General features: G+C 60.2%; 105 protein-coding genes, 2 tRNA genes and 1 pseudogene (2 of these 108 only partly in view). 56 read left to right on the top strand and 52 right to left on the bottom strand.

Going from position 1 to position 110,460, the window contains the following annotated elements; all coding sequences use genetic code 11:
• A protein-coding gene (locus AC1RDQ_RS17125) for a potassium transporter Kup (RefSeq protein WP_090453505.1) crosses the window boundary here: on the top strand, positions 1-1,360 show its 3' portion. 542 nt of this gene lie to the left of the window's left edge; 1,360 of the gene's 1,902 nt are visible here — the last part of the coding sequence; its start codon lies beyond the left edge, outside the window; it ends in the stop codon at positions 1,358-1,360.
• Positions 1,361-1,540: 180 nt separating this feature from the next.
• Here AC1RDQ_RS17125 and AC1RDQ_RS17130 read toward each other — a convergent pair whose 3' ends face one another.
• From AC1RDQ_RS17130 to AC1RDQ_RS17145, 4 genes are all read right to left on the bottom strand, one after another.
• Positions 1,541-2,836, bottom strand: coding sequence for a virulence factor family protein (locus tag AC1RDQ_RS17130; protein ID WP_492587765.1), 1,296 nt, complete (start codon positions 2,834-2,836; stop codon positions 1,541-1,543).
• On the bottom strand, positions 2,836-5,478 hold the full coding sequence (gene mprF / locus AC1RDQ_RS17135; RefSeq protein ID WP_090453509.1) for a bifunctional lysylphosphatidylglycerol flippase/synthetase MprF: 2,643 nt from the start codon (positions 5,476-5,478) through the stop codon (positions 2,836-2,838). The genes AC1RDQ_RS17130 and mprF overlap by 1 nt, the downstream gene beginning before the upstream one ends.
• A 279-nt stretch (positions 5,479-5,757) precedes the next feature.
• A tRNA-Met gene (locus AC1RDQ_RS17140) sits at positions 5,758-5,834 on the bottom strand.
• A gap of 232 nt (positions 5,835-6,066) precedes the next feature.
• Positions 6,067-6,143, bottom strand: a tRNA-Met gene (locus AC1RDQ_RS17145).
• 300 nt (positions 6,144-6,443) lie between these two features.
• On the opposite strand from AC1RDQ_RS17145, the gene dinB reads away from it, so the two are divergent.
• Positions 6,444-7,505: a DNA polymerase IV gene (gene dinB / locus AC1RDQ_RS17150; protein WP_057716138.1), complete on the top strand. Its 1,062-nt coding sequence runs from the start codon at positions 6,444-6,446 to the stop codon at positions 7,503-7,505.
• 98 nt (positions 7,506-7,603) lie between these two features.
• Here the strand turns inward: dinB and AC1RDQ_RS17155 are convergent, their stop codons facing one another.
• The 4 genes from AC1RDQ_RS17155 to AC1RDQ_RS17170 all read right to left on the bottom strand — a co-directional run bounded on the left by AC1RDQ_RS17155 (position 7,604) and on the right by AC1RDQ_RS17170 (position 12,426).
• The gene (locus AC1RDQ_RS17155) at positions 7,604-8,557 is read right to left on the bottom strand and encodes a hypothetical protein (protein WP_057716137.1); all 954 of its coding nucleotides are present in this window, start codon (positions 8,555-8,557) and stop codon (positions 7,604-7,606) included.
• Between the two features lie 19 nt (positions 8,558-8,576).
• Positions 8,577-10,292 carry a proline--tRNA ligase gene (locus tag AC1RDQ_RS17160; protein ID WP_057716136.1) on the bottom strand — a complete coding sequence of 572 codons (1,716 nt, stop codon included), beginning with the start codon at positions 10,290-10,292 and terminating at the stop codon, positions 8,577-8,579.
• Between the two features lie 143 nt (positions 10,293-10,435).
• Positions 10,436-11,995, bottom strand: a complete 1,560-nt coding sequence (locus tag AC1RDQ_RS17165; protein ID WP_057716135.1) for an AmpG family muropeptide MFS transporter — start codon at positions 11,993-11,995, stop codon at positions 10,436-10,438.
• Positions 11,996-12,039: 44 nt separating this feature from the next.
• Complete coding sequence (locus tag AC1RDQ_RS17170; protein ID WP_219733057.1) at positions 12,040-12,426, bottom strand: MGMT family protein; 387 nt, start codon at positions 12,424-12,426, stop codon at positions 12,040-12,042.
• A 130-nt stretch (positions 12,427-12,556) separates the two neighbouring features.
• Between AC1RDQ_RS17170 and AC1RDQ_RS17175 the strand changes: the two genes are divergently transcribed.
• Positions 12,557-13,564, top strand: a complete 1,008-nt coding sequence (locus AC1RDQ_RS17175) for a DUF481 domain-containing protein (protein WP_090453513.1) — start codon at positions 12,557-12,559, stop codon at positions 13,562-13,564.
• A gap of 149 nt (positions 13,565-13,713) precedes the next feature.
• Here the strand turns inward: AC1RDQ_RS17175 and AC1RDQ_RS17180 are convergent, their stop codons facing one another.
• Entirely contained in the window at positions 13,714-13,923 is a 210-nt protein-coding gene (locus AC1RDQ_RS17180) for a cold-shock protein (protein WP_002554837.1), read from the bottom strand.
• A gap of 353 nt (positions 13,924-14,276) precedes the next feature.
• Between AC1RDQ_RS17180 and dcd the strand changes: the two genes are divergently transcribed.
• Both dcd and AC1RDQ_RS17190 read left to right on the top strand, forming a co-directional pair.
• Positions 14,277-14,843, top strand: a complete 567-nt coding sequence (gene dcd / locus AC1RDQ_RS17185) for a dCTP deaminase (protein ID WP_007940589.1) — start codon at positions 14,277-14,279, stop codon at positions 14,841-14,843.
• A gap of 106 nt (positions 14,844-14,949) precedes the next feature.
• Positions 14,950-15,159 carry a hypothetical protein gene (locus tag AC1RDQ_RS17190; RefSeq protein WP_008052149.1) on the top strand — a complete coding sequence of 70 codons (210 nt, stop codon included), beginning with the start codon at positions 14,950-14,952 and terminating at the stop codon, positions 15,157-15,159.
• 132 nt (positions 15,160-15,291) lie between these two features.
• On the opposite strand, the gene AC1RDQ_RS17195 is transcribed toward AC1RDQ_RS17190, so the two are convergent.
• The 6 genes from AC1RDQ_RS17195 to AC1RDQ_RS17220 form a co-directional block, all read right to left on the bottom strand.
• The gene (locus AC1RDQ_RS17195) at positions 15,292-16,056 is read right to left on the bottom strand and encodes an ABC transporter ATP-binding protein (protein ID WP_057716131.1); all 765 of its coding nucleotides are present in this window, start codon (positions 16,054-16,056) and stop codon (positions 15,292-15,294) included.
• Positions 16,057-16,069: 13 nt separating this feature from the next.
• Positions 16,070-17,188 (bottom strand): succinylglutamate desuccinylase/aspartoacylase family protein, encoded by a 1,119-nt coding sequence (locus AC1RDQ_RS17200; RefSeq protein ID WP_218495053.1) that lies wholly within the window; start codon positions 17,186-17,188, stop codon positions 16,070-16,072.
• Positions 17,189-17,214: 26 nt separating this feature from the next.
• Positions 17,215-17,925, bottom strand: coding sequence for an ABC transporter permease (locus tag AC1RDQ_RS17205; RefSeq protein WP_057716129.1), 711 nt, complete (start codon positions 17,923-17,925; stop codon positions 17,215-17,217).
• A complete protein-coding gene (locus tag AC1RDQ_RS17210) occupies positions 17,922-18,650 on the bottom strand; it encodes an ABC transporter permease (protein WP_057716128.1) in 729 nt (242 codons plus the stop codon). Before AC1RDQ_RS17210 ends, AC1RDQ_RS17205 begins: the two co-directional genes overlap by 4 nt.
• A gap of 56 nt (positions 18,651-18,706) precedes the next feature.
• A complete protein-coding gene (locus AC1RDQ_RS17215) occupies positions 18,707-19,489 on the bottom strand; it encodes a transporter substrate-binding domain-containing protein (protein WP_057716127.1) in 783 nt (260 codons plus the stop codon).
• A gap of 352 nt (positions 19,490-19,841) precedes the next feature.
• Entirely contained in the window at positions 19,842-22,292 is a 2,451-nt protein-coding gene (locus AC1RDQ_RS17220) for a penicillin acylase family protein (protein WP_492587766.1), read from the bottom strand.
• A gap of 194 nt (positions 22,293-22,486) precedes the next feature.
• Here AC1RDQ_RS17220 and AC1RDQ_RS17225 point away from each other — a divergent pair, with 194 nt between their 5' ends.
• The gene (locus tag AC1RDQ_RS17225; protein WP_150812934.1) at positions 22,487-23,044 is read left to right on the top strand and encodes a cysteine hydrolase family protein; all 558 of its coding nucleotides are present in this window, start codon (positions 22,487-22,489) and stop codon (positions 23,042-23,044) included.
• Between the two features lie 163 nt (positions 23,045-23,207).
• Here AC1RDQ_RS17225 and AC1RDQ_RS17230 read toward each other — a convergent pair whose 3' ends face one another.
• The 4 genes from AC1RDQ_RS17230 to AC1RDQ_RS17245 form a co-directional block, all read right to left on the bottom strand.
• Complete coding sequence (locus tag AC1RDQ_RS17230) at positions 23,208-23,420, bottom strand: SEC-C metal-binding domain-containing protein (RefSeq protein ID WP_015093814.1); 213 nt, start codon at positions 23,418-23,420, stop codon at positions 23,208-23,210.
• Complete coding sequence (locus AC1RDQ_RS17235) at positions 23,417-23,908, bottom strand: LEA/WHy family protein (RefSeq protein ID WP_492587767.1); 492 nt, start codon at positions 23,906-23,908, stop codon at positions 23,417-23,419. Before AC1RDQ_RS17235 ends, AC1RDQ_RS17230 begins: the two co-directional genes overlap by 4 nt.
• Positions 23,909-23,995: 87 nt before the next feature.
• Positions 23,996-24,472: a YchJ family protein gene (locus tag AC1RDQ_RS17240; protein ID WP_492587768.1), complete on the bottom strand. Its 477-nt coding sequence runs from the start codon at positions 24,470-24,472 to the stop codon at positions 23,996-23,998.
• 4 nt (positions 24,473-24,476) lie between these two features.
• Positions 24,477-24,974, bottom strand: coding sequence for a DUF6231 family protein (locus AC1RDQ_RS17245; protein WP_057716122.1), 498 nt, complete (start codon positions 24,972-24,974; stop codon positions 24,477-24,479).
• Between the two features lie 189 nt (positions 24,975-25,163).
• On the opposite strand from AC1RDQ_RS17245, the gene AC1RDQ_RS17250 reads away from it, so the two are divergent.
• The 4 genes from AC1RDQ_RS17250 to AC1RDQ_RS17265 all read left to right on the top strand — a co-directional run bounded on the left by AC1RDQ_RS17250 (position 25,164) and on the right by AC1RDQ_RS17265 (position 27,830).
• Entirely contained in the window at positions 25,164-25,853 is a 690-nt protein-coding gene (locus tag AC1RDQ_RS17250; RefSeq protein ID WP_090453529.1) for a PA1041 family peptidoglycan-binding anchor lipoprotein, read from the top strand.
• Between the two features lie 91 nt (positions 25,854-25,944).
• Positions 25,945-26,652, top strand: a complete 708-nt coding sequence (locus AC1RDQ_RS17255; protein ID WP_057716120.1) for a PA1041 family peptidoglycan-binding anchor lipoprotein — start codon at positions 25,945-25,947, stop codon at positions 26,650-26,652.
• A 148-nt stretch (positions 26,653-26,800) separates the two neighbouring features.
• On the top strand, positions 26,801-27,079 hold the full coding sequence (locus AC1RDQ_RS17260; RefSeq protein WP_057716119.1) for a DUF1145 domain-containing protein: 279 nt from the start codon (positions 26,801-26,803) through the stop codon (positions 27,077-27,079).
• Entirely contained in the window at positions 27,072-27,830 is a 759-nt protein-coding gene (locus AC1RDQ_RS17265; protein ID WP_090453531.1) for a hypothetical protein, read from the top strand. Before AC1RDQ_RS17260 ends, AC1RDQ_RS17265 begins: the two co-directional genes overlap by 8 nt.
• Positions 27,831-27,983: 153 nt before the next feature.
• Here AC1RDQ_RS17265 and AC1RDQ_RS17270 read toward each other — a convergent pair whose 3' ends face one another.
• Positions 27,984-28,448: a CopD family protein gene (locus tag AC1RDQ_RS17270; protein ID WP_492587769.1), complete on the bottom strand. Its 465-nt coding sequence runs from the start codon at positions 28,446-28,448 to the stop codon at positions 27,984-27,986.
• Positions 28,449-28,547: 99 nt separating this feature from the next.
• On the opposite strand from AC1RDQ_RS17270, the gene dinG reads away from it, so the two are divergent.
• From dinG to pdxH, 5 genes are all read left to right on the top strand, one after another.
• Positions 28,548-30,692 (top strand): ATP-dependent DNA helicase DinG, encoded by a 2,145-nt coding sequence (gene dinG, locus AC1RDQ_RS17275; protein WP_492587770.1) that lies wholly within the window; start codon positions 28,548-28,550, stop codon positions 30,690-30,692.
• Positions 30,693-30,788: 96 nt separating this feature from the next.
• A complete protein-coding gene (locus tag AC1RDQ_RS17280; protein ID WP_492587771.1) occupies positions 30,789-33,281 on the top strand; it encodes a beta-galactosidase in 2,493 nt (830 codons plus the stop codon).
• Between the two features lie 211 nt (positions 33,282-33,492).
• Positions 33,493-34,638, top strand: coding sequence for a serine hydrolase domain-containing protein (locus tag AC1RDQ_RS17285; protein WP_340316520.1), 1,146 nt, complete (start codon positions 33,493-33,495; stop codon positions 34,636-34,638).
• Between the two features lie 113 nt (positions 34,639-34,751).
• On the top strand, positions 34,752-35,759 hold the full coding sequence (locus tag AC1RDQ_RS17290; RefSeq protein ID WP_492587772.1) for an OmpA family protein: 1,008 nt from the start codon (positions 34,752-34,754) through the stop codon (positions 35,757-35,759).
• 24 nt (positions 35,760-35,783) lie between these two features.
• Positions 35,784-36,431: a pyridoxamine 5'-phosphate oxidase gene (gene pdxH, locus AC1RDQ_RS17295; RefSeq protein WP_492587773.1), complete on the top strand. Its 648-nt coding sequence runs from the start codon at positions 35,784-35,786 to the stop codon at positions 36,429-36,431.
• Positions 36,432-36,436: 5 nt separating this feature from the next.
• Here the strand turns inward: pdxH and AC1RDQ_RS17300 are convergent, their stop codons facing one another.
• Positions 36,437-36,673: a hypothetical protein gene (locus AC1RDQ_RS17300; RefSeq protein WP_046041257.1), complete on the bottom strand. Its 237-nt coding sequence runs from the start codon at positions 36,671-36,673 to the stop codon at positions 36,437-36,439.
• Between the two features lie 165 nt (positions 36,674-36,838).
• Here AC1RDQ_RS17300 and AC1RDQ_RS17305 point away from each other — a divergent pair, with 165 nt between their 5' ends.
• The gene (locus AC1RDQ_RS17305) at positions 36,839-37,303 is read left to right on the top strand and encodes an outer membrane lipoprotein (RefSeq protein ID WP_057716111.1); all 465 of its coding nucleotides are present in this window, start codon (positions 36,839-36,841) and stop codon (positions 37,301-37,303) included.
• A 104-nt stretch (positions 37,304-37,407) separates the two neighbouring features.
• On the opposite strand, the gene nhaA is transcribed toward AC1RDQ_RS17305, so the two are convergent.
• A complete protein-coding gene (gene nhaA / locus AC1RDQ_RS17310; protein WP_057716110.1) occupies positions 37,408-38,595 on the bottom strand; it encodes a Na+/H+ antiporter NhaA in 1,188 nt (395 codons plus the stop codon).
• 247 nt (positions 38,596-38,842) lie between these two features.
• Here nhaA and AC1RDQ_RS17315 point away from each other — a divergent pair, with 247 nt between their 5' ends.
• Entirely contained in the window at positions 38,843-39,940 is a 1,098-nt protein-coding gene (locus tag AC1RDQ_RS17315) for a PLP-dependent cysteine synthase family protein (RefSeq protein WP_198530270.1), read from the top strand.
• Positions 39,941-40,083: 143 nt separating this feature from the next.
• On the opposite strand, the gene AC1RDQ_RS17320 is transcribed toward AC1RDQ_RS17315, so the two are convergent.
• The 3 genes from AC1RDQ_RS17320 to AC1RDQ_RS17330 form a co-directional block, all read right to left on the bottom strand.
• Positions 40,084-41,697 (bottom strand): NAD(P)/FAD-dependent oxidoreductase, encoded by a 1,614-nt coding sequence (locus AC1RDQ_RS17320; protein WP_090453539.1) that lies wholly within the window; start codon positions 41,695-41,697, stop codon positions 40,084-40,086.
• Positions 41,698-41,792: 95 nt separating this feature from the next.
• Positions 41,793-42,461, bottom strand: coding sequence for a COG3650 family protein (locus AC1RDQ_RS17325; RefSeq protein WP_102669884.1), 669 nt, complete (start codon positions 42,459-42,461; stop codon positions 41,793-41,795).
• A gap of 110 nt (positions 42,462-42,571) precedes the next feature.
• Positions 42,572-43,168: a short chain dehydrogenase gene (locus AC1RDQ_RS17330; protein ID WP_218495060.1), complete on the bottom strand. Its 597-nt coding sequence runs from the start codon at positions 43,166-43,168 to the stop codon at positions 42,572-42,574.
• Positions 43,169-43,274: 106 nt separating this feature from the next.
• Here AC1RDQ_RS17330 and AC1RDQ_RS17335 point away from each other — a divergent pair, with 106 nt between their 5' ends.
• Positions 43,275-44,183, top strand: coding sequence for a LysR family transcriptional regulator (locus AC1RDQ_RS17335; RefSeq protein ID WP_218495061.1), 909 nt, complete (start codon positions 43,275-43,277; stop codon positions 44,181-44,183).
• A 182-nt stretch (positions 44,184-44,365) separates the two neighbouring features.
• Here AC1RDQ_RS17335 and AC1RDQ_RS17340 read toward each other — a convergent pair whose 3' ends face one another.
• From AC1RDQ_RS17340 to AC1RDQ_RS17360, 5 genes are all read right to left on the bottom strand, one after another.
• Positions 44,366-45,067, bottom strand: coding sequence for an ABC transporter ATP-binding protein (locus AC1RDQ_RS17340; RefSeq protein WP_057716104.1), 702 nt, complete (start codon positions 45,065-45,067; stop codon positions 44,366-44,368).
• Complete coding sequence (livG, locus tag AC1RDQ_RS17345; RefSeq protein WP_057716103.1) at positions 45,068-45,835, bottom strand: high-affinity branched-chain amino acid ABC transporter ATP-binding protein LivG; 768 nt, start codon at positions 45,833-45,835, stop codon at positions 45,068-45,070.
• Positions 45,832-47,088, bottom strand: coding sequence for a high-affinity branched-chain amino acid ABC transporter permease LivM (locus AC1RDQ_RS17350; protein WP_057716102.1), 1,257 nt, complete (start codon positions 47,086-47,088; stop codon positions 45,832-45,834). Before AC1RDQ_RS17350 ends, livG begins: the two co-directional genes overlap by 4 nt.
• Complete coding sequence (gene livH, locus AC1RDQ_RS17355) at positions 47,085-48,008, bottom strand: high-affinity branched-chain amino acid ABC transporter permease LivH (RefSeq protein ID WP_007947264.1); 924 nt, start codon at positions 48,006-48,008, stop codon at positions 47,085-47,087. The genes AC1RDQ_RS17350 and livH overlap by 4 nt, the downstream gene beginning before the upstream one ends.
• Before the next feature lie 233 nt (positions 48,009-48,241).
• Entirely contained in the window at positions 48,242-49,369 is a 1,128-nt protein-coding gene (locus tag AC1RDQ_RS17360) for a branched-chain amino acid ABC transporter substrate-binding protein (RefSeq protein ID WP_046816661.1), read from the bottom strand.
• A gap of 350 nt (positions 49,370-49,719) precedes the next feature.
• Between AC1RDQ_RS17360 and AC1RDQ_RS17365 the strand changes: the two genes are divergently transcribed.
• Positions 49,720-50,025 (top strand): DUF2288 domain-containing protein, encoded by a 306-nt coding sequence (locus tag AC1RDQ_RS17365; protein WP_008052913.1) that lies wholly within the window; start codon positions 49,720-49,722, stop codon positions 50,023-50,025.
• 296 nt (positions 50,026-50,321) lie between these two features.
• Here AC1RDQ_RS17365 and AC1RDQ_RS17370 read toward each other — a convergent pair whose 3' ends face one another.
• On the bottom strand, positions 50,322-52,517 hold the full coding sequence (locus tag AC1RDQ_RS17370) for a hypothetical protein (protein ID WP_492587774.1): 2,196 nt from the start codon (positions 52,515-52,517) through the stop codon (positions 50,322-50,324).
• A gap of 196 nt (positions 52,518-52,713) precedes the next feature.
• Between AC1RDQ_RS17370 and AC1RDQ_RS17375 the strand changes: the two genes are divergently transcribed.
• Entirely contained in the window at positions 52,714-53,610 is an 897-nt protein-coding gene (locus AC1RDQ_RS17375) for an NAD(P)-dependent oxidoreductase (protein WP_340316538.1), read from the top strand.
• Here the strand turns inward: AC1RDQ_RS17375 and AC1RDQ_RS17380 are convergent.
• Positions 53,567-55,783 (bottom strand): putative bifunctional diguanylate cyclase/phosphodiesterase, encoded by a 2,217-nt coding sequence (locus AC1RDQ_RS17380; RefSeq protein WP_492587775.1) that lies wholly within the window; start codon positions 55,781-55,783, stop codon positions 53,567-53,569. The genes AC1RDQ_RS17375 and AC1RDQ_RS17380 overlap by 44 nt on opposite strands.
• A gap of 147 nt (positions 55,784-55,930) precedes the next feature.
• Positions 55,931-56,296: a YkgJ family cysteine cluster protein gene (locus tag AC1RDQ_RS17385; protein WP_046043993.1), complete on the bottom strand. Its 366-nt coding sequence runs from the start codon at positions 56,294-56,296 to the stop codon at positions 55,931-55,933.
• A gap of 267 nt (positions 56,297-56,563) precedes the next feature.
• Between AC1RDQ_RS17385 and AC1RDQ_RS17390 the strand changes: the two genes are divergently transcribed.
• Positions 56,564-57,913 (top strand): spinster family MFS transporter, encoded by a 1,350-nt coding sequence (locus AC1RDQ_RS17390; protein ID WP_349733377.1) that lies wholly within the window; start codon positions 56,564-56,566, stop codon positions 57,911-57,913.
• A gap of 170 nt (positions 57,914-58,083) precedes the next feature.
• Here AC1RDQ_RS17390 and rapA read toward each other — a convergent pair whose 3' ends face one another.
• Entirely contained in the window at positions 58,084-60,930 is a 2,847-nt protein-coding gene (gene rapA, locus AC1RDQ_RS17395; protein WP_057716096.1) for an RNA polymerase-associated protein RapA, read from the bottom strand.
• A 217-nt stretch (positions 60,931-61,147) separates the two neighbouring features.
• On the opposite strand from rapA, the gene AC1RDQ_RS17400 reads away from it, so the two are divergent.
• From AC1RDQ_RS17400 to ccoM, 3 genes are all read left to right on the top strand, one after another.
• The gene (locus AC1RDQ_RS17400; protein ID WP_492587776.1) at positions 61,148-61,489 is read left to right on the top strand and encodes an aspartate-semialdehyde dehydrogenase; all 342 of its coding nucleotides are present in this window, start codon (positions 61,148-61,150) and stop codon (positions 61,487-61,489) included.
• 99 nt (positions 61,490-61,588) lie between these two features.
• Positions 61,589-61,750 (top strand): hypothetical protein, encoded by a 162-nt coding sequence (locus AC1RDQ_RS17405; protein WP_008016476.1) that lies wholly within the window; start codon positions 61,589-61,591, stop codon positions 61,748-61,750.
• Between the two features lie 143 nt (positions 61,751-61,893).
• Positions 61,894-62,004, top strand: coding sequence for a cytochrome c oxidase subunit CcoM (ccoM, locus tag AC1RDQ_RS17410; protein WP_007976669.1), 111 nt, complete (start codon positions 61,894-61,896; stop codon positions 62,002-62,004).
• A 275-nt stretch (positions 62,005-62,279) separates the two neighbouring features.
• Here ccoM and AC1RDQ_RS17415 read toward each other — a convergent pair whose 3' ends face one another.
• Both AC1RDQ_RS17415 and AC1RDQ_RS17420 read right to left on the bottom strand, forming a co-directional pair.
• Positions 62,280-63,755: an inorganic phosphate transporter gene (locus tag AC1RDQ_RS17415; protein WP_057716094.1), complete on the bottom strand. Its 1,476-nt coding sequence runs from the start codon at positions 63,753-63,755 to the stop codon at positions 62,280-62,282.
• A gap of 376 nt (positions 63,756-64,131) precedes the next feature.
• Positions 64,132-64,332 carry a hypothetical protein gene (locus AC1RDQ_RS17420; protein ID WP_007986337.1) on the bottom strand — a complete coding sequence of 67 codons (201 nt, stop codon included), beginning with the start codon at positions 64,330-64,332 and terminating at the stop codon, positions 64,132-64,134.
• Positions 64,333-65,016: 684 nt separating this feature from the next.
• Here AC1RDQ_RS17420 and pcaR point away from each other — a divergent pair.
• The 11 genes from pcaR to pcaC all read left to right on the top strand — a co-directional run bounded on the left by pcaR (position 65,017) and on the right by pcaC (position 75,863).
• Positions 65,017-65,859, top strand: coding sequence for a pca regulon transcriptional regulator PcaR (gene pcaR / locus AC1RDQ_RS17425; RefSeq protein WP_057716093.1), 843 nt, complete (start codon positions 65,017-65,019; stop codon positions 65,857-65,859).
• Positions 65,860-65,982: 123 nt separating this feature from the next.
• Positions 65,983-67,329 carry a 4-hydroxybenzoate transporter PcaK gene (gene pcaK / locus AC1RDQ_RS17430; RefSeq protein ID WP_057716092.1) on the top strand — a complete coding sequence of 449 codons (1,347 nt, stop codon included), beginning with the start codon at positions 65,983-65,985 and terminating at the stop codon, positions 67,327-67,329.
• A gap of 271 nt (positions 67,330-67,600) precedes the next feature.
• Positions 67,601-68,458 (top strand): CoA transferase subunit A, encoded by an 858-nt coding sequence (locus tag AC1RDQ_RS17435; RefSeq protein ID WP_008054173.1) that lies wholly within the window; start codon positions 67,601-67,603, stop codon positions 68,456-68,458.
• Positions 68,458-69,237, top strand: a complete 780-nt coding sequence (locus AC1RDQ_RS17440) for a CoA-transferase subunit beta (RefSeq protein ID WP_057716091.1) — start codon at positions 68,458-68,460, stop codon at positions 69,235-69,237. Before AC1RDQ_RS17435 ends, AC1RDQ_RS17440 begins: the two co-directional genes overlap by 1 nt.
• The gene (gene pcaF, locus AC1RDQ_RS17445; protein WP_492587777.1) at positions 69,234-70,439 is read left to right on the top strand and encodes a 3-oxoadipyl-CoA thiolase; all 1,206 of its coding nucleotides are present in this window, start codon (positions 69,234-69,236) and stop codon (positions 70,437-70,439) included. Before AC1RDQ_RS17440 ends, pcaF begins: the two co-directional genes overlap by 4 nt.
• Positions 70,440-70,476: 37 nt before the next feature.
• Positions 70,477-71,181: a protocatechuate 3,4-dioxygenase subunit beta gene (pcaH, locus tag AC1RDQ_RS17450; protein WP_057716089.1), complete on the top strand. Its 705-nt coding sequence runs from the start codon at positions 70,477-70,479 to the stop codon at positions 71,179-71,181.
• Between the two features lies 1 nt (position 71,182).
• Positions 71,183-71,749, top strand: a complete 567-nt coding sequence (gene pcaG / locus AC1RDQ_RS17455) for a protocatechuate 3,4-dioxygenase subunit alpha (RefSeq protein ID WP_492587778.1) — start codon at positions 71,183-71,185, stop codon at positions 71,747-71,749.
• Positions 71,750-71,943: 194 nt separating this feature from the next.
• Positions 71,944-73,248, top strand: a complete 1,305-nt coding sequence (locus tag AC1RDQ_RS17460) for an MFS family transporter (protein WP_492587779.1) — start codon at positions 71,944-71,946, stop codon at positions 73,246-73,248.
• A 43-nt stretch (positions 73,249-73,291) separates the two neighbouring features.
• The gene (locus tag AC1RDQ_RS17465; RefSeq protein ID WP_492587780.1) at positions 73,292-74,656 is read left to right on the top strand and encodes a 3-carboxy-cis,cis-muconate cycloisomerase; all 1,365 of its coding nucleotides are present in this window, start codon (positions 73,292-73,294) and stop codon (positions 74,654-74,656) included.
• A gap of 12 nt (positions 74,657-74,668) precedes the next feature.
• Positions 74,669-75,460 carry a 3-oxoadipate enol-lactonase gene (pcaD, locus tag AC1RDQ_RS17470; RefSeq protein WP_492587781.1) on the top strand — a complete coding sequence of 264 codons (792 nt, stop codon included), beginning with the start codon at positions 74,669-74,671 and terminating at the stop codon, positions 75,458-75,460.
• 10 nt (positions 75,461-75,470) lie between these two features.
• Entirely contained in the window at positions 75,471-75,863 is a 393-nt protein-coding gene (pcaC, locus tag AC1RDQ_RS17475) for a 4-carboxymuconolactone decarboxylase (RefSeq protein WP_008016493.1), read from the top strand.
• Positions 75,864-75,984: 121 nt separating this feature from the next.
• On the opposite strand, the gene AC1RDQ_RS17480 is transcribed toward pcaC, so the two are convergent.
• From AC1RDQ_RS17480 to emhA, 4 genes are all read right to left on the bottom strand, one after another.
• Complete coding sequence (locus AC1RDQ_RS17480) at positions 75,985-77,244, bottom strand: OprD family porin (protein ID WP_340316558.1); 1,260 nt, start codon at positions 77,242-77,244, stop codon at positions 75,985-75,987.
• A gap of 438 nt (positions 77,245-77,682) precedes the next feature.
• Positions 77,683-79,143: an efflux RND transporter outer membrane subunit EmhC gene (gene emhC / locus AC1RDQ_RS17485; protein WP_057716083.1), complete on the bottom strand. Its 1,461-nt coding sequence runs from the start codon at positions 79,141-79,143 to the stop codon at positions 77,683-77,685.
• Complete coding sequence (gene emhB / locus AC1RDQ_RS17490) at positions 79,143-82,304, bottom strand: efflux RND transporter permease subunit EmhB (RefSeq protein ID WP_489339917.1); 3,162 nt, start codon at positions 82,302-82,304, stop codon at positions 79,143-79,145. The genes emhC and emhB overlap by 1 nt, the downstream gene beginning before the upstream one ends.
• A gap of 3 nt (positions 82,305-82,307) precedes the next feature.
• Entirely contained in the window at positions 82,308-83,465 is a 1,158-nt protein-coding gene (emhA, locus tag AC1RDQ_RS17495) for an efflux RND transporter periplasmic adaptor subunit EmhA (protein WP_057716081.1), read from the bottom strand.
• Between the two features lie 277 nt (positions 83,466-83,742).
• On the opposite strand from emhA, the gene emhR reads away from it, so the two are divergent.
• Positions 83,743-84,375, top strand: coding sequence for an efflux system transcriptional repressor EmhR (emhR, locus tag AC1RDQ_RS17500; RefSeq protein ID WP_492587782.1), 633 nt, complete (start codon positions 83,743-83,745; stop codon positions 84,373-84,375).
• Between the two features lie 307 nt (positions 84,376-84,682).
• Here emhR and AC1RDQ_RS17505 read toward each other — a convergent pair whose 3' ends face one another.
• From AC1RDQ_RS17505 to AC1RDQ_RS17520, 4 genes are all read right to left on the bottom strand, one after another.
• Positions 84,683-85,216, bottom strand: coding sequence for a hypothetical protein (locus AC1RDQ_RS17505; RefSeq protein ID WP_057716079.1), 534 nt, complete (start codon positions 85,214-85,216; stop codon positions 84,683-84,685).
• 262 nt (positions 85,217-85,478) lie between these two features.
• Positions 85,479-86,528 (bottom strand): alkene reductase, encoded by a 1,050-nt coding sequence (locus tag AC1RDQ_RS17510; protein ID WP_492587783.1) that lies wholly within the window; start codon positions 86,526-86,528, stop codon positions 85,479-85,481.
• Positions 86,529-86,549: 21 nt separating this feature from the next.
• Positions 86,550-87,719: an MFS transporter gene (locus AC1RDQ_RS17515; RefSeq protein WP_492587784.1), complete on the bottom strand. Its 1,170-nt coding sequence runs from the start codon at positions 87,717-87,719 to the stop codon at positions 86,550-86,552.
• Between the two features lie 35 nt (positions 87,720-87,754).
• On the bottom strand, positions 87,755-88,057 hold the full coding sequence (locus AC1RDQ_RS17520) for an ArsR/SmtB family transcription factor (protein WP_008019443.1): 303 nt from the start codon (positions 88,055-88,057) through the stop codon (positions 87,755-87,757).
• Between the two features lie 170 nt (positions 88,058-88,227).
• Here AC1RDQ_RS17520 and AC1RDQ_RS17525 point away from each other — a divergent pair, with 170 nt between their 5' ends.
• On the top strand, positions 88,228-88,806 hold the full coding sequence (locus AC1RDQ_RS17525; RefSeq protein WP_492587785.1) for an acyl carrier protein phosphodiesterase: 579 nt from the start codon (positions 88,228-88,230) through the stop codon (positions 88,804-88,806).
• 123 nt (positions 88,807-88,929) lie between these two features.
• On the opposite strand, the gene AC1RDQ_RS17530 is transcribed toward AC1RDQ_RS17525, so the two are convergent.
• Positions 88,930-89,721, bottom strand: a complete 792-nt coding sequence (locus tag AC1RDQ_RS17530; RefSeq protein ID WP_057716075.1) for a lysophospholipid acyltransferase family protein — start codon at positions 89,719-89,721, stop codon at positions 88,930-88,932.
• Positions 89,721-90,476 (bottom strand): L-ornithine N(alpha)-acyltransferase, encoded by a 756-nt coding sequence (olsB, locus tag AC1RDQ_RS17535; protein ID WP_057400777.1) that lies wholly within the window; start codon positions 90,474-90,476, stop codon positions 89,721-89,723. The genes AC1RDQ_RS17530 and olsB overlap by 1 nt, the downstream gene beginning before the upstream one ends.
• 155 nt (positions 90,477-90,631) lie before the next feature.
• Between olsB and AC1RDQ_RS17540 the strand changes: the two genes are divergently transcribed.
• From AC1RDQ_RS17540 to AC1RDQ_RS17560, 5 genes are all read left to right on the top strand, one after another.
• A complete protein-coding gene (locus AC1RDQ_RS17540; protein WP_492587786.1) occupies positions 90,632-91,519 on the top strand; it encodes an acyl-CoA dehydrogenase family protein in 888 nt (295 codons plus the stop codon).
• 155 nt (positions 91,520-91,674) lie between these two features.
• Entirely contained in the window at positions 91,675-92,769 is a 1,095-nt protein-coding gene (locus tag AC1RDQ_RS17545) for a serine hydrolase domain-containing protein (RefSeq protein ID WP_492587787.1), read from the top strand.
• On the top strand, positions 92,766-93,089 hold the full coding sequence (locus AC1RDQ_RS17550) for an amidase (RefSeq protein WP_154909684.1): 324 nt from the start codon (positions 92,766-92,768) through the stop codon (positions 93,087-93,089). Before AC1RDQ_RS17545 ends, AC1RDQ_RS17550 begins: the two co-directional genes overlap by 4 nt.
• Positions 93,090-93,360: 271 nt before the next feature.
• Positions 93,361-93,951 (top strand): YceI family protein, encoded by a 591-nt coding sequence (locus AC1RDQ_RS17555; protein WP_090453580.1) that lies wholly within the window; start codon positions 93,361-93,363, stop codon positions 93,949-93,951.
• A gap of 1 nt (position 93,952) precedes the next feature.
• Entirely contained in the window at positions 93,953-95,110 is a 1,158-nt protein-coding gene (locus AC1RDQ_RS17560; protein ID WP_057716069.1) for a phospholipase D-like domain-containing protein, read from the top strand.
• A gap of 139 nt (positions 95,111-95,249) precedes the next feature.
• Here the strand turns inward: AC1RDQ_RS17560 and bglX are convergent, their stop codons facing one another.
• The gene (gene bglX, locus AC1RDQ_RS17565) at positions 95,250-97,541 is read right to left on the bottom strand and encodes a beta-glucosidase BglX (protein WP_057716068.1); all 2,292 of its coding nucleotides are present in this window, start codon (positions 97,539-97,541) and stop codon (positions 95,250-95,252) included.
• A gap of 263 nt (positions 97,542-97,804) precedes the next feature.
• Here bglX and AC1RDQ_RS17570 point away from each other — a divergent pair, with 263 nt between their 5' ends.
• The 6 genes and pseudogenes from AC1RDQ_RS17570 to AC1RDQ_RS17595 all read left to right on the top strand — a co-directional run bounded on the left by AC1RDQ_RS17570 (position 97,805) and on the right by AC1RDQ_RS17595 (position 100,908).
• On the top strand, positions 97,805-98,410 hold the full coding sequence (locus AC1RDQ_RS17570; RefSeq protein ID WP_150717735.1) for a LemA family protein: 606 nt from the start codon (positions 97,805-97,807) through the stop codon (positions 98,408-98,410).
• 37 nt (positions 98,411-98,447) lie between these two features.
• A complete protein-coding gene (locus tag AC1RDQ_RS17575) occupies positions 98,448-99,203 on the top strand; it encodes a TPM domain-containing protein (protein WP_492587788.1) in 756 nt (251 codons plus the stop codon).
• Between the two features lie 28 nt (positions 99,204-99,231).
• Positions 99,232-99,849 (top strand): TPM domain-containing protein, encoded by a 618-nt coding sequence (locus tag AC1RDQ_RS17580; RefSeq protein WP_057716065.1) that lies wholly within the window; start codon positions 99,232-99,234, stop codon positions 99,847-99,849.
• A 131-nt stretch (positions 99,850-99,980) separates the two neighbouring features.
• Positions 99,981-100,283 carry a helix-turn-helix domain-containing protein gene (locus tag AC1RDQ_RS17585; RefSeq protein ID WP_218495081.1) on the top strand — a complete coding sequence of 101 codons (303 nt, stop codon included), beginning with the start codon at positions 99,981-99,983 and terminating at the stop codon, positions 100,281-100,283.
• A pseudogene (locus AC1RDQ_RS17590) lies at positions 100,270-100,630 on the top strand (putative holin). The gene AC1RDQ_RS17585 and the pseudogene AC1RDQ_RS17590 overlap by 14 nt, the downstream one beginning before the upstream one ends.
• The gene (locus AC1RDQ_RS17595; RefSeq protein WP_090453589.1) at positions 100,627-100,908 is read left to right on the top strand and encodes a phage holin family protein; all 282 of its coding nucleotides are present in this window, start codon (positions 100,627-100,629) and stop codon (positions 100,906-100,908) included. Before AC1RDQ_RS17590 ends, AC1RDQ_RS17595 begins: the two are co-directional and overlap by 4 nt.
• 16 nt (positions 100,909-100,924) lie before the next feature.
• On the opposite strand, the gene AC1RDQ_RS17600 is transcribed toward AC1RDQ_RS17595, so the two are convergent.
• Positions 100,925-101,353 (bottom strand): helix-turn-helix domain-containing protein, encoded by a 429-nt coding sequence (locus AC1RDQ_RS17600; RefSeq protein WP_057716061.1) that lies wholly within the window; start codon positions 101,351-101,353, stop codon positions 100,925-100,927.
• A 300-nt stretch (positions 101,354-101,653) separates the two neighbouring features.
• On the opposite strand from AC1RDQ_RS17600, the gene AC1RDQ_RS17605 reads away from it, so the two are divergent.
• The 3 genes from AC1RDQ_RS17605 (at position 101,654) to AC1RDQ_RS17615 (ending at position 103,644) form a co-directional block, all read left to right on the top strand.
• Positions 101,654-101,932 (top strand): Ogr/Delta-like zinc finger protein, encoded by a 279-nt coding sequence (locus AC1RDQ_RS17605; protein WP_057716060.1) that lies wholly within the window; start codon positions 101,654-101,656, stop codon positions 101,930-101,932.
• 2 nt (positions 101,933-101,934) lie between these two features.
• Positions 101,935-102,297: a hypothetical protein gene (locus tag AC1RDQ_RS17610; protein WP_057716059.1), complete on the top strand. Its 363-nt coding sequence runs from the start codon at positions 101,935-101,937 to the stop codon at positions 102,295-102,297.
• Positions 102,298-102,429: 132 nt separating this feature from the next.
• Positions 102,430-103,644 carry a class I SAM-dependent methyltransferase gene (locus tag AC1RDQ_RS17615; RefSeq protein WP_492587789.1) on the top strand — a complete coding sequence of 405 codons (1,215 nt, stop codon included), beginning with the start codon at positions 102,430-102,432 and terminating at the stop codon, positions 103,642-103,644.
• Positions 103,645-103,704: 60 nt separating this feature from the next.
• Here the strand turns inward: AC1RDQ_RS17615 and AC1RDQ_RS17620 are convergent, their stop codons facing one another.
• Entirely contained in the window at positions 103,705-104,625 is a 921-nt protein-coding gene (locus tag AC1RDQ_RS17620) for a DMT family transporter (protein WP_349733367.1), read from the bottom strand.
• Between the two features lie 322 nt (positions 104,626-104,947).
• On the opposite strand from AC1RDQ_RS17620, the gene AC1RDQ_RS17625 reads away from it, so the two are divergent.
• From AC1RDQ_RS17625 to AC1RDQ_RS17635, 3 genes are all read left to right on the top strand, one after another.
• Positions 104,948-105,529: a DJ-1/PfpI family protein gene (locus AC1RDQ_RS17625; protein WP_492587790.1), complete on the top strand. Its 582-nt coding sequence runs from the start codon at positions 104,948-104,950 to the stop codon at positions 105,527-105,529.
• 14 nt (positions 105,530-105,543) lie between these two features.
• Positions 105,544-105,849, top strand: a complete 306-nt coding sequence (locus tag AC1RDQ_RS17630) for a ribbon-helix-helix domain-containing protein (RefSeq protein WP_102672084.1) — start codon at positions 105,544-105,546, stop codon at positions 105,847-105,849.
• A 172-nt stretch (positions 105,850-106,021) separates the two neighbouring features.
• Positions 106,022-106,366 carry a YegP family protein gene (locus AC1RDQ_RS17635; protein ID WP_349733366.1) on the top strand — a complete coding sequence of 115 codons (345 nt, stop codon included), beginning with the start codon at positions 106,022-106,024 and terminating at the stop codon, positions 106,364-106,366.
• Between the two features lie 142 nt (positions 106,367-106,508).
• On the opposite strand, the gene AC1RDQ_RS17640 is transcribed toward AC1RDQ_RS17635, so the two are convergent.
• Both AC1RDQ_RS17640 and AC1RDQ_RS17645 read right to left on the bottom strand, forming a co-directional pair.
• Positions 106,509-107,396, bottom strand: a complete 888-nt coding sequence (locus AC1RDQ_RS17640; RefSeq protein WP_492587791.1) for a dihydrodipicolinate synthase family protein — start codon at positions 107,394-107,396, stop codon at positions 106,509-106,511.
• A gap of 26 nt (positions 107,397-107,422) precedes the next feature.
• Entirely contained in the window at positions 107,423-108,205 is a 783-nt protein-coding gene (locus AC1RDQ_RS17645; RefSeq protein WP_057716053.1) for an aldolase, read from the bottom strand.
• Between the two features lie 159 nt (positions 108,206-108,364).
• Here AC1RDQ_RS17645 and AC1RDQ_RS17650 point away from each other — a divergent pair, with 159 nt between their 5' ends.
• Positions 108,365-108,907, top strand: a complete 543-nt coding sequence (locus AC1RDQ_RS17650; protein ID WP_057716658.1) for a helix-turn-helix domain-containing protein — start codon at positions 108,365-108,367, stop codon at positions 108,905-108,907.
• 117 nt (positions 108,908-109,024) lie between these two features.
• Here AC1RDQ_RS17650 and AC1RDQ_RS17655 read toward each other — a convergent pair whose 3' ends face one another.
• Complete coding sequence (locus tag AC1RDQ_RS17655; RefSeq protein WP_492587792.1) at positions 109,025-110,044, bottom strand: DUF4917 family protein; 1,020 nt, start codon at positions 110,042-110,044, stop codon at positions 109,025-109,027.
• A gap of 131 nt (positions 110,045-110,175) precedes the next feature.
• On the opposite strand from AC1RDQ_RS17655, the gene AC1RDQ_RS17660 reads away from it, so the two are divergent.
• Positions 110,176-110,460: the 5' end (the start) of a LysR family transcriptional regulator gene (locus AC1RDQ_RS17660; protein WP_057716051.1), read on the top strand. The gene runs 624 nt beyond the window's last position; 285 of the gene's 909 nt are visible here — the first part of the coding sequence; its start codon is at positions 110,176-110,178; its stop codon lies off the right edge, out of view.

Genomic DNA, 110,460 nt, shown 5'->3' on the forward strand with positions numbered 1-110,460 from the left:
GCCGATCATGGTCACCTGGTTCCTCGTGCTGGGTGCATTGGGCGTCTATGGCATCAGCCAGCATCCGGAAGTCCTGGAAGCGATGAACCCGATGTGGGGCGTACGTTTCTTCATGGTCCATCCGGGCATGGGCGTGACGATTCTCGGCGCCGTGGTGCTGGCATTGACCGGTGCCGAAGCGCTGTACGCGGACATGGGCCACTTCGGCCGCAAGCCGATTGCACGTGCGTGGTTCATCCTAGTACTGCCGGCGCTGGTGCTGAACTACTTCGGCCAGGGCGCGCTGCTGCTAGGTGATCCGGAAGCGGCCCGTAACCCCTTCTACCTGCTGGCGCCGAGCTGGGCGTTGATCCCGCTGGTCGGCCTGTCGACCCTGGCCACGGTGATTGCCTCGCAAGCGGTGATTTCCGGTGCGTTCTCCCTGACCCGCCAGGCGATCCAGCTCGGTTACATTCCGCGCATGCACATCCGACACACTTCCAGTGCCGAACAGGGCCAGATCTACATCGGTGCGGTGAACTGGGCGTTGATGGTCGGCGTGATCCTGCTGGTGATCGGTTTCGAATCCTCCGGTGCCCTGGCCTCGGCCTATGGCGTGGCAGTGACGGGCACCATGCTGATGACCACCATCCTGGTGTCGGCGGTGATGCTGCTGCTGTGGAAGTGGCCACCAATCTTCGCGGTTCCGATATTGTTCGGCTTCCTGTTGGTCGATGGTCTGTACTTCGCCGCCAACGTGCCGAAAATCGTTCAGGGCGGTGCATTCCCGGTGATCGCGGGTTTCGCGCTGTTTGTGCTGATGACCACCTGGAAGCGCGGCAAGCAGTTGCTGGTCGAGCGTATCGATGAGGGTGGATTGCCGCTGCCGATCTTCATCAGCAGCATTGCCGTACAACCACCCCATCGTGTTCAGGGCACCGCCGTGTTCCTGACGGCACGGCCGGATGCCGTGCCCCACGCGCTGTTACATAACCTGCTGCATAACCAGGTACTGCACGAGCAAGTGGTGCTGCTGACGGTAGTGTACGAAGACATCCCGCGGGTGCCGCCGAATCGACGCTTCGAGGTCGACTCCTATGGCGAAGGGTTCTTCCGGGTCATCCTGCATTTCGGCTTCACCGATGAGCCGGACGTACCGCAGGCGCTGAAGCTGTGTCATCTCGATGAGCTGGATTTCAGCCCCATGCGCACCACGTACTTCCTCAGCCGCGAAACGGTCATCGCCTCCAAGCTCGAAGGCATGTCGCGCTGGCGTGAGGCGCTGTTCGCGTTCATGTTGCAGAACGCCAACGGCAACCTGCGTTTCTTTAATCTGCCGCTGAACCGGGTGATTGAATTGGGGACGCAGGTCGAAATGTAAACCTTATCCTGTAGGAGCGAGCTTGCTCGCGATGGTCTCAAATGCACCGCGTTTATTCAGGATTTCCGCGTCATCGTTGACGTCCATCGCGAGCAAGCTCGCTCCTACAGTGTGTTGTGGTGTTGAATGAAAAAGCCCCCGTTACCTTGCGGCAGCGGGGGCTTTTTTGTGGGGCTCAGATCACTCTTGAGCTTCTGCTTCTTTGGCTTGACGCTTCTCGATCACATCCACCAGGCGCTTGGCCAGCGCCGGATAGTTCTCGTCGAAGTGGTGGCCGCCAGGCAGCTTGATGGCTTCGCCTACTGCCGTCTTGTCGGTGCAGCCACTCTCGTCGGTTTCTTCTTCGCCGTAGATGCACACCACTTTGGCGGCTGGCAGCTTGGCCATTTCCGGGCCGGTGGCGGCTTCCTTGCCGGCGTTGCCGAGCCAGCCTTCGACTTCGATCTCGAAGCTGCCGGTACGGGCGAAGGCCAGCAGGATGATCGCGTCGACGCGTTGCTGTTCCGATTCGGCCAGGCGGTTGTAGATCGCCGGCAGTACGTCGGCGCCGAACGAATAGCCGGTCAGGATGAAGCGCTTGGTGCCCCATTTCTGCCGGTAGTGCTGCATCAGTTCAGCCAGGTCCAGCGCGCTTTGCTCCGGGCTCTTGTGCTGCCAGTAGTAGCGCAGGGTATCGATGCCGACCACCGGGTAGCCGATCTTGGCCATCTCGCCCGCCACGTCGCGGTCGAGGTCGCGCCAGCCGCCGTCGCCGGACAGGAACAGGGTCACGGTGTCACTGGCCTGGCCCGCTGGCACTTCGACCACCGGGATCTGCAGGCCGCCAGCGGCTTTGTCGCCACCGACGAGGATCTTGCGCAGTTCGTTGTTCAGCACTTGCGGCAGGTTGATGTCGTAGTCGCTGATGCTGGTTTCGGCGTTCGGTTGATCACGCACGAAGCCGGCACTGGTGTCGTCCGGGTTGTCGTTCCACGCGACCAGCCAGTGACCGTGGGCCGCGCTTTTGGGTAGCAGGTGAGTGCAGCCGCCCTTTTCCAGGGCCAGGTCAACCGAGACGGCCTGGGCCTTGTCGTCCTTTTGCTCGGACAACCAGCGCCAGGCCAGCACAGCGCCAGGGCCGATGCCGCTGACCAGGGTCGCGGGGCCTTTGAGTTCGCGCAGGCCCGATTGCAGGGCGCGGCTTTGCAGCAGGCAATCCTTGGGCAGGATCACCTGAACAATTTGCGCCGAACCACTGCGGCTCAGGGTCATCAATTGCTTGTCGCTGAGTTTCTGGTCTTCGTTGACCGCCACCAGCACCTGGGCGCGTGGCGTTGTGCCGGGGATGACACGGGTCATCGCCGCACCATCGGCCGGGGTCAGCAATTCGAGGGTCGGCTCCGGTGCCGGGCGTTTCAGGTACCAGAAACCGCCACCGAGAATCAGGGCCACTGTCACCAGTGTGCCCAATACATACCGCAAGGAGCGTTGAATCATCAGCGTTTCACCAATCCGGTCAAGCCACCCGCGATCAGGGCAGCGGTGTCGGCCAGCGCAACCAGCGGATCGAGTCCGGCGGGCACGGCCATATAACGGGGTTCCCAATCAGGCTGGAACTTATCTTTGAAGCGGCGCAAGCCTTGGAAGTTGTACAGCTGCTCACCACGGCGGAATACCATCGAGCCAAGGCGCTGGGTCAAGGGTGCGCCGCGACGGGGTTGCAACCCCGACAACGGCACCATGCCCAGGCTGAAACGCGCGTATCCATGATTTTTATAATGTTGAATCAGGCCGACCATCATGAACTCCATGGTCAGCTTCGGCGCATCCGGGTGTGCGCGCATCAGGTCGAGGCTGGCCAGGTCATGGCCGTAGGTCTCGAGCAAGTTTGCGAACGCCACCGGGCGTCCTTCGAAACGAATCACCGCGATGCGAAAATGCTTGAGGTAGTCATCGCTGAAGCGGCCCAGTGAAAAACCTTTCTCCCGGACGTTCTTGCCGGTCAGCCAGGCATCGGAAATTACCTTGAGCTCATCCATCGGCGCCTGGCCGGGTTCATGGATTTCCAGGGACAGGCCGTCGCGGGTGCCACGGTTCCAGGTGTAGCGCAGGTCCTTCATCTCTTTGCCCTTGGCTTCGAGATCAAAACGCTTGAGGTCGACCCGGGCTTCTTCGCCGAGCTTGATCGCGGTCAGGCCGATGTCCATGTAGTACGGCAGGTTCTCTGCACGCACTTGATAGAACACGGGGCGGGCGTGGTGGATGTCGCAAAGGTCGCGGAACTGCCAGATCATTTCCGCCCGTTGCTGGCCCGGGCCGATCGGGTCATACAACGCCACCAGGCTGCGGCCACGGCGGGCGTACATCAGGAACGCTTCGTCATTGGGGTGGAACAGCAGCGCCTTGTCGCCGGTCAGGGCCAGGCCGCCATCCGGTTGGGCCGATGCCATGAGGATCTTGCTGGCGCGCTCCAGTTCGTCGGGGGTGGGCAGGTGAATGACCGGGCGCGCGGTGCGCAGCAGCCAGGTCAGGGACACCACCACCAGCAGCACGGCAGCCCCGAGCAGCGAGCGCAGGCCGCGAGGGGCATCGGCGTCCAGAGTGAACTGCCACCAGAGTTGGTGACTGTATGGAACGTCCTGGTAGGCGAACAACAGCAACCAGATCGAGGCGCCGAGCACGCACAGGCTGGCCACCAGGTACAGCGGCGAGAACGGTACTTCGGTCAGTCGGCTGGGGCGATAGAACGAGCGGCGGAATACCCCGAGCAGGCTCGCCGTCAGCACCATCAGGCTGGCTTCTTCCCAGTCGAAGCCTTTGAGCAGCGAGAGCAGGGCGCCGACCAGTAACAGAATGGTGGTCAGCATCCACGCGGCCGACAGCCGGCGGCGCAGCCCCTGGGCCAGCAACAGGCAAAGCACGCCGACCAGGCTGGCGCCAAAGTGCGAAGCATCGACCAGTCGATGGGGGATCAGAAAACCGATGTGTTCCAGGCGCGTATCGATTTCCGGAGTGACGCCGGAGAACAGCAGGACAACACCGGACAGGAACACCAGCACCGCCAGTATCGGAGCCGCCAGACCCGAGGCCGCGCGCAACGTCTGGCGTGTCTGGAACAGGCGCTGGCCTTCGTTGATCAGCAGCAACAGGCAGGCCACCAGCAAGGGCAGGACCACGTAGATCAAGCGATAGAGCAGCAGGGCGGCCGCCAGTGGCGCAGCACCCAGGGTGTCGGAAAACGCCGCCAGCAAAATGGCTTCGAACACCCCGACACCGCCCGGCACATGGCTGAGCACGCCGGCAGCCAGCGCCAGCAGGTAAACCAGAAGGAATGCACCGAAGGGTGGTGTTTCCGGCAGCAGCAGATAGAGCACGGTCGCGGCGGCGGCTACGTCCAGGGCGGTGATGACCAATTGCAGGAAGGTCAGGCGACGCCCGGGCAGACGCAAGGTGCGGCGCCCGATCCTGACCAGCAGGTTGTCCGGGTAAGGCTGTTCCGGCAGCCGACGACGGTAGATACCGATGGCCAGCACCGAAAACAGCACGAGCACGGCAGTCGCCACTACGCCCAGCAACGTCTCGGAGAGTCCCAGGGCGGAGGACGCCGCTGGCAGGTCGCTGAGCGTTGCCAGGGCAGCCAGCGGCGGCAGGGCGCAACCCAGCGAGAGGCTGGCGAACAAAGTCATGCGGGCGACTTCTGCCGCTCCCAGGCCATGACGGGCATAGAGGCGATAGCGAACCGAGCCTCCCGACAACATTGAAAGACCGATGGCGTTGCCGATGGCAAAGGCCGTGAAACCGCCCAGAGCCAGGGTGCGCGGTGCCAGGCTCGCCCCGGCATAGCGGCTGGCTGACCATTCGTAGCCGAGCAGAATGATGAAGCCCACCACAGTTGCAGCCAGCGCGCCCATCAAGGCAGGTTTCGGAACGTCGAGGATCGAGTCGTGCAGGGCGTTAAGGTCGAGTTCGCTCAACAGGTGGCGACAGGCAATCAGCGCGATTGCGAACAGCAGCAGGGTGACCGCCAGGCCAATGGGTTGACGGTATTTGCTCAAACGATCAAGCAGGCGCAGGCGCTCGGCATTGATCGGTTGTGTCGCTGTGACAGTGTCTTGTGAATCAGACGAGTTGGCGCGCATCAATCACCTCTTGGATCGTGCGCGACAGGATGGAGGTATCCAGCCAAGTTACCAATCCCTGTAGAAAAAAATAATCACAAATTTTAACGCCTATCACCCGGCAACAGGGATGGCGCGTTATCAGTCGCGGAGGCTTCAGCCTGTGATAGAGCATAGTCTGAACCCGGCGCATGGGTGATCCCCAAGCGGCTTGCTACACAGTGACAGGTCATTGTTGCGAAAGGACTTTTTCAACAGATACAAAAAAGGCCACTCTTTCGAGTAGCCTTTTTTGATGTTTGGTTGCGGGAGCCGGATTTGAACCGACGACCTTCGGGTTATGAGCCCGACGAGCTACCAGACTGCTCCATCCCGCGTCTGTGTGGCGGCATTCTATAGAGATGCGCCGGGGTGTCAACCGTTAATCCTGAAGCAGGTCAAATAAATGTTGAATCGCGGCAAACGGTCGCAGGGATGGCCTAAGTTTCGGAATCAGAACGATTTCCGGTTTCGGTTTCGTTGAGCGTCCAGGCCTTGTTTCGGCGTTCGGTGCTACAAAACGAGCGCGCACAAAAAAGGCCACTCTTTCGAGTAGCCTTTTTTGATGTTTGGTTGCGGGAGCCGGATTTGAACCGACGACCTTCGGGTTATGAGCCCGACGAGCTACCAGACTGCTCCATCCCGCGTCTGTGTGGCTCATTCTATAGAGATGCGCTCGGGTGTCAACCTCCAATTCCGATAAAACCTCTTCCCGTTCAATCGCTTAGCGTTCAAAAGGGGAGGTCGGCCGGTCTGTGAGGCAGGCAGGACAAGGCCTGCGAGTCTATTGAAAGTATTTTTTCGATTGAAAAAATAAATTCACAATCGACTCTTCCTACAATTGGAAAAGAACATTCAGACTACTGGTGCTATATACAGGTGTCGGTGAGATACTGTTTGTCCGGCACGCCATGACGCCTTTTCCTTGCCATGAACACAGCTTTGCTATGACCCAACGCAAGATCATCCACGTCGATTGTGACTGCTTCTATGCAGCCATCGAGATGCGCGACGACCCACGCCTGGCCGGTAAACCACTGGCGGTAGGTGGGTCGGCGGACCGGCGCGGGGTGATCGCCACCTGCAATTATGAGGCGCGAGCGTACGGGGTGCGTTCGGCGATGTCCTCTGGGCATGCCTTGAAGCTGTGCCCGGACCTGACCATCGTCAAGCCACGCATGGATGCCTATAGAGAAGCGTCCAGGGAAATTCATGCGATCTTTCGCGATTACACCGAGATCATCGAGCCGCTCTCGCTCGATGAGGCGTACCTCGATGTGTCGGACAGCGCGCATTTCGCAGGCAGTGCAACGCGAATCGCCCAGGACATCCGGCGCCGGGTCTCCAACCAGTTGCACATCACCGTGTCGGCGGGTGTGGCGCCGAACAAGTTTCTGGCCAAGATTGCCAGTGACTGGAAAAAGCCCAACGGCCTGTTTGTCATCACACCGGACCAGGTCGAGGACTTTGTCAGTGGTTTGCCGGTGAGCAAATTGCACGGGGTCGGCAAAGTCACCGCCGACAAGCTCGGCAAGCTGGGTATCACCGATTGCCTGCAATTGCGCGAGTGGGACAAGTTGGCGCTGGTGCGTGAGTTCGGCAGCTTTGGCGAGCGACTCTGGAGCCTGGCCCGTGGGATCGACGACCGTGTGGTGCACAACGACAGTCGTCGTCAGTCGATCAGCGTTGAAAATACCTACGACGTTGACCTGCCGGACCTGAAGAGCTGCCTGGACAAGTTGCCCGAGCTGCTGGAGACCCTGGCCGGTCGCATGGCGCGGATCGACAGCAGCTATCGTCCGGGCAAGCCGTTCGTCAAAGTGAAGTTCCACGACTTCACCCAGACTACATTGGAGCAGGCCGGGGCAGGGCGGGATCTGGGCAGTTATCAGTTGATGCTGACCCAGGCCTTCAATCGCGGCGGTAAGCCGGTGCGGTTGTTGGGTGTCGGGGTGCGGCTGGAGGACTTGCGGGGCGGGTTCGAGCAGATGGAGTTGTTTGAGCGGTAGTTTTGTGGTGAATGTGGGGGCCCCTTCGCGAGCAAGCCCGCTCCCACATTGGATTTGTGAACACCTGAAATCCTATGTGGGAGCGAGCCTGCTCGCGTTTAGTTCAGCCCCGGATTCGCTACCAGTCGCTCGCCATTGCGGGCCAGTGACTTCAGGAACTCAGTCTGCAATTCGGGATCATTGCGTGTCAGTTCGATCAGGCTCTGTTCCAGTTCACTGGCTTCCTCTTCAAGACCCAGCTCCGACAGGCGCTTGACCCGGTGGACCCACTGATTGACTTCGTCGCCCTCGAGATCGTCATAAATCAGCCCGTGGGCCTCATAGAGCTTGCTGCGCAAGGTGCTGCTGACGGCTAGCGAGGAGTCGGTGTGTACGTCGTCCTTGGCATCCTCGACACGAATCAGCAATCGGCTCAGGTGATTGATGTCATGTTCGGCGAACGGGTTGTCCAACAGATTCAGGCGCAACACGCCGTTTTTGTCGGTGGTCAGTTCGAAGGTTTCCTTGCCGGCCTTGACCTCGACCGGGCGCTCGCTCCAGGGCAGGCTTGAGTACTCCGTGCGCTTGTCGCGCTGGACTTCATCAATGCCGGCCAGGTTCTGCTGCGCGCGACCATGGGACTGCACGTTCATGAACGGGTTGAGCCCGGCGAAACCGTAGCTCAGCCAGTCCTTGGTCACGCTGTCCGGCAAATTGCCGAGGGCAAACACATTGACCACGTTGGCACCGACACCCGCTACCACGGCCACCGCGCCCAGCGGGATTTCGTAAATCTCCCGCCAGGGTTGGTACGGCGTATAGCGGTCATAGTGACGCGTGACTTCGTATTCGGTGACTTCGAAAGTCTTCTGCTCGTGGATTTTCACCCGCCGTTGCGGAAGCTCAAGCACCTTGGGCTCACCGACATCGATCTGCAGGCTGTGATCGAGCAATTTGCGCTCGACACGTTCCTCGTGCTCGCTGCGTTGTGACATTTGATTGGCACAGCCGCTGACCAGCAGGGCGCCGCACAAGGCGGCACCACCGAGGCCTAAGGTGTTTCGCTTGAACATGACGTCTCTATATCTGCTATCAGCGGCGGATGCGGGCCTGAAGGAAGGACAGTACGTCGGCGACCGGCAGCGCTTGTGCGTCGGCCTCGGTACGGCTCTTGTATTCCAGGTTGCCTTCGGCCAGGCCGCGGTCGCTGACCACGATCCGGTGTGGAATGCCGATCAGCTCCATGTCCGCGAACTTGATGCCCGGGCTGGTTTTCTTGTCACGGTCATCCAGCAGCACTTCGAAGCCGGCAGCGGTAAGTTGCGCGTACAGCTTGTCGGTGGCTTCGCGAACCTGCTCGGTTTCATAGCGCAGCGGCACCAGGGCAATCTGGAACGGCGCGAGGGTGTCGCTCCAGATGATCCCGTTTTCGTCGTTGTTCTGCTCGATGGCAGCCGCCACCACGCGAGACACACCGATGCCGTAGCAGCCCATTTCCAGGGTGACCGGCTTGCCGTTCTCGCCCAGCACTTCGCATTTCATCGCTTTGCTGTACTTGTTGCCCAGCTGGAAGATGTGCCCGACTTCGATGCCGCGCTTGATCTCCAGGGTGCCCTTGCCGTCCGGGCTCGGGTCGCCGGCCACGACGTTGCGCAGGTCGGCAACGGTCGGAACAGGCAGGTCGCGTTCCCAGTTCACACCGAAGTAGTGTTTATCATCGATGTTGGCACCGATGCCGAAGTCGCTCATCAGCTCGACCGAACGGTCGATGATGATCGGCAGCGGCAGGTTCAACGGGCCGAGGGAACCTGCACCGGCGCCAATGGCCTCGCGCAGTTCGCCTTCCGAGGCCATGACCAGCGGGCTGGCAACGCCTGGCTGGTTGGCGGCCTTGATTTCGTTCAGCTCATGGTCGCCACGGATGATCAGGGCAATCAGCTTGCCTTTCTCTTCAGCATGCACCACGAGGGTCTTGATGGTTTTCTCGATCGGCAGGTTGAAGCCTTCGACCAGTTGCGCAATGGTCTTGGCGTTCGGTGTGTCGACCAGGCGCAGCTCTTCGGTCGCAGCGGCACGCGAGGTTTCGCGAGGCACGGCTTCGGCCTTTTCGATGTTGGCGGCGTAGTCGGAGCCGTTGCTGAACACGATGTCGTCTTCACCGGACTCGGCCAGTACGTGGAACTCGTGGGAGCCGGCACCGCCGATGGAGCCGTTGTCGGCTTCTACAGGGCGGAACTTCAGGCCCAGACGGGTGAAAACGTTGCAGTAGGCTTGGTGCATGCGGTCGTAGGTGACCTGCAGCGAAGGCTGGTCGGCGTGGAAGGAGTAGGCGTCCTTCATGATGAATTCGCGGCCGCGCATCAAGCCGAAGCGTGGGCGGATTTCGTCACGGAATTTGGTCTGGATCTGGTACAGGTTGATCGGCAGCTGCTTGTAGCTGCTCAATTCGTTGCGCATCAGATCGGTGATGACTTCTTCGTGGGTCGGGCCGGCGCAGAAGTCGCGACCGTGGCGATCCTTGAAGCGCAGCAATTCAGGGCCGTACTCTTCCCAGCGCCCGGATTCCTGCCACAGCTCAGCCGGTTGCGTGCTTGGCATCAACACTTCGAGAGAGCCGGCAGCGTTCATTTCTTCACGAACGACGGCTTCGACCTTGCGCATTACCCGCAAGCCCATCGGCAGCCAGGTGTACAGGCCTGAGGCGAGTTTGCGGATCATGCCGGCGCGCAGCATCAGCTGGTGGCTGATCACGACCGCGTCGGAAGGCGTTTCTTTTTGTGTGGCGAGCAAAAATTGACTGGTGCGCATGGTTGGCCGTTATCGATTGCTGATGACGAGATATGACGGAGCATTGTACGGGCGAGATCCGCTGGCGTACAGGCGTGCGGTCGGTGGTGTGGCAGGAGGGCGCGATTCACTCGGCCCTCCGCGATTCTTCCTGCGTAAAGAACCTACGATTCTTCGGCGACCGGGGTGTGCACCGGTTCCGGTGTAGGTGTCGGACCTTCACGGCGGTTCTCCTGGAACCAGTGCAGCGCGATCAACAGCAGGGTCGGGACGCCCAGCAGGGCGGTAATCAGGAAGAAGTCGTGATAACCGAACTTCTCCACCATGACCCCTGAATAGCCGCCGATCAGGCGTGGCAGTAGCAGCATGATCGAGCTGAGCAGGGCGTATTGGGTGGCGGAGAATTTGAGGTTGGTCAGGCTCGACAGGTAGGCGACGAACGCCGAGGTCGCCAGGCCCGAGCTGAAGTTGTCCAGGGAGATGGTCAGCACCAGCATGTTCAGGTTGGGGCCCATGTCGGCGAGCATCAGGAACAGGATGTTGGTCGCCGCGGAGGCGACACCGCCGATGAACAGGATCGGCAGGATGCCGAAACGCACGATCAGCAGGCCGCCCATGCCAGCGCCGACCAGGGTCATGATCAGGCCGAAGATTTTGCTGACGCTGGCGATCTGGTCCTTGGTGAAGCCCTGGTCGATGTAGAACACGTTGGCCATCACGCCCATGACCGTATCGGACATCCGATAGGTGGCGATCAAGCCGAGCAGCAATAGCGCTTGCCAGCGGTATCGCAGGATGAAGTCGTTGACTGGTGTCAGCACTGGCGCCAGGCCACGGCGGCCCATGGCCGAGAGGCACAGGGCGGTGAGGGTGGTATAGAGAATCGCGCGCAGGAAGGCACGGTCCTCCAGCAGCAGGTCGAGCAGGCTCTCGCCTTCGAACAGTACGCTGGCGAAGTCGGTGTTGTAGAGCTGGGTGAACATGGCCGGCACGGACACCAGCAATACGATCAGCACGAACACCGAGGCCAGTTGATGCACGAAGCTGTAGCGCCCGGCCTGCAGTTGCGTGCGCAATGGTACTGGCGGCTCGCGCATGAACAGGGATGTCAGCAGTGCCGGGACCATCAGGGCACCGAACAGGATGTAAGTGCCGGCCCAGGCCGAATGCTTGTAGTTGAAGCCGGTGGAGCCAAAACCTTCGGCGAAGTACAGCGCGCCTGCGGTAGCCAGCAGCGCGGCGACCCGGTAACCGGACATGTAACTGGCGGCCAGTGCGGCCTGGCGGTTGTCTTCGGCGATTTCCAGACGGTAGGCATCGACCGCGATGTCCTGCGTCGCTGATGCGAAAGCGACGACGACGGCAATGGCGATCAGCCAGGACAAATGCTTTTGCGGGTCGCAGAAACCCATCCCGATCAGGCCAAGGATAACCAGTGCCTGGGACAGCACGAGCCAGGACCTTCGTCGACCGAGTTTGCCGAGCAATGGCAGTCGCCATTGGTCGAGCAGGGGTGACCAGACCCATTTGAAGGCATACGCCAGGCCGATCAGGCTTGCATAGCCAATGGTTTCACGCGCCACGCCGGCTTCACGCAGCCAGACTGAAAGCGTCGAAAACACCAGCATGTAGGGCAGGCCGGCGGCGAAACCAAGCAGCAACAGCACGAGTGTCGAGGGGCTGGCATAAGCGGCGAGCGCGGCGCGCCAGGTTTTACGGGGCATGGGCTGGAGTCTGCCTCAAGAAATACGGAAACAAAGCGCGCACTCTAACCGCTGTGCTCTACCGGACGCCAGCCATGGCGCTGAATATCAACACGATTATTCAGGACACTGATGCCCTCCATGCGTAATCGTGCGCGCTGCTCATCACCCGAAGGGCTGCCGACCGGCAGGCTGATACGCCCGTTTGCGCCCAGAACACGGTGCCAGGGCAACTTGCTGTCGCCGGGCAGTTGACTGAGGGTGCGCCCGACCCAGCGGGCGGCGCGACCCAGTCCTGCGAGCTCGGCCAACTGGCCGTAGCTGACGACTTTGCCCTCGGGTACTTGTGCCAGCGTCAAATACAGCGCCGTGCGTCGGATTTGCGCTGCACTCTCGGGGTCTTCGGTTGGATCGGTCACGTCCGTCAGTCCTGAAGAAGTTTGCCTTACCATCTGTAGAGTAATTCCTGCGCAGGAAGTTGAGAAATGAACTCAACAGAAATAGTCGGGTCAGTCCTTGTCAGGGCATTGTTCCTACGGATAATGCCGACTTTTCTCGCAAGCCTGAGCCTGTATTTTGTTTATGTTGTCCAGATCCCTGCTGTGTCTCGCCGTCCTTGGCGCATCCTCTCCCTTGCTGGCCGATACCGTGTGGTTGAAGAACGGTGACAAGCTGAGCGGCAAGATCACGCTGTTCGATGGCGGAAAGCTGCTGATCCAGACCGAGTACGCCGGTGCGGTGACGATCGACTGGAAACAGGTCAAGACCCTGGACAGCGATCAGGAGTTGCTGGTCAAGCAGGATGCCTACAGTGGTGAGAAAGCCAAATCGTTGAAAGCGGCGGACGACGGCAAGGTCACGCTGGCCAACGGCGAGGGACCGAAGACGGTCGAACTGGCGAGCATCCAGCAGATTCTCAAGCCAAAACCGGTGGTCGAGGATCTGGTGTGGAAAGGCAACGTCGATGTCGCGCTGGATTATCAGCGGGCGGAAAACGACACCGATGACTACGACATCGACTTCAAGACCAGTGCGCGACACGGGCGCTGGCGGCACACCGCTGAAGGTGAGTACAACCGTGAGTTCCAGGACGACGTGGTGACCACGGACAACTGGCGGGCGGAATACTCCATCGACCGATTCCTGACCGAGCAATGGTTCTGGCAGGGGCGCCTGGTCTACAAACGCGACAAGGTCGAAGACCTTTCCCGTCAACGCACCGTCGGTACCGGTCCCGGCTATCAGTTCTGGGATAACGAACTCGGGGCGTTCTCCCTGGGCTCGCTGGTCAACCGCACGGACTATGAATTCTCCGATGGCAGCGAGGAAAATTTCTACGCCTTGGCCATGAAGTGGGACTACAACCGCTACCTGATCGGCAAACGTGTCGAGTTCTTCACCAATGGTGAGGTCGGCAAGCCGCTGTCGGGCGTGGCCGACTACGCGCTCGATGCCGAGATGGGGTTGCGCTACAAGGTGACTGACTGGGCTTCGCTGAACCTGAAGGCGGAACGCGATATCATCAGCGGCGCCGACGATGCGGATCTGGACAAGACACGCTACACCGCAGGGTTTGGCGTGACCTGGTAACAGCATCAAAAGATCGCCGCCTTCGACAGCGCCTGCAGGGTCAACCCGGGAGCTGTCGAAGGCGGCGATCTTTTTTGTGTGGACAAAACACCCGCCCACAAAAAAGCCCCGCTGTTGAGGGCGGGGCTTTTTACTAAAGCAAGTACAAGTTAGATAACTTGAACTTCTTCAGCTTGCATGCCTTTCTGACCGCGGGTAGCGATGAAAGAAACCTGTTGGCCTTCTTTCAGGCTTTTGAAGCCGTCGGACTGGATAGCTTTGAAGTGAACGAACAGGTCGTCACCGGATTGTGGAGTGATGAAGCCGAAGCCTTTTTCATCGTTGAACCACTTAACGGTACCGGTTTGGCGATTAGACATGGTGTAACTCCTTGAACAAAGATAACTGCGACTCAGGAAGAACCCTGGCCGAGACTGAGTGCAAAGAGCAGGAAAAATTCTTGTAGATGGTTGGATCGAAATTCAACATATCGTGTAGAGATTCTCAGTGACACAAGCAGCACAGTGACGCCACCTTAACCCTTTTTCCGGAACGTGCCAATGCTTCTTGCACAGGTTTCTCTGTTTTAAGGATCGGCGGTGTGACGGTTCGTCGCCAGCGCAGGTAATTCCCGCCTGTTCGGCGAGAATTGCACCGCGGACTTTGAACCCGGCGGCGCGCCCGGTAAGATGCCGGACAGAATTTTTCGACCTCGCTATTCAGGACACCCGCCATGAGCATCAAATCGGACAAGTGGATTCGCCGCATGGCGCAGGAACACGGCATGATCGAGCCATTCGTCGAGCGCCAGATGCGCGGCAGCGACGATAGCCGTGTGATCTCCTACGGCGTGTCGAGCTACGGCTACGATGTGCGTTGCACCAATCATTTCAAGGTGTTCACCAACATCAATTCGGCCATCGTCGACCCGAAGAACTTCGATGCCGGCAGCTTCGTCGACATCCACAGCGACGTGTGCATCATTCCGCCGAACTCCTTCGCCCTGGCCAGCACCGTCGAATATTTCCGCATTCCGCGTAACGTTTTGACCATTTGCCTGGGTAAAAGCACCTATGCGCGTTGCGGCATCATCGTCAACGTCACACCGCTCGAGCCTGAGTGGGAAGGTCACGTGACCCTCGAGTTCTCCAACACCACCAATCTGCCGGCGAAAATCTACGCGAACGAGGGCGTGGCACAGATGCTGTTCCTTGAGTCTGACGAAGAGTGTGAAGTGTCCTACAAGGACCGTGGCGGCAAGTATCAGGGCCAGCGTGGCGTGACCCTGCCTCGCACCTGAGTCAACCGTCTGGCAAATGCCGGGAATTCCTGAGCGGGCGTACACTCTATGGGTGTACTGTTCCGATCCGCGCAAGGTGGGTCGGGTCATCGCTCAGGAGTGCCGAATGAAGATCGATCCGCGAATCAGTGCCGAACTGGCAAGGCTTGAACCCAATCAGGTTGGCGTTCTGGCCTGGTCCTTGTTGGCACACCCGCCCGTCAGCATGGCAGGGGGCATTCCCGGCCAGCCTGATCCTGATACCCCGAACGAACAGCCCAATGAGCCGGGCGAGCCTACGCTGCCGGATGAGCCGCCGCCTGCGCCAGTAGTCTGATAATCCAGACACTACAGATCAAAAAATGTGGGAGCGGGCTTGCTCGCGAAAGCGGTGTGCCAGACAACACAAATGTTGAATGTCAGACCGCATTCGCGAGCAAGCCCGCTCCCACAGGTTTTTTGTCAGGTGTTACTTCAGGTTGCCGCTGAGGAACTGCTTCAACCGCTCGCTTTTCGGATTGCCCAACACCTCTTCCGGTGCGCCTTCTTCCTCCACCAGGCCCTGGTGCAGAAACAACACCTGGCTCGACACTTTGCGGGCGAAGCTCATTTCGTGGGTCACCATGATCATGGTCCGGCCTTCTTCGGCCAGGCCCTGGATCACCTTGAGCACTTCACCCACCAGTTCCGGGTCCAGCGCCGAGGTCGGTTCGTCGAACAGCATGACTTCCGGCTCCATGGCCAGTGCGCGGGCAATCGCTACCCGTTGTTGCTGACCGCCGGACAGGAATGCCGGGTATTGGTCAGCCACACGGGGGGCCAGCCCCACTTTGTCGAGGTAGCGCCGGGCGCGATCCTCGGCTTCTTTCCTGTCACAGCCCAGCACCCGGCGCGGCGCCATGGTGATGTTTTCCAGCACCGTCATGTGGCTCCACAGGTTGAAATGCTGGAACACCATGGCCAGACGGGTGCGAATCCGCTGCAGTTCATTGGCGTCGGCCACGTGCATGCCGTGACGATCCTTGATCATGCGGATGTTCTGCCCGTCGAGGCTCATGGCGCCATCGTTGGGTTGTTCCAGGAAGTTGATGCAGCGCAGAAAGGTACTTTTACCCGAGCCGCTGGCGCCGATCAGACTGATGACGTCGCCGGTTTTGGCCTTGAGCGAAACACCTTTGAGGACTTCATGGTCGCCGTAGCTTTTATGCAGGCCTTCGATGGTCAATTTGTACATGGGGCGTGCATCCTCAAGGCGAAAGTAGATAGCCGCTGCGATAGGCTTCGGTGCCCGCGACGTGGGCGATCACCATGCCGGCAGTGGCCATGCGGCGCAGCGAGCGGGCGTACATCAGCCCGGCTGTGGCGCAATGAACGGGAGTGACCAGATCGTTGACCGGATCAATGATCTCGGCGATCAGTTGGCCGGCTTCCAGGTACTGTCCCGGCCGCGCGGTGAATACCAGCAGGCCGCCGACGGGCGTGGCCACCGGCTCAACACCGGCCAGCGGTGTCGCCGGATAGGGCAGGTCGGGCAGGGGCGCGGGTTCGCCGGCGATCGCGCCGAAATGGATCAGGTAATCGATCAGCGCCTGGCAATCGAGGCTGGCCAGCGGGTGATTGACGTCGCCTTGACCGCGCAGTTCGACGGTCACCGAAAAACTGCCCGGCGGAATGTCGAAGTCCTCGCCGAAGCGATCCTTCAATTGCCACCAGAGCAGGGTGAAGCATTCGTCGAACGACTGGCCACCGGAATCGGTTGCCAGCAGGCTGGCTTGGGCGCCGATGTAACGGGCCAGCGGCTCGACCTGCGGCCAGGCTTCAGGTGTGGTGTAGAGGTGCGCGACCGCTTCGAAATCGCAATGCAGGTCGAGCACCATGTCGGCGTCACAGGCCAGTCGCTGCAGGGTCAGGCGCTGGGATTGCAATTGGGTGCCGGCGGTCTGCCGGGCCAGCGCGTCGCGCAGGTTGCTGCGGATCAATTGCAGATTGTGCTGCGGATCGTCACCGAGCTTGCCTTCGATCGCGTTGCCGACTTCCTCGCTGAGGTCGACGAACCAGCGGTTGAAGTTCTGGCCGCTTTCCAGCTCGTAGCGACCCAGCGGCACATCCATCAGCACCTGTTCCAGGCCCACCGGATTGGCGATGGGCACCAGCACGATTTCGCTGCGCAGGCGCCCGGCGGCTTCCAGCTCCGCCAGGCGTTGCTTGAGGTGCCAGGCCACCAGCATGCCGGGCATTTCGTCGGCGTGCAGGGAGGCCTGGATGTAGATCTTGCCGTTGGCCGATTGAGGGCCGAAGTGAAAGCTGTGGATCTGTCTCGCGGTCCCCGGCAGCGGGGCCAGCAGGTCATGTTTCTGGTGGCGCATCTGTTGTTCCTGAAGCAGGTTGAGGCCTAGTGGGTCGGCCCGAGGAAGGCCAGCCATCGGCGTTCGGCAAGGCGGAACAGGCCGACCAGCGCAAAAGTGACGGTCAGGTAGATCAGCGCGGCGATGCCGAACGACTGGAAGGTCAGGAAAGTCGCCGAGTTGGCGTCCCGAGCAACTTTGAGCACGTCCGGGATGGTCGCGGTGAAGGCCACGGTGGTCGAGTGCAGCATCAGGATCACTTCGTTGCTGTAGTACGGCAACGAGCGACGCAGGGCCGATGGCATGATCACGTAGGCATACAGTTTCCAGCCGGTCAGGCCGTAAGCCTTGGCCGCTTCGACTTCGCCGTGGTTCATGCTGCGGATGGCCCCGGCGAAGATCTCCGTGGTGTAGGCGCAGGTGTTCAGGGCGAAGGCCAGGATCGTGCAGTTCATCGCATCGCGAAAGAACGCGTCCAGTACGGGCTGGGCCCGAATGGCGGCCAGGCTGTAGATCCCCGTGTAACAGATCAATAGCTGGATATAAAGCGGCGTGCCACGGAACAGGTAGGTATAGAACTGCACCGGCCAACGGATGTAGAAGTGCGGCGATACACGGGCGATGGACAGCGGGATCGACACGATAAAACCGATGAAGATCGAAGCGCTGAGCAACCACATCGTCATGGCCAGGCCGGTGATGTTGTTGCCGTCGCTATAGAGGAAGGGTTTCCAGTATTCCTGCAGGAGTTCGATCATCGTACGGCCTCCCGGGTCCCGGCGGAGTAACGACGTTCGAGCCAGCGCAGGATGACGTTGGACGCGCTGGTGATCACCAGGTAGATCAGCGCGGCAAGCACCAGGAAATAAAACAGCTGATAGGTACTTTTACCGGCGTCCTGGGCAGCCTTGACCAGGTCGGCGAGGCCGATGATCGACACCAGGGCCGTGGCCTTGAGCATCACCATCCAGTTGTTGCCGATACCCGGCAGGGCATAACGCATCATCTGCGGGAACACCACGATCCAGAAACGCTGGCCGCGCTTGAGACCATAGGCGGTGGCCGCTTCGACCTGACCCCGTGGGACGGCGAGAATCGCGCCACGGAAGGTTTCAGTGAAATACGCACCATAGATGAAGCCCAGGGTGATGACCCCGGCGCTGAACGGGTTGATCTCGATGTATTCCCATTCCATGTAATCGGTAAACGAGGTCAGCCAGGTTTGCAGGCTGTAGAAGATCAGCAGCATCAGGACCAGGTCCGGAACGCCGCGAATGAGTGTGGTGTAGAGCTGGGCAGGCACGCGCATCAGTTTGACTTTTGACAGCTTGGCACTGGCGCCGAGCAGCCCGAGCAGCACGGCCAGCAACAGCGACAACGCCGACAGCTTGATCGTCATCCAGGTGCCTTGCATCAGCAGCGGACCGAAGCCCTTGAGGCTGAAGGCAGAGAGCCCCAGATTTTCTAATAAGGTTTCGAACATAAATCAGCAACCTGATCGGATGAAAAAAGCGCCCATCGAGAGATGGGCGCCGGGCATTATTTGCCGCTGTACAGATTCAGATCGCCAAAGTGTTTCTTCTGAATGGTGGCGTAGGTGCCATCATCGTGTAACGCTTTGATACCTTTATCCAAAAGTGCTTTCAGCTCGGTGTTACCTTTCTTAATACCGACCGCAGTTTTGGCAGGCAGCAGTTCGCTGTCGACTGGCTTGCTGACTTCGTAGCCTTCACCTTTTGGTGACTTCAAGAAGCCCAGTTCGGCTTGCAGCATGTCCTGGATCGCTGCGTCGAGACGGCCGGAAGTCAGGTCGGAATACACTTGATCCTGATTCTGATAGGCCTGGGTTTTCACGCCGGCCTTGTCGAGAACGGCTTTGGCGTAGGCTTCCTGGATGGTGCCTTGCTCGTAGCCTACGGTTTTGCCCTTCAGCGAGGCGACGTCCTCGGTCAGGCCGGAGCCTTTCTTGAACACGTAGGCGGTTGGGCCGGAGAACAACTCGCTGGAGAAGTCGATGACTTTTTCACGGGCCGGGGTAACGGTCATCGACGAAATCACGCCGTCGAATTTATTGGCTTTCAGGCCCGGAATCATGCCATCGAAGTCACTCTCGACCCACTTGCACTTGACCTTCAGTTCGGCGCAGATCGCGTTCCCCAGATCGATGTCAAAGCCTACCAGGCTGCCATCGGCCGCTTTCGATTCGAACGGTGCGTAGGAAGGGTCAACGCCGAAACGCAGTTCTTTGTACTCCTTCGCCATGGCGGAACCAGCCGCCATGCACAACGCCAGTGCAGAAAGGGTCAGCAATGCTTTTTTCATTATTCAATCCCTAAAAACCAATATGAGCGCTTGTGGCGCAGAATTATTGTTACTGGAAAGCGTAAGACCTGTTGAAAGTAGCAATTTCCGAACCAGAGTGCCGAACAAGCGTTTTATTTAGGTACTTGGAAATGGCCGGAGACAGATTTATGCACGAAAACGGGCGCAGGGAAATGGGTGCACCAAATCAACTCGCCACAAAAGAACGGATTGACCGAGCAGGTTTCGCAGGGCCGGGCACTCCACCTCGTTACATGACTTGTCCTTGAGTCAGCGCAACCGCGATTACGATTCAACATTCAACCTCTATTTTGAATGTCAGACCGCTATCGCGGGCAAGTAAAGGGCTGGGTTATTTACCGGGTGTCAGCGTCAACCGCGCCTTGCCATAGGCGTTGTCGAAGTTCTGCGGCTGCATCGGCAGGCTCATGTACTGGCCCTTGAACCACGGCTCGATGCTGTTGAGGTAGTTCGGGCTGGCCGGGTTGCCGGACTGGCCGGTGCCGTTCTGCGCCATCAGCGGTTCGGACTGGCCGAAGTCGACGATAAAGCGCATGGCTGGCGCCAGCGTGGTGTTGAAGTCCTGGCCCCAGGCGAAGGCGGCGGTGTTGAGAGTGGTGTGATCGCCACCGGCCGGCAACGGTCCGCGTACGGTCTGGCCGCTGCTGTTTTTCCATTCATAGCGATGCAGTTTGCCCCATTGCCAGGCTTTGTGATCGCCACCCAACTGACTGTCGCCGGCGCTGATCGCGGCGGCGAGGCTGCGGGCGAGGATGGCCGGTTTGTCCTCTTTCTGTGCGGTGCGCACGTCATCCCAGAACGGGCTGTCCTCACGCCCGAGCAGGTGATCGGCCTGGGCCGCGTAGGACAACTTGCCGTCGGCGACAAAAGCTTTCCACGTCGGGCTACTTTCCGGGCCCAGTTCATCGAGGAAGATCTGCCGCGTGCTTTCCTGCAGGAACAGTTCGTAGATGGCCGCATCGGTGGAGGTCGGGCCGAGCTTGCCGTCGAACGCCATCAAGCGGCTGTAGGCTTCGTGTGCCTTGGCGCGATCGGCCGCCGGCAAGGCGTCCATGGCTTGTTTGAGTGGCTGGGCCATACCCGGCGCTTCGAACATTTTCTTCAGCTTGGCAGCGAAGGTGGTGATCTGGTCGTATTGCATGGCGATCAGGCTGCGGCTGTCGTGTTTGCCTGCACCGGCCAGTTCGGCCAGGCGCTCGCCGCGCTCCGGAGCGGCCCAGGAATTGGACAGCTGCATGCCGTAGCCATGGGGAATGACCCGCTGGTTGGCGGTGCCGAGCCAGCCCTGAGCCGGGTCCTGATCGTACGGGTGCAGCATTGGGTCGGCGTAACCGTCCCAATCGTATCGACCTTCCCAGCCCGGCGAGGGCAGCAAGCCTTCGCCTTCGCGACGGTTCGGGTAGCGGCCGGTGACTTGCCAGCCGATGTGATTCGCGTCGGCGAATACCAGGTTCATCGCAATGGCGCGGATTTCGCGGCTGGCATCCGAGGCTTTCTCGACACTCTGGGCGCGGGACAGGTCGAAGAGCGCGTCCAGGGTCTTGTCGTCGGTGAAGTTCGGCGTCTGCAAGGCCAGGCCGAAACCATTGGCCAGCGTGGTGCCCTGGGCGCTGTTGAGCAGCGGGCCATGGCGGGTTTCGTACACCGCTTCGCGAATCGGCCGCTGGCCTTTGACGAAATAGGTTTCGTTGCGCACGATCGCCGGCTGCCACTTCCCGGCGTTTTCGTAGGTAAGCCCGTTGCTCTGGCGCTTGATCTTCTCCAGGAACAGGTCCTGATTGTCGCCCATCACGGACGTCATGCTCCACGCCACCTTGCCGTTGAAACCTCCAAGCACCATCGGCAGACCCGCGATGGTCACGCCGGATGCCTGATACTTCGGCGTGCGAATCTGCACGTAACTGAACAATGAAGGCACGCCCAGCGGGCCATGACTGTCACTGGCCAGCAGGCTCTTGCCGCTGCGGCTGCGTTGTGGGGCGATGGCCCAGTTGTTCGACGAAGTGGCGCCCAGCAGGTTCAGGTCCGACAGTTGGCCCGTGGCTTTGCTGAGTTCGGCCAGCCCCGGTACTTGCCCGTTGAGCTTGAAGCCTTGCAGTTTTTCGCTTTCGGCGACCGGCAGTTTTTCGTCGGGAGCCGACGGCGTCAGCCATGCAAGTTTGTCGGTGGTGACGGTCTGTGCCAGTACCAGCGAGGAAATTTCTTCCGGCAGGTTGGTCGACTGGCTGAAGTTCAGCAGGCAGAAAATCAGCGCCGAATCCTCCGGCTGCCAGTACTCAGGCTTGTAGCCGGTGGCTGCCAGATCCGCCGGCAGTTTGTCGCGGTAGCGGAACAGGTAGGCGTTGACCCCGCGCGCATAGACTTCGAAGAAACGCTTGAGGCGCGGTGAAGAGGCCTTGTACAGCTCGCCAGCACTTTTCTTCAGGTTGACCGCCCGCATGTAACGGTCGGCATCCAGCAGGTCCGCACCGTGCATCTCGGCCAAACGGCCCTGGGCCAGCAGGCGCAGGGTGACCATCTGGGTGATGCGGTCGCTGGCATGCACGTAACCGAGGGTGAACAGCGCGTCGTGGAAGCTGTTGCTTTCGATCAGCGGCATGCCCATGGCATTGCGGCGCACCGAAACGCTCTGCGCCAGGCCCTTGAGTGGTTGTACGCCGGAGGTCGGCGGGAGGGTGTCCTGGGCGTTGAAGTTCTGACAACCGGTCAGGCTCAACACACCGGCCACTGCTGCGGCAACGCCGAACCGGGGTAGAAAATGAGTAAGGGCTGGCGAGGCCATGGCAAAGCTCCTGCGGGGGTAGAGGCGGCGGCGCGCAATAAAGGCGCTACGTTAGTGAGCGGGAGGTGGCCGCGCAAGCGGGGTACAAGGTTATTTCAGGATTTGTCTGATAAACCGGAAAGATCGCAGTCTTGTCAGTCGCAATGGGGGATGTTGAAGTGCGAAACGCTCAACAATTCAAGAGAACAGTCGGCATGGAGCTCAAGGCAAACGCGGCACTGATCATCATCGATCAACAAAAGGGCATCCTGCATCCCAGGCTCGGCCGCAGGAATAATCCAGAGGCCGAAGCGCGCATGCTGGACTTGCTTGGCCATTGGCGATGCACCGCTAGGCCGGTGATCCATGTGCAGCACCTGTCGCGCTCGGAGGACTCGGTGTTCTGGCCGCAGCAGTCGGGGGTGGAGTTTCAGGAACGGTTTGAGCCAATGGCCGGTGAACGCTTGATCCAGAAGCAGGTGCCGGATGCGTTTTGTTCGACGGGGCTGGAGGCGCAGTTGCGCGAGGCGGGGATCGGGCAGTTGATCATCGTCGGTGTCGCGACCCACAACTCGGTGGAGTCCACGGCGCGTACCGCGGGCAACCTGGGGTTTGATACGTGGGTGGCCGAGGATGCGTGCTTTACCTTCGACAAGGCTGATTTCTTTGGCCAAGCCCATAGCGCCGAAGTGGTGCATGCGATGTCGCTGGGGAATTTGCACGGTGAGTATGCGACGGTTGTCAGCACCGCATGTGTCTTAACGGCTGACTGAAAAACCTGTAGGAGCGAGCTTGCTCGCGATGGTGTATCAGCTACACAGATGTCGACTGACAGTCCATCGCGAGCAAGCTGGCTCCTGCAAGGGAATTGAATTCACAGCACAGATCAGCTCGCGAAGACGATTCAACAGGCGAAGCAAGTCTTCGCCCGAAGCATCAAGCGCCGTGGCACTTCTTGAATTTCTTGCCGTTGCCGCATGGGCACGGATCGTTGCGGCCGACGTCTTTCAGGGCATTGCGCACCGGTTCCTGGTGAGCGTGGCCGCAGTTCGGACCGTGGACATGGCCGTGGTCGTGATCATGGTGGTGATGGTCATGATCATGATCGTGATTGCAGTCAGGGCCGTGGACATGGGGTTGCTGGGTCATCGGTGTTGCTCCGGAATTAAATCGGCGGCGATTATCACGCCATTGCGCGTCAGGTGCACGTAGTGGGTGATGAATATACCGGTTTCCAGTTCACCTTCCAGACGATAGGGAATGGGTTGATCGGATTTTTTCAGCAGTTTGGCCAGATCACGGACCTTGGACCACAGGTTGGTGCGGATCGGTACCTTGAAGTAAGCGCTGTGCCTGGGGCTGATGGTGAACCAGTGTTCGTACTCGCCGTCGGCCAGCAGTATGTCGCCCAAGTGAACGCGGTACTCCAGACCGCGCACGGTCAGGTCGCTGTCGTTGGGGTTGTCGATGCGAAAATGCAGGAGGAGTTTCTGTTCCAGCAGTTTGGCGTTGACCACCTCGATCTTCACCAGATGGACCTCGGGGTCCGGCAAGTCGTCGAACCACGAGGCACAGCCGCCGAGTCCCAGTGTCAGGAACAAGGTGAGCAGACAGAGTGCGCAGCGGCGGATGATCATCGTGGTGTTTCTCCCTTGAGCTCCAGTCTAGACCCAAAGGATCGCAGCCTTCGACAGCTCCTGCGTGGTGGTCAGTCATTCCATGTACTAGCTGCTGAAGTACCCCGCACAACACTTCTTGAACTTCTGCCCACTCGCGCACGGGCAAGGGTCATTGCGCCCGAGTTTGAGTTGCACGGTCGGGTCGATGAAATACCAGCGCCCGGCGTTCTGTACGAACGATGAGCGCTCTCGATGACTGTGCTCGCCATTGCTGTCGTGCCAGCGCGCGGTGAAGGTCACGAAAGCGTGTTCAGGCTGGCCGCCCAGCACTTCGGATCTTTCCACCTCAAGGCCCAGCCACGTACTTTGCGCGCTCCAGTCGCTGATCGATTGACGGTCCAGGCCAGCCTGTTGGGCGGGCAGGGTGGTGGCCACCAGATAGTCGACCAACCCCAGCACATAAGCGCTGTAGCGTGAGCGCATCAAGGTTTGCGCGCACGGCGCCGGGTGTCCGGCATGGTAGTGACCGCAGCAGGCGTCGAGCAGGGTGCCGCTGCCGCAAGGGCAAATGGATGTACTCATTGCATTACCACCAGTATTTCCCGAAGTTTTCCGGATTGGCCCAGAAGCGCGAATTGAGCCAGTCGGGGACTTGTTTGTATTCAAGCAGATCGTAGGTAAACAGGGTCAGGACCTGTTCGTCCCGTTGGAAGCGTTCACTGGCTTGCAGGGCCAGGGAGAAAAAGTCGGTTTCCTGCCAGCCACAGGCCGGCAGATCCGCCAGCACCGCGATGCGGCTGGCGTTGAGGTTGCGGATGCCACCCAGCAGGTTCAGGCCGTCGCGCTTGGGCAGATGCTCCAGGCAATCGACCACCAGGGCCAGGTCGAAACGGCGGGCCGCCAACTCGTCGGGCAACGGCCCGGGGGCGGCGAAAGCGACGCAGCTGTCCGGGTGAGCGAGTTTGAAAGCCTCCAGTGCCGGGAACTCGCTGGCGCCGATCAACAACAGACGTGTGGGGGCATATCGGTCGAGTAACGCGGCCAGTGCCTGTTGTGGCGTGCGTGAAGAAATACCTGCAGTCATCGAAGATCCTCAATCAGATCTGCCAAGACTAGCCTGCCCTTACGTTCGGGCCTAGAGCGCCTTGGCGACAAAAGCGCCAAGCTGCCGTTAATACGCGAATAAACAGCATGGCCTATTGCTGGCGGAGTTTAAAACTCGGGTCTTTACTACCTGAATCGGTTCTAAGCCGATCCTTCAGGAGAAAACTAGATGAGCATAGTTCGGACAGTATTACCCTTGGTTCTGCTAACCAGTGTCTTGACTGGTTGCGCAGGTTTGCAGAAAACCGACTGGCCGACCTGTGCGGCTGTTGGTGGTGTCGTGGGTGCGGGCCTCGGAGCGACCGAAAGCTCGGCATGGGCAGGGTATGGTGCTCTGCTCGTCGGCGGTACGGCAGCGGCTTATTGCTGGGTGCACGGTGATGGCGACGAAGACGGCGACGGTGTGCCGGATAGTCGCGACAAGTGCCCAGGCACGCCTAAAGGCGTTCAGGTCGATGCCAACGGTTGCCCGCCACCTGCGCCTGTGGTCGAAGAAGCGGTTGTGGTCCAGGAAGAAACCATCGTCATTCGCGATGTCCACTTCCAGTTTGATAAAGCCACGCTTACCTCGTCCGACAAACTGGTACTCGACAAGATTGCCACTCGCCTGAAAGCCGAAGCCCCGACTGCTCAACTGACCGTAACCGGCCATACCGACAGCGTGGGTAGCGACGCCTACAACCAGAAACTGTCGGATAAACGCGCCCACTCGGTGGTTGAATACCTCATCGATCAAGGCGTACCTCGCAGCAACTTCGTGTCGGTTGTCGGTGCCGGTGAAAGCCAGCCGGTTGCAGACAACAAAACCGCTGACGGTCGTGCACAGAACCGCCGTACCGAAATCAAAATCCAGCGTTAGGCCCCCCTCGCATCCGCGCCTTGTGCAGTCGCGGATGCGGGTCTTTACTCCTGTGTAACCGGTATTGGCCGGGGACACAGGAGCTTTCAACATGATCGTTCTCACAAGGACCGTCTTGCCGGTTCTGCTACTTGGCAGCCTCTTGACCGGCTGCGCGACCCACAGCGATGGCACCGCCCCCCTCAATCAACGCACCTGGCCAATTTGCAGCCTCATCGGCGGTCTGGTCGGTGGTGGTCTGGGCGCAATCGAGAGTAGTGCCTGGGCTGCGGGTGGGGCGGCGCTGGGTATCTTGTCCGGCGGCTTGATCTGCTATGCCCAGGATGGCGACGAAGATGGCGACGGCGTTTTCGACCGACGCGACCGTTGCGCTGATACCCCTGCCAATACCCCGGTCGACCATCGCGGTTGCGTGGTGCCGCAGTACCCGGACAGCGTCCAGGTCGAGCCTGCGCAATCCGAAGTCATTACTCTGAGCGATGTACTGTTTGTCTTCAATCAATCCGAGCTGACCCCGACGGCGAAGAGTCAACTGGATGCGTTGATGAGCAAGTTCGAGGATGCCGATGTGGTCAGCATCAAGGTGGTCGGCCACACCGACAGTGTCGGTTCGGATGCCTATAACCAGGCCTTGTCGGAGCGGCGTGCCAGCAGCGTGGCGGAATACCTGTTGAGCCAGGGTGTGGCGCCGAACAAAATCACCAGTGAAGGCAAGGGCGAGAGCCAACCGATTGCCGACAACGAAACAGAAGAAGGCCGTGCGAAAAACCGTCGCGTGGAACTGCATATAAACCGCTGAGCCAAGAGATAGAGCCGTCGAGCGACTGGTGTGATCGCTGCGACGGCCGTTCGGCGGCCTCCATGAAGAATTTTCCGTTGCCCTCTGGCTTATCCCGCGTGGAAGCCGTTACTGTGCGCGCAAACAATAATTCTCATCGGGGGCGCGTATGAAATTCATATGGGGACTGGGGCGATTACTGACCTTGCTGTTCTGGGCGGTAGTGCTGGTCAATCTGCTCACACCGTTTGTCTTTCCGCTGCACCCGTTGGTCAACCTGGCCGGCGGCCTGTTGGGGTTCATCCATCTTCTGGAAGCGTTGCTGTGCTATCGCAGCCTTCGAGGTCGCGCCCATCCCTGGCTTGACCGCCTGAAGATCGTCATTTTCGGCGTATTCCACCTGCAAACCATTCCAGCCCCCACCGCTTCGAAGGCTTCCCATGCGTAAACTCTGTCTGCTCGCCGCACTCATCAGCCCATTGGCCTGCGCACAGGTGGTGAGTGTCGAACCCAACTCGCTGATGCGCTTGCCCAACACCGCCAGCGCCCTGCAACTGGAACGTCTGGAAGTGGCCGATTACGGCACCTTGCTGATTCCTTCGAACGTCACCGAAGTCACCGTGGGTGAATTGCATCTGGGGCGTGAAGCGCGCATTGCCATCGTGCCGGGGGAACAGGCGCTGGCGCTGAAGGTCCGTCGCGCTGATTTGTCCGAAGGCAGCCAGATCACCTCCCGTGGCTCACCCGGGACCTACCAGAAGGCCGCTCGATCCGGGCGCAGCCTTGATTTGCAGATCAAGACACTGAACGCAGCGCAATTGACCGTTGATGCTCGCGGTGGTGCGGGCGCACCGGGGTTCGTTGGTCTTGATGGGGGTAACGGCCAGGAACCGGGCTGCACATGGGGTCAGGCCGGTCGCGGTGCCGATGGCAGTGATGGCAGCAACGGTCAGCCGGGAGCACCGGGGGCGCTGGTCAAACTGGCAGTGCCGCACGACTTCCCGGCAGACCGGATCAAGGTTCAGGTGGCTGGCGGTGCCGGTGGCCTGGCCGGCCCGGGCGGCAAACCGGGCGCGGGTGGCAAGGCCAAGGGCTGCCTGATTTACAAGGCCGATGGTGGCAAGAGCGGTAAACCCGGGGCTGATGGTCAGCCTGGGCCTGAAGGTGCCGCTGGTTCGGTGACTGTGCAGCGGTTGTAAGAAGCGCCGAAAGCCCTGTGGCGAGGGGGCTTGCCCCCGTTGGGCCGCGAAGCGGCCCCATTTCCGGCAATCGCGAAGGTTAGTGGTGTCTGGTTTACGACTGCTTCGCAGCCGAACGGGGGCGAGCCCCCTCGCCACAAAAGTTCGGCAGAATCATAACATCGGCCGGGCCGCGGCAATCACCACCAAAGCCAACCCCACCAGCAGATTGATCCCCACCAACCGGCGGATCCGTCCCAGCACTGCTGCACCGGCTGGCCAATCCTGCTCGGCCACGGCGGTGCGCAGTTCCGGCAGCATCAGCGCCTGAATGCGGATGAACAGCGCGGTCATTACCACATACAAGCCCATCATCACCTGCACATAACGCGGCGCGGCTTCAAAACCGTTGAATTGCATGTGCAGCATGCCCACGCCGCTGACTGGCAATAGCACCACCGCCACCCAGACCCAGCGGAAAAAGCCTTGAAACACTTCTACCCACAGCTTCAGTCGGGCTGGGCCTTCAAGTGCCTTGATTGCGGCGGGGCGCAGGACCATCCAGGCGAAAAACATGCCGCCGACCCAGACCAGGGCCGCCAGTACGTGCAGGCTATAAATGAGGCTAAAAGGTGTCATTGGGTTACTCCGTTCTGCGCGGGATTCATTAGCGGGGTATGATAGCGACCGAACCGAACTACTGAAAATTTATCCAGCGTTTTTTGCGCCCGACAATCCATGATCAGCACTGAACTCAAAACCACGATCCAGGGCGCCTACTCGCGTTTTCTCGAAGCCAAGAGCCTCAAGCCGCGCTACGGCCAACGCCTGATGATCGCCGAAGTCGCCAAGGTCCTGGGTGACATCGACACCGACGACGAAGGCCGGCGCAGTGGCGACCCCGCGATTGTCGCGGTGGAAGCCGGCACCGGTACCGGCAAGACCGTGGCCTACAGCCTGGTGGCGATTCCCACGGCGAAGGCCGCCGGCAAGCGCCTGGTGATCGCCACGGCCACCGTGGCCCTGCAAGAGCAGATCGTCTACAAGGACTTGCCTGACCTGATGCGCAACAGCGGGCTGAATTTCAGCTTCGCCCTGGCCAAGGGACGCGGACGCTACATGTGCCTGTCCAAGCTCGACATGTTGCTCCAGGAAGGCCATGCGCAAACCGCCACCGCTCAGTTGTTCGAAGAAGAAGGTTTCAAGATCGAGGTCGACGAGGCCAGTCAGAAGCTGTTCACCAGCATGATCGAAAAACTCGCCGGCAATAAGTGGGACGGCGACCGCGACAGTTGGTCCACCGCCCTGGAAGACGCCGACTGGGCGCGCCTGACCACCGATCACAGCCAGTGCACCAACCGTCATTGCCCGAACTTCGGCCAGTGCGCCTTCTACAAGGCCCGCGAAGGCATGGGCAAGGTCGACGTGATCGTCACTAACCACGACATGGTACTGGCCGACCTGGCCCTGGGCGGCGGCGCCGTGCTGCCGGACCCGCGCGACACCATCTACGTGTTCGACGAAGGCCATCACCTGCCGGACAAGGCCATCGGCCACTTCGCCCATTACACGCGCCTGCGCTCCACCGCCGACTGGCTGGAAACCACCGCCAAGAACCTCACCAAACTTCTGGCCCAGCATCCATTGCCGGGGGATCTGGGCAAGTTGATCGAGCAGGTGCCGGAACTGGCGCGGGAGATCAAGACCCAGCAGCAGTTCATGTTCACCGCGTGCGAGCAGATTGCCGATTTCAAACCCGGCGAAGACGTCGAAGGCCGCGAGCGCCCGCGTCACCGATTCGTCGGCGGGGTGATTCCCGAGCACATGCGTGAAATGGGCATCGAGCTGAAGAAAGGCTTCGCACGGCTGACCGATCTGTTCACCCGCCTGACCGAGTTGCTCAAGGAAGGCATGGACGGCGAGGTCAACATTGGCATCGCCAGCAACCAGGCCGAGGAGTGGTATCCGCTGTTCGGCAGCTTGTTGTCGCGTTCTTCCGGCAACTGGGAGTTGTGGACCGCCTTCACCGTCGAAGACCCGGAAGACAACCCGCCCATGGCGCGCTGGCTGACCCTGGCCGAAAGCGGCTCGCTGTTCGATATCGAGGTCAATGCAAGCCCCATCCTCGCGGCGGAAATGCTCCGGCGCAACCTGTGGAACGTGGCGTATGGCTGCCTGGTGACGTCGGCGACCTTGACGGCCCTCGGCACCTTCGATCGCTTTCGCATGCGCGCTGGCCTGCCGAAAAAAGCCGTGACCGCCGTGGTCCCAAGCCCCTTTCATCATGCCGACGCCGGTGTGTTGCGGGTGCCGAACCTGAACGCCGATCCCCGTGATGCAGCGGCGCATACCGCCGCGATCATTCGTGACTTGCCTGAGCTGGTCGAAGGTTCGCGGGGTACGCTGGTGCTGTTTTCCTCGCGCAAACAGATGCAGGACGTGTTCGACGGCCTGGACCGCGACTGGCGCAAGCAAGTGTTCATCCAGGGCAACCTGTCGAAACAGGAAACCCTGAACAAGCACAAGGCGCGGGTCGATGGCGGTGATTCCAGCGTGTTGTTCGGCCTGGCGAGCTTCGCCGAAGGGGTCGACTTGCCCGGCGCCTATTGCGAGCACGTGGTCATTGCCAAGATTCCTTTCTCGGTACCCGATGATCCGGTCGAAGCGGCGCTGGCCGAATGGATCGAAGCCAGGGGCGGTAATCCGTTCATGGAAATCTCCGTGCCGGACGCCTCGCTGAAACTGGTCCAGGCCTGCGGTCGCTTGCTGCGCACCGAAGAAGACCGCGGCACCATCACCTTGCTCGACCGGCGCCTGGTGACCCAGCGCTATGGCAAAGCCATCCTCAACGCGTTGCCGCCGTTCCGTCGAGAAATTTCCTGAAGCACCGGTGGGCAGTTTTGCCCGCCGCGTTGTCTATCTCTCTGCCATCGCTTTTCCACTGGCCCATTGAAGGTCGTTAGGGAGAATTTCGTTCTCATGATTTGCCGTTCGTTGCCTGCTGTTTTTACCCTGCTGTTCGCAACACCGCTGTTGGCCGCCCCCGCCAGCCAGCAGACGCTGTTCAACTTTGTGCGCCCCGCCGACGTGGTCCAGGTGGCGACTCAGGACGCCAGCCTGCCGCAATCCAACGCCGAGCAAACTCCCGAGGGCGAAGTGCTGCGCCGGGTGACATTCAACCCGGTCGCCCGGCCGACGTTGCGCCTGACCCCGCAAAGCGGCGCCTGGGACTGGTCGCAGTCGGGCGTCATGAGCCTGCGGATCCAGAGCGCCATGAACTGGGCCTTGACCCTGTACGTGACCATCCAGAGCAACGACGGCAAGACACTGGTCAGCCGCGTCGATCTGCCGGCGGGGCCTGCGCAAACCCTGTTGGTGCCTTTGCAAGCGACATCACCGCTGAGCCAGGGCATGAAGGCTGGCCCGCCGATGCCGATGACCGTTGAGGGGCAGCGAGTGTTGCTGGCCAGCAGCGCCGGTGAGCTGGATCGCAGCCGGGTGGTGTCGGTGAGCCTGTCGATGGACCAGCCCAAAGCCGCGCAAAGCATCCTGCTGGAGCGCTTTGGTGTGCAGGACGGTGAGTCGATAACCCAAGCCGTGTATGGCGGGTTGGTGGATGCCTACGGCCAGTCGACCCGAAACAAATGGCCGGAAAAAATCAGCAGTGACGAACAACTGAAAAGCGCCGCCAGCAAGGAGCAGCAGCAACTGAAAACCTGGCTGGCCGAGCGCGAGAAGTCCTCCCTGGACAAGTTCGGTGGTTTGACCAAAGGCCCGTCCTTCAAGGCCAGTGGCTTTTTCCGCACCGAGAAACGCGATGGACGCTGGTATCTGGTGACGCCGCAAGGCCATCCGTTTTATTCGCTCGGGGTTAACACCGTCGCTGCAGACGTCAACCCGACCTACGTTGCCGGTCGTGAGTGGATGTTCGAATCCCTGCCCAAAGCAGATGACGCACTCGCCAGCCACTACGGCGAAGGCGACAACCGCGGCGGCAACGGTGCCGATCAAGGGCGTGGCTACAATGCCGGTCGCTGGTACGACTTCTACGGTGCCAACCTGCAGCGCCTGTATGGCGACCCGTGTGTGAAGGGCAGCGATACCAAAGCGGGCGTCGCCGCGGCGGCCAAGGCGGATGCAGTTGAGGCGACGGCGGCCAAGGCGGCGGAGCAACCTGTAGTGCCTGCAACTGCCGAGTCTGGTGTCGCCGAAGCGGCCAGGACTGAAGCGACGGTAGCGAAAGCCGCCGAGCAAAAAACCGCCGAACCGTGCAAGCCGCTGTTCGACGAGCAACGTTGGGCCAGTCACACCCTTGATCGCTTGCAGGCCTGGGGCTTCAACACCATTGGCAACTGGAGCGCACCCGTATTGGGCGACGCTGATCGCGTGCCCTACACCTTGCCGCTGTCGATCGTCGGCGACTACGCCAGCATCAGCACCGGTACCGACTGGTGGGGCGGCATGCCCGACCCCTTCGACCCGCGTTTCGCCATGGCCACCGAACGTGCCGTGGCCATTGCCGCCCGCGATCATCGTGACGATCCGTGGTTGATCGGTTACTACGCCGACAACGAACTGGCCTGGGCCGGTCCCGGGGATGACCCGAAAGCCCGGTATGCCTTGGCCTACGGCACCTTGAAAATGACCACCGACGTGCCGGCCAAGCGCGCATTCCTCAAGCAGCTGCGTGACAAGTACCGCAATCAGGCTGGCTTGTCGAAAGCCTGGGGCATTGATCTGGCGGCCTGGGAACTGATGGAAGATCCGGGATTCGTGCCGCCGTTGCCAAGCGCCGAGCACCCGGAAATCGAAGCCGACTTCAAATACTTCCAGAAGGTCTTTGCCGACACTTACTTCAAGACCATCTCCGACTCGCTCAAGTGGCACGCACCGAACCAGCTATTGCTCGGCGGCCGTTTCGCCATCAGCACGCCGGAGGCCGTGGAGTCCTGCGCCCAGTATTGCGACGTGTTGAGCTTCAACATGTACACCTTGCAACCCCAGGATGGTTACGACTTCGCCAGGCTGCGCAGTCTCGACAAACCGGTACTGATCACCGAGTTCAATTTCGGCTCGGCTGATCGTGGCCCGTTCTGGGGCGGCGTTACGCCTTTGGTGAAGGAGGAAGACCGCGGTCCGGCGTACGCCAACTTCCTCAAGCAGGCATTGAGCGAGCCGTCGATTGTTGGCGTGCATTGGTTCCAGTACCTCGATCAACCGGTCACCGGGCGCCTGCTTGACGGCGAAAACGGTCACTTCGGGTTGGTGGGCATCACTGATCTGCCGTTCCAGGGTTTTGTCGACAGCGTGCGCAAAAGCAACCAGGCGACAGTCGAGCAATTGGGCAAAGAGGCCGAGAAGGCTGCGGCCGCCGCCGACAAAGCCAGCCACGACGCCGAGGGCGGCCGCAAGGCCGAGGACGGCAAGGGGCCGGGGAAGGGTGCTGGCGGGCACTCCGGCAAAGGCCATTAAAAGCTGAAACTCTGTGGCGAGGGGCTTGCCCCCGTTGGGTTGCGTAGCAACCCCAAAATCTCGGCAACGGCCGAAAAATTTGGGAGCACTACGCACTCCGACGGGGGCAAGCCCCCTCGCCACAACCGCCCGGCCCAACCCTGTTCCCAAAACCCTCAAGGGCTGGAACAATGCCCGCCACTTTGTAGAGCGTTAATCCGGGGAGTTGCGGGTGCAGATTCAGGGTCATTACGAGCTTAAGTTCGAAGCGGTGCGAGAGGCGTTCGCGGCGCTGTTCGACGATCCCCAGGAACGTGGCGCAGCGTTGTGCATTCAGGTCGGCGGCGAAACCGTCCTCGATCTGTGGGCCGGCACTGCCGACAAGGACGGGGCCGAGGCCTGGCACAGCGACACCATCGCCAATCTGTTCTCTTGCACCAAGACCTTTACCGCCGTCACCGCGCTGCAATTGGTGGCCGAAGGCAAGCTGCAACTGGATGCCCCGGTCGCGCGCTACTGGCCCGAATTTGCCGCTGCCGGCAAAGAGTCCGTCACCTTGCGTCAACTGCTCTGCCATCAGGCCGGCCTTCCGGCATTGCGCGAGTTACTGGCCCCCGAAGCCCTTTACGACTGGCAAACCATGGTCGACGCCCTGGCCGCCGAAACGCCGTGGTGGACGCCGGGCGAAGGCCACGGTTACGCGGCGATCACCTATGGCTGGCTGATCGGCGAATTGCTGCGCCGTGCCGACGGTCGTGGGCCGGGTGAATCCATTGTCGCGCGGGTCGCCAAACCGTTGGGGCTGGACTTCCATGTGGGCTTGGCCGACGAAGAGTTCCATCGCGTGGCCCACATTGCGCGGGGCAAGGGCAATGTCGGCGATGCCGCCGCCCAGCGCCTGCTGCAAGTGACCATGCGTGAGCCAGCGGCCATGACGACCCGGGCGTTCACCAACCCTCCGTCGATCATGACCAGCACCAACAAGCCCGAGTGGCGACGCATGCAACAGCCGGCCGCCAATGGCCATGGCAACGCCCGCAGCCTGGCCGGGTTCTATGCCGGCCTGCTCGACGGCAGCCTGCTGGAAAGCGAAATGCTCGATGAACTGACCCGCGAGCACAGCCTCGGCGAGGACAAGACTTTACTGACCCGGACCCGTTTCGGTTTGGGCTGCATGCTCGATCAACCGGACGTTGCCAATGCCACCTTCGGCCTTGGCCCGCGGGCGTTCGGTCATCCGGGTGCCGGCGGCTCCATCGGTTTTGCCGACCCGGAGCACGACGTGGCTTTCGGATTTGTGACAAATACCCTGGGGCCGTACGTCTTGATGGACCCGCGTGCGCAAAAGCTGGTGCGGGCTCTGGCCACTTGTCTGTAAAAACGGCTATCGGGTTCCAGGGCTGGAACCCGATAACCTTTTCAGTTTCAAAGTGTTTGTTTATACCGGCCAATGCGGCCTGATTTTTTTGACTTCATTCTTGTGGATATCCAATGTCATCCAATAAAACCCTCGCCTTGGCCCTGTGCTTCGCTATTACCGGTTGCGCACAGACTCCACAGAAAGACGTGACGGCACCTGTCGCCAAGACTGAAAGCGGCAGCCACTGGTACTGGCCGTTCAGTTCCGACGACAGTGCCGGCAAGCCTGTGGTCAAGCCGGAGGTGAAACCTGAAGTCAAACCGGTTGCGGTGGCCAAGGCCGGAACCGATAGCGGCAGCAAGTGGTACTGGCCGTTCGGCGGTAGCGAGCAGAGCGCCGCCAAGGCTGTGCCGATGCCCGACCCGAAAGTCACCCAGGCCTGGCTTGACGACTATGAACCGCGTCTGCGGGAGGCGGTCAAGGGCAGCAACATGCAACTCGAGCGCCGCGAAAACGTGCTGGTGGTGACTGCGCCGGTCGAAGGTTCGTTCAACCCTGATCGTCCGGCCATGCTGCTGCCGGTCACGCTCGGTCCGTTCACCCGCGTTGCCAAGATCCTTGAAGCCGATCCAAAGACCGCTGTGTTGATTCTCGGCCACAGCGATACGTCCGGCGCTGTGCCTGCCAACGTCAAACTGAGCCAGGAGCGTGCCCAGGCCGTTGCGGCGATTTTCCGTCTCAGTGGTTTGCAGCGTGATCGCTTGATGCTGCGTGGCCTGGGCGGTGATGCGCCGCGTGCCGCCAACGACAGCGTGCAAGGTCGTGCGTTGAACCGTCGCGTGGAACTGCTGGTGACCCCGCAAAACACCATGGTCGCGCTGCTGAGCAAGTACAACATGCCGGCTCCAGCCCCGGTAAGCATGGTTGCTGCCGCGGACGCCAAGCCGGTCGCCAAGCCTGTGACACCGGCCCCTGCGACTAAAAAGGCTGCGGTTCCAGCGGTGAAAAAAGCTCCGGCGAAAAAAGCCCCGGCCAAGAAAACACCTGCGAAAACCGCAACACCGGCAAAAAAGACCACGCCAGCCAAAGCCTCGACGGCTGACAAGAAAGTCGCCGCCACTGATACTGCAAAGCAGTGATTCGTTAACCAAAAGGAATGCGCCATGACCCAGGGCCTGGCTGATATGCGTCGTGACTACACCCGTGATGGCTTGACCGAGGCACAAGCCCCGGCCGAGCCGTTTGCGTTGTTCCACCAATGGTTCTCCGACGCGGTAAAAACCGAACAGGTGCCGGTGGAAGCCAACGCCATGACCCTGGCCACCGTTGACCAGGACGGTCGACCGCACTGTCGCATTCTGTTGCTCAAGGGCCTGGACGAACTGGGCTTCACCTTTTTCACCAACTACGAAAGCGCCAAGGGCCAGCATTTGGCCGCGAATCCGTTCGCGGCCATGACGTTTTTCTGGCCGGCGCTGGAGCGCCAGGTGCGCATCGAAGGGCGGGTGGTGAAGGTGACGCCTGAAGAGTCCGACGCCTACTATCAGGTTCGTCCACTGGGCAGTCGCCTGGGAGCCTGGGCGTCGCCGCAGAGCCAGGTGATCGCCGATCGTAGCGAGCTCGAAGCGCTGCTCAAGGACACCGAGCAACGTTTCAGCGACACCCAGCCCCATTGCCCGGAACACTGGGGTGGTTATCGCCTGCTGCCGGAACGCATCGAATTCTGGCAGGGGCGCCCAAGCCGCCTGCACGACCGCCTCAATTACCGCCAGCAGGGCGCCGACTGGATTCTTGAACGTCTGGCACCCTGAGCAGTCTACCGATCGGGATAGCCTGCCGCAGCGGCCTCCAGCCACTTCGGCAGGTCTCGACGCTTGATCTTCTGCGCCTGAGCACTCGCCAATCGTTCGAGCATGAAGGCTTTTTTCTGCTCGTCCTTGCCCGCCAGCGCTAGCGCCAGGTCGCGGTCCATCCAGCGTTTGATCCGCACGTACAGCCACCAATGGAAGTACAGACCGGCAACAGTCGTGACGACGATGATAAAGTAATCCATGGAAATCCTTGGCCAGTGGGGCGGCTTTGCGAATTTGCCGCTACTGTGTGAGTTCGTGGAGGTGCCTTAACGGAGCCTGAATCAAACCAATTTTACCCGGGCGATGCCGTGACAGGCGTCAAGCAGCGGAGTTTAATGAACAACTGTTTTTTTGGAGTTGATGCTATGCGTAAGTCTGTTCTGCTGGTTGCTTCCTTTTCCACGATGGCGATGTTGCTCACTGGTTGCCAATCGAGCCTGACCGGTGACTCCTACTCCCGTGACGAGGCGCGTCGCGTGCAGACCGTTCGCATGGGCACCATCGAAGCATTGCGCCCGGTGAAAATCGAAGGCACCAAAACCCCGATCGGCGGCGCTGCAGGTGCAGTGGTCGGCGGCGTTGGCGGCAGTGCCATCGGTGGCGGCAAAGGCAGCGTCGTTGCAGCGGTTATCGGTGCCGTGGCCGGTGGCCTGCTCGGTTCAGCCGCTGAAGAAGGCCTGACCCGCACCCAGGGTGTGGAAATCACCGTGCGCGAAGACGATGGCAGCATGCGCGCCTACGTTCAGGAAGTTCAGCCGAACGAAGTGTTCCGTGTTGGCGAACGTGTGCGCATCGCAAGTGTGAATGGCACCAGCCGCGTTTCGCATTAAGCGCAAACACCGGCTAAACAAAAAACCCGATCAGGTGACTGATCGGGTTTTTTGTTTTTCAGCTCAGGTGAGTCCTGATTGATGCCGGCCGTTATGGCGGTTTATCAGGAGGCCAGCGCGCTGTTCTTGCGGCTCGCCATCGCCGTCACCACATAACCGATCAGCGCAGCCAGAATCGAACCGGTCAAGATCCCCATGCGGTCCATCCCGGCGAAATCACTCACGCCTGGCTCGAAGGCCAGCGAGCCGACAAACAGACTCATCGTGAAACCGATGCCACAGAGAATCGCCACGCCCAGTATCTGGCCCCAATTGGCACCTTGGGGCAGGGCGGCGATACCGGTTTTCACGGCCAGCCAGGTCAGGCCGAAGACACCGACGGTCTTGCCCAGCAGCAGCCCGATGGCGATGCCCATGGGGACGTGGTGAGTGAAGCTCTCGACGGTGACACCGCTCAGGGACAGGCCGGCGTTGGCAAAGGCGAACAGTGGCAGGATGCCGTAGGCGACCCACGGGTGCAGGGCATGCTCCAGGGCAAGCAGTGGCGAAGGTTCGGCATTTTTCGTGCGCAACGGAATGCAGAATGCCAGGGTCACGCCGGCCAGGGTGGCGTGGACACCGCTCTTGAGCACGCAGACCCAGAGGATCAGTCCAATGATCATGTACGGCCCGAGCTTGACCACGCCAAGCCGGTTCATCCCGATCAGCGCCGCAATACAGGTCGCGGCCAGCGCCAGAGACAGGGTCGACAGCGCGCCGGAATAGAAGATCGCAATGATGATGATCGCGCCAAGGTCGTCGATGATCGCCAGGGTCATCAGGAACAGTTTCAGCGAAACCGGAACCCGTTTGCCCAGCAGCGCCAGTACGCCAAGGGCGAAGGCGATGTCGGTGGCGGTCGGGATTGCCCAGCCGTTCAGGGCGGCTGGCGTGTCGCGATTGAGGTACCAGTAGATCAGCGCCGGCACCACCATGCCACCAATGGCGGCGGCACCGGGCAGGACGATCTGCGACGGTTTGGACAACTGGCCGTCGAGGACTTCGCGCTTCACTTCCAGGCCGATCAGCAGGAAGAACAGCGCCATCAGACCGTCGTTGATCCAGAGCAGCAAGGGCTTGGCGATTTTCAGTGCGCCGATCTGCGCCACCACGGGGGTGTCCAGCAGGCCGTTGTACAGCCACGACAGCGGCGAGTTGTTGATGATCAGAGCCAGAACGGCAGCGGCGATCAGTAACAGACCGCTGGCAGCTTCCAACTGAAAGAAACGCGTGAAAGTGCTACGCAGAGGCAAGGTCGCTCTCCATCCATGAATTCAAAAGGTGTTACACCCTAACAAGTACCGTTAGTTGTTAAAACAAAAGTTATATTCTTTTTTGTTATATACCGTTACAGAGTGATCCCTCGGCACCGACCTGAGCCTAGCAGTTGCCGGGCGTATTGGATTTCATCTGTACCTGTGCTGGATGCAGGATTTTTCCTAAGCTTGTTGGATGAGCCTTGTCAAAAGGCCGACTCCTGCCCGATACAACGAGAAAACCATCATGAGCGACAACCGACAGTGGTCCCGCGAAGCGATTCGGATCATCGAAGCCGATTTCCAGCGCAGCGCCGACACCCACTTGATCCCCTTGCCGCTGCCGGGTTTTCCAGGCATCGAGTTGTACTTCAAGGACGAGTCCAGCCACCCCACGGGCAGCCTCAAGCACCGCCTGGCCCGTTCGCTGTTCCTGTATGCGCTGTGTAACGGCTGGCTCAAGCCCGGTGCGCCGGTGATTGAGGCATCCAGCGGTTCGACGGCGATTTCCGAAGCGTACTTCGCGCGCATGCTGGGCTTGCCGTTCATTGCGGTGATGCCGGCGACCACGTCCAAGGAGAAGATTGCGCAGATCGCCTTCTACGGTGGCCAAAGCCACCTGGTGGACGATCCGACCCAGATCTACGCCGAGTCCGAGCGCCTGGCCCGTGAACACGACGGGCACTTCATCGACCAGTTCACCTATGCCGAACGCGCCACCGACTGGCGGGCGAACAACAACATTGCCGAGTCGATCTTTCAGCAGATGCGTTTCGAGCAGCATCCCGAACCGAGCTGGCTGATTTCCAGCCCCGGTACCGGCGGTACCACGGCCACCCTGGGCCGATACGTGCGTTATCGCCAGCATGGCACCCGCGTGCTGTGTGCCGATGCCGAGCGTTCGGTGTTCTTCGATTACTACCAGACCGGCGATGCCAGTCTGCGACTGGACCACGGCTCGCGTATCGAAGGCATCGGCCGGCCGCGCGTGGAAGCGTCGTTTCTGCCCAAGGTGATCGACGCGATGGTCAAGGTGCCGGATGCCTTGTCGCTGGCGGCCATGCACTACCTGGCGGAGCGTCTGGGACGGCATGTGGGCGGGTCGAGCGGGACCAACCTGATCGGCGCACTGATGGCCGCCCAGCACATGAAGTCGGCAGGGGAGACGGGGTCGATGGTGGCGATTCTGTGTGACGGCGGCGAGCGCTATGCCACGACCTATTACGATCAGGGCTGGCTCAAGGCTCAGGGGTATGAGCTGAGTGGTTTGATGGCTGCGGTGGCAGCGACGGTGGAGCGAGGTGAGCCGTTGCCGGACTCGGTTTTGCGCGCCAATATCTGAGATCTTTCAGACATTGAATACCCCTGTGGGAGCGAGCTTGCTCGCGATGGTGGCATAACATTCAACACCTATGTTGACTGATTTACCGCTATCGCGAGCAAGCTCGCTCCCACAGGGTTTTGCATTATTTCCGGGATCGCGTATCAGGCTTCCAGGCCAAGGATATCCCGAGCTACAGCCTCGGCAATGCGAATCCCGTCAACACCCGCCGACAGAATCCCGCCCGCATAACCGGCCCCTTCACCGGCCGGGAACAAGCCCTTCACGTTCAGGCTCTGCAACGACTCGTTACGGGTAATGCGCAGCGGCGACGAGGTGCGGGTCTCGATCCCGGTCAGCACTGCGTCGTGCAGCGAGTAACCACGAATCTGCTTCTCGAATGCCGGCAAGGCTTCGCGAATTGCTTCGATGGCGAATGCCGGTAGTGCCAGCGCCAGATCACCCAGGGCAACGCCCGGCTTGTAGGATGGCTCGACGCTGCCCAGTTCGGTAGACGGTTTGCCCGCGATAAAATCGCCGACCAGTTGCGCCGGCGCTTCGTAGTTGCTGCCGCCCAGCACGAATGCGTGGGACTCCAGGCGTTCCTGCAGCTCGATACCGGCCAGCGGGCCGCCCGGATAATCGACTTCCGGCGTGATGCCGACGACGATGCCGGAGTTGGCATTGCGCTCGTTACGCGAGTACTGGCTCATGCCGTTGGTGACCACGCGGTTTGGCTCGGAAGTCGCCGCCACCACGGTGCCGCCCGGGCACATGCAGAAGCTGTAGACCGAACGGCCGTTCTTGGCGTGGTGCACCAGTTTGTAGTCTGCGGCGCCCAGTTTCGGGTGGCCGGCGTACTTGCCCAGGCGCGCACGGTCGATCAGCGACTGCGGGTGCTCGATGCGGAAACCCACCGAGAACGGCTTGGCTTCCATGAACACGCCACGGCCGTGAAGCATGCGGAAGGTGTCGCGGGCGCTGTGGCCGAGGGCCAGGATCACGTGTTTCGAGTGGATCTGTTCGCCGCCATTGAGTTCGACGCCGACCAGTTGGCCGTCTTCGATCAACACGTCGGTGACGCGCTGCTGGAAGCGCACTTCACCGCCCAGGGCGCGAATCTGCTCACGCATGTTTTCCACCACGCCGGTCAGACGGAACGTACCGATGTGCGGTTTGCTGACGTAGAGGATTTCTTCCGGAGCACCGGCCTTGACGAATTCGTGCAGGACTTTACGGCCGAGGAATTTCGGGTCCTTGATCTGGCTGTAGAGCTTGCCGTCGGAGAACGTCCCCGCGCCGCCTTCACCGAATTGCACGTTGGATTCCGGGTTGAGCACGCTTTTGCGCCACAGGCCCCAGGTGTCCTTGGTGCGCTGGCGTACTTCGGTGCCGCGCTCGAGGATGATCGGCTTGAAGCCCATTTGCGCCAGCAGCAGCCCGGCGAAAATCCCGCACGGGCCGAAGCCGACGACGATCGGCCGCACGCTCAGATCGGCCGGCGCCTGGCCGACTTCCTTGTAGCTGACATCCGGCGCCACGTTGACGTTACGGTCATCGGCAAACTTGTGCAGTACCGCCGCCTCATCGCGAACTTCAAGGTCGATGGTGTAGATGAAGCACAGTTCGGAGGACTTTTTGCGCGCATCGTAGCTGCGCTTGAACAAGGTGAAATCGAGCAGGTCATCGCTGGCAAGCCCTAAGCGCTGCACGATGGCAGGGCGCAGGTCTTCTTCGGGATGGTCGATCGGCAACTTGAGTTCGGTGATTCGTAACATGGCGGGATCCGGTTCGCGGGGCGCACAACTGCGCCAGGGCGTTTGAAACCCGCGATTATAAGCCTCAAAGGCGCAGGCCCGTGAGGCTTAAACGATCAGTCGTCGCGCGATCCGCCGAAATACCCGCAGCCGCGCTGTACCTGACCGTCGATGCGCAGCTCGGCGCTCATGTGCTGGATGCTGCCGGTGCTGCTGTCGACGCAACGTTGCGGTGCAACCCACAGTTCGATGTGCTGGTTGTTGGCTTCGGTGCTGAGGTTGAAACGGCCATCGCCCAATTGCTCCTCTACGTAAGGCACGGCCAATGGCGGCTGGCCGGCCCGGTCGAGGACCATGCCTTTGCCGCTGACTTTCACGCTCCACTCCGGGGTGTGGCCGGCGGCGCGCAGGATCAGCAGCTTGAAATTCGGATCGTCGCACGCGGTGCCCGAGCGCTCGACGCGGTACAACTGCTCCAGATCGAGCTGGCCGTCACCACCGCTGCCGGCCACAACCCGCCCGCGCACGTCGGCAAACAGCTTGCCCTGCTTGTCCGCCAGGTTTGCGGCCTGCTGCAGGACGCTGGTACCGCCCGTGTCGTTGACCACGTAGCGGTTTGTCTGGTTGCACGGCTGGAACAGCAGTTTGCCGTCCGCCGCGGTCAACTGGCCTTGCATGCGTGTCTGGCCGACATGGGAGGCGTTCTGCCGCTCACCCTCGAACAACTGGCAAGCGGCGAACAGCGGAAGCAGGGCAACGAGGACTAAGGAACGGGCAACACGCATCTTGGGGTCTCCTGACAGGTGCCGCCACGTTACTCAGCCTGACCGTTCATCACAACCGGTTATCGTCTCCACTTTGTATTGGCGCGGACGCAGGTTGCGATTTTTCATCTTCAGATGTGAAAGGTCTGACCCGTTTGCAGGCCTTCCACACTCTTGGCGTAGGCCAAGGCCACATCCGCCGCAGGAACCGGCTTGAAGCCACGGAAGTACGGCGCGTATTTGCCCATGGCTTCGACCAGGACGTTCGGGCTGATCGAGTTCACCCGCAGGCCGCGCGGTAGCTCGATGGCGGCGGCGCGGACAAAGCTGTCCAGTGCACCGTTGACCAGCGCCGCCGAGGCGCCACTGCGAATCGGGTCGTGGCTGAGCACGCCGGTGGTGAAGGTGAACGAAGCGCCGTCATTGGCGAAGTCGCGGCCGATCAGCAGCAAATTGACCTGGCCCATGAGCTTGTCTTTCAGGCCCAGGGCAAAGCTCTCTTCGGTCATTTCGTTGAGCGGTGCGAAGGTCACGTTACCGGCCGCGCACACCAGTGCATCGAATTTGCCGGTCTGCTCGAACAGCTTGCGAATCGAGGTGCTGTCACTGATGTCCACCTGAAAGTCGCCGCTGGTGCGACCGATGCGGATGATTTCGTGGCGTTGCGACAGTTCCTTGTCGACTGCCGAACCGATGGTGCCGCCTGCGCCGATCAAAAGAATTTTCATGGGGGCTGATCCTCGTATGGGTTGAACGAGGTTTCAGTTTAGGGTGGTTTTTTCTCCGGATAAGCGCACTAATAGGCAACCTTTGGTTTTCAAATGGAAACAATCCATGAGCGAGATGGATGACCTGGCGGCGTTCGCGGTGTTGATCGAGGCGGGGAGTTTTACCCTGGCGGCGCAGCAGCTTGGTTGCAGCAAAGGCCAGCTGTCCAAGCGCATCAGCCAGTTGGAAGCGCAGTTTTCCGTGGTGTTGTTGCAACGTACCACCCGCCGCTTGAGCCTGACCGCCGCCGGTGCTGCGTTGTTGCCCCAGGCCCAGGCGCTGGTAGTGCAAGTCGAGCGGGCCCGCCAGGCCCTGGCGCGCCTGAAGGACGACATGGCCGGCCCGGTGCGGATGACGGTACCGGTGTCGCTCGGGGAAACCTTCTTCGATGGCCTGTTGCTGGAGTTCTCGGCCAGGTATCCCCAGGTGCAGATCGAGCTGGAGCTCAACAACAGCTACCGCGACCTGTCTCGCGACGGCTTCGATCTGGCGATTCGTTCCGACGTGGCCATTGACCAGCGACTGGTGGCGCGTCCACTGTTGGCGTGGCAAGAACTGACCTGTGCCAGCCCGGCTTATCTGGAGCAATACGGTGAACCGCAAACTCCCCAGGCGCTGGCCGAGCATCGCTGCCTGCTCAACAGCCATTACAGCGGCCGCGAAGAATGGCTGTATCACCAGCAGCACGAGTTGTTGCGGGTGCGGGTGTCGGGGCCGTTCGCCAGCAACCACTACAACCTGTTGAAGAAAGCCGCACTGGTCGGCGCCGGTATTGCGCGCCTGCCATCCTACTGTTTGCCAACAGAGCTGGCGGACGGGCGCTTGCGATGGCTGCTGCGCGATTATCAGACCCGCAGCATGCCGATGTACCTGGTGCATCCGTATCAGGGCGGTTTGCCCAAGCGCACGCAGGTACTGGCGGATTATTTGATCGGGTGGTTCAAGCGCAGTGGGGAGGTGCTGGATCGGCTGTAAATGTCCTGTGGGAGCGAGCCGGCTCGCGATGGACGTTAACGATGATGAGGGCTGTCTGAATGAACGTGGCGCCCTCCAGTTTTTCGCGAGCAAGCTCGCTCCTACAGAAGAGGGTCTGTGTAGCTATAGGGGGGCATAAAAAAACGGCCCGCAAAGGCCGTTTTTTTGTTTACCGCTAAGGCTTAGCCGCCCAAGTACGCATCACGCACTTTCGGGTCGGTCAGCAGCGCTTCACCGGTGCCTGTCATCACCACCCGGCCGTTCTCCAGAACGTAGGCTCGGTCAGCGATCTTCAGCGCCTGGTTGGCGTTCTGCTCGACCAGGAACACTGTCACACCGTCCTTGCGCAGCTGTTCGATGATGTCGAAGATCTGCTGGATGATGATCGGTGCCAGGCCCAGCGATGGCTCGTCGAGCAGCAACAGCTTGGGCTTGCTCATCAGCGCACGGCCGATGGCGAGCATTTGCTGTTCGCCGCCGGACATGGTGCCGCCGCGCTGGTTGAAGCGTTCTTTCAGGCGTGGGAAAAGTCCGAGAACCTTGTCCATCTGTTCCTGATAGTCGCCCTTGGCGGTGAAGAAACCACCCATGGACAGGTTTTCTTCAACGGTCAGTCGGGAAAACACCCGACGACCTTCCGGCACCACGGCGATGCTCTTGCGCATGATCTGCGAAGAGTCCTGGCCGACCAGTTCCTCACCCATGTAGCGGATGCTGCCGCTGTGGGCGCGCGGCGAACCGCAAAGCGTCATCAGCAACGTGGACTTGCCGGCACCGTTGGCACCGATCAGGGTCACGATCTCGCCCTGGCGGACTTCGACGTTGACGCTGTGCAGGGCCTGGATCTTGCCATAGAAGGTGGAAACGTTTTCGAACTGCAGCATTTACGCTTCCCCCAGGTAGGCTTTGATCACTTCAGGATTGTCGCGGATCTGTTCCGGCGTACCGTTGGCCAGGGGCGTGCCCTGGTTGATCACGACAATGTGGTCGGAAATGCTCATGACCAGCTTCATGTCGTGTTCGATCAGCAGCACGGTGACGTTGTGCTCTTCACGCAGCATGCTGATCAGCGCCTTGAGGTCCTCGGTTTCCTTCGGGTTCAGGCCGGCAGCCGGTTCGTCGAGCATGAGGATCCGCGGGCGGGTCATCATGCAACGGGCGATTTCCAGACGACGTTGCTGACCGTAGGCCAGGGTGCCGGCCGGACGGTTGGCGAACTCCTTGAGATTGACCTTTTCCAGCCAGAATTCGGCGAAATCCATGGCCTCGCGCTCGCTTTTGCGGAACGACGGGGTCTTGAACAGGCCGGACAGGAAGTTGGTGTTCAGGTGACGATGCTGGGCGATCAAGAGGTTCTCGACCGCCGTCATGTCCTTGAACAACCGCACGTTCTGGAAGGTGCGCACCACGCCTTTGAGGGCAATCTTGTGGCCCGGCAGGCCTTCGATCGCTTCGCCGTCGAGCAGGATGCTGCCGCCGCTCGGCTTGTAGAAGCCGGTCAGGCAGTTGAACACGGTGGTCTTGCCGGCGCCGTTGGGGCCGATCAGCGCAACCACTTGTTTCTCTTTCACGCTCAAGGCTACGCCGTTGACCGCCAGCAAGCCGCCGAAGCGCATGCTCAGGTTTTCTACTTTAAGGATCTCGCGGCTCATTTGCGCAGCTCCATGTGAGGACGTTGCATGGGCAGCAGACCCTGAGGGCGCCAGATCATCATCAGTACCATCAAGGCACCGAACATCAACATGCGGTACTCACTGAACTCACGCATCATTTCCGGCAGCAGGATCATCACCACGGCAGCGAGGATCACGCCCAGCTGCGAGCCCATGCCACCCAGCACCACGATGGCGAGGATGATCGCCGACTCGATGAAGGTGAAGGACTCCGGCGTCACCAGACCCTGACGGGCAGCGAAGAAGCTACCGGCGAAACCGGCGAAGCTCGCACCCAGGGTGAAGGCCGACAGTTTGATGACGGTCGGGTTCAGGCCCAGGGCACGGCAGGCGATTTCGTCTTCACGCAACGCTTCCCAGGCGCGGCCCAGGGGCATGCGCAGCAAACGGTTGATGACGAACAGCGCACCCAGGGCAAGCAACAGCGCAACCAGGTAGAGGAAGATCACCTTGTTGATCGAGTTGTATTCCAGGCCGAAGTACTCGTGGAAGGTTTGCAGGCCTTCCGCGGCTTTTCGTTCGAAGGTCAGGCCGAAGAACGTTGGCTTTTCGATGTTGCTGATACCGTTCGGACCGCCAGTGAGGCCGGTCAGGTTACGCAGGAACAGACGAATGATTTCACCGAAGCCCAAGGTCACGATCGCCAGGTAGTCACCACGCAAACGCAGCACCGGGAAACCGAGCAGGAAGCCGAAGGTGGCCGCCATCAGGCCGGCGATCGGCAGGCAGATCCAGAAGCTCAGGCCGTAGTAGTGCGACAGCAGCGCGTAGCTGTAGGCGCCGACGGCATAGAAACCGACGTAACCGAGGTCGAGCAGACCGGCCAGGCCGACCACGATGTTCAGGCCGAGGCCGAGCATCACGTAGATCAGCACCAGCGTAGCGATATCGACCGCACCGCGAGAGCCGAAGAACGGCCAGACCAGGGCACCGGCGATCAGCGCGATGATGATCCAGCGCTGGGTGGTCGGCAGGGTCAGGAAGTTGCTGGCCTTGGCCGGGATCAGCGGCATGCTCGGCGAAGAGCGCCAGGCCGAGCTGATCTGCTGGTCGAACAGCACACGCAGGAACATCAGCACCGAGCACACCGCGATGGTGATCAGGGTGGCGTCGCTGGTGCCATGAACTTCGAGGTTGATGCCGACGATGGTCAGCTTCAGACCGAGTACCGGGTAGGCCACGGCCCACACCAGCAAAGCGCTGAACAGCGCCTGTTTAAGATTCCTAGTCATACCTTCTCAACCTCCGGACGGCCCAGCAGGCCGGTTGGCCGGAACAACAGCACCAGAACCAGCAGGCCGAACGCCACGACGTCCTTGTACTGGTCGCCGAAGATATCGGCACCAAAGGCTTCCGCCACACCCAGTACCAGCCCGCCGAGCATGGCGCCCGGAATACTGCCGATACCGCCCAGTACCGCGGCGGTGAAGGCCTTGAGGCCGACGAGGAAACCGGCGTTCGGGTTGATCACGCCGTATTGCATGCTCAGCAGCACGGCGGCGATGGCTGCCAGAGCCGCACCGATGACGAAGGTCAGGGCGATGATGTTGTTGGTGTTGATACCCAGCAGGTTGGCCATCTTGATGTCTTCGGCACAGGCACGGCAGGCGCGGCCCAGGCGAGAGCGGGAGATGAACAGGGTCAGGCCGAGCATGGCGACGAGAGTCACCACGAACACCACGATTTGCATGTAGGAAATCAGCACTTCATGTGCGCCACCTGGCCCAAAGGCAAAGTTGCCCGGAATCAGGTTGGGGATGGATTTGTCCTTGGAGTCTTGCGCCAGCAGAACGGTGTTCTGCAGGAAGATCGACATGCCGATGGCGGAGATCAGCGGGATCAGACGGTTGCTGCCGCGCAAGGGGCGGTAGGCGATCCGTTCGATGCTGTAGCCATAGGCACTGGTTACAACGATGGTTGCGAGAAAAGCGGCGGTCATCAACAGCGGCACGCTGTCGAGTCCCAGCATGGCCAGCCCGGCGATGGCGATAAACGCCACGTAGGAGCCAATCATGTACACCTCGCCGTGGGCGAAGTTGATCATTCCAATGATGCCGTAGACCATCGTATAGCCGATGGCGATCAGGGCATACGTGCTGCCAATGGTCAGGCCATTAACCAGCTGTTGGAAGAAGTGATAGATGTCAGGCATTACAGCGCTCCTAAAAACCTGATACGCATTTCACTGGTGGAGTCATTTTCCCGCCCGAGCCCCGTGGATCTGCATCCACTTCGAATTCGGGGTTTGCCAGCGAACCGCTGATGACGGTTTTGAGATTTTCAGGTGGGGAGACTGGCGGATCACGCCAGCGCGGCCCAGATACGTTCGTAAAACAAAGCCCACGGCACGCCGTGGGCTTTATTGGCAGTCAGTCTGGCAACGCCTTACTGAGGCTTGGCTTCAGTTTTTGGTTTGCCGAAGTGCCACTCGTAAACCACGAATTTGAAGTCTTTCAGGTCGCCTTTCTCGTCGAAGCTCAGGTCGCCGGTAGGCGTCTTGAAGGTGCCGGCGTGGATGGCTTCAGCCACTTTGGCGGAGTCTTCGGACTTGGCAGCCTTGATGCCGTCGGCGATCACGGTCACAGCCGAGTAGGCCGGGAACACGAACGGACCGCTTGGATCTTCTTTCTTGGCTTTGAACGCATCAGCCAGGGCAACGTTGGCCGGATCCTGGTCGAAGGATTTCGGCAGGGTCACCAGCAGGCCTTCGGAAGCGTCCTTGGCGATCTGCGAAATGGAGTCGTTACCCACGCCTTCCGGACCCATGAACTTGGCTTTCAGGCCTTTTTCCGCAGACTGACGCAGGATCAGGCCCAGCTCCGGGTGGTAGCCGCCGTAGTAGACGAAGTCGACGTTGGCTTGCTTGAGCTTGGCGATCATCGAGGAGAAGTCTTTGTCGCCGGCGTTGACGCCTTCGAACACGGCAACCTTGACGCCTTTGCCTTCCAGGGTTTTCTTCACGGCAGAGGCGATGCCTTCACCGTATTGCTGTTTGTCGTGCAGAACAGCAACGATCTTCGGTTTTACGAAGTCGGCAATGTAGTTACCGGCGGCAGGGCCCTGGGCGCTGTCCAGACCGATGGTGCGGAACACCATTTTGTAACCACGGGCGGTGATGTCCGGGCTGGTGGCAGCCGGGGTGATCATGATCACGCCTTCGTCTTCGTAGATGTCCGAAGCCGGTTGAGTGGAGCTGGAGCACAGGTGACCGACTACGAACTTGACGCCGTCGTTGACGACCTTGTTCGCGACTGCCACAGCTTGTTTCGGATCACACGCGTCATCGTATTCAACGGCTTCGAGTTTCTTGCCGTCCACGCCGCCCTTGGCGTTGATTTGCTCGATGGCCATTTTGGCGCCACTGAACTGCATGTCGCCGTATTGGGCTACAGGGCCGGTCTTAGGGCCGGCGATGCCGATCTTGATGGTGTCAGCTGCGAACGAATGGCTGGCAACCCCGGCCAGAACCATAGCGGCAAACAGTTTGGAAATCTGCTTAGTAGCCTTAGTCATAGTGCTCCACTCTTACTGTTGTAGTTTTTATAGTCCTGGCGCCGAAAGCAGCAGAACCGGGTCGGATATCTGCGACATTCCCCGGAAAAGTCCCTCGGCAACTGTACCGGTACAGTGTAGAGCGCCGATTGTCAGCCTGGGAAGGCAGCGCCGGGGGACAAAACCTGCAAGTGTCGCTTTATTGAAAGTAAAAGACAGAATTGCGGCGGGGTGTTGAGGGGCTTATAGCCGTATTCAGTGCATTCCCTGGCTTTCCTGCGCTTTTCATTTCGGTCACTCAATTGCATCCGGGTTTTTCTGCCAGTCCACCGACGTTATCATTCGCGTCGATTTCTTTTCCGGACAGTCCCATGAATCAAGAACCTAGCACCCTCTATGCCAAGCTGCTTGGTGAAACCGCATCTATTACTTGGAAAGAGCTGGAGCCGTTCTTCGCCAAGGGTGCCCTATTGTGGGTCGATCCTGGCCTGGATCTGATCGCCGCCGCCGAGGCCGTTGCCCAGGATGAAGGGGAGAAAGTGGCTGCCTGGCTGGCCGCCGACAAGCTCGGCAAGCTCTCTGAAACGCGGGCGCTGGATCTTTTTGAACGTGATCCACAGCTGTGGGCCGTGGTTGTTTCGCCGTGGATTCTGATCCAGGAAAGGGCGCAGGCTTAAAAGGTCGCACCTGATTGGTGCGTTCATTTCTGAGGGAAAAGTGTGTAGCCGAGTAGCGTGATGGCATGTTGCCGTAGAGAAAGGCCACAGCCTCACGGTGACGTAAACGTAACGGGAACAGTTGGGAGGGCAACTGAACGTCTGCTCAATTGTTTCTGAATGTTGATTTGCAGTAATTCAAGGCCGCCATCGCGAGCAAGCTCGCTCCCACAGGGATCGCATTCTTTCAAACAGAACGCGGTCAACTGTGGGAGCGAGCTTACTCGCGATAGGGGCGGTGAGTTTTTCGGGTCTTGTTAAGCCGTTTTGCCCGTATGGTTATTCAACGAAATAACCTTGGTCTTGCCGATGCGGTGACGGTAGATCTCGCGCAGGTACTTGATCGATTTCTTCACGCAATCCCGGGACAGGCGGATGTCGTTGATCGAGACGAACTTGTCCTTGTCGTTGATCAGCTCACGGTACTTCTTCTCGTACATCGGCTTGATCGCGTACCAGTTGGTATCGAGGATCTTCGCCGGGTTCTCGAATTCGTTGAGTAGTTCGTCAATCCGGTCTTCATCGAACTGTTCGTTGATGATGAAGTCCAGGATCGAGTTGTCCAGGGTCTCGTCGAAGCGGTACGGGTTTTTCGCGAAGCAGCGCTTGATGAAGGCCACGATCAGCGTCAGGAAATCGTCCGACAGGCACGGGCTCTTGGCGATCAGGGTGGTCAGCGACAGGTTGGCCGAAGCACCGATCACCAGCGCGTAGCGCTTGAGCGTGGTGTTGGGAAACAGGCTGTTGAGATGAGTCTTCAACCGGTTCAAATCCATGTAGGACAGCTTGTAGTCCTTCGGCAACGAAACGATCGACACCACCGACGAGCAATTCTTGAAGAAGTGCAGGTCATGCAGGGCCGCCGCGTCGTAACCCGAGTTCTTGTACTGCTCCAGCGACGCGCGATAGCGCTTGGACTCGATCGGCAACAGGCTGATGCCCTCGATGGCCTGGGTGACCTTGTTGAAGTGCGGCAGGTCGATCGAGCGGAAGAACAGGTCGTCGATGTTCAGGCGTTGCGGCTCTTTCTCGAACACCTTGAATTTGTCGCTGCTCGGCGCCGGGGTTTCCGGTACCACGGACTCGGCGTAGGCAATCGCCACCGGGCCGGCCAGGCTCATGAACAGGTCGTTGGCGTCCAGGCGGATGGTTTCGCCGATGTCGATGCCGGCACGACGGAAATAGTTCTGGTCGTAGTCGGTGGTCACCGCCTGGGCCGTCAGAATGTTGAAGATCTGCTGCGAGATGTATTGGTTGGCATGCTTTTCCATGGCATTGACATCAATGTTCTGGATATTGCCGTCATCGTTCTCTTCGGCGTAACGCATGATGTCGTTGGAGATCAGCATCATCGCGTTCCATGGGCGGATGCGGCCCATGACGCTGGCTTCGCTGCTGTCTTCGTTGGCGAAGTTGTAGGAGAAGTCCCACTCTTCCGACAGATATTTGCACAACAGGCGACCGGCGTTGATGTGCAGCGCCTCGGACATTTCACTGCGGTGATCTGAAATGTTCGGCAGTACACAGATGCCACTGGTGAAGATCGGTTCGAAGACGAAGGAGTGGCCGCTCTTGCTGTCGTGCTCGTCCATCGGCTTGGTATCGAACGTCTTGTTCATGTACGAGTGCTGCTGGGCCAGGCCGAACTCCGAGGCCATGCCCGAGCCGGTACCGCCGCCGGCACTGAAGATCGAGAAATACAGGCGCGACTGGTTCGCCTTGATGCCGCAGCTGTCGATCAGGTACGAGTGAATCATTTTCCAGTCGGGGCTGGAGAAGCGCTGGGTGTCCTTGTTCAGGATGATCTTGGCCAGGTACTGGCCGAGGATCGGCGCGTTACCGGCGCCACCGGCGTGGACTTCCGACAGGTCCATGATCTTCATCTTGCTGTAGTCGCGCAGAAAGCCGCTTTTTTCGCCCTTGCGCGAGAAACGGATGCGCCCGGCGATGTCCTTGTCCAGGTCGCCGAGCATCACCAGCGGCTCGACCAGGAACACCGGCTTGGTGTTTTTGTTCTGGCCCAGGCGCAGGTTGTTGCGAATCCACTGGGCCGGGCTGTAACCCTTTTCGGCAAAACGCTTGTCCGGCGACAGACGATCTTCGTTGTTGAATTCGTTGAGGTAGAACTTGCGGGCGTTGTACACCAGTTCCGCCACGTCCAGCGCAATGTTCGAGCCACAGCGGCCCAGGCCGATCAGGCATACCGACGGGAATTCCTGATCGCTGTGCTGTTCGCTGTCGCCTTCCAGGTGCGGTGCGCGCGGGAACACCATGTCGCGCAGGCCGTCGAGGTTGTCGAGGATGCGGTCGGTGTTGGTTTCGGTGAAGTACAGGTATTGCTGGGTCGCCAACGGGCGCGCTTGAATCAATGGCTTAGGTGATGACGGGCTGTTGGCCGCGGGGCTCAACGTCAGATCGGTTACCGCAGTGGCCGGGTTGTTTTTAGAAGTCATAGTTCGCCATCTACCTGGGCTGATTGGTTGGCCGACTCACTGTCGTCGAACCGTCACGGAATACAATCGCGTCTTTTTTCAGCGCGTACTTGGACCATGCCTTGGTCTTTAGCCTGAGCATTGCTCGGAGTGAATCCTTTCCTGAGTCATGATGAATCGGCCAATATTCGGTGATCTTTAATCAAGAAGAGGCAAAATGATGTCAACGCTACCTTCGTTAGGGTTTGCCGGGATCGGCCTGATGGGGCTGCCGATGTGCCGGCGCCTGCTGGCCGCGGGTTATCCGCTGGCGGTATGGAATCGCAATCCGGACAAGTGCAAGCCGCTGGTGGAGGCCGGCGCGCGCCAGGTCGCCAGCCCGGCCGAACTGTGCCAGCACGCTGACGTGGTGATGCTGTGCCTGGCCGATACCTCGGTCGTACGCGAGGTGGTGTTTGGTCCGGCAGGTGTTGTGGAGGGCGCCAAAAAAGGCCAGCTGCTGGTGGATTTCTCCAGCCTGGAGCCCAACGCTACGCGGGAAATGGCCGCAGAACTTGCCGCTAAAACCGGCATGGGCTGGCTCGATACGCCGGTGTCCGGTGGCGTGGTCGGTGCCGAGGCTGGAAGCCTGGCGATCATGGTCGGCGGTGAGCTACAGGATCTGGAGCGGGTCAGGCCTGTCCTGTTGAACCTGGGGCAGCGTGTGACGCATATGGGCGGCGTCGGGGCCGGGCAGGTGACCAAGGCGTGCAATCAGATGATCGTCGCCTGCAATGCATTGGTGATTGCCGAAGTGGTCGCGTTGGCGGAGCGTTCCGGGGTTGATGCCAGTCTGATCGCCGAAGCGCTGGCCGGCGGCTTTGCCGATTCGAAACCCTTGCAGATCCTGGCCCCGCAGATGGCGCAAAACCGTTTCGAGCCGGTCAAATGGCACGTACGGACGTTACTCAAGGATCTGGATACAGCAGTGAAGTTTTCCCGTGAACAAGGCTCGGCGACACCGATCAGCGGTCTGGCCGCGCAGTTGATGCGCCTGCATGGGAGTCAGGGGTTTCTTGAAAAGGACCCGTCTACATTAGTGCAGTTGTACCGTGAACCAGGCTCAGCGTCGTGACGGTGTAGGCGTGCTTGCGCTGGTTGATTTCTTTCAGTACCGGATGCAGTTCGGCCAGTGGCACCGGCCGACTCAGCAGATAGCCCTGAACGAAGTCACAGCCATGGTCTTCCAGGAACTGGTATTGCTCGAAGGTTTCGACCCCTTCGGTGACCACTTGCAGGTGCAGGGTATGGGCCATGACGATAATCGCCTGGACGATTTCCATATCCTGGGTCGCCTTGGGAATGTCCTGGATGAACGAGCGGTCGATTTTCAGTGTGTTGAGCGGCAAGCGCTTGAGGTAGGCCAGGGATGAATAGCCGGTGCCGAAGTCATCGATCGACAGCGAAACGCCGAGGGCGCGTATCTGGCGCAGCAGCACCAGGGTGTCGGCGATATTGCCCATCAAGGCGTTTTCGGTGACCTCCAGTTCCAGACGGTGGGGCTCCACACCGGAGGCCCGCAATGCGTACTCGATTTCATCGGCCAGTTCTTCGCGCGCCAGGTTCAGGGGCGAGCAGTTCACGGCGATCTTCAGGTCTTCACAGCCTTGGCGCGACAACTCGCCCAGATCCTCGCAGGCCTTGCGCAGCACCCAGTTGTCCAGCTCGGCGATCAGGCCATTGGCTTCGGCGATGGCGATAAAACGATCCGGTACGAGGAAGCCGTGGACCGGGTGTTGCCAGCGGATCAAGGCTTCGAGCTTGCTCACCTGACCGGTCTTGAGGTCATAGATTGGTTGGTAATAGAGCATCAGGCCGGTGTCTTCACGCAGGGCGTGGCGCAACTCTTCTTCCAGTTGCAGCTCGAGTGTGGCGCGGGTTTTCAGGTCGGCACTGAAAAAACTCAGCCCGTTCCGGCCGCCACCCTTGGACTGATACAGCGCCAGATCGGCGTTTTTCAACAGTTCCTCGCAGGTCTTGCCGTCTTCCGGAAACAGGCTGATGCCGATGCTGGTGGTCATGACCATGCGCCTGCCGGCCAACTCGATGGGCTCCTTCATTTTCAGCATGATGCGTTGGGCCATCTGCCGCGCTTCGTCACGATCACGCAGGTCGATGAGCAGGCAGAACTCGTCGCCGCCGAAGCGAGCGACCACATCCTCATAACTGCGAACAGAGCTCTTGATGTGCCCGGCAAGCACTTTGAGCAGTTCGTCACCGGCATCGTGGCCAAGGCTGTCGTTGATCCGCTTGAAATGGTCGATGTCCAGGAACATGACCGCCAGCATCCCGCCTTTGTTGGTTTTTTCGATGAGTTTTTCAGCGAAGACCTGGTTGAACCCGCGGCGGTTGATCAGGTTGGTCAGCGCATCGTAGTTCGCCAGCTGTTGCAGCGACATGCGCGCCTGGTCAAGTTGGCTTAGCAGGGAGTTGACCCGTTGCAGGTCATGGTCCTTGTGTTGCAGCTTCTTGTCCGCCAGTGCCGCGCTGATGCTGCTGCCGATGATCAGCAGGGTGATGACCGTCACGGTCAGCGCCAGTTGCAGATGGCGATGTTCGCCGGTTTGCGCTGGCAGGCTGTCGCTGGGCATCACCATGTTGAAGGCGGCCATGGCAGTGAGGTGCATACCGAGGATGCCCGCCCCGAGCACCAGGCTGGCGCCGAATTTGAAAAGCTGATGCAGCATGCCTGCACCGTCGCGCAGATACCATGCCAGCAACAAGGCGGCCAGCGCGGCACCGATCGCGATCGCGATGGACAGGGCGAACAGGCCCGGATGGTAATAGACCGAGGCATTGGAGTGCATGGCCGTCATGCCCACGTAATGCATGGTCGCGATACCCAGGCCGATCCCGACCGATGACGTGAGGCACTGTCGAAAACTCAGCTCAGGAAGGCTGAGGGTACGCATCGCCAGCCATGCGGCGAACAGCGCGATGGTTAGCGAGAACACCGTGACAGGCAGTTGGTAGTGAAGATCGATAGGCGCCTGGAATGCCAGCATCCCGACGAAATGCATGGCCCAGATGCCGCCGGCCAGGCATCCGCTGCCCACCCAGCGCCAGAGCGTTTGGGACGCGGATTTTTCAGCGTGAGCAACCCGTTCGGCCATGTCCAGTGTCGCGAAACCGCCGACACAGGCGACCAGATAAGCCAGCAGCACCAGAAACGGGTCATGTGTGCAATTAAGTATGACCTGCCCAGTCTCTGGTAGCTCGGTAATGAAATGCAAACCAAGCCACTCCATAGCATGCCCCATCGTTAAGCTTCAGGTCGGCGCAAGGAGCGTCGGCGAATGTCGTGGAGTATAGAGGGCGTGGATGGAGCGCAAGCAGTAGTGGCACATTGATGCCAATTTTTTTGATATTAGGCTAATAGCGATTAGTGCTATGACTCAGGCGATTTGCTTCTGAGGCGTCTCGAACGCGGGTTGCAGGGCCGGCAAACCGAAAGCCGCACGGGCCGCGTCGCAATCGGGATTTGCCAGGCCGTCGACCCACGAAGCGTCGAACTCCCGACAGGTGCTGGAGCGTTTTTCGTAAATGGAGCACTGCACCGTACTGCCCACGTCTCCGACCAGGCTGGTGCAGCGCACGGGTTTGCAACCGGTTCCGAGCATCGCGACCCGACTGGGGCTGATCTGCTCGACAAGCTCATCGGGTACCGTCCCCCCGGACGAGGCGCATTCACCCCAGAAAAATGACACGCGAAAATGAGAACAGCAGGCACCGCAATTCAGACACGGACTGGCTTCGGACATGGGCGATTATCTAAGGAGGAGTGGAGACACAGGGGGGAAACAAGGCCGCTATTCTAGGCTTCGCCAACGGCTTGGGAAGGGGGGCTGAAAGGTATTTTTCATCGCTCGGACGGACTGCGAAATACCCGTCCCGCGAAAGCTCCTACAGGTTGCGTCCCATGGGTTGGTATCAGCCTGGCGAATAATGAAAGACAGGCGCGGCCGGCCTGTCTAGATTGCAAAGTCCGGGGGCAGTGACGCCCCAAAAACAATAAAAGAGACGGACCCATGCAGAACTCGACCCAAGCGGCCAATGCCTGGCGCATTCTGTTCCTGTTGTTCCTGGCCAACCTGTTCAATTTTTTCGACCGCACCATCCCGGCCATCATCATCGAGCCCATTCGCATGGAATGGCACCTCAGTGACTTCCAGTTGGGGATCATCGGGACGGCATTCACCATCGTCTACGCCATTGCCGGCTTGCCGCTGGGGCGCATGGCCGATACCGGCTCGCGCAGCAAGCTGATGGGCTGGGGGCTGGCGGTATGGAGCGGGTTGACCGCCGTCAACGGCATGGTGGGCAGTTTCTGGAGCTTCCTGATCGTGCGCATGGGCATCGGCATCGGCGAGGCCAGTTACGCGCCAGCCGCCAACTCGCTGATCGGCGACTTGTTTCCGGCGCACCGTCGGGCGCGGGCCATGGGGATCTTCATGCTGGGGCTGCCCTTGGGGCTGTTGCTGGCGTTCTTCACCATTGGCGCGATGGTCAAGGCCTTCGATAGCTGGCGCGCACCGTTCTTTATCGCGGCGGTGCCCGGGCTGATCCTGGCGGTCTTCATGTTTTTCATCAAGGAACCAAAGCGCGGCGCTGCCGAGAGCGTTCAGGTTTCGCAGGAAAAAATCGATCGGCCGATCCGTCGGGTATTGGCAGTGCCAACCTTCCTGTGGTTGGTGATGGCCGGCCTGTGTTTCAACTTCGCCACCTATGCTTGTAACTCGTTTCTGGTGCCGATGCTGCAACGCTACTTCCTCATGCCGTTGCAGGATGCCGCAGTGGCGACCGGAGTTATTGTCGGTGTGACCGGGCTGGTCGGCCTGACCCTCGGTGGCTGGATCGCGGACAAGATTCACCAGCGCATCGCCAACGGACGGCTTTTGTTTGCCGCCTTCAGCCTGGTGATTTCGACGGTCTGCACCGCGTGGGCGCTGCATTCCGGGCGAATCGAGATCGGTGTGTTTGTCGCGGTATTCAGTATGGGCTGGCTGTTCGCCTACAACTTTTATACCTGCGTGTACACGGCGATTCAGGATGTGGTCGAGCCTCGGTTGCGGGCAACGGCGATGGCGCTGTTCTTTGCCGGGCTGTACCTGTTGGGCGGTGGCCTGGGGCCGGTGGTGGTCGGGGCATTGTCGGATCACTTCGCCCACACGGCGATGCTTGCGGCGGGCGCGGAGCAAATGACTGAGGCGTTTAAAGCGGTCGGCCTGCATGACGCGATGTACCTGATACCGGTGGCGTTGTTGCTCACCGTGGTGTTTCTGTTCCTGGCTTCGCGGTGTTTTGTGAGGGACGCCAAGCGGATGAAGGACGGGTTGGTGGCGGTGGTTGAGCCTGACAGTTCTGCGGTGACTGCTTAACCGCTATCGCGAGCAAGCTCGCTCCCACAGGTATCTCATAGGCACTGAAGATCCAATGTGGGAGCGAGCTTGCTCGCGATGAGGTCATCAGCAGCACTACTGAATTTGAAGTAAACAAAAAAGGCCCGCATCGCTGCGGGCCTTCTTTTCATAGCGGTGGAGGAGGGTTGTTAACCCGCCACCAGCACCCGAATCGCTTCCAGTCGCAGCGCAGCCTTGTCGAGCATGGCCAGGCCTTGCTCGCGTTGTTTGCGCAGGGCCACCAGTTCGCTGTCGCGCACGGTCGGGTTGACCGCTTGCAGGGCGGTCAGGCGCGCCAGTTCTTCGTCGGTATCGGCGGCCAGGCGACGCTGCGCCTCGGCGACACGTTCAGTGTGGCGCGGCAGGATCTTCGCTTCACCGGCGTTGATCCGTGGCGTCAGTTGGTCACGCTGGGCCTGGATGAACTTGTTGGCGCTGGCACGCGGCACGCTTTCGAGCTGATCGTTCAAGGTTTCGAACGACACGCGGGCCGACAGGTCGTTGCCGTTGGTATCGAGCAGGCAACGCAGGGCGGCCGGTGGCAGGTAACGGCCCAGTTGCAGCGAGCGCGGGGCAACCACTTCGCTGACATAGAGCAGTTCCAGCAACACGGTGCCAGGTTTCAGCGCCTTGTTCTTGATCAGCGCCACGGCGGTGTTGCCCATGGAGCCGGACAGCACCAGGTCCATGCCGCCCTGAACCATCGGGTGTTCCCAGGTGATGAACTGCATGTCTTCGCGAGACAGCGCCTGGTTACGGTCGTAGGTGATGGTCACGCCTTCGTCGTCGCCCAGCGGGAAGCTGGCGTCGAGCATTTTTTCGCTCGGCTTGAGGATCAGCGCGTTTTCCGAATGGTCTTCGCTGTCGATGCCGAAGGCGTCGAACAGGGTTTCCATGTAGATCGGCAGGGCGAACTGATCGTCTTGCTCGAGGATGTCTTCAACCAGCGCATCACCTTCGCCAGCGCCACCGGAGTTGAGCTCCAGCAAACGGTCGCGGCCGGTGTGCAGTTCGGCTTCCAGACGTTCACGCTCGGTACGGGCTTCGTCGATCAGCGCTTGCCACTCGCCATCGTCGGCTTCTTCGAGCAGCGGCAGCAGGCGCGGGCCGAACTGGTGCTGCAAGGCGTTGCCGGTCGGGCAGGTGTTGAGGAACGCATTCAGCGCTTCGTGGTACCACTGGAACAGGCGCTCTTGCGGGCTGGTTTCCAGATACGGCACGTGCAGTTCGATGATGTGCTTCTGGCCGATCCGGTCCAGTCGACCGATACGTTGTTCCAGCAGGTCCGGGTGGGACGGCAGATCGAACAGCACCAGGTGATGGGAGAACTGGAAGTTGCGACCTTCACTGCCGATTTCCGAGCAGATCAGCACCTGCGCGCCAAATTCTTCGTCGGCGAAATAGGCGGCGGCGCGGTCACGCTCGAGGATGTTCATGCCCTCGTGGAACACCGTGGCCGGGATGCCGGAGCGCACACGCAGGGCGTCTTCCAGGTCCATGGCGGTTTCGGCGTGGGCGCAGATCACCAGCACTTTAGTGCGCTTGAGCATCTTCAGTTGATCGATCAGCCATTCGACGCGCGGGTCGAATTTCCACCAGCGTTCTTCTTCACTGGCGTCCGGTTGGGCCTGGAAGCTGACTTCCGGGTACAGCTCAGCGTGATCGCCCAATGGCAGTTCGAGGTATTCGTCCGGGCACGGCAGCGGGTACGGGTGCAGCTTGCGCTCCGGGAAACCCTGCACGGCAGCGCGGGTGTTGCGGAACAGCACGCGGCCGGTGCCGTGGCGGTCGAGCAATTCACGCACCAGACGCGCACTGGCTTCGGTGTCGCCATCGTTGACGGCGGCCAGCAGGGCTTCGCCTTCGTTGCCGAGGAAACCGTGGATGGTCTTGTGGGCTTGCGGCGACAGGCGTCCCTTGTCCAGCAACTCCTGAACGGCTTCAGCCACCGGGCGATAGTTTTCGCTCTCGGCGCGGAAGGCTTGCAGGTCGTGGAAACGGTTCGGGTCGAGCAGGCGCAGACGAGCGAAGTGGCTGTCCTGGCCCAGTTGTTCCGGAGTGGCGGTCAACAGCAGCACGCCGGGAATGGTCTCGGCGAGTTGCTCGACCAGGGAATACTCAGGGCTGACCTGATCTTCGTGCCACACCAGGTGGTGAGCCTCGTCGACCACCAGCAAGTCCCAGCCCGCCGCGAACAGCGCGTCCTGGGCTTTCTCGTCGTCCACCAACCACTCAAGCGCGACCAGTGCGAGCTGGGTGTCTTCGAAGGGGTTGCTGGCATCGCTTTCGATGAAGCGTTCTTCGTCGAACAGCGCGACCTGCAGGTTAAAGCGGCGGCGCATCTCGACCAGCCACTGGTGCTGCAGGTTTTCCGGAACCAGGATCAGCACGCGGTTGGCGCGGCCCGAGAGCAATTGGCGATGGATCACCAGGCCGGCTTCGATGGTTTTGCCCAGGCCTACTTCGTCGGCCAGCAGAACCCGTGGCGCGATACGGTCGGCGACTTCGCGGGCAATGTGCAACTGGTGCGCGATCGGTTGCGCACGCACGCCACCCAGACCCCAAAGGGAGGACTGCAACTGGCGACTGGTGTGTTCCAGTGTGTGGTAACGCAGGGAGAACCAGGCCAGCGGGTCGATCTGGCCGGCGAACAGACGGTCGCTGGCCAGGCGGAACTGGATGAAGTTCGACAGTTGGGTTTCCGGCAGGGTGACCACTTCGTTCTGCCCGTTGAGGCCGTGGTAAACCAGCAGGCCATCGACGTCGTCGACTTCGCGAACGGTCAGCTTCCAGCCTTCGAAGTGAGTGATGGAGTCACCGGGCGAAAACCGCACACGGGTGAGGGGCGCATTCCTTAGCGCGTACTGGCGAGTGTCGCCAGTGGCCGGATAGAGCACGGTCAACAAGCGGCCGTCCTGTGCCAGAACGGTGCCTAAACCCAGCTCGGCTTCGCTGTCACTGATCCAGCGTTGCCCCGGTTGATACTGCTGCGCCATGCTGCCTGACTCCCACCTGAAAAAGCGGGCTATCTTAACGGAATGAGGGCTTCAGGGCCAAAGGACTCTCAGAAAAACTCACAGTCATACGTTAGCCCACCTGTGCATGACGCGCCGCCCGGTGCACTAATGAGTGCCAAATGAGTCACAGTTTGCGACCGATGGCTCAAGTCGCCATCCCCGCAGCCGACAGCCTGCTGACAGGAGACTGAAAACCATGCTGCCACCGATGCTCCCCTTGAGTGCCGTGCCGATCACTTCACAGACCGACCCGATCCGTCAGCGTCCGGATATTCCTCCGGTGGCGCCGGTGCAGGAAAGCTCCAGTGAAAGCACGATCGACCTGCAAAAGCGCAATCCTGAGGAGGACGGACTGGTGCTGCGCGAGGAACAGCGCCGCAGGCAGGAGCAGGAACGACGTCGCCACGAAGCTGATAATGACCCGCAGGCTCACCTGGCGATTCCCGGGGATGAGCTCAATGCCGACAACACCGTGCCGGTGGCACCGCTGATGGAAGATCAGCCGCGGCAAGGGTTGTGGGTCGATATCGAGATTTGAGCGCAGGCTGGTCAGCACGGCCGTCAGGCCGCATTATTGGCGCAGGGTTGCCGAACGCTACGGCGGCTTAAACTCATTTCAAGCGATGCACTGACTGCCATGAGCCAAGACGACAAACTGATTGACCTCAATGCCGAGCGCGCCAAGCGTGTTCATGACCTCAATGACAAGCGGCTCAATGAAGTTCGCCAGGCGTTCGAGCAGGCCATGCCATTGGGCAAGGCCAAAAAAAAGCCGAAAAACAAACCGAAAAAGCGCTGAAATCCCCCGCATTCATTGATGCGGGTCAAACTTCTCCCTTCCTCTTGCCCAGTCTCGGGCGACATTGATCCCGGTCAATATTCTCTCCTGCCCGTTTGGTTAACTTAGCCCTATCGCAACAGGGCAGGTACAGGAGACGCGTCATGTTTTTCGACAACGTGGTGATCGCCGGAGTGCTGACTGTCAGCCTCATGTTTGTATTTTTTGCAGGGTTCGGACTTTTTATCTGGAAGGATTCGCACAAGCGGAAATAACCGTAGTTCTTTCTGGATGTAATGAGCACGCAAGGCATTTTGGGCAACTTCGGTTGCCCTTTTTTTTGCCTGTAAAAAACTATCGGTAAACACGTAACCCTGTAGGAGCGAGCTCTGCTCGCGATGGACGCCAGCGATGACGCGGGCTGCCTGAATGTACGCGTTGTCCTTGCGGTCATCGCGAGCAGAGCTCGCTCCTACAGTGATTTTTTGCGATTGGTGGCAATAAAAAAGGCGCGGTCCTTGCGGAGCGCGCCTTTTTCGATGCCGCTGTATCAGCTACCCAGCGCCTTCGAGGCCAGCCAGAACAACCCGGCCGACAGGGCCACGGTGGCTGGCAGGGTCAATACCCAGGCCAGCAGGATGGTTCTGACGGTGCCGCCTTGCAGGCCGCTCTTGTTGGCGACCATGGTGCCCGCCACGCCCGAGGACAGCACGTGGGTGGTGGAAACCGGCAGGCTGAAGATGTTGGCCATGCCGATCAGGCTGGCGGTGGTGATCTGCGCCGACATGCCTTGGGAGTAAGTCATGCCTTGCTTGCCGATCTTCTCGCCAATGGTCAGTACCACGCGTTTCCAGCCGACCATGGTGCCCAGGCCCAAGGCCAGTGCAACCGCCAGGATCACCCAGAACGGAGCGTACTCAGTGGTGGTGGTCAGGTCTTTGCGCAATTTGTCCAGGTCAGCCTTTTCACGGGCCCCGAGCGTTGGCAATTTGCTGACTTTCTTCGCGGTGTCATCCAGGCAGAGCAGGTAACGACGTACTTCGATGCGGCTTTCCGCCGACAGCGAATGGTAGTCGGCTACACCCTTGAGGGTGCCGAGCAGGGCGGTGATGGTCGGTTCGGTCTGTTGCGGGTTGCAACGGAATTTCTCCGGCAAGTCGCCGTTCAAGCTCTTGCCCAGGGCCAGGAACTCGCCCAGGGTTTCGGAATTGCGCTGGTAGAACTGGCTCAGGTGCAACGTAGCGTCGCGAGTCCGTTCGATCTGGTAGGTCGTGCTGTTCAGGTCGAGGACGAACTGGGCCGGCACGATACCGATCAGGACCAGCATGATCAGGCCGATACCTTTCTGGCCATCGTTGGAACCGTGCACGAAACTCACGGCCATGGCCGAGATCACAAGTACCAGGCGATTCCAGAACGGCGGGTGTTTCTTGTCGTCGATCTTGCGGCGCTGTTCCGGCGTCTTGTGCATCTTCGACAGCGGACGCCACCATTTAAGACCGATCAGGATCAGCGCGGCGATCAGGAAGCCTGCCATTGGCGAGAATACCAGCGACATGCCGATATCGATCGCCTTTTGCCAGTTCACTCCGTCAGCCAACGGAATTTCGTTGATCAGGGCGTTGGCCAGGCCCACGCCGAGGATCGAACCGATCAGCGTGTGGGAGCTGGAGGCGGGGATACCGAAGTACCAGGTGCCCAGATTCCAGGTGATGGCTGCGGCGAGCAACGAGAACACCATGGCCAGTCCGTGACCGGTGTTCACATTGATCAGCAGTTCTACCGGCAGCAGGTGGACGATGGCATACGCCACGCCGACCCCGCCCAGCAGCACGCCGAGGAAGTTGAACACACCGGAGAAGAACACCGCCAGGTGAGGCGGCATGGCTTTGGTGTAGATAACGGTCGCCACCGCGTTAGCGGTGTCATGAAAGCCGTTGATGAACTCGAAGGCGAGGACAAAGGCCAGGGCGAGCAAGAGGCTCACAAGCACCCAAGCATCCAGTCCGCTGAATAAATCGATCATGAAGGTTTTCTGACCCGGTCATAAGGGGGCGCGATTATGCCAGAAAAGACTGCTAATCAATGCACTAGCTGCTCATCGGTAACATTCTTCAACGAATTTTTTTGCCGCAGAACCTGAAAACCCACGGTTTTGCTGTGTTTTTTAACTCATTGATTTTATTGGAAAAATTGACTGTCACAAAACCTTCACGGCCCGGTAAGAGGGGCTTGAACGGTTGTGAGAAAAATCTGAGAAATAGGTCAGATACCGGAAATCTGCCTGATTCGACGACGGTGATGGCCGCTGCCCGCTCGTAGCGGGCGCGAAAGGCAACATCAATACATCCCGCTTTTAACGGGTGCAGAGGCAGGTTCTTGTAAGGATCAGGCCGAAGCAGTCACGGCTCTTCGGCTTTGAGTTCCTTTTCCATTTTTTGAAGTTCTTGCTGGAAAACCTGATCCTGAACGGTGGCGCGTTTACGCCAGGGTTTACGTTCCGGTTCGGGTTGAGCGGCGTAAGTGGTGACTTCTCCGCCGTAAACTTCCTTGTAGCGTTGTTCCTGGCGCTCTAGTTCCGCGCGCAGTTCGTCTTTCGTCACAGTGCTACCTGATTGAGTTGGGATAAATTCTGGTGAAAACGCGCTGCATCAAATCGTTTGATCACGTTCGTCGAGTGGGCAATGCCCGACAAGGCATCGTTTTTGGCAACAACGTGATCAATACTTCCATGTCACAGGCGGCCACGACACCAGAGATAAATAGCTGACGTAGCTTCAGTTTCCTGTTTCGGCAAGCGCGATGGCAAGGCTGTGCAATGCGGATCTGGCGCTTGCAACGGGCAACGGCGATGGAACATCGCCTGGCCGGGTAGCGGGTTCGGCAAGTAAAAAACCGAAGCGCTACTGAATTGTATTATAGCTGCCGATTTGAAGAACACTATCTCCAAAGAGTTAAAAGTGAATCTTGGTGTGTGACCGTTTTGTTGCTCGAAACTTTGCGATTAACTAGAACGTCGACGGATACCGCATTGCTGCGATGCCTTTCTGACGCCATTAAATCAGGCAAGTTACGGTAATTGGATTGCCCCATTAAGTCCTGCGTCGAGTCGGCGCAAACATGGGGCGTAAGTCAGCGAAAACCGGACATCAGCGCATGTGATTTGCACGACGGATTGCGATTATCGGTCGAGTGTTCGATAATCGCACGGAGTTGACGGGCCGGGCTTGAGCGCCAGGCTCGCCCTTTGTAATAGTCGCTGATCCGAATGGGTAAAAGGACGTTGTATGAACGATCAAATGCGCAATTCCTTCGCTTCAGTGGCTCCTCCCATCGTTGCCTCACCTGCCAAACGGATCCAGGCACTGACCGGCGACCCGGATTTCATGACGTCCCTGGCCCGCGGCCTGGCCGTGGTGCAAGCGTTCCAGGAGCGCAAACGACACCTGACCATCGCCCAGATCAGTCACCGCACGGAAATTCCCCGCGCCGCCGTGCGCCGTTGCCTGCACACCCTGATCAAGCTCGGCTACGCCACCACCGACGGCCGCACCTATTCGCTGCTGCCCAAAGTGCTGACCCTCGGCCATGCCTATGTGTCATCTACGCCGCTGGCGGTTTCCGCCCAGCCTTACCTGGACCGCATGAGCGAGCAACTGCACGAGGCCTGCAACATGGCCACGCTGGAGGGTGATGACATTCTGTACATCGCGCGCTCCGCGACCACCCAGCGGCTGATTTCGGTGGACCTGTCGGTGGGCGGGCGCTTGCCGGCCTATTGCACCTCGATGGGGAGGATCCTGCTGGCCGCGCTGGATGACACCTCGCTGGGCGAATACCTCGACCACGCCGAATTGCAAGCCAAGACCAGCCGCACGATCCACACCCCCGAGGCGTTGCTCGAATGCCTGCAAGAGGTGCGACAGCAAGGCTGGTGCATCGTCGACCAGGAACTCGAGCAAGGACTGCGTTCGATTGCCGTCCCGGTGTACGACGCTTCCGGGCAGGTGGTTGCGGCCCTCAATGTCAGCACTCACGCCGGGCGAGTCAGCCGCAATGAACTGGAACAGCGGTTCCTGCCTGGTTTGTTGAGCGCCAGCCGCGACCTCAGCGCCCAGTTGTTTGCCTAAGCCGTTCGATAAACGCACAGAGTCGCGTTTATCGAATTGACGCTGTTTCCTCCGGATCATTACTGTCGCGGCTTCGTCAGCATCTGCTGACATCGTTCGACCGCGATCCGTGGGATAAAAATAATGAACCAGCCTCAGTCTGCTGTAGGTAACTGCCTCGACGTGCAGTCCTTCATCAATGCCCAACCCATTTCGCGCTACCAGTGGCGCGTGGTGATCCTGTGTTTCCTGATTGTCTTCCTCGATGGCCTCGACACCGCGGCAATGGGCTTCATCGCCCCGGCCCTGTCCCAGGACTGGGGTATCGACCGAGCCAGTCTCGGCCCGGTGATGAGTGCGGCGTTGATCGGCATGGTCTTCGGCGCACTGGGCTCCGGCCCTCTGGCTGACCGCTTCGGGCGAAAAGTCGTACTGGTCGGCGCGGTGCTGTTGTTCGGTGCCTTCAGCCTGGCCTCGGCCTACAGCACCAATGTCGATCAGCTGTTGGTGTTGCGCTTCCTGACCGGCCTGGGTCTGGGCGCCGGCATGCCGAACGCCACCACGCTGCTGTCGGAATACACCCCTGAGCGCAAAAAGTCCCTGCTGGTGACCAGCATGTTCTGCGGCTTCAACCTCGGCATGGCTGGCGGCGGATTTATCTCGGCCAAGCTCATTCCGGCCTTTGGCTGGCACAGCCTGCTGCTGATCGGTGGAGTGCTGCCGCTGATCCTCGCCGTCGTTTTGCTGTTCTGGTTGCCGGAGTCGGCGCGTTACCTGGTGGTGCGCAACCGCGGTACGGACAAAGTACGCAAGGCACTGGCGCCGATTGACCCGACGGTGGTGGCCCAGGCGTCCAGTTTCAGTGTGCCGGAACAGAAAACCGTGAAGGCGCGCAATGTGTTCGCGGTGATCTTCTCCGGCACCTACAGCACCGGCACCTTGCTCTTGTGGCTGACCTACTTCATGGGCCTGGTGATCGTTTACCTGCTGACCAGTTGGCTGCCGACGCTGATGCGTGACAGTGGCGCGAGCATGGAGCAGGCCGCCTTCATCGGCGCGCTGTTCCAGTTTGGTGGCGTGCTGAGTGCGGTGGGCGTGGGCTGGGCAATGGACCGGTTCAATCCGCACAAGGTCATCGGCACTTTCTACCTGCTGGCCGGGGTGTTTGCCTACGCGGTAGGGCAGAGCCTGGGCAACATCGCGCTGTTGGCGACGCTGGTGCTGGTGGCCGGGATGTGTGTCAACGGTGCGCAATCGGCAATGCCGTCACTGGCTGCGCGGTTTTATCCGACTCAGGGGCGGGCCACCGGCGTGTCGTGGATGCTCGGGATCGGCCGCTTCGGCGCCATCCTCGGGGCGTGGATGGGCGCGACGCTGCTGGGCCTGGGCTGGAACTTCGAGCAAGTGCTGACGGCGCTGGTGATTCCGGCGGCGCTGGCGACGACGGCAGTGGTGATCAAGGGCATGGTCAGTCATGCGGATGCGACCTGAGGCCATCACTCGGGTTCTTTATTGCTGTTGCGGGCCTCTTCGCGAGCAAGCCCGCTCCCACAAGGATCACACTTATCCCTGTGGGAGCGGGCTTGCTCGCGAAGCTTTTGATCTGGATTGTTAGCCGAGCAACAATGTGTTCGATAATCGAACGCTCAGTCGATTATCGGATTGTTTGGCCTTTTTCAGAAGCTTAACCTTCAGTCATTCCGGCGCTGCGCATCGGCGCCTTCTTCCACTGTCGGTTAACAATAAACGGGAGCCTGCCCCAATGGCTGAAATCCTTTCGCTGCACGACGCGGTGAAGCAATTCGTAAACGACGGCGATACGGTCGCGCTCGAAGGCTTTACTCACCTGATCCCGACGGCCGCCGGTCACGAAATCATTCGCCAGGGCAAGAAAGACCTGACCCTGGTGCGGATGACCCCTGACTTGATCTACGACCAGTTGATCGGTGCCGGTTGTGCCCGCAAACTGATTTTCTCCTGGGGCGGCAACCCGGGTGTCGGCTCCCTGCATCGCCTGCGTGACGCTGTGGAGAAACAGTGGCCCCACGCGCTGGAAATCGAAGAACACAGCCACGCCGACCTGGCCAACGCCTACGTCGCCGGGGCATCCGGCCTGCCGTTCGCGGTGCTGCGTGCCTACGCCGGTTCCGATTTGCCGAAGGTTAACCCGCTGATCAAATCCGTGACCTGCCCGTTCACCGGCGAAGTGTTGGCAGCAGTGCCTTCGGTGCGTCCGGATATCACGGTGATTCATGCGCAGAAAGCCGACCGCAAGGGCAATGTGCTGCTGTGGGGCATCCTCGGCGTGCAGAAAGAAGCTGCGCTGGCGGCCAAGCGCTGCATCGTCACCGTTGAGGAAATCGTCGACGACCTCAATGCGCCAATGAACTCCTGTGTATTGCCAACCTGGGCCTTGAGCGCGGTTTGCCACGTACCTGGCGGCGCGCATCCATCCTACGCCCACGGTTACAACGAACGCGACAACCGCTTCTACCAGGCCTGGGACCCGATTGCCCGCGACCGTGAAACCTTCACCGCGTGGATCAACGAATACATCCACGGCAGCGCTGACTTCAGCGAGTTCCAGGCCAAACTGGCCGCCGCTTCGGAGGCGAAGTAATGACTTACACCACCAATGAAATGATGACCGTTGCCGCTGCCCGTCGCCTGAAGAACGGCTCGGTGTGCTTCGTGGGCATCGGCCTGCCGTCGAAAGCGGCCAACCTGGCGCGCCTGACTTCCTCGCCTGATGTGGTGCTGATCTACGAATCGGGCCCGATCGGTGCCAAGCCAAGTGTATTGCCACTGTCGATTGGCGACGGTGAGCTGGCGGAAACCGCCGACACCGTGGTGCCGACCGGCGAGATTTTCCGTTACTGGCTGCAGGGCGGGCGCATTGACGTCGGTTTCCTCGGCGCGGCGCAGGTCGACCGTTTCGGCAACATCAACACCACCGTCGTGGGTGATTACCACGCGCCGAAAGTCCGTCTGCCGGGTGCAGGTGGCGCGCCGGAGATTGCCGGTTCCGCCAAGAGCGTGTTGATCATCCTCAAGCAGTCGTCGCGCTCCTTTGTCGACAAACTCGATTTCATTACCTCGGTCGGCCACGGCGAGGGCGGCGATTCGCGCAAGCGTCTCGGTCTGCCAGGCGCCGGACCGGTGGGGATCATCACCGATCTGTGCATCATGGAGCCGGAAGCCGGTACCCATGAGTTCGTGGTCACTGCACTGCATCCGGGTGTGACCCGCGAGCAAGTGGTTGATGCCACCGGTTGGGCGATTCGCTTTGCCGACCAGGTTGAGCAAACCGCCGAGCCGACTGAAGTCGAACTGACCGCGCTGCGCGACCTCGAAGCCCGTACCGCTGCCGCACACGGCCAAGCCCCCGGAGAAGCGTGATGCGTGACGTTTATATCTGCGACGCGATTCGTACCCCCATCGGCCGTTTCGGCGGTGGCCTGTCGTCGGTGCGTGCCGACGACCTGGCTGCCGTGCCAATCAAGGCCTTGATGGAGCGCAACCCGTCGGTGGACTGGAACGCGGTGGACGAGGTGTTCCTCGGCTGCGCCAACCAGGCCGGTGAAGACAACCGCAACGTTGCGCGTATGGCACTGTTGCTGGCCGGCCTGCCGGAAACCATTCCCGGCGTGACCCTCAATCGCCTTTGCGCTTCGGGCATGGATGCCATCGGCACCGCGTTTCGCGCCATCGCCAGCGGCGAGATGGAACTGGCGATTGCCGGCGGCGTCGAGTCGATGTCCCGTGCGCCGTTCGTGATGGGCAAGGCCGATGCCGCTTTTTCGCGCAACATGAAGCTCGAAGACACCACCATCGGCTGGCGCTTCATCAACCCGTTGATGAAGGCCCAGTACGGCGTGGATGCGATGCCGCAGACCGCTGACAACGTGGCCGACGATTACAAGGTGTCCCGCGCCGATCAGGACGCGTTCGCCCTGCGCAGTCAACAACGCACGGCCGCCGCACAAGCCGCCGGGTTCTTCGCCGAAGAAATCGTTGAAGTGCGCATAGCCCACAAGAAGGGTGAAACCGTGGTCAGCCAGGACGAGCATCCTCGCGCCGACACCACCCTGGAAGCTCTGACCAAACTCAAACCGGTCAACGGCCCCGACAAGACCGTCACCGCCGGCAATGCCTCGGGTGTAAACGACGGCGCCGCCGCGTTGATCCTGGCTTCGGCCGAAGCGGTGAAGAAACACGGCCTGACTGCCCGTGCCAGAGTGCTGGGCATGGCCAGCGCCGGCGTTGCCCCGCGGGTGATGGGCATTGGCCCGGTGCCGGCGGTGCGTAAACTGATCGAGCGCCTCGGTGTGGCGGTCAGCGATTTCGACGTGATCGAGCTCAACGAAGCCTTCGCCAGCCAAGGCCTGGCGGTGCTGCGTGAACTGGGGATCGCGGACGACGCGGCCCAGGTCAACCCGAACGGTGGTGCGATTGCCTTGGGTCACCCGTTGGGCATGAGTGGCGCGCGGCTGGTGTTGACCGCATTGCATCAGCTGGAAAAAAACGGTGGCAAGAAAGGTCTGGCCACCATGTGCGTCGGTGTCGGTCAGGGGCTGGCCCTGGCGATCGAGCGCGTCTGACGCGCTCTGAAGACTTATAAGAACTGAGGAATGTTTCATGACTGACAAGCCTGGTTACCGTCGCCCGCAGGAAGGCACCCAGCCGGAGTACCTGCACCCGACCTATCAATCCACCAACCTGCGCTCGCCGTCCAAGCCGTTGGTGTTCCTGCCGCATTCGCTGTCGGAAATCACCGGTCCTACCGTCGGCGCCGAGCGCATCAACGAGAAGGATAACGACCTGACCGCCCAGCACGAGGGGCAGCCTCAGGGGGAGCGCATCATCATCCACGGCCGTGTGCTGGATGAAAACGGTCTGCCGGTGCCGGGGATTCTGGTGGAGATCTGGCAGGCCAACGCCGCCGGTCGCTACGCCCATGCCCGCGACCTGCACGACGCACCGCTGGACCCGAACTTCACCGGCACCGGCCGCACCGTGACCGACGCCGATGGCTGGTACCAGTTCCAGACCATCAAGCCCGGCGCCTATCCATGGGGTAACCACCACAACGCCTGGCGCCCGGCGCACATCCATTTCTCGCTGTTCGGGCCGAGCATCCTGACGCGCCTGGTGACGCAGATGTATTTCCCGGGCGACCCGCTGCTGGCGTACGACCCGATCTACAACTGCGTGCCCGATACCAGCGCCAAAGAGCGTTTGATCGCCACGTTCGATCTGGAAAAAACCATCCCTTCCTATGCCCTCGGTTATCGCTGGGACATCGTATTGCGCGGCCGCGACGCCACGCCGATGGAGAAATAAGATGACGCTGACTGCGACCACGTCCCACACCGTCGGGCCGTACTACCACATCGGCCTGACCTGGCTGAACCGCGAAAACCTGACCGTCGAACAAACCCTGGGCGAGCGCGTAGCGATCACCGGGCAAGTGGTCGACGGCAATGGCGACATCGTCAACGACGCGATGCTGGAAGTCTGGCAGGCCAACGCCGCCGGCAAGTATGACCACCCCGAAGACGATCAGGACAAACCCCTGGACCCGAACTTCGAAGGCTTTGGCCGGGTGCCGGTGGATGCCGAAGGACGCTTTCGCTTTACCACCATCAAGCCCGGTTCGGTCGAGGGGCTCAAAGGCACGACCCAGGCACCGCACCTTGTCGTTCTGGTGTTTGCCCGTGGTTTGGTGAAGCACCTGCTGACGCGTATCTACTTTGATGGCGAGGCGGCCAACGTCAACGATCCGTTGCTGGAGTGCGTGCCGGCCGAGCGCCGCAGTACCTTGCTGGCCAAGAAGGATGCGTCGGGTGTTTATCAGTGGAATGTGATTCTGCAGGGTACCGATGCCGAGACGGTGTTCTTCGACTATTAAGTGAACACCGCAACACCTGTGGGAGCGAGCTTGCTCGCGATGACTGAGTCACATCCAGCATAAATGGTGACTGACCTGACGCTATCGCGAGCAAGCTCGCTCCCACAGGGGATTTGTGTTGCTGATTTATCTGCGGAACGGGAGTGTTGCAAAGTGTGTCTAGACTCTCACTTTCCCCATTGAGTGAAAAAACAATGACAACACCCACAGCGCCTATAGCTCTTTATACGGGCGAAGAACGCAGCAAGCGGATCTTCGCCATTGTCGGTGCCTCGTCCGGCAACCTGGTTGAATGGTTCGACTTCTACGTCTACGCCTTCTGTGCGATCTATTTCGCACCGGCCTTTTTCCCGTCCGATAACCCCACCGTGCAGCTGGTCAATACCGCTGGCGTGTTCGCCGCCGGGTTCCTGATGCGGCCGATTGGTGGCTGGATTTTCGGGCGCTTGGCGGACAAGCACGGGCGCAAGAATTCGATGTTGATCTCGATTCTGATGATGTGCTTCGGCTCGCTGCTTATCGCCTGCCTGCCGACCTACAGCAACATCGGGGTCTGGGCGCCGATCCTGTTGCTGTTCGCCCGTTTGCTGCAAGGCTTGTCGGTGGGCGGTGAGTACGGCACTACCGCAACCTACATGAGTGAAGTGGCGCTCAAGGGCCAACGCGGTTTCTTCGCCTCGTTCCAGTACGTGACCCTGATTGGCGGCCAATTGCTCGCGGTGTCGCTGGTGGTGGTCCTGCAACAGTTCCTCACCGAAGATGACCTGCGTGCCTACGGCTGGCGGATACCCTTCGTGGTGGGTGCCATGGCGGCGCTGGTTTCGCTGTATCTGCGTCGTTCGCTCAAAGAAACCACCAGCAAGGCAATGCGCGAAAACAAGGACGCCGGCAGCATCAGCGCTCTGTTTCGCGACCATAAAACCGCATTCATCACCGTACTCGGTTACACCGCCGGTGGTTCGCTGATCTTCTACACCTTCACCACGTACATGCAGAAGTACCTGGTGAACACCGCCGGCATGCCGGCCAAGACCGCTAGCTACATCATGACCGGCGCGCTGTTCCTCTATATGTGCATGCAGCCGATTTTCGGCATGCTCGCCGACAAGATCGGCCGGCGTAACTCGATGCTCTGGTTCGGCGCCCTCGGCACGCTGTGCACCGTGCCGATCCTGTTGAGCCTGAAAAGCGTGACAAGTCCGTTTCTGGCCTTCGTGTTGATTACCCTGGCGCTGGCGATCGTCAGTTTCTACACCTCCATCAGTGGCCTGGTGAAAGCCGAGATGTTCCCGCCCGAGGTGCGTGCATTGGGTGTCGGCCTGGCGTATGCGGTGGCGAATGCGATTTTCGGTGGTTCGGCGGAGTATGTGGCCTTGAGCCTCAAGGCCGTGGGCATGGAAAACTCCTTCTACTGGTACGTGACGGTGATGATGGCGATAGCGTTCCTGTTCAGCCTGCGTCTGCCGAAACAGGCGAAGTATCTGCATCACGACCTTTGATCTTCACGCGCGGACCGCAGGCCCGTGCCTCCAGGAATTGTTTATGAACCAGCGACCGGGCAATCAATTGTTCGATGCCTATTTCACGGCCCGCGATATGCGTGAGGTGTTCTGCGATCAGGGTCGGGTCCAGGCCATGCTCGATTTCGAAGCGGCATTGGCCCGGGCCGAAGCACGGGTCGGGATGATTCCGTCGAGTGCTGTCGCGCCGATTGAAGCAGCTTGCCGTGCCGGGCTTTATGACTTTGCGACGTTGGGCGAGGCCATTGCCACGGCGGGTAACTCGGCGATTCCGTTGGTCAAGGCGCTGGGCAAGCAGATCGCGGCCACCGATGCCGAAGCCGAGCGCTATGTGCATCTGGGCGCGACCAGCCAGGACGTGATGGACAGCGGCCTGGTGCTGCAACTGCGCCGGGCGCTGGAACTGATCGAGAGCGACCTGGCACAACTGGGGCAGACACTCGCGTCCCAGGCCCAGCGCTACGCGACCACGCCATTGGCCGGACGCACCTGGCTGCAGCATGCGACACCGGTCACCCTCGGCATGAAGGTCGCCGGCTGGCTGGGGGCGGTGACCCGCAGTCGCCAACGCTTGGCCGAACTCAAGCCGCGTCTGCTGGTGCTGCAATTCGGCGGTGCGTCCGGAACCCTTGCGGCCCTTGGCGAACAGGCCATGCCGATTGCCCAAGCGCTGGCCGAAGAACTGCAACTGACCTTGCCCGATCAGCCGTGGCACACCCAGCGCGATCGCGTGGTGGAGTTCGGCGCTGCGCTCGGCCTGATCGCCGGCAGTCTCGGCAAACTCGGGCGTGATATCAGCCTGTTGATGCAAACCGAGGCCGCCGAAGTGTTCGAGCCTTCGGCGCCGGGCAAGGGCGGATCCTCGACCATGCCGCACAAACGCAATCCGGTAGGCGCAGCGGTATTGATCGGTGCGGCGACTCGCGTACCCGGTTTGCTTTCAACGCTGTTCAGCGCCATGCCCCAGGAGCACGAGCGCAGCCTCGGTCTGTGGCATGCCGAGTGGGAAACCCTGCCGGAAATCTGCTGCCTGGTGTCGGGCAGCCTGCATCAAGCATTGTTGATCGCCCAAGGGCTGGAAGTGGATGCCGAGCGCATGGCGCGCAATCTCGATTTGACCCAGGGCCTGGTGCTCGCCGAAGCGGTGAGCATCGTCCTCGCGCAGCGGGTTGGGCGCGATACCGCGCATCATCTGTTGGAGCAATGCTGCAAACGCGCCGTGGCCGAACAACGTCACCTGCGTGCGGTCCTCGGCGACGAACCACAAGTGACCGCCGAACTGTCGGCGGCTGAGCTCGATCATCTGCTGGACCCTGCCCATTACCTCGGCCAGGCCAAAACCTGGGTCGAGAGGGCGGTGGCTGAACATTCTGCATTGACTGCCTGAAGGAGACTTGCTGTGGCTTTTGTACAACTCGCCGAGGGCGAACTGCATTACCAACTCGATGGACCGGTCGATGCGCCGGTGCTGGTGCTGTCCAACTCCCTGGGCACGAACCTGCACATGTGGGACGCGCAGATCCCGGCGTTCTCCGAGCATTTTCGCGTGCTGCGTTTCGACACCCGCGGCCATGGCCAGTCATTGGTAACGCCGGGGTCTTACAGCATCGAGCAACTGGGCCGCGACGTGCTCGCATTGCTGGATGCCTTGCACATCGAACGCGCGCATTTCTGCGGTTTGTCCATGGGCGGGCTGATCGGCCAGTGGCTGGGGATCAACGCCGGCGATCGACTGAACAAGCTGATCGTGTGCAACACCGCAGCGAAAATCGGCGATCCGTCGGTGTGGAACCCGCGCATTGAAATGGTGCTGCGCGATGGTCAGGCGGCCATGGTTGCCCTGCGCGATGCGTCGATTGCCCGCTGGTTCACCCCGGATTTCTCCGAAGCCAACCCGGCGGCGGCCAAGCAGATTACCGACATGCTGGCGGCGACTTCGCCAGAAGGTTACGCGGCCAATTGCGCAGCTGTGCGCGATGCCGATTTCCGCGATCAGCTGTCCTCGATCAAGGCGCCGCTGCTGGTGATCGCCGGCACTGAGGATGCGGTCACGCCGCCGTCGGGTGGGCACTTCATTCAGGAACATGTACCGGGCGCCGAGTACGCCGAGTTCTACGCTGCGCACTTGTCCAATGTGCAGGCTGGCGCTGATTTCAGCGAATGTGTTCTGGCCTTTCTGAAGGCTCGTTGAGGGATATTCCGTGGACGAGAAACAACGTTACGACGAAGGCATGAAAGTCCGTCGCGCGGTACTGGGCGACGCCCACGTCGACCGCAGCCTGACCACCCTGACCGAGTTCAACTCGGAGTTTCAGGAGATGATCACCCGCCACGCCTGGGGCGACATCTGGACCCGCGAGGGTCTGCCACGCCACACCCGCAGCCTGATCACCATCGCCATGCTGATCGGTATGAACCGCGAGGGCGAACTCAAACTGCACCTGCGCGCTGCCGCCAACAATGGCGTGAGCCGTGGCGAGATCAAGGAAGTGATCATGCAGAGCGCGATCTATTGCGGGATTCCGGCAGCCAATGCGACGTTCCACTTGGCCGAGTCGGTGTGGGATGAGTTGGGGGTTGAATCGCGGGAGTAAGCGGTAACGGTGAACAACCTGTGGGAGCGAGCTTGCTCGCGATAGCGTCGGCACATTCACTATTGATGTCGCCTGATACACCGCCATCGCGAGCAAGCTCGCTCCCACATTTGTTTTGTGTTTACAACAGGCTGATCGGGTAGCTGATGATCAGGCGGTTCTCATCGAACTCGTTGTTGCTGTAATCCCGACGCATGGTCGAGTTGCGCCATTTCAGGTTCAGGTCCTTCAGCGCACCGCTTTGCACGGTGTAGCCCAGTTCACTTTCGCGTCCCCATTCCTTGCCGTCGGTGATGGTGCCGGTGTGCACATTGTCACCGCTGATGTAGCGGTTCATCAGGGTCAGGCCCGGAACGCCCAGGGCGGCGAAGTTGTAGTCGTGGCGTACTTGCCAGGATTTCTCCTGGGCATTGTCGTAGCTGGAGTTGTAGCTGTCGTTGGCCAGGGTACCGCCGCTGGTGCCGTTGACCCGCATCCAGGCGTTGTCGCCGGTGAGTTTTTGCAGGCCGACGTAGAAGGTGTTGCCGCCGTATTTGGCCGAGAACAAACCGTACATGGTCTTGTTGTCCAGCTCGCCGGCCAGGGCGCTGCCGTCATCCTTGCCGTAGAAGAAACCCAGGTTGGCGCCCAGGGTCCAGTCACCCAATGGCTGGCTGTGGGTCAGGTTGATGAACTGCTGGCTGTAGATGTCCTTGAGCTCGGCGTTCCACAGGCCGATCTGGGTGCGCTTTTCGTTGAACAGGTATTCGCCGCCCTGAAAGTTGAAACGGTCGGAGGTGAACGCCGCTTTGCCGGTCATCGACATGTCGTCCATGCTGCTGTCATCGCGGGGGCTGTTCTGCCGGAACTGGCCGCCGTAGAGCGTCAGGCCATTGATCTCCTTCGACGTGATCTGGCCGCCCCGGAAGGTTTGCGGCAACGAACGACCGTCGTCCGAACGCAGGATTGGCAACACTGGCATCCACTCGCCGACCTTCACTTCGGTCTGCGACAGCTTGGCCTTGAACGCGACATTGGTGCGGCCGAAGTTATCCGCCGGGCGACCGTCATGATCCAGCGGCAGCAGTTGCGTACCGCCTGTGCCTTTACCGCCGTCGAGTTTCACCGAATATAAACCGAGCACATCCATGCCGAATCCGACGGTGCCCTGGGTGAACCCGGACTTGGCGTCGAGGATGAAACTCTGCGTCCATTCTTCAGCCTTGCCTTGGGCCTTGGTCGGGTTGGTGAAGTTGCGATTTATGTAGAAGTTGCGCAGGTTCAGGTTGACCTTGGCGCCTTCGACAAAACCCGACTCTTCGGCGCTGGCGGGCAGGGCCGCGCTGGCCAGGGCCATGGCAATCAGGCTGGGAACGAAGTACTGCGCGGGAGAAGGCGTCATGGGCTCGGGTCTCTCTAATTCTTTGGGATGAAGCGGGGTGATGCCGCAACCCTGGGTTGCAGACGAATATTCGAAATCAGCACGAACGAAGCGGATCAGCCGGAGAGGGCAGGGCGCGGGGGCATGGTGTCGAACCTGTTGTTATTGGTTTTGTGGTTCGGATGGTGCGTGGAATGTACTGGATGGTTCAATTGTTAAAAGCAGGTTTTGGGCGATTATCGAACGCAACATGTCGCTGGATTTTGTGTGGCCTGTGCGGGCCTCATCGCGAGCAAGCTCGCTCCCACAGTGGACTTACAGCGTGCATAAGATTTTTGCCAAACCCAGCCTCCTGTGGGAGCGAGCTTGCTCGCGATGGGGCCATCACTGAGAACACACCTTTTCCCGCAGCCAACAAAAAGCCCACCAAAAGGTGGGCTTCGTGTTCTCACAGCGCGATCAGAAATACTTCATCTTCGGCGCTTCTTCTTTCAACGGCTCGTTCTTCGCCGTCTGTTCGTTCCAGCCACCACCCAGGGCCTTGTACAGGTTGACCTGGCTGACCAGCTGCGCCAGTCGGTCGGTGATCAGCACCTGTTGCGCACTGAACAACTGACGCTGGGCATCGAGGAAGGTCAGGTTGCTGTCGACACCAATGCGGTAGCGACGCTCGGCCAGGCGGTAGTAGTCCTGGTTGGCACTGACGAAATCTTTCTGTGCCTGCAACTGCTGGACGTAGGTCTGGCGGGCAGCCAGGCCGTCGGCGACTTCCTGGAAGGCCGTTTGAATGGACTTCTCGTAGTTCGCCACGCCGATATCTTTCTGGATTTTCGAGTAGTCCAGGCTGGCGCTCAGGGCGCCGGCGTTGAAGATCGGCAGGTTGATCTGCGGTTGGAACAACCAGGTGCCCGAACCACCCTTGAACAGACCGGACAGGTCCGGGCTCAGGGTGCCGGCATTGGCCGTGAGGCTGATGCTCGGGAAGAACGCAGCCCGCGCCGCGCCGATGTTGGCATTGGCGGCCTTCAGGTTGTACTCGGCCTGAAGGATGTCCGGACGACGATGCAGCAGGTCCGACGGCAGGCCGGGTGGAACGTCGCTCAGCAGGTCGTCGTCAAGTGGTTTGGCCGCTTGCAGGTTGGCCGGGACACCGGTGCCGAGCAGCAGCACCAGGCTGTTCTCGTCCTGGGCGACCTGACGGGTGTACTTGGCCAGTTGCGCACGGGCGTTTTCCACCGAGGTGCGCGACTGTGCCAGGTCCAGGGCCGAGGCGACGCCGACTTCGTTGCTGCGGGCGGTGAGCTTGTAGCTCTCCTCGAAGGCGGCGAGGGTGTCCTGGGTCAGCTTGTACAGTTCCTTGTCGGCCTGCCAGGTCAGGTAGGCATTGGCCACGCTGGCCACCAGGCTGATCTGCGTACTGCGGCGGCCCTCTTCAGTGGCGAAGTACTTCTGCAACGCTTCTTCGTTCAGGCTGCGAACCCGACCGAACAGGTCGAGTTCATAGGCGCTGACGCCAACAGTTGCCGAGTAGGAACTGCTGATGCCGGCTTCGCCGGTCTGGGAAGCATCAGCCGGAAGCCGCTGACGGCTGCCGCTGCCATTGGCCGAGACGGCCGGGAACAGATCGGCACGGGAGATGCGGTATTGAGCCGCGAACGCGTCGATGTTCAGGGCCGCGACACGCAGGTCACGGTTGTTTTCCAGGGCAACCTGGATCAGCTGTTGCAGCGCCGGGTCATGGAAAAACTGCTTCCAGCCCTGCTCGGCAGCCGCTTGCGCCGGAGCCTGGGCCGGCGAGTACGCCGGGCCCTGCGGGTACTGGCCCGCCACCGGCGCTTCGGGCTGCTGATAATCAGGTATCAGCGAGCAGCCACCGAGCACGAAGGCGGCGACTGCCAGGGAGAGTAGCGACTTGCTCATTAGCCAGCCTCTTTAGAAGTTTCAATAGCGTCATCCTGGTCGGCGATTTTGCGCTGGCCAATGGACGACACGGTGACGAAGAACAGCGGGACCCAGAAGATCGCCAGCACAGTGGCCGTGATCATACCGCCGATTACGCCGGTACCGATTGCATGCTGGCTACCGGAGCCCGCACCGGTGGATATCGCCAGTGGTACCACACCGAGGACGAAGGCGAGCGAGGTCATGATGATCGGTCGCAGACGCATGCGGCAGGCTTCGATCGCTGCATCGCGCAGGCTACGCCCTTGTTCGTGCAACTCCTTTGCAAATTCGACAATCAGAATGGCGTTTTTCGCCGCCAGACCGATAGTCGTCAACAAACCTACCTGGAAGTACACGTCGTTGGACAAACCACGCAGGCTGGTGGCCATCAGCGCACCGATGATCCCCAGCGGTACAACCAACATCACCGCGATCGGAATCGACCAGCTTTCATACAACGCCGCCAGACACAGGAACACCATCAGCAGCGACAGGGCGTACAGCGCTGGTGCTTGCGAACCGGACAGACGCTCTTCGTACGACAGGCCGGTCCAGGAAATACCGACACCCGCCGGCAGTTTCTTGGCGATGGCTTCGACTTCGAGCATGGCTTCACCGGTGGAATAGCCTGGCGCCGGGGCACCGAGGATTTCCATCGCTTCCACGCCGTTGTAACGGGCCAGTTTCGGCGAACCGTAAATCCACTCGCCCTTGGCGAACGCCGAGAACGGAACCATGGTGCCGGTGCTGTTGCGCACGTACCACTTCTGCAGGTCTTCAGGGCCCATTCGAGCGCCTGGCTGGCCTTGCACGTACACCTTCTTCACTCGACCACGGTCGATGAAGTCGTTGACGTAGCTACTGCCCAGGGCAATCGACAGGGTGTTGTTGATGTCGGCGATGGTAATGCCCAGGGCACTGGCCTTCTCGTCATCGATTTCCAGTTGGTATTGCGGTTCGTCGTTCAGGCCGTTCGGACGCACCTGAGACAGAATCTTGCTTTGTGCGGCCATGCCGAGGAACTGGTTGCGCGCTTCCATCAGTTTTTCGTGGCCGATACCGGCACGGTCCTGCAGGAACACGTCGAAACCGGTGGCGTTACCCAGTTCCAGTACCGCCGGTGGCGCAAAGGCGAACACCATGGCATCGCGGAAGGTGAAGAAGTGCTGCTGGGCACGGGCCGCCACCTTGAACACATTGTTGTCGGCGTTACGTTCGTCCCACGGTCTGAGCATGATGAACGCCATACCCGAACTCTGGCCACGGCCGGCGAAGTTGAAGCCGGTCACGGTAAACACCGAGTTCACCGCATCGCCTTCACCGCCATCCTTGCCAGGGCGCAGCAGGAATTCACGCATTTCGTCCACGACCACCTGAGTGCGCTGGGACGTCGAACCGGCCGGGGTCTGCACCTGGGCGAACAGTACACCCTGGTCTTCTTCCGGCAGGAACGCCGTTGGAATGCGGGTGAACAGCCAGATCATGCCAACCACGATCAGCAGGTACGCCAGCAGATACGGGATCTTGCGCTGCAGGATATTGCCGACACCGCGCTCGTAACCGCGAACGCCACGGTCGAAATTGCGGTTGAACCAGCCAAAGAAACCACGCTTGGGTACGCCGTGCTCGCCTTTGGGAATCGGCTTGAGCATGGTGGCGCAAAGCGCCGGGGTGAAGATCAGCGCGACCAGTACCGACAGGGCCATGGCCGAGACGATGGTGATCGAGAACTGCTTGTAGATCACACCGGTGGAACCGCTGAAGAACGCCATTGGCAGCAGAACCGCCGACAGCACCAGGGCGATACCGACCAGTGCACCCTGGATCTGGCCCATGGACTTCTTGGTCGCCTCTTTCGGTGACAGGCCTTCTTCGCTCATCACCCGTTCGACGTTTTCCACCACGACGATGGCGTCGTCCACCAGCAAGCCGATGGCCAGCACCATGCCGAACATGGTCAGGGTGTTGATGCTGAAACCGGCGGCCGCGAGGATGCCGAATGTACCAAGCAATACCACCGGCACGGTCATCGTGGTGATGATGGTGGCGCGGAAGTTCTGCAGGAACAGGAACATCACCAGGAACACCAGCGCGACCGCTTCGACCAGGGTGTGAACCACGCCCTTGATCGATTCGGTTACTACCGGAGTGGTGTCATACGGAAACACCACTTCCATCCCTTGCGGGAAGAACGGCTTGAGGCTGTCGATGGTCGCGCGCAGGGCCTTGGCGGTATCGAGCGCGTTGGCACCGGTGGCCAGTTTCACGGCCAGGCCGGAAGCCGGGGCACCGTTGAACTGGGCGTTGATGCTGTAGTTCTCGCCACCCAGACCGACTTCGGCAACATCCCTCAAGCGAACCTGGGAACCGTCCTTGTTGACCTTGAGCAGGATCTTGTCGAACTCTTCCGCGGTCTGCAGGCGGGTCTTGCCGATGATCGTCGCGTTCAACTGGGTGCCGGGCAGGGCAGGCAGGCCGCCGAGCTGGCCGGACGACACCTGGACGTTCTGCGCGGCGATGGCTGTCTTGACGTCGATCGGGGTCAGGTTGAAGTTGTTCAACTTGGCCGGGTCGAGCCAGATTCGCATGGCGTACTGGGAACCGAACACCTGGAAGTCGCCGACACCGGCGGTCCGCGAGATCGGGTCCTGCATGTTCGACACGATGTAGTTGGACAGGTCGTCCTTGGTCATGCTGCCGTCACGCGACACCACACCGATCACCAACAGGAAGTTCTTCACCGCCTTGGTGACGCGGATACCTTGCTGTTGCACTTCTTGCGGCAGCAGCGGGGTGGCCAGGTTCAGCTTGTTCTGGACCTGGACCTGCGCGGTGTCGGAGTTGGTGCCTTGCTCGAAGGTCGCGGTAATGGTCATGGTGCCGTCGGAGTTACTTTCCGACGAGACATAACGCAGGTTGTCGATACCGTTGAGCTGTTGCTCGATCACCTGAACCACGGTGTCCTGAACCGTTTGTGCCGAAGCACCCGGGTAGGCCACGGAGATGGCGATCGCTGGAGGCGCAATGCTCGGATACTGGTTGATCGGCAGTCTGAGGATCGATAGTGCCCCGACCAGCATGATCACCAGGGCAATTACCCAGGCGAAAATCGGACGGTCGATAAAAAATTTCGACATGGTTTACTCCCCTTTGCCGCCAGAGGCTTTATCAGCTACCTGGGCGGGGGCCGGGTTCTTTACGGCTACGTTGGTCGCTTCACTGGCCTTGACTTCGATGCCAGGTTTGACGAATTGCAGACCTTCGGTGATCAGGCGATCGCCGGCCTTCAGGCCGTCTTCGATCAGCCATTGGTTACCGACGGTGCGGTTGGCCTTGAGTTGACGCAGTTCGACCTTGTTGTCCGGGCCGACAACCAGTGCGGTCGGCGTACCTTTGAGGTCGCGTGTCACGCCTTGCTGCGGGGCCAGGATCGCCGCGCTGTTCACACCGGCCAGCAACTTGGCGTGCACGAACATGCCAGGCAGAAGGGTGTGGTCAGGGTTCGGGAAAATGGCGCGCAGGGTGACGGAACCGGTGGTCTGGTCAACCGAGATTTCGGAGAACTCCAGCTTGCCGTCCAGCTTGTAGTCGCTGCCGTCTTCGAGGGTCAGCTTGACCGAAGCCGTGTTGTCGCCGGCTTTCTGCAGGCGACCGCTTTCCAGCTCACGGCGCAGTTGCAGCAGCTCGACCGAGGACTGCGTCACGTCGACGTAGATCGGGTCGATTTGCTGAATCACCGCCATCGCATCGGCCTGGGCATTGCTCACCAGCGCGCCTTCGGTCACCGAGGAGCGGCCGATGCGGCCGGTCAGCGGGGCATAGACCTTGGTGTAGCGCACGTTGATCTGTGCGGTTTGCAGCGCGGCTTCCGATTGCAGGCGGTTGGCCACGGCGGTGTCGTATTCCTGACGGCTTACGGCTTGTTCGTTGACCAGTTGCTGGTAGCGGTCGGAAATCGACTTGGTCGAGCGCAGGTTGGCTTCAGCGCTTTTCAGCGTCGCTTCATAGACCGACGGATCGATCTGGTACAGCTGCTGGCCGGCCTTGACGTCGCTGCCTTCCTTGAACAGGCGCTTGAGAATGATGCCGTTGACCTGCGGGCGGACTTCGGCAATGCGGAACGCACTGGTACGGCCGGGCAGATCGGATGTCAGGGTGAAAGCTTGAGGTTGCAGAGTCACGACGCCGACCTGAGGCGGTGGGGCGGCCGGTGCTGCCTCTTCCTTTTTGCATCCGCTGAGCAGCGATGCCAGGGCGACGGCGGCGACCAGAGCGGTAACAGCTGGCTTGAATTGCATGAAAATCCTCGGGTCAGGCACGCAAGGTGCGCACTAGAAAGGTGGAAGGTTGAAAAATGTTTGCCGAGTGGATAAGTAGCTTGCTAAGGAATATACTTACGTACATGGTTGTTTGTAAATACCCAGACTGCGTATCAACGCCGTTACACAAGCCGCTACACAAGCCGTTGAAAGGTTGGAATTGTAGGCCGGGGACGAACCCCCAGAACGTTCGCCCCACTTTTATTCAGCTGATGTTCAGGCATCGCTGAAGCACCCTGATTGAGGTTGTACTGCCATGGTCCGTCGTACCAAAGAGGAAGCTCAGGAAACCCGCGCGCAAATTCTCGTGGCGGCCGAAAAGGCCTTTTTCGAGCGAGGCGTGGCACGCACGACCCTGGCGGACATCGCGACCCTGGCCGGCGTCACTCGAGGGGCCATCTACTGGCATTTCAGCAACAAGGCCGATCTGGTGCAGGCCATGCTCGACACTCTGCATGAGCCGCTGGAAGAAATGGCCAAGGCCAGCGAAAGCGAAGACGAACTCGATCCTCTGGGCTGCATGCGGAAGTTGCTGATTCATTTGTTTCATCAAATTGCGCTGGACCCGAAAACCCGACGCATCAATGAGATTCTTTTTCATAAGTGCGAATTCACCGATGAAATGTGCGACCTACGCCAACAACGGGTGTCAGCCAGCCTCGAATGCAATGTGCGGATCGGTCTGGCCCTGAGTAATGCAGTGAATCGCGGTCAGTTGCCGGAAAACCTCGACACGGCCCGCGCCGCGATCAGCTTGCATGCTTATATTGATGGCATCCTGTACCAGTGGCTGCTGGCCCCCGACAGCTTTGAATTGCACGCCGAAGCCGAGCGTTGGGTCGATACCGGGCTGGATATGCTGCGATTGAGTCCCAGCCTGTGCAAATGAAACAAAATGATAAATTGGCTCCCTGCAAGTCAACCGTTGAAGTCACCGAGGATCATTTTACTTCGCGTGCCTTTTTTGCAATGGGGGCTTTTATATACGGACGTGTGCCAGGTTGACAGCTGCCAGGCTACATAATTTGTAGGAATTTTGTGTCGAGCTTGCATGGGGAGTGAACCTCGTGCGGATTCCACTACTGCTAAAAAGAACCCCGGTTTTGCGAGCCGGGGCCTGGAATGTGGCGAAGAAAATGCATCAGCAAGCTGATTTGATACGTTTTTTCACCGGCGTCTTTTCTAGACGATCAGTATCAACCGACTATCAAGTCGACGCTAAAACTGAAGGGCGCCTCTTTATTCTTTTTCGTGATGTCGGCAGTGACCTTATATGAGCTGTTGCTGTTGCCAGATCGCGTTATTGTTTTTGACCAATTTGGTTTCAGGTTCGGATGCAGGACGCCGAAAACCACTGAAACTGTCAGCTGAATAGCTAGCGTGAATATTAATCCATCTTCGGTAATGTACGAGAACTGTTGCAGGATCGGGGCGAACTTTCTTTTGTTGTAATACATTCCATTACTTGAGAAGTCCCGAAGGTAAGGAAGATCGAGGGTTTGCTCATCGTTCGCTTCGATTTCGAAAGCTGATAGCGAGGTTCCGGTCAAATCCCAGCCTGCTTTCAAGAGCCGGATCGGGCCATCGGTGTTGTTGGAAATGTTAATGGTCATTATGGTGTATTGATTGGGGAATTTACTGGCTGAAGCAGAAAAAATGCTGGAATCATCAGGTTCATATTCTGTGCGTGCAATGATGCGAGGCACGTTTATCGGGCCATTGTTGTTCATGCTGTTAATCCTTTAAAGTTATTGAAAAGGCTTTCCGTGGCGCTCGAAATGTTGTAGCGAAGCGTTGTGAAGTATTAGATTGTTCTGTTGGGTTTGTCTGGGTTTTAATTGTAATTTTGTATTGGGGTACGTGCAGGTGTGATGCAAATTTAGATGGCAGGTAAGTTGTCAGAGATTTAAGTATGACAAGCGGGTTTTGGCTTGTTTAAAGCAAAAAAAACCCGACGTCCAAAACGCCGGGCTATTCGAGTTTTTCGCAGGCCTACAAGGTTGGATAGTCGATGTAACCGACCGGGCCCTTGGCGTAGAACAGTTCCGGACGCGCTTCGTTCAACGGCGCGTCAGCCTGCAAGCGTGCCGGCAGGTCAGGGTTGGCAATGAAAGGTACACCGAAGGCGACTGCATCGGCCTGGCCACTGGCGAGCAACGCGTTGGCGCTGTTCTTGGTGAAACGTTCGTTGGCAATATAGGGGCCGCCGAAGGCTTCCTTGAGTTGCGGGCCGAGGCTGTCGGCACCTTCTTTCTCCCGCGAGCAGATGAAGGCAATGCCACGCTTGCCCAGTTCGCGAGCGACATAGGTGAACGTTTCAGCGAGGTTGTCGTCGCCCATGTCATGCAGGTCGGCGCGTGGCGACAGGTGCACACCCACGCGGCCGGCGCCCCAGGTTTCGATGGCGGCGTCGGTCACTTCCAGCAGCAGGCGGGCACGGTTTTCCAGGGAACCGCCGTAGTTATCGGTGCGCTGGTTGGTGCTGCTTTGCAGGAACTGGTCGAGCAGGTAACCGTTGGCGGCATGGATTTCCACACCGTCGAAGCCGGCGGCCTTGGCGTTCTCGGCACCGACGCGGTAAGCGTCGACGATGTCGGCGATTTCAGCGGTTTCCAGGGCGCGCGGTACAGGGAAGTCGGCCAGCGGACGAACCAGGCTGACGTGGCCCTTGGGCTGGATGGCACTCGGGGCGACCGGGGCTTCATCGTTCAGGTACAAACCGTGGGATATGCGACCCACATGCCACAGTTGCAGGAAGATCTTGCCGCCCGCGCCATGGATAGCCTTGGTCACGTTGGACCAGCCACGCACCTGATCGTTGGACCAGATGCCCGGGGTGTCCGGGTAGCCGACGCCCATTGGGGTCACCGAAGTGGCCTCGCTGAGGATCAGGCCGGCGGTGGCGCGTTGCACGTAGTACTCGGCCATCAGCGCGTTGGGCACGCGGCCTTCGTCGGCGCGGCAGCGGGTCAGTGGCGCCATGATGATGCGGTTGGCCAACTCGAGGTCGCCCAGTTTGATCGGATCGAAAATAGTCGTCATTTAGTGGCTCTCTTTTGGAGATCAGTTAGAAGTAGCTGGGGCCAGGTCGGGATTGCCGCTCTGACGGAAAGTAATCAGGGTCACCAGCAGGGCGAGTACCGCCAGGGCCGCTGCGGCGAGGGGGACGCTGGTCAGGCCGAAGCCGTGGGCGATCACACTGCCGCCGACCCAGGCACCCAAGGCGTTGCCGATGTTGAAAGCGCCGATGTTCAGGGTCGACACCAGGTTCGGAGCGGCCTTGCCGAAGGTCACCACGTTCACTTGCAGCGCCGGTACGGCGGCGAAGCACGCGGTGGCCCAGAGGAACAGGGTGATTTCGGTAGGGATCAACGCGACGCTGGTCCAGGTCAGCACGGTGGACACCACGGCCATGGTGACGAACACACCGATCAGCGTCGCGGCCATGCCTTTGTCGGCCAGCTTGCCGCCGATGATGTTGCCGACCGTCAGGCCCAGGCCGATGAGCATCAGGGTCCAGGTCACGCCACGGGGCGAAACGCCGGTGACTTCACCGAGCAGCGGCGCGACGTAGGTGAACAGGGTGAACACCGAGGCGGCGAACAGTGCCGTCATGCTCAGGGACAGCCAGATGCCGCCGCCCCTGAGTGCGGCCAGTTCGGCGCGCATGTCGAGTTTCTCTTCATCACGCTTGGCCGGCAGGAAGCGGATCAAGCCGATCAGCGCGATCACACCGATCACGGTCACTGCCCAGAAGGTCGAACGCCAGCCGGCTTCCTGACCGAGGGCGGTGCCCAGCGGTACGCCGAGGACGTTGGCCAGGGTCAGGCCGGTGAACATCAGGGCCACGGCCGAAGCACGTTTGTTCGCAGGCACCAGGCCGGCGGCTACCACTGAACCGATACCGAAGAAGGCGCCATGGCAGAGGGCGGTGACCACACGGGCAAACATCAGCACGTTGTAGTCGCCGGCCACTGCGCAAAGCAGGTTGCCGACAATGAAGATGCCCATCAACGCCACCAGGGCTGCCTTGCGCGGCAGTCTGGCGGTGGCCAGCGCCATGAACGGCGCGCCGATGGCCACGCCCAGGGCGTAACCGGTCACCAGCCAGCCGGCACCGGGAATCGACACACCGAGGTCCGCCGCCACGTTGGGCAGCAGGCCCATGATGACGAACTCGGTGGTGCCGATGGCGAAGGCGCTCAAGGCCAGGATGAGTAGCGAGAGGGGCATTGTTTAATTCCTTGTCGGCCGACTGACGTTAAGGGTCAGAGCTCTTTACTGAAGGTTTTGAGGAATTCCTGGATGGTTTCCTCGTTGCGTTTGAAAAAATGCCACTGGCCGACTTTGCGGCTGCTGATCAGGCCGGCGCGTTGCAGGGTCGCCAGGTGTGCGGACACCGTGGACTGCGACAGGCCGCAACGTTGATCGATCTGCCCGGCGCAAACGCCGTGCTCGTTACTGTGGGACTGGTCGGGAAATTCGACGGTCGGGTCCTTGAGCCAGTGCAGGATGTCTCGCCGTACTGGGTGTGCCAGGGCTTTTATTATTTCGTCGAGATTGATGGTCATGATGTGGGCTCGTGATGTTTAAAACGCTATATCGCGATGAGGCGAACTTTAAATCGGTATTTCGCGATATACAAATATGATTTGGCTCTGACCAACTCACATTTCGGTATATCGAGTTATAACGATATGTTGAGTGTAACAAGACAAGGGGGCAGTGCTAAGCTGCGCCCATGAACTATCTCGCACATCTTCACCTCGGTGGCCAGCGTCCCGGCCAATTGCTCGGCAGTCTGTATGGCGATTTCGTCAAGGGACGCCTGCAAGGGCAGTTCGCTCCGGACATCGAGGGGGCTATCCAGTTGCACCGCAGCATCGACGTGTTCACCGACCGCCATCCGCTGGTGGACGTCGCGTTGTCGCGTTTCTCCCTGACCCGTCGTCGCTACGCGGGTATCGTGCTCGATGTGTTTTTCGACCATTGCCTGGCCCGGGACTGGGCGCTGTATGCCGACCGGCCCCTGGCGTTGTTCACTTCGGACGTTTACCGGGTGCTGTCCAGCGAACGGCAATTGCCGGAGCGGCTGGCGAGGATTGCGCCGCACATGGTGGCCAATGACTGGCTGGGTTCGTATCAGGAATTCGAAGTGCTGGAGCAGGTGTTGCGCGGGATCTCGCGACGCCTGACCCGGCCGGAAGAACTGGCGGCTGCGATGCAGGAATTGCGGCGGTTGTATGAACCGTTGAGCGAGGACTTTCGGTTGTTCTATCCGCAGCTTCAGGATTTTGCCCGGAACTATCCATCAGCATAAAACCCCTGTGGGAGCGAGCTTGCTCACGATTGCGGATTAACATTCAACGATGATGCTGAATGACCCACCGCTATCGCGAGCAAGCTCGCTCCCACAGGGTACTTCGGTGAATAAAAGATCGCGTCACGCCGCAATGGCAGGGCGCATCGGTGCTCGTTGCGGTTCGACAATTTCACCAAACAACACCTTCTGCACCGCCTGCTGCGCCTCGAACGCCAATGCCGCGCGTTCCCGGCCTTCGCAAGCGATTGGCTTGAGCAGATGAATCTCCACGCCGCCACGGTCATTGGCGAACAACCGCATCAGATGCGACAGCAAGTCATCGTCGCCAATGAACGGCGCCAGCGCGCAAGTCTCGCCGTCACGCACATAACGAATCGCCACCGGCTGCATTGCCACTTCTGAATCGATGGCGGCGGACAGCAGGCGGCCGTGAAAAGTACGTAGCGAACGGCCATCGGTAGTGGTGCCTTCGGGGAACATCAGCAGCGGGTGTGCCTGTTCCAGGTGACGGGTCATCTGCTTGCGGATCAACTGGCTGTCACCCGAGCCACGGCGGATAAACAGGCTGCCGGCTTTGGCCGCCAGCCAGCCGGCTACCGGCCAGGTGCGCACTTCGGCCTTGGACAGGAACGACAGCGGCGTGAGCATGCCCAGCAGCGGGATGTCGGTCCAGGACACGTGGTTGCTGACCCAGAGCATCGGTGCCTTCGGCAACTCGCCGTGGACAGTCACGTCGAAGGGCAGGGCATTGCTCAGGCGGGCCATGAAAAACCGCGACCAGCGTTGCCGGCGCGCCATCGAATGGGCCATGCCCAAGCGCTCGAACAGCCCGAACACACTGGCCATGCCCAAGCCCAGCGTCACTACCATCAGCACTCGCGCGATTCGCGCGTACACCCGCAACCGGCCCATTACACAGCCGCCTTGAAGTGTTTGGCATAACGCGGGCAGAGTTCGTCGCGCTTGAGCAGGATGAACACGTCGGCGACCTGGAAGTCTTCGTCCCAGCATGGCTCGCCGCAGATCTTCGCGCCCAGGCGCATGTAGGCCTTGAGCAGCGGTGGCATTTCGGCGATCACGTTCGACGGGATGTCGAGGCTCGGCAGCGGGTTTTTCGGCTCGGCGCGCAGATGTTCGGTGCACAGGTAGCGTTCGCGCAGACGCTGCATGATCGCGTGGGCCTGCACGCCGCCATCCTGCATCGGAATGCTCGCACAACCCATCAGGTAGCTGTAGCCGCCCTGGTTCAGGACTTCGGCCAGTTCGCCCCAGAGCACGGCGATGGTGCCGCCATTGCGGTAGGCCGGGTCGACACAGGTGCGACCGATTTCCAGGATCGGGCCTTGCAGGTGCACCAGACCGTGGAGGCTGAACTCTTCTTCGCTGTAGAATTTGCCCAGGCTGCTGGCAGCCGTGTGGTCGAGTAAACGGGTGGTTGCCACCAGGCGCCCGGTATTCAAGTCACGCACGCCGATGTGGGCGCAGTGAACGTCGTAGTCATCCATGTCCAGACCCAGTTCAGCGCCTTTGAGCCTGGCGTTGAATTCGCCGCTGAACACGTTGAAGCGCAAGGCCTGGGCTTCCTGCAGAGCCTCGGCGCCCACCAGGCGTTCGGCTTGCAGGCGGCGTTCGTTGCCGGTGTCGCTGATGCGGGCGATCTGAGTCATGGCGAATCTCCGTGCGGGCTGCTCACCCGTCTTTGGGCTACAGCGAATCGACTTTCTTTGTCTAGCCGTGTTGTGCAAAGTCAGGCTATGTAGCCCCGGTGTCATCGCCATTAAGCTTTGGTGATGCTTATATGACAGCCTTCGAGGAGACTCTTATGCCTTGGCAAACCCTGTTGAACCGCCGTGATCGATTGCCCGCCAACCCGGATCTGGCGGAAGGTTTCGCGACCTTGTTGCAGCAGTTGGGAACGGTCACTCCGTTTGAATTGGCGGTGCTTGGCGGGCGGTTGATGGCGACACCGGGGCAAGCGTTTCTGGTGGGGTATCAGGCGGCCTTGCGCATGCTCTGGCCGAGCGCGCCACTGAGCCTGGGCGCGTTGTGCGCCACCGAGCAGGGCAGCCTGCGTCCGGCCGATATGCAAACCCGACTGAGCGATTTGCGCCTGAGCGGACGCAAGGATTTCGTCACCGCCGGCAATGCCGCCGACTGGCTGCTGGTGGCGGCGCGCAGCGAGGAGCCCGGCGCCGATCCACGCTTGAGCCTGGCGGTGATCTATCGCGATGAGCCGGGTGTGCGGGTGGAAAAGCTGGCGCCGCTCCCGTTGATGCCGGACATCAGCCATGGCCGGTTGTTTCTGGATAGCGCGCTGTGCGAGTTGCTCGCAGGGGATGGTTGGGACGCTTACGTCAAACCGTTCCGAACGTTGGAAGACATCTATGTGCTGAGCGCCATGACAGCGTGGTTGTATGGCGTCGGCCAGGAATGCGATTGGCCGCAAGGCTTGCAATTGCGGTTGCTGGGGTTGCTGGCGGGGTGCGCTGAAAGCAGCCGCCAGCCACCCACCCATCCGGCCGGGCATGTGTTGCTTGGCGGGTTGTTTGCGCAGTTCGAAGGGCTCAAGGCTGAAGTGAATGAGGCGCTGGCCGGAGGGCCTCAAGAGTGGGCGGCGATGTGGCAGCGGGATCAGGCGGTGATGGATTTGGCGGCAGGGGCGCGGGGCAAGCGGTTGGCGAAGGCATTGGCGCAATCTTCACTGCCCTGACTGGCCTCTTCGCGAGCAAGCCCGCTCCCACATTTGGAATGCATTCCCCTGTGGGAGCGAGCTTGCTCGCGATGGCGGCCTGATTGGCAGCATGAATTCCTGAACTGTCATCAACCTCGACTAGGCTCAGCAGGTTCAATCTTCGAGCCCCCGTCATGCCCAAAGGCCTGTCCCTGATTTTCCTGCTGTTGCTCAGCCTCACGACCCAGGCTGAAAGCTGGCCCGCCGAGCAATGGCCGACCGCGCCGACGCCCGCTGGCCCGGCGCTTCAAGCCCTGGAGGCCTATGCCTTCCCATCCCGCGATGACACCACTCGCCAGGGCATTCGCACCGATGCCTTGCTGGTGATCCGCGACGGCCAGTTGATCTACGAACGCTACGCCGGCCCGACGACGGCCGAGACGCCGCACCTGACCTGGTCGATCAGCAAGAGCCTGATGGCCGCGGTCCTCGGTGTGGCTTACGGCGAAGGCTTGTTCAAACTCGGCGACCCTGTGGCGAAGTTTTATCCGCCCCTGAAAAAATACCCCGACCTGACCATGGCCGACCTGCTGCACTGGGCCTCGGGCCTGGATTGGCAGGAAGACTACGAATACGCACCGCTGAAGTCTTCGGTAGTGGCCATGCTCTACACCCGCGGTCACCACGACATGGCTGCGTTCACCGCGGCCCATGTCGAGTACGCGGCGCCGGGCCAGGCGTTTCGCTACTCCAGCGGTGACAGCAACCTGTTGTCCGCCGCGTTGAAAACCATCGTCGGCCCCGGCCGCTATCCGGATTATCCGTGGACTGCGCTGTTCGAGCCGCTGGGTATCCGCCAAGCCGTGTGGGAAACCGATGCCACGGGCACTTTCGTTGCTTCGTCCTATGCCTACCTCACTGCACGGGACCTGGCCCGGGTCGGTCTGTTGATGGCCCGCGAGGGGCGCTGGGCAGACAGGCAACTGCTGCCCAGGGACTGGGTGGCATTCAACCGCGAGCCGTTCGCTCACTATCACGCCGATCAAGACGAGGCCGTCCCCGGCGGCCAGTGGTGGCTCAATCGAGCCGTTGAGGGCGCGGCACGACCCTGGCCCGATGCTCCCGCCGACACCTTCGCCGCGCTGGGGCATTGGGGCCAGGCGATGTACGTGATCCCCAGTGAACAGCTGGTGATCGTCCGCTACGGCGATGACCGCGACGGCACTTACCGGCACAACCAATTGCTCCAGCTCGCGCTCAAGGCCTTTGCCGGGAAGGTGCAGCCATGAGTGGTTTCATTCGCCGTCGACCGCTCAGTTCCCTGTTGTTGATCCTGCTGATCGCCTTGCTCGGCTGGATCTGGCTCGAGCGGGCGGCGCTGTGGGCGTTCCCCGACATCATCAGCGCCTACACCGCCAAGGAATATTGTTCGTGCCGCTACGTGATGAACAACGATGCCGAGTACTGCCACGGTTATGTGAAACAGTGGCTGCCCGCCAGCGGCTTTACCGATGACCCGGCCGGCAAGCGTGTCTCGGTCAGTGGCATGGGCCGCAGCAACAGCGCGGTGTGGATCGGCGAGCGTCAGGGTTGTCGTTTGCAGCCTTGAGCGGGGTATGTGCTTTGGGTGGTGGTGAGTTTTTGTGGCGAGGGGGCTTGCCCCCGTTCGGCTGCGAAGCAGACGCAAAGCCAGCCTCCCCGGTCCGTCAGGCTTACTTGGTTGTAGACTTCAGCACTGCTTCGCAGCGCAACGGGGGCAAGCCCCCTCGCCACAAAAGCTCACTCGCCCTATGGAATGTGTTCATGGAGCAACAGAAAGTTTGCAACCTGTGTCAGGCCGGTTAAGGTTCAGCACAGGTTTATCTGCCCCACGAGTCTCTATGTTCAAGCGCTCCACCTTCCAAACCCTCACTTTCCTGCTGCTGGCCGGTGCCGCGTTGTCGGCCCGCGCCGACTGGTACCTCGATGGCGAGTCTTCGCGCCTGTCGTTTGTCAGCACCAAGAATGCCAATGTTTCCGAAGTGCAGCGCTTCCTGGTGCTGCACGGCAAGGTCGACCCCGAGGGGCTGGCGCAGGTGGAAGTCGAGCTGGAGTCGATCAACAGCGGCATCCCGTTGCGCGATGAGCGCATGCGCAAGGAGCTGTTCCAGATTGACCGGTTTCCCGACGCCATGATCACCACGAAAATCGATCTGCGCCCGATCAATGACCTCGCTCCCGGCGCGCAGTTGGAGTTGCGCCTGCCGCTGATGGTCGACCTGCACGGCAAACAACACGAATACCAGGCCGAACTGTTGGCGACCCGACTCGATGACCGGCGCTTCCAGGTGGTGACCCTCGAACCGCTGGTGATCAACGCCGAGGATTTCGATTTGGCTCCCGGCCTGGAAACGTTGCGCAAACTGGCCGGTTTATCAGCTATCAGTCTTTCCGTACCGGTGGGTGCGGTACTGATTTTCACGGCGCGCTGACATGGCCGGAGCGATTTTTCCGTGGCGTGAAGGCAACCACTTCGAACTGCTGATCGACGGTCCGCAGTTTTTTCCGCGCATGCTGGTGGCGATTGCCCGGGCTGAAGAGCAGGTTGAGCTGGAACTGTATCTGGTGGAGGCGGGCGCCTGCGCCGAAGCCATGGTCCAGGCATTGGTGCAGGCCGCCGAGCGCGGTGTACGGGTGCGCTGTCTGTTCGATGATTACGGCAGCCTCGCTTTCACCCTGGCCTTGCGTCAGCGGCTGATGTCCGCTGGCGTGGAGCTGCGTTTTTACAATCGTCTGAGCTGGCGACGTTGGGTCGGCAACTTCTACCGCGATCACCGCAAGCTGTTATTGGTGGACCAGAGCCTGGCCGTGGTCGGCGGCACCGGTGTCACTGATGAATTCTGGACTCCGGGGGAAGACGCCAGCGAATGGCACGAAGTGATGGTGGAAATCACCGGCCCGCTGGTACTCGATTGGCAGCTGCTATTCGATCGTCAGTGGATTGCCAACCGCCATCGACGTGCCTGGCGACCGGCTTCGCATTTCGGTCTGCCGCGCCTGCCAAGGGTGCCGTCCATAGGTGAGGGCATGGGCCGGGTGGCCTATGCCGACGCCCGTCAACACCGGGACATTCTGCAATCGCTGGTGCGTGCCCTGAACAGTGGTCAGCGACGGATCTGGCTGGCCACGCCGTACTTTTTGCCGACCTGGAAAGTCCGTCGCTCCCTGCGCCGGGCGGCTGCCCGGGGCGTCGATGTGCGCTTGCTGCTGACCGGCCCCCGTACCGATCACCCATCCGTGCGTTATGCCGGGCATCGCTACTACCCGCGACTGCTCAGGGCCGGGGTGAAAATCTACGAGTACCAGCCGTGTTTCCTGCACCTGAAAATGGTCCTGGTCGACGACTGGGTGAGCATCGGTTCGTGCAACTTCGATCACTGGAATCTGCGCTTCAACCTGGAAGCTAACCTGGAAGCCCTGGACCCCGGACTGACCCGGTCGGTGGCGGCGAGTTTCGAACGGGACTTCGGGTTGAGTGAGCAAGTCAGCCTGGAGGAATGGAAGCGCCGGCCACTGTGGCGGCGGGTCAAGCAACGGGTGTGGGGATGGGTGGATCGGGTGGTGGTGAACCTGCTGAATCGGCGGGGTTGACCCCAGTTTTCTGAACACTGAAACCACTGTGGGAGCGAGCTTGCTCGCGATGAGGGCTTAACATTCAACATCTCTGTCGACTGTCAGTCCGCTATCGCGAGCAAGCTCGCTCCCACAGGGTTTTGCGGTGTTTGATTAATTACAGCAACTCAAAACTCTGCTGCGTCACGTCCTCTGAATCCAGGCCGATCTGCACGTTGAACTTGCCCGGTTCCGCCGCGTACTTGAGCTGGGTGTTGTAGAACTTCAGGTCGTCCTCAGTGATGGTGAAGTGCACGACTTTCTGTTCGCCGGCCTTGATCATCACTTTCTGGAAGTTCTTCAGTTCCTTGATCGGACGAATCATCGAGCCGGTCTCGTCCTGGATGTACAGCTGCACCACGGTTTCGCCGTCGCGCTTGCCGGTGTTTTTCACGGTGACACTGGCGTCGAGCTTGCCGGTCTTGTTCAGCGTGGTCGACGACAGCGCCATGTCGCTCAGGCTGAACTCGGTGTAGCTCAGGCCATAGCCGAACGGGTACAGGGGGCCCGTGGTGTCATCGAAGTACTGCGAGGTGTAGTTGCCCGGTTTGCCCGGAGTGAACGGCCGGCCAATGGTCAGGTGGTTGTAGTAGGTCGGAATCTGGCCTACCGAACGCGGGATGCTGATCGGCAGTTTGCCCGACGGGTTGTAGTCGCCGAACAGCACGTCGGCGATGGCGTTGCCGCCCTCGGTGCCGCTGAACCAGGTTTCCAGGATCGCGTCGGCCTGTTCCTTCTCTTCGAGGATCGTCAGTGGACGGCCATTCATCAACACCAGTACCAGCGGTTTGCCGGTGGCTTTCAGGGCCCGGATCAGCTCGCGCTGGTTTTCCGGGATGTTCAGGTCGGTGCGGCTCGACGATTCGTGGGACATGCCACGGGATTCGCCGACGGCGGCAACCACCACATCAGCATCCTTGGCCGCTTTCACCGCTTCGTCGATCAGTACGTTCGCCGGGCGCGGGTCGTCCACCACTTCCGGGGCATCGAAGTTGAGGAAGTTCAGGTAACCGAGGATTTTCGGGTCGCTGGTGATGTTGGCGCCACGGGCGTAGATCAGTGTCGATTTGTCTCCCAGGGCGTTGGTCATGCCATCGAACAGGGTCACCGATTGAGCAGGGCGACCGGCGGCGGCCCAGCTGCCCATCATGTCGATGGGCGCCTTGGCCAGGGGACCGACCAGGGCGATTTTCGCGGTCTTCTTCAGTGGCAGGGTGTCATTCCGGTTTTTCAGCAGCACCTGGCTGCGGCGTGCCACATCACGGGCCTCGGCGCGGTGCAGGCGGCTGTCGGCGTAGGTGTCGACCGGATCATCCTCGGCCTTGCCGATGCGCAGGTACGGGTCCTTGAACAGGCCCATGTCGTACTTGGCGCCCAGTACCGCACGCACGGCGTTGTCGATGTCGCTCTGCTGGATCTCGCCGGACTTCAGCAGCCCTGGCAGCTCTTTGCCGTACAGGGTGTCGTTCATGCTCATGTGGATGCCAGCCTTGATTGCCAGCTTCGCCGCTTCGCGACCGTCGGCGGCAACACCGTGCTTGATCAGCTCGAAAATCGCCCCGTGGTCGCTGACGGCCAGGCCCTTGAAGCCCCATTCCTTGCGCAGCAGGTCGTTCATCAGCCAGGTGTTGGCGGTGGCCGGCACGCCGTTGATCGAGTTCAGCGCGACCATGACCCCGCCGGCGCCGGCATCGATGGCGGCGCGGTACGGTGGCAGGTAGTCCTGGTACATCTTGACCGGGCTCATGTCGACCACGTTGTAGTCGCGGCCACCCTCGACCGCGCCGTACAAGGCAAAGTGCTTGACGCTGGCCATGATGCTGTCGGCTGCGTTCGCGCCAGTACCCTGGAACGCCTTGACCATCACGCCGGCAATGCGCGACACCAGGTAAGTGTCTTCACCGAAGCCTTCGGAAGTACGACCCCAGCGTGGGTCGCGAGAGATGTCGACCATCGGTGCGAAGGTGATGTCGAGGCTGTCAGCCGCGGCTTCCTTGGCGGCAATGCGCCCGGACAGGCCGATGGCGTCCATGTCCCAGCTCGAGGCCAGGGCCAGCGGGATCGGGAAAATGGTGCGGTGGCCGTGGATCACGTCGTAGGCAAAGAACATCGGGATCTTCAGGCGGCTGCGCATGGCTGCGTCCTGCATCGGCCGATTTTCCGGGCGGGTGATCGAGTTGAACGTACCGCCGATGTTGCCTGCCGCGATTTCCTTGCGGATCATTTCGCGCGGCATTTCCGGGCCGATGCTGATCAGGCGCAGCTGGCCGATTTTTTCATCGAGGGTCATTTGCTTCATCAGGTTGCTGACGAAGGCTTCCTTGTTCTCCAGGGGTGCGGGCGTCGTGGCGGCCAATACGTTATGACTGGCCAGGCTGACGAACAGGCCCAGCAAACACAGCTTCTTCATGAATAGTTTTCTCAAGGGCCCAAACGGCGATGTACACGCCGGCCAGCCAAAATTTAGGGAGCGTCTATTGTTGTTCGGGTACCGGCTCAAAAGACCAGAGCCAAAAAACCACAGCCAGATGGCGGATGCGTTTTCGCGCAGGGCCTCTTTTTAGCCCATCGGCCCGTTGCAATCCAGAGGCGCGGGCGATTATGCCCCAAGAGCCGGCCCAGAAGGTTTCACGGTCGGTTTTTTCATGAAATGCACAAGGGAGCATCATCCTGATGAATGTAAGTCCAACCTATCGCTCGCGTTTGCAGGTCGTCACGTTGCTAATGCTGGCTACGTTGCTGACCGCCTGCGGCATCAACAACATCCCGACGCTCGATGAACAGGCCAAGGCCGCCTGGGGCCAGGTGCAGAACCAGTATCAGCGGCGCGCCGACCTCATTCCCAATCTGGTGGAAACCGTCAAGGGCTATGCGGCCCACGAGAAGGAAACCCTGACCGCCGTCATCGAAGCCCGGGCCAAGGCCACGTCGATCCAGGTGGATGCCTCGACCCTCGACAACCCGGAAAAGCTCAAGCAGTACCAACAGGCCCAGGACCAGCTCAGCGGCGCCTTGAGTCGCTTGATGGTGGTCTCCGAACGTTATCCGGACCTCAAGGCCAACCAGAACTTCCTCGCCCTGCAATCGCAGCTTGAAGGCACCGAGAACCGCATCAGCGTGGCCCGGCGCGATTTCATCCTCGCGGTGCAGAAATACAACACCGAGATCCGCACCTTCCCCGGTCGCCTGTGGCACACCGTGATGTATAGCGACCTGCCGATGCGCGAGACCTTCGAAGCCACGCCGGGTTCGGAAAAGACCCCCGAGGTCAAATTCTGAACTGCGCTAATCGGCGTCACCACGCAAGAGGTTGCCAATGCGCGTCCTGAAAACAGGCCTGTTGCTGTTGTTGTGGGTGGTGGCGATCGCTGCCCGCGCCGAGCTGAGCTTTCCGGCGCTAACCGGGCGGGTGGTCGACACTGCGCAGATTATCGAGCCATCGGTGCGCCAGCAGCTCAGCCAACAGCTTCAGGCCCATGAGCAAGCCACCGGCGAGCAGCTTGTGGTAGTGACGTTGCCGGACTTGCAAGGTACCGACATCGCCGACTTCGGTTACCAACTCGGCCGCCACTGGGGCATCGGGCAGAAGGACAAGAACAACGGCGCCTTGCTGATCATCGCCCGGGACGAGCGCCGGCTGCGTATCGAAGTCGGATACGGCCTGGAGGATCGCCTGACCGATGCCCAGAGTTCGGTGATCATCAACCAGGTCATCACCCCGTCATTCAAGACCGGCAATTTCAGTAAAGGCATCAGTGACGGCGTAGCGGCGATGCTGGTGGTGCTGGGCGGCAACCCCCTGGACGAACCCTCCACGGCGTATGAATCCAGGGGCGATCCGGGGGACGATTTCATCGCGCGGCATCCCGGGTTGTTCGTGTTTTTTGTGATGTTATTCATCCTGACTGTTTTTGTGTGCCAGATGCTCGGTATTCTTCCCGCTGGCCGGGGCGGCTCCGGTGGATCCGGGGGCGGCTTTGGCGGTGGTGGATTTGGCGGCGGCGGTGGAGGGGGAGGCTTCAGCGGCGGCGGGGGCAGTTTCGGCGGGGGCGGTTCGTCCGGCGGCTGGTGATAATAAAAATTAGCAGGCACTTCACGACATGGCATTACTGACTGAACACGAACAACGCAAGGTGGCCGAGGCCATTGCCCGGGTCGAGCGCGAGACAGACGCAGAACTGGTGACAGTACTCGCAGCCCGCGCCGACGACTATGCGTACATCCCGTTGCTGTGGGCCAGCCTGCTGGCGCTGCTGGTGCCGGGCATCGTGCATTACCTCACCGGCTGGCTGACCATGCACAGCCTGCTGATGGTGCAATGGGCCATCTTCATCGTGCTGTGCCTGGTGTTCCGCCTGCCGAAAGTCACCACCCATCTGATCCCGCGCTCGGTGCGCCACTGGCGTGCCTCGAACCTGGCGCGCCGGCAGTTCCTGGAGCAGAACCTGCACCACACCGAGGGCAGCACCGGCATGCTGATTTTCGTTTCCGAGGCCGAGCGTTACGTGGAGATCCTGGTGGATGAAGGGATTTCCAGTCGCCTGGACAACAAGAACTGGGACGCGATCGTCGCGACGTTCACCCAGCAGGTGAAACAGGGGCAGACGCTGCAGGGCTTTGTCAGTTGCGTCGAGGCCTGTGGCGAGTTGCTCAAGGTACATGTGCCGGTGACCCATGTGCGCAACGAGCTGCCGAATCGTCTGGTGGTGCTGGGTTAAGCCAGTGCTTCATCTGCTTTTGTAATGCGCCGCGACACAGTTCCTGAACGTTGTCCGGCGGGGAGCTTGTCTTCAACATCTCTCTCATGGTGCACGCCCTGCGATGGGCGTTCTGTGTAGAGGGAGTTCTTATGAAAACGCAACAAACGCTGGAGACCTTGGTGGAGGATGCACCCGGTAGCGCAATGCTTACTCCGCTGGTGCGACTGACAACGAAAGAGACACAAGCCCTGGAGTGGTGCCTCAAAGGCAAGACGTCCTGGGAGATCGCCAGGATTCAGAGTTGCTCGGAATCCACCATCAACTTCCACTTTTCCAATATCCGCCGCAAGTTCGCCGTCAGATCTCGCAACGCTGCCGTGTTCAGGGCGCTGGAGTCGGGGGCCATCACTGTTGAGCCATTGCAGTCGCGAGATACCCATGAGCCTGACTGATTCGACCTACAACAGTATCAGCGGGCTCATGGTGGGGTTTGGGTATTGCGACGTTGCCGGCTATCGATGGAGAAGCCCTGTTCGGCGCGACACTTGGCGCGTGGCTGGTCACGACCACTCGCGCCAACTTCAAGGCCTGGCAACGCATCGGTTCCTGGCTGTTGTCGGCGGGTGTCGGTTACCTGTTTGCCCCGGTGGCCCAGCCAATGGCGCCTTTTCTGACAGCCGGCGTGACGGCCTTTCTGTGCGCGTTGCTGGTCATTCCCATCAGCATCAAGCTCATGCAGTGGATCGATGGAGCCGGCCTCGGTGACATCCTTCGTCATCTCAGAGGGCGAGGGCAATGACCTTTGAGATGGCGGCTCTGGTGTGGGTGGCGGGCGTGGCTCACCTGGTCAGTGCGTTCAGGCTGGCGTGTTACCAGCGCGACGAACAACGTTACCACTGGTGCGACAGGATATTGATCAGCTTGCTTGGCGCAGTGTTCTGCCTTGCCGGCATCGATGTATTGCTGACATTCCTGCCGGTGAGCCCATGGCATGCAGTGGTGAGTGTTTTTTCATGCGTAATGATTGTTCGCAGTAGTGGCAACATTATTGTTTTGTGGCATGCCTTCAAGCATTGAAACGTCGGACTTCAAGTCAGGTTTTGTTTGAGTGTCCAAGTGAGGCCAGGGTAGCGGCCATTTCGGAAAGTTGTGTTTCCAGATCCCGCAGGCGTCGTTTTTCCTCCAATGCGTTTTGTATTGCGCAGCGGTCATCCTCATCAAGTAATCGCCACAGCGAAAGGATGGTGCTTTCCTGCGTTGTTGCAGTTTCCGCAGCATTTGCAGGAGCGTTGACATGGGGCTGCCGCAGCATTGGCCCCTCGCCCAGCAGCAACCAGTCAAGGGAGATGCCGCGAGTCTGTGCAATATCTACGCATAATGAGTATGGCGTGCTGTCGCGGCCTTTCCAGCTGCTGAGTGTCTGGGGGCTGATCTGTAGCGCAGTAGACAGGGAAGCGTCAGTTTTTGTACCCGTGATTTGCTTCAGGCGGGCCAAAACAGCTTGTGATTTTTTGCTACGCAATTTGAGCCTCTTCCTTTTGACATATGCTTTTTGAGTGCTTAACGTATGCGTAATGAGTACGTTTTTTCTTGTAAGTAATCAATCGTCAACTATGAATCTGAAGAATACGATGTCGAAACTTCCTAATGGTATCAGGGTGATTTCCTACGAGCTTGGCTCGTATCTATTACGTGTCCACCCGTTGCACTTCCTTTTGTCTGGCGGACGTTATTTGCAGCACCTGTCTTTCACCAATTGTGTTTCAAACAGTATTGCGTTTGATCAATTCGATTACCACCGGATGGCCCAAGGGAAGCATGTATGAGTACTTACAAGATGGTGTGCCCGCACTGCCTGAACCGGATGCGCATACGTACCAGCGAAGGGCGGCATATCTTCCTGCGGGTGGCATACCTGCAATGTACGTCGGAGGCCTGTGGCTGGTCGGTACGGGCCGAGTTCGAAATGACCCATGAGCTTTCCCCCAGTGGCATGCCCAATCCGGCCGTGCACCTGCCGTGCGCCGGACCTGACTTGCGCCGCGCCGCACGGCCTGTCGCCGAGAGTGCTCCGGCGGCGCAAGCGCAACAGGAGTCTTGAGCATGAAGGAGGTTGATGAACAGGCCCATTTGAATGAGGAGCTATTGGCCATAGCGCAGGCGTTTCTGACCCGTCATGAAGGCGAGGGTGTGATTGATGATCAAGTGCTGTTCTGCCGTGCGGTGAGGCATTTGCAGAGTCTGGATATGCCGATGCACCAGGCGGAGCGGCTGGTCAGCCATGCATATGGATTACTCAAATCCAGCAACGATCGCCGACGTCTGGATCTGGCTGCAAGTTCCGAAACTGTCGCCGTGGTCACTGATCCGGTCAACGGTCTGACGTGGGCGGTGCCGGTAGGGTTGATCGTCAAGTTCGTCATCAACTCGCCGACCAATCGCAAACTTCGACTGGTGGAGCCATGAGGTAGCGACGGTTGAATTCAGGTCCCGATCGGCGGGAACGGGACCTGGCGCAAAATTACCCCGTGCCCAAAACCCTCGTCCCCCCTAAAATACCCGGCATCCCCAGATTCGTATTGCCGAGGCCGTTTTTCCATGTCCGTCACCGCCACTCCCGCCAGCCTCGCGCCGGATCATCACGCCCAGTTCATCAACCTGCTGCAATCGAGCCTCGAGCACAACGCATTCATCAAACTGGTGCTGGCCAAATACGTGGGTGATGAAACGGACCTGCAGCGGATCATCATCAAGCCGGTGACGGTCAAGGCGCAGCCTTGCCTGTCTTTTGTCTACCGCTACAAGACCCGCGATATCACCAAGAACCTGCCGCTGGTCGAAGGCGTGGCGAGCATTGCCGGGCTGCTACCGGCGTCGTTCAAAAATGCGCATTTGTTGTCGTTGACCGACGAAGCCCAGCTCGAATACAGCAAAAAAGGCAAGTCATCGCTGTTCAAGAGCCAACCTCAGCAATTGCGCGAAGTGCCTTCGGCCGAGCACAACCGTGAGAAAAACCGTTTTCTTGACCTGAGTCGGCCGTTTCTCGCCGACCTCGGTGTGACCAACAGCAAGCACGAGCTGATCCCGGCGATGTCGCGCAAGTGGAAGCAGATCAACAAGTTCATCGAAGTGTTCAGCCATGCGCTGACGTCGTCCCCCCTGGCGCTGGACAAGCCGGTGCGTGTGGCGGACTTCGGGTCGGGCAAGGGCTACCTGACCTTCGCCATCCACGATTACCTGCGCAACACCTTGAAGGCCGAAGGCGAGGTGACCGGCGTCGAACTGCGTGAAGACATGGTCACCCTGTGCAACACCGCCGCCGCCAAGCTTGAACACCCCGGCCTGGTGTTCAAGTGCGGTGACGTGCGCAGCGTGGCGCCGAGCGAGCTGGACGTGATGATTGCCCTGCATGCCTGCGATATCGCCACCGACTATGCGATCCACACCGGCATCCGTTCCGGCGCGGCGATCATCATGTGCTCGCCGTGCTGCCACAAACAGATCCGCCTGCAAATCCAGAGCCCGGCGCTGCTCAAGCCGATGCTGCAATACGGCTTGCACCTGGGCCAGCAGGCCGAGATGGTCACCGACAGTTTGCGCGCGTTGTTCCTTGAGGCCTGCGGCTATGAGACCAAGGTGTTCGAGTTCATCTCACTGGACCACACCAACAAGAACAAGATGATCCTGGCGGTCAAACGCGCAGAACCAGTGGACCCGGCTCAGTTGCTGGCGAAGATTCAGGAGCTGAAGGATTTCTATCACATCAGCGAGCATTGCCTGGAAACCCTGCTGCGCTCCGACGGTTACCTCTGATCCTGTTGTAGGAGCGAGCTAGCTCGCGATGGACGTCAACGATAACGCGTGCTTTCTGAATCAACGCGTCGGTTTCAAGTCCTTCGCGAGCAAGCTCGCTCCCACAGGATTGGGTTTGATCGCTGTCTTGCGCCCGAGCATCACCGTCACGATCACCCCGCCGGCAAACAGCCAGGTAATCGGCTCCACATGTTCACCGAAGAACAGCGCCGAGAAGGCGATGGTGAAGAAGATCTGCAGCAACTGGATCTGACTGACCCGGGCAATGCCACCCATGGCCAGTCCGGCGTACCAGGCAAAGAAACCGATGAACTGCGAAAACAGCGAGACATATCCGAAGGCCCACCAGGTCTTGGCGGAAATCTCGCCCTGATGTTGCAGTGCCAGATACACCACCGGGCCGATCAGCAGCGGCGTCGACAGCACCAGCGCCCAGCAGATCACCTGCCAACCGCCCATCTCCCTGGCCAGCCGGCCTCCTTCGGCGTAACCCAATCCGCCCACTGCAATGGCGCCAAGCATCAGCAAGTCACCGGCCTGAATGCTGCCGGCACCGCTGATCAGTGCATAACCGAGCACCAGCGCACTGCCCAATGCGGCGCAGGCCCAGAAGGCTTTCGAAGGCCGCTCATGGGACAACCACGCGGCGTACAGCGCCACGCACAGCGGCTGTAATCCGTTGACCAGCGCGCCGTGGGACGCCGGCAAGGTTTGCATGGCCCAGGCCGACAATACCGGGAAACCCAGGATCACCCCGGCCATCACCAGCGCCAGGCCTTTTACCTGCTTCCAGGTCGGCCATTTTTCCCGGTGCCACAGCAACAGCAACGCCGCCGGAACCGCTGCAAACAGTGCCCGGCCCAGGCCATTGAGCAGCGGGTGGAGTTCCTGCACGACGATCCGCGTGAAGGGCAGGGTGAGGCTGAAGATCACAACGCCGAGCAGGCCCAGGGCCATGCCGGTGTTTTCGCGCGAGGACATGATGGCAACCAGAATCGTGGAAGGTGGGAGGTGTTGTTATCTAGCCATAAACCCGGTGTAAGCCGCTGTTACAGCTAGGTGCAGAGTTATCCGTACAGTTGCGAACACACCTATGTGGCGAGGGGGCTTGCCCCCGTTGGGCTGCGCAGCAGCCCCTATCCGGTTTCATCAACCGAACCGCACTGTCCTATTTTGCGCCTGCTTCGCAGGCGAACGGGGGCAAGCCTCCTCGCCACAAGGTAGTAGCCGGTTGTTACCCGACCCGCCGGATAAGGACTACCTTGAATACTCCTGCACGCCCACTTCCAGAGGAGTCCTCCCCATGGCTGCGAAAAAAATTCTGATGCTGGTCGGTGATTACGTCGAAGACTATGAAGTGATGGTGCCGTTCCAGGCGTTGCTGATGGTCGGTCACACGGTGCACGCCGTTTGCCCGGACAAGGCTGCCGGCCAGACCGTGCGCACGGCGATCCATGACTTTGAAGGCGACCAGACCTACAGTGAAAAACCCGGTCACCTGTTTGCCCTCAACTTCGATTTCGCCAAGGTCAACGCCGCCGATTATGACGCGGTGCTGATTCCGGGCGGCCGTGCGCCGGAGTACCTGCGCCTGAACGAAAAAGTCCTGGAACTGGTGCGCGCGTTCGACAAGGCTGGCAAGCCGATCGCTGCCGTGTGCCATGGCGCGCAGTTGCTGGCGGCAGCGGGTGTTCTCGAAGGTCGCGAATGCAGCGCTTATCCGGCCTGCGCTCCGGAAGTGCGACTGGCGGGCGGTACGTATATCGAGATTCCGGTGACGGACGGCCATGTCCAGGGCAATCTGGCCACGGCTCCGGCCTGGCCTGCGCATCCGAACTGGCTGGCCGGTTTCCTGGGGTTGCTGGGTACTAAAATCACGCTGTAAAGAGGGGCATGCCCATGTGCGAGCTGTACGTCAAAGCCGACCCGATACTCTACGAATCGCGCTCCCGCTCGCTGCGCATTTGCGGGGTGGTCACCACCTTGCGGCTGGAGAATCAGTTCTGGGACATCCTCAGCGAAATCGCCGAGGTCGACGGCATGACCACCAATCAGTTGATCGCCAAGCTGTATGAAGAGGTGATGGACTACCGCGGCGAAGTGGTCAATTTCGCTTCGTTCCTGCGGGTGAGTTGTACGCGGTATCTGAGTCAGCGTCGGACTCAGGTGCCGGAGTTGTCGGTGGTGCGGGCTGCGGCGAAGTAAGGAAGATCGTGTCGACGCCATCGCGAGCAAGCTCGCTCCCACAATGGTTTGGTGTACACAAATCTACTGTGGGAGCGAGCTTGCTCGCGAAGGGGCCAGAGCAGGCGACAGAAACCCGAGGCTGGTCTTTACTGTGAAGCGCGCAACCTTTCAATCGCCAAGGAGAAAGAGCATGTCCGGATGGTATGAAGTGAGCAAAAGCAGCAATGGCCAGTTCAGGTTTGTCCTCAAGGCGGCCAACGCCGAGACCATTCTGACCAGCGAGCTGTACACCACCCACGCCGCCGCCGACAAAGGCATTGCCTCGGTCCAGGCCAACAGCCCGCTGGATGAGCGTTACGAGAAGAAAATCACCAAGGATGGCCACCCGTATTTCAACCTGAAGGCGGGCAACCACGAGATCATCGGCAGCAGCGAGGCCTATTCCTCCGATGCCGCCATGGAGAAAGGCATCGCCAGCGTGAAGGCCAACGGTTCGTCCAAGTTGGTCAAGGACAAGACGTTGCCGGTGCTTTGAGTACAGCTTTCAAATCCAGCAAAAATCCCTGTGGGAGCGAGCTTGCTCGCGATGGCGGTCTGACAGTCAACATCCGTGTTGAATGTAATGGTCTCATCGCGAGCAAGCTCGCTCCCACAGTGGCTTTATGTACAGCTGGAGATCAGCGCAGGGCCTTCAACATATCTTCCAGCTGATCACAACTCGCCTCACTCAACGGGAATACCGGCAGCCGCGGATCCCCCACCTCCAGGCCCGTCGCCCGCAAACCCGCCTTGATCGTTGCCGGCAAGCCACCCTTGAGGATGAAGTCCAGCAGCGGCAACTGGCGATAGAACAGTTCGCGTGCCTTGCGCAAATCGTTGGCCAGCACTGCTTCGTACAAATCCAGGTTGAGCTGCGGGATCAGGTTCGGCGCAGCGGTGCACCAGCCTTTTGCGCCGGCGGCGAAGGCCTCCAGGGCCAACGGATTGCAGCCGTTGTAGAACGGCACCTGGCCTTCGCCGAGACGTTGCAGTTGATGCATGCGCTGGATGTCGCCGGTGCTCTCCTTGACCATGGTCACGTTTTCCACGGCGTTGACGATGCGCAGGATCAGGTCCACCGACATGTCGGTGCCGCTGGTGGCCGGGTTGTTGTAGAGCATGATCGGCACGCCGATGCTGGCGCCGATGGCGCGGTAATGGGCGAGGATCTCCGCTTCGCTGAGCTTCCAGTAGGACGTGGGCAGCACCATCACCACATCGGCGCCGTGAGCTTCGGCGAAACGCGCGCGGCGCACCGCTTTAGCGGTGGTCAGGTCGGACACGCTGACGACGGTCGGCACGCGCCTGGCCACGTGCCTGATGCTGAACTCGCTGACCTGATCCCACTCTGCGTCGCTCAAATAAGCACCTTCACCGGTGCTGCCCAGCGGTGCGATGGCGTGTACGCCGCCCTCGATCAGTCGGTCGATGGAGCGCCCGAGGGCATCCAGGTCAACGCCTTCGCCGTGGGGGGTGAAAGGGGTGATGGTGTAGCCGATGATGCCGTGAATGTTTGCGGTGGACATGGTGTCTCTCCGTTCGATCGATGGGTTCAGTTCAGGCAATCGGCGTGTTGGCGCAGGATCTGCCGGGCGTAGTAGTTGAAAGCAGCGGCATGCCGCTTGGGCCGGGCAATCCAGTCGTGGGCTTCACGGCCCAGTTCGGGAATGATCGGCTTGATGGTCCCGGCGCTCATCGCCAGCAGTTGCAGTTTCGCGGCGCGTTCGATCAGTTGCGCGATGACACAGGCTTCCTCGATGGTACCGCCGGTGGACAATTGGCCATGGTGCGAAAGCAGGATCGCCCGTTTGTCGCCCAGTGCCCCGGCAATCAGCTCGCCTTCCTCGTTGCCCACCGGCACGCCCGGCCAGCCTTCGAGAAACGCGCAGTCGTCATAGAGCGGGCAGAGGTCCATGTGGGAAATCTGCAACGGCACTTCCAGCATCGACAAGGCTGCAACGTGGGTCGGATGGGTGTGAATGATGCAGTTCACATCCGCTCGGGCGCGGTACACCCAACTGTGAAAACGATTGGCCGGGTTGGGCATGCCGTGGCCTTCGAGCACCTCCAGGTCCTCGTTGACCAGCAGCAGGTTACCCGCAGTGATTTCGTCGAAACCCAGGCCCAGTTGTTGAGTGTAGTAAGTGCCGGGTTGCGGACCGCGGGCGGTGATTTGTCCGGCAAGGCCGGAATCGTGACCATGCTCGAACAGGATGCGGCAGGTCAGGGCCAGCTTTTGCCGGGCGGTCCACGTATTATCTGCCAGGGTATTTTGCATTTGGCTCAGCGCGTGCTTGACCAGTTGCTCTTTGGGCAGCGCTAATGTCTTGGCCATATCGGTGTCCTTTGGGTGATTCAATGGACGTCGGGTTTGCCGTTCACCGGTTCCTCGCAAAGTCGTCGGTGAGTGCAAATGACACTAAAGAGGCTATATGACACAGTGTGTCATTGGCAAGGACAAATCGTTGCCTCCTTGATGGATAAATCGCTCTACATGTCTATCCGTTTGAAATTACTCAGAAAAAAACTTGGCGTGACGTTGGAAACCCTGGCCGAACAATCCGGCATGACCAAGAGTTACCTGTCGAAAGTCGAGCGCGGGTTGAACACGCCGTCGATTGCTGCGGCCCTGAAACTGGCCAGGGCGCTGAATGTGAAGGTCGAGGAACTGTTCTCTGAAGACAACGTCAGCCTCGACAGCTACAGCCTGGTGCGCAGCCACGAACGGCAACCCTTGGGCGTCAGTGACAACAATTCGGGCTACGCGGTGCTGGCCCATCAGGTCAGCGAACGCAGCTTGTTGCCGTTCATCATCTACCCGCCGGCCGAGTTCACCGACAAGACCTTCAAGGAGCATTTGGGCGAGGAGTTTTTGTTCGTCCACGAAGGGCGGGTGGAGGTGGACTTCATGAACGAGCGCGTGCTGCTCGATCGTGGCGATGCGTTGCACTTCAATGCGCAAAAGCCGCACCGGATTCGTTCGGTGGGCGAGGTGCAGGCGCAGTTGCTGGTGGTGGTGCACAGCACTGAAGAATGAGTTGACTGCAAAAGCTTCGCGAGCAAGCCCGCTCCCACATTTGACTGCATTTCTCCTGTAGAAACCCGGTCACCTGTGGGAGCGGGCTTGCTCGCGAAAGCGTCAGGTCGGCCAGTACTAAACTTCGACTGGAACCGATAACTTCGTGCCACCCAACGCATGGCTCTTGGAATCAAAGAACCGCAACTCAACCCCAGTCCCCTCAAACACCTTCGCGTAATGCCGCTTCTGGTGCTGGATGAACGCTTTGCTGCGCGGGTAAATCGAGATTGCCACCACCTGCGGTTTCGCCAGGCGCAAGGCATGGATGATGTGGCTGTCCTGCTCCCCCAACGCATGGCCGAAGATGCACAGTGCCTGGCCGTGACCGAGTAATTGCTCGTAGCAGAACGACAGGTAATCCGAACTGCGAATGGTCTTGAGCTTGTCCGCACTCGGGCCTTCATTGACGAACAGCGGCACGTCGTCGAGGGTCTTGATCGTGTTGTTGATGGCGAAATTGCCCAGCAACGTGCCCTCTGTCGACATCAGCTTGCGCGCCGTACCGTCCTGGTTGCGCACCAGATGCAGACCGCCGTGCAGGTACAGCAAACGGGTTTTATCGGTGGCCGTGTCGCTCAGGTCGAAACCGGGTTCGGCACCCTGGAACAGATCGCTGATCGCCTCAGGCTGGTGTTGCACTGCCCAGTAGTTGAGCAGGTCGTAATTGGTGGTGAACACCGTGCGGTAGCTGGCCAGCTCCTGATTGATCGTCGCCAGCGTCGAAGGCACTACCAGCCGCCACGGGATATGCACCGCGTGCACGGTGTTGATCAGCGCTTCCTTGATCGCGTAGTAGCGATTGCGCGGGGCGGCGGAGCTGACAGCCAGGGCCTTGTTGACCCGGCTGGTGGTTTTCAAGGCGCTCAGTACCTGCTCGAAACTGCGGGTCTGCATCGCATCGAACACGCTCAACTCGGACGGGCTCAGGGGTTTTTCTTCAACGGTGCGGGCGTTTTCGAACAGCGACTCGTAGCCGAAATCGTCCCACACCGCGCGACTGGCACCGTTGCCCACCAGCAAGCCACTGAACGAAGTGGTGCTGCGCAAGGCGTTCCAGTCTTCAAGTTGAGCATCGACATCCTGGAAATCGGTCATTGCGGTCTTCGTCTCACGGCAAAAGGTCTGTGGGCCGCGACTTTATCACGACCGGTGCCTGGACCACGGCACGACGTGGGCGAAGAACGCTATGCTGCGACTTCGCCTGAGCCGACTTCGCCGAGTACCCGATGCTGCAAAAAAGCCTGATCCGCCGTCTCGACCTGATCACCCTGCAACTGTTCGTCGCCGTGCACGAAGAGGGCACGCTGACCCGTGCAGCGGCGCGCGAAGCGATTGCCGTCTCGGCGGCGAGCAAGCGTTTGATGGAGCTGGAGGAGGCGTTGGGCATCAGCCTGTTCGTGCGCCAGGCCAAGGGCATGTCCCTGACGCCGGCCGGTGAAACCCTGCTGCACCATGCCCGGCAGATGTTGTTCAACGTCGAGAAAATGGGACTTGAACTGGGCGAGCACAGC

This window comes from Pseudomonas sp. GW823-FHT02E01 (genome assembly GCF_058797535.1).

What these genes read in the sequence shown, in the direction of transcription:
- AC1RDQ_RS17645 (WP_057716053.1), bottom strand. Translation starts at nt 108,205, where the DNA reads ATGGCCAAGACATTAGCGCTGCCCAAAGAGCAACTGGTCAAGCACGCG.
- dinB (WP_057716138.1), top strand. Translation starts at nt 6,444, where the DNA reads ATGACCCAACGCAAGATCATCCACGTCGATTGTGACTGCTTCTATGCA.
- AC1RDQ_RS17620 (WP_349733367.1), bottom strand. Translation starts at nt 104,625, where the DNA reads ATGTCCTCGCGCGAAAACACCGGCATGGCCCTGGGCCTGCTCGGCGTT.
- AC1RDQ_RS17210 (WP_057716128.1), bottom strand. Translation starts at nt 18,650, where the DNA reads ATGTTCGAAACCTTATTAGAAAATCTGGGGCTCTCTGCCTTCAGCCTC.
- AC1RDQ_RS17130 (WP_492587765.1), bottom strand. Translation starts at nt 2,836, where the DNA reads ATGATTCAACGCTCCTTGCGGTATGTATTGGGCACACTGGTGACAGTG.
- AC1RDQ_RS17540 (WP_492587786.1), top strand. Translation starts at nt 90,632, where the DNA reads ATGCCTTGGCAAACCCTGTTGAACCGCCGTGATCGATTGCCCGCCAAC.
- emhA (WP_057716081.1), bottom strand. Translation starts at nt 83,465, where the DNA reads ATGCAATTCAAGCCAGCTGTTACCGCTCTGGTCGCCGCCGTCGCCCTG.
- AC1RDQ_RS17550 (WP_154909684.1), top strand. Translation starts at nt 92,766, where the DNA reads ATGAGTGGTTTCATTCGCCGTCGACCGCTCAGTTCCCTGTTGTTGATC.
- AC1RDQ_RS17625 (WP_492587790.1), top strand. Translation starts at nt 104,948, where the DNA reads ATGGCTGCGAAAAAAATTCTGATGCTGGTCGGTGATTACGTCGAAGAC.
- AC1RDQ_RS17305 (WP_057716111.1), top strand. Translation starts at nt 36,839, where the DNA reads ATGCGTAAGTCTGTTCTGCTGGTTGCTTCCTTTTCCACGATGGCGATG.
- rapA (WP_057716096.1), bottom strand. Translation starts at nt 60,930, where the DNA reads ATGGCGCAGCAGTATCAACCGGGGCAACGCTGGATCAGTGACAGCGAA.
- AC1RDQ_RS17560 (WP_057716069.1), top strand. Translation starts at nt 93,953, where the DNA reads ATGGCCGGAGCGATTTTTCCGTGGCGTGAAGGCAACCACTTCGAACTG.
- AC1RDQ_RS17655 (WP_492587792.1), bottom strand. Translation starts at nt 110,044, where the DNA reads ATGACCGATTTCCAGGATGTCGATGCTCAACTTGAAGACTGGAACGCC.
- AC1RDQ_RS17265 (WP_090453531.1), top strand. Translation starts at nt 27,072, where the DNA reads ATGCGTAAACTCTGTCTGCTCGCCGCACTCATCAGCCCATTGGCCTGC.
- AC1RDQ_RS17640 (WP_492587791.1), bottom strand. Translation starts at nt 107,396, where the DNA reads ATGTCCACCGCAAACATTCACGGCATCATCGGCTACACCATCACCCCT.
- bglX (WP_057716068.1), bottom strand. Translation starts at nt 97,541, where the DNA reads ATGAAGAAGCTGTGTTTGCTGGGCCTGTTCGTCAGCCTGGCCAGTCAT.
- AC1RDQ_RS17480 (WP_340316558.1), bottom strand. Translation starts at nt 77,244, where the DNA reads ATGACGCCTTCTCCCGCGCAGTACTTCGTTCCCAGCCTGATTGCCATG.
- AC1RDQ_RS17385 (WP_046043993.1), bottom strand. Translation starts at nt 56,296, where the DNA reads ATGTCCGAAGCCAGTCCGTGTCTGAATTGCGGTGCCTGCTGTTCTCAT.
- AC1RDQ_RS17555 (WP_090453580.1), top strand. Translation starts at nt 93,361, where the DNA reads ATGTTCAAGCGCTCCACCTTCCAAACCCTCACTTTCCTGCTGCTGGCC.
- AC1RDQ_RS17650 (WP_057716658.1), top strand. Translation starts at nt 108,365, where the DNA reads ATGTCTATCCGTTTGAAATTACTCAGAAAAAAACTTGGCGTGACGTTG.
- AC1RDQ_RS17235 (WP_492587767.1), bottom strand. Translation starts at nt 23,908, where the DNA reads ATGATCATCCGCCGCTGCGCACTCTGTCTGCTCACCTTGTTCCTGACA.
- pdxH (WP_492587773.1), top strand. Translation starts at nt 35,784, where the DNA reads ATGACCCAGGGCCTGGCTGATATGCGTCGTGACTACACCCGTGATGGC.
- AC1RDQ_RS17350 (WP_057716102.1), bottom strand. Translation starts at nt 47,088, where the DNA reads ATGACTAGGAATCTTAAACAGGCGCTGTTCAGCGCTTTGCTGGTGTGG.
- AC1RDQ_RS17300 (WP_046041257.1), bottom strand. Translation starts at nt 36,673, where the DNA reads ATGGATTACTTTATCATCGTCGTCACGACTGTTGCCGGTCTGTACTTC.
- AC1RDQ_RS17415 (WP_057716094.1), bottom strand. Translation starts at nt 63,755, where the DNA reads ATGATCGATTTATTCAGCGGACTGGATGCTTGGGTGCTTGTGAGCCTC.
- AC1RDQ_RS17360 (WP_046816661.1), bottom strand. Translation starts at nt 49,369, where the DNA reads ATGACTAAGGCTACTAAGCAGATTTCCAAACTGTTTGCCGCTATGGTT.
- emhB (WP_489339917.1), bottom strand. Translation starts at nt 82,304, where the DNA reads ATGTCGAAATTTTTTATCGACCGTCCGATTTTCGCCTGGGTAATTGCC.
- AC1RDQ_RS17605 (WP_057716060.1), top strand. Translation starts at nt 101,654, where the DNA reads ATGAGTACTTACAAGATGGTGTGCCCGCACTGCCTGAACCGGATGCGC.
- AC1RDQ_RS17240 (WP_492587768.1), bottom strand. Translation starts at nt 24,472, where the DNA reads ATGAGTACATCCATTTGCCCTTGCGGCAGCGGCACCCTGCTCGACGCC.
- AC1RDQ_RS17570 (WP_150717735.1), top strand. Translation starts at nt 97,805, where the DNA reads ATGAATGTAAGTCCAACCTATCGCTCGCGTTTGCAGGTCGTCACGTTG.
- AC1RDQ_RS17635 (WP_349733366.1), top strand. Translation starts at nt 106,022, where the DNA reads ATGTCCGGATGGTATGAAGTGAGCAAAAGCAGCAATGGCCAGTTCAGG.
- AC1RDQ_RS17190 (WP_008052149.1), top strand. Translation starts at nt 14,950, where the DNA reads ATGAAGATCGATCCGCGAATCAGTGCCGAACTGGCAAGGCTTGAACCC.
- livG (WP_057716103.1), bottom strand. Translation starts at nt 45,835, where the DNA reads ATGAGCCGCGAGATCCTTAAAGTAGAAAACCTGAGCATGCGCTTCGGC.
- AC1RDQ_RS17615 (WP_492587789.1), top strand. Translation starts at nt 102,430, where the DNA reads ATGTCCGTCACCGCCACTCCCGCCAGCCTCGCGCCGGATCATCACGCC.
- AC1RDQ_RS17225 (WP_150812934.1), top strand. Translation starts at nt 22,487, where the DNA reads ATGGAGCTCAAGGCAAACGCGGCACTGATCATCATCGATCAACAAAAG.
- AC1RDQ_RS17375 (WP_340316538.1), top strand. Translation starts at nt 52,714, where the DNA reads ATGATGTCAACGCTACCTTCGTTAGGGTTTGCCGGGATCGGCCTGATG.
- livH (WP_007947264.1), bottom strand. Translation starts at nt 48,008, where the DNA reads ATGCCTGACATCTATCACTTCTTCCAACAGCTGGTTAATGGCCTGACC.
- dcd (WP_007940589.1), top strand. Translation starts at nt 14,277, where the DNA reads ATGAGCATCAAATCGGACAAGTGGATTCGCCGCATGGCGCAGGAACAC.
- AC1RDQ_RS17505 (WP_057716079.1), bottom strand. Translation starts at nt 85,216, where the DNA reads ATGAACAACAATGGCCCGATAAACGTGCCTCGCATCATTGCACGCACA.
- AC1RDQ_RS17260 (WP_057716119.1), top strand. Translation starts at nt 26,801, where the DNA reads ATGAAATTCATATGGGGACTGGGGCGATTACTGACCTTGCTGTTCTGG.
- pcaR (WP_057716093.1), top strand. Translation starts at nt 65,017, where the DNA reads ATGAACGATCAAATGCGCAATTCCTTCGCTTCAGTGGCTCCTCCCATC.
- AC1RDQ_RS17380 (WP_492587775.1), bottom strand. Translation starts at nt 55,783, where the DNA reads ATGGAGTGGCTTGGTTTGCATTTCATTACCGAGCTACCAGAGACTGGG.
- mprF (WP_090453509.1), bottom strand. Translation starts at nt 5,478, where the DNA reads ATGCGCGCCAACTCGTCTGATTCACAAGACACTGTCACAGCGACACAA.
- olsB (WP_057400777.1), bottom strand. Translation starts at nt 90,476, where the DNA reads ATGACTCAGATCGCCCGCATCAGCGACACCGGCAACGAACGCCGCCTG.
- AC1RDQ_RS17155 (WP_057716137.1), bottom strand. Translation starts at nt 8,557, where the DNA reads ATGTTCAAGCGAAACACCTTAGGCCTCGGTGGTGCCGCCTTGTGCGGC.
- pcaG (WP_492587778.1), top strand. Translation starts at nt 71,183, where the DNA reads ATGACGCTGACTGCGACCACGTCCCACACCGTCGGGCCGTACTACCAC.
- AC1RDQ_RS17290 (WP_492587772.1), top strand. Translation starts at nt 34,752, where the DNA reads ATGTCATCCAATAAAACCCTCGCCTTGGCCCTGTGCTTCGCTATTACC.
- emhC (WP_057716083.1), bottom strand. Translation starts at nt 79,143, where the DNA reads ATGAGCAAGTCGCTACTCTCCCTGGCAGTCGCCGCCTTCGTGCTCGGT.
- AC1RDQ_RS17220 (WP_492587766.1), bottom strand. Translation starts at nt 22,292, where the DNA reads ATGGCCTCGCCAGCCCTTACTCATTTTCTACCCCGGTTCGGCGTTGCC.
- AC1RDQ_RS17320 (WP_090453539.1), bottom strand. Translation starts at nt 41,697, where the DNA reads ATGTTACGAATCACCGAACTCAAGTTGCCGATCGACCATCCCGAAGAA.
- AC1RDQ_RS17165 (WP_057716135.1), bottom strand. Translation starts at nt 11,995, where the DNA reads ATGCCCCGTAAAACCTGGCGCGCCGCGCTCGCCGCTTATGCCAGCCCC.
- AC1RDQ_RS17325 (WP_102669884.1), bottom strand. Translation starts at nt 42,461, where the DNA reads ATGCGTGTTGCCCGTTCCTTAGTCCTCGTTGCCCTGCTTCCGCTGTTC.
- AC1RDQ_RS17370 (WP_492587774.1), bottom strand. Translation starts at nt 52,517, where the DNA reads ATGACTTCTAAAAACAACCCGGCCACTGCGGTAACCGATCTGACGTTG.
- AC1RDQ_RS17330 (WP_218495060.1), bottom strand. Translation starts at nt 43,168, where the DNA reads ATGAAAATTCTTTTGATCGGCGCAGGCGGCACCATCGGTTCGGCAGTC.
- AC1RDQ_RS17515 (WP_492587784.1), bottom strand. Translation starts at nt 87,719, where the DNA reads ATGCCCCTCTCGCTACTCATCCTGGCCTTGAGCGCCTTCGCCATCGGC.
- AC1RDQ_RS17465 (WP_492587780.1), top strand. Translation starts at nt 73,292, where the DNA reads ATGAACCAGCGACCGGGCAATCAATTGTTCGATGCCTATTTCACGGCC.
- AC1RDQ_RS17270 (WP_492587769.1), bottom strand. Translation starts at nt 28,448, where the DNA reads ATGACACCTTTTAGCCTCATTTATAGCCTGCACGTACTGGCGGCCCTG.
- AC1RDQ_RS17460 (WP_492587779.1), top strand. Translation starts at nt 71,944, where the DNA reads ATGACAACACCCACAGCGCCTATAGCTCTTTATACGGGCGAAGAACGC.
- emhR (WP_492587782.1), top strand. Translation starts at nt 83,743, where the DNA reads ATGGTCCGTCGTACCAAAGAGGAAGCTCAGGAAACCCGCGCGCAAATT.
- AC1RDQ_RS17585 (WP_218495081.1), top strand. Translation starts at nt 99,981, where the DNA reads ATGAAAACGCAACAAACGCTGGAGACCTTGGTGGAGGATGCACCCGGT.
- AC1RDQ_RS17160 (WP_057716136.1), bottom strand. Translation starts at nt 10,292, where the DNA reads ATGCGCACCAGTCAATTTTTGCTCGCCACACAAAAAGAAACGCCTTCC.
- AC1RDQ_RS17200 (WP_218495053.1), bottom strand. Translation starts at nt 17,188, where the DNA reads ATGCGCCACCAGAAACATGACCTGCTGGCCCCGCTGCCGGGGACCGCG.
- AC1RDQ_RS17435 (WP_008054173.1), top strand. Translation starts at nt 67,601, where the DNA reads ATGGCTGAAATCCTTTCGCTGCACGACGCGGTGAAGCAATTCGTAAAC.
- AC1RDQ_RS17630 (WP_102672084.1), top strand. Translation starts at nt 105,544, where the DNA reads ATGTGCGAGCTGTACGTCAAAGCCGACCCGATACTCTACGAATCGCGC.
- AC1RDQ_RS17205 (WP_057716129.1), bottom strand. Translation starts at nt 17,925, where the DNA reads ATGATCGAACTCCTGCAGGAATACTGGAAACCCTTCCTCTATAGCGAC.
- pcaK (WP_057716092.1), top strand. Translation starts at nt 65,983, where the DNA reads ATGAACCAGCCTCAGTCTGCTGTAGGTAACTGCCTCGACGTGCAGTCC.
- AC1RDQ_RS17440 (WP_057716091.1), top strand. Translation starts at nt 68,458, where the DNA reads ATGACTTACACCACCAATGAAATGATGACCGTTGCCGCTGCCCGTCGC.
- AC1RDQ_RS17405 (WP_008016476.1), top strand. Translation starts at nt 61,589, where the DNA reads ATGAGCCAAGACGACAAACTGATTGACCTCAATGCCGAGCGCGCCAAG.
- AC1RDQ_RS17365 (WP_008052913.1), top strand. Translation starts at nt 49,720, where the DNA reads ATGAATCAAGAACCTAGCACCCTCTATGCCAAGCTGCTTGGTGAAACC.
- AC1RDQ_RS17230 (WP_015093814.1), bottom strand. Translation starts at nt 23,420, where the DNA reads ATGACCCAGCAACCCCATGTCCACGGCCCTGACTGCAATCACGATCAT.
- AC1RDQ_RS17610 (WP_057716059.1), top strand. Translation starts at nt 101,935, where the DNA reads ATGAAGGAGGTTGATGAACAGGCCCATTTGAATGAGGAGCTATTGGCC.
- AC1RDQ_RS17595 (WP_090453589.1), top strand. Translation starts at nt 100,627, where the DNA reads ATGACCTTTGAGATGGCGGCTCTGGTGTGGGTGGCGGGCGTGGCTCAC.
- AC1RDQ_RS17530 (WP_057716075.1), bottom strand. Translation starts at nt 89,721, where the DNA reads ATGGGCCGGTTGCGGGTGTACGCGCGAATCGCGCGAGTGCTGATGGTA.
- AC1RDQ_RS17580 (WP_057716065.1), top strand. Translation starts at nt 99,232, where the DNA reads ATGGCATTACTGACTGAACACGAACAACGCAAGGTGGCCGAGGCCATT.
- AC1RDQ_RS17335 (WP_218495061.1), top strand. Translation starts at nt 43,275, where the DNA reads ATGAGCGAGATGGATGACCTGGCGGCGTTCGCGGTGTTGATCGAGGCG.
- AC1RDQ_RS17520 (WP_008019443.1), bottom strand. Translation starts at nt 88,057, where the DNA reads ATGACCATCAATCTCGACGAAATAATAAAAGCCCTGGCACACCCAGTA.
- AC1RDQ_RS17280 (WP_492587771.1), top strand. Translation starts at nt 30,789, where the DNA reads ATGATTTGCCGTTCGTTGCCTGCTGTTTTTACCCTGCTGTTCGCAACA.
- AC1RDQ_RS17215 (WP_057716127.1), bottom strand. Translation starts at nt 19,489, where the DNA reads ATGAAAAAAGCATTGCTGACCCTTTCTGCACTGGCGTTGTGCATGGCG.
- AC1RDQ_RS17245 (WP_057716122.1), bottom strand. Translation starts at nt 24,974, where the DNA reads ATGACTGCAGGTATTTCTTCACGCACGCCACAACAGGCACTGGCCGCG.
- AC1RDQ_RS17525 (WP_492587785.1), top strand. Translation starts at nt 88,228, where the DNA reads ATGAACTATCTCGCACATCTTCACCTCGGTGGCCAGCGTCCCGGCCAA.
- AC1RDQ_RS17255 (WP_057716120.1), top strand. Translation starts at nt 25,945, where the DNA reads ATGATCGTTCTCACAAGGACCGTCTTGCCGGTTCTGCTACTTGGCAGC.
- AC1RDQ_RS17575 (WP_492587788.1), top strand. Translation starts at nt 98,448, where the DNA reads ATGCGCGTCCTGAAAACAGGCCTGTTGCTGTTGTTGTGGGTGGTGGCG.
- AC1RDQ_RS17170 (WP_219733057.1), bottom strand. Translation starts at nt 12,426, where the DNA reads ATGGTAAGGCAAACTTCTTCAGGACTGACGGACGTGACCGATCCAACC.
- AC1RDQ_RS17195 (WP_057716131.1), bottom strand. Translation starts at nt 16,056, where the DNA reads ATGTACAAATTGACCATCGAAGGCCTGCATAAAAGCTACGGCGACCAT.
- AC1RDQ_RS17400 (WP_492587776.1), top strand. Translation starts at nt 61,148, where the DNA reads ATGCTGCCACCGATGCTCCCCTTGAGTGCCGTGCCGATCACTTCACAG.
- AC1RDQ_RS17250 (WP_090453529.1), top strand. Translation starts at nt 25,164, where the DNA reads ATGAGCATAGTTCGGACAGTATTACCCTTGGTTCTGCTAACCAGTGTC.
- AC1RDQ_RS17545 (WP_492587787.1), top strand. Translation starts at nt 91,675, where the DNA reads ATGCCCAAAGGCCTGTCCCTGATTTTCCTGCTGTTGCTCAGCCTCACG.
- dinG (WP_492587770.1), top strand. Translation starts at nt 28,548, where the DNA reads ATGATCAGCACTGAACTCAAAACCACGATCCAGGGCGCCTACTCGCGT.
- AC1RDQ_RS17175 (WP_090453513.1), top strand. Translation starts at nt 12,557, where the DNA reads ATGTTGTCCAGATCCCTGCTGTGTCTCGCCGTCCTTGGCGCATCCTCT.
- AC1RDQ_RS17340 (WP_057716104.1), bottom strand. Translation starts at nt 45,067, where the DNA reads ATGCTGCAGTTCGAAAACGTTTCCACCTTCTATGGCAAGATCCAGGCC.
- AC1RDQ_RS17180 (WP_002554837.1), bottom strand. Translation starts at nt 13,923, where the DNA reads ATGTCTAATCGCCAAACCGGTACCGTTAAGTGGTTCAACGATGAAAAA.
- AC1RDQ_RS17390 (WP_349733377.1), top strand. Translation starts at nt 56,564, where the DNA reads ATGCAGAACTCGACCCAAGCGGCCAATGCCTGGCGCATTCTGTTCCTG.
- ccoM (WP_007976669.1), top strand. Translation starts at nt 61,894, where the DNA reads ATGTTTTTCGACAACGTGGTGATCGCCGGAGTGCTGACTGTCAGCCTC.
- AC1RDQ_RS17510 (WP_492587783.1), bottom strand. Translation starts at nt 86,528, where the DNA reads ATGACGACTATTTTCGATCCGATCAAACTGGGCGACCTCGAGTTGGCC.
- pcaH (WP_057716089.1), top strand. Translation starts at nt 70,477, where the DNA reads ATGACTGACAAGCCTGGTTACCGTCGCCCGCAGGAAGGCACCCAGCCG.